Raw genomic sequence first — 115,343 nt, forward strand, 5'->3', positions numbered from 1 at the left:
GCGCAGGCGGCCTGAGCCGCGGTAGCAAACTCAATACATTCAGATTCCAGGGATTCAAGCAGATGAAGTACGTGAAGGCAGTGATTTTCGATTGGGCCGGCACGGTGGTCGACTACGGTTCACGCGCGCCGATGGGCGCCTTCGTCGAGACCTTCGAGCAGTTCGGCGTGCCGATCACGATCGACGAAGCGCGCGGCCCGATGGGCATGGCCAAGCGGCCGCATATCGCGGCGCTGATGGCGCTGCCGCGCGTCGCGCAGGCGTGGGCCGAGCGCTACGGCCACGCGCCCGCCGATGCCGACATCGACGCCGTGTACGACGTGTTCGTGCCGAAGAACATCGCTGTCGCGGCGAGCTATAGCGCGGTGATCCCGGGCGTCGCCGAAGTCACGAGCGCATTGCGTCAGGACGATATCCGCATCGGCACGACGACCGGCTACACCCGCGAGATCATCGACGAAATCGTGCCAGGCGCGGCCGCGCAGGGCTTTGCGCCGGACAGCATCGTGTGCACCGGCGATACGCCGGAAGGGCGGCCGTCGCCGTACATGATCTACCGGACGCTGCCGCAACTCGGCGTGTGGCGCGCGAAAGAGGCGATTAAGGTCGACGACACGGAGGTCGGCATCGAAGAGGGTATCAACGGCGGCACGTGGGCGGTCGGTGTCGCGGTCAGCGGCAACGCGTTCGGCATGAGCGAAGCCGAAGTGAAGGCATTGCCGGCCGACGAATTCGCCGCGCGCCGCAACGCCGCGATCGATAAGCTGAAGGCGGCGGGTGCGCATTACGTGATCGATAGCGTCGCGGATCTGATGCCGGTCGTGTACGACATCGACGCGCGGCTCGCGCGCGGCGAGCGCCCTTGAAGCGTCACTTGAAGAAACCGACCGCGAGATCGATGAACTCGCGCACCTTGCGCGGCACGAACTCGCGGCTCGGATACACCAGCGACACGGCCACGTCGCCATTGAGCACCGCATAGCCGTCGAGCACGCGCACCAGCGTGCCGGCGCGCAACTCGTCCTCGACCATTTCGAGCGGCAGCAGCGCGATGCCCATCGCGCCGAGCGCGGCCTGCTTCTGCATGATCATGCTGTTGACCGTGAACGATGCATCGATCGCGATGCTCTCGCCGCTGTCGTCGCCGTCCTCGTTCGTGCTTTCAGCGTCGGCGTCGCCCTTGCGGAAGATCCACATCGGGCCGGTCGTGTCGAACGGCGCGGCAATCAGCCGATGCCCGTTCAGTTCGGCCGGCGTTTGCGGATGACCGGCCTGTGCGAGATACGCGGCCGCGGCCACCGGCACCGCGTGCGAGTTGATCAGACGCCGCACCACCAGCGACTCCGAACGGATCATATGTTCGGTCACGATGCCGACATCGAAGCCGCCTTCGAGCAGATCGACCCGTTTTTCCGTCAGCGTGACGCGCAGATTCACCTGCGGAAAGCGCGCCTGATATTCGGCGAACAGCGGCGTGAGCCGAAACAGCGAAAAACTGCCCAGCGCGACGATGCGCAGGTCGCCGGCCACTTCGCGCGACGCCGTGGTCGCGCGCGACTCCACCTCCTCCAGTTCGGCGAGCAGCACGCGGCAACCGTCCGCGTATTGCGCGCCGGCCTCGGTCAGCACGACCTTGCGCGTGGTGCGCTGAAACAGGCGAATGCCGAGATGCTGTTCGAGGCTCGACACATGACGGGTGACGACCGACGTCGATACGTTCAGTTGCGCGGCGGCCTGCGCGAAGCTGCCGACATCGGCGACCTTGACGAAGGCCTGCATGGCCAGAAAAAGATTGATCATCTGAGTGCAAAAAGCGTTCTTGTTGTGGCGGGCCGCGTGGCCACGTGCGGGCGGCGGGTCACGCCAGCCTCAGTCCGGCCGATGGCACCGGCACGGCTGAACGGGTCCCCGGTCCATGCCGATCTACTGGGCGACCAGCGCGCCGTTGCGCGCGACGACGCGCCCGTTCGCGATCACCAGCTTGCGCACCGGCCGCGCGACCAGCGCATGCGCGAGCGTGTCGGCGTCGACCAGCACGAGGTCGGCGCGTGCGCCCGGCTGCAGACCATAGCCTTCGAATCCGCACGCGCGCGCGGCCACGCCGCTGACGCAATCGAATGCGAGCGCGAGATCGTCGTCGCGGCGCAGGCCGTAGCGCATCGCGATCAGCATGGCCCGTTCCAGCATGTCGGGCGAGCCGTACGGCGTCCACGTGTCGCGAATCCCGTCGTTGCCGCCGAACAGCGTGACGCCGTGGGCAAGGCAAGCCGTGAGCGGCGGCACCGGCACCGACGGCGGCGCGGTGGTCAGCAGCGCGACGCGCAGATCGGCGATACGGGTGAGCAGCGCATCGCGTTCGCGCTCGGGCAGCGCGCCGAGACAGAACGCGTGACTGACCACCACTTGCCCCTGCATGCCGTGCGCGGCGACGCGATCGAGCAGCAGACCGAGCGTGAACGCGCCGATCTCGGCGGGCTCGTGCAGATGAATGTCGATCGGCTTGTGGTGACGCTCGGCGAGCGCGAAGCTCAGATCGAGCGACTTCACCGGATCGCCGTCGATCAGCGCGGGGTCGAGTGCGCCCAGCACGTCGGCGCCCGCGGCCAGCGCGCGATCGAGCAGTGCGTCGGTGCCGGGCCGGCCGAGCAGCCCCGATTGCGGAAACGCGACGATCTGCAGGTCGAGCACGTCACGCAGCGTATCGCGCGTGGCCAGCACGCCGTCGAGATGGCGCAGGCCGGCGTCGGTGTCGATATCGACGTGCGTGCGCACGCGCGTCGTGCCGGCCGCCAGAAACGCATGCGCGAGCGCGAGCGATTGCGCGCCCGCGTCGTGGCCGGTTTCGGCGCGCCAGCGGCGCTCGTTTTCGATGCGGTCGGTCAGCTTCGGCCCGACTTCGTTGCGATACCAGCGCAAGCCCCAGTTGGTCTTGTCCAGATGCGTATGCCCTTCGACGAAACCGGGCAGCAGCAGCGCGTCGCCGCCGTCCTCGACCGGCACCTCGGGCTCGCGCGGCAGAGCGGCGCCGAGCGCGGCGATCCGGCCATCGGCGAGCGATACCTCGACGCGCGTGCCGTCGGCGAGACGCACGTTGGTGATGAGCGAGGCATTCGTCGTGGGGCGCGGGGTGGTCGTGGTCATGGGTGGCAGGCGAGAGGAGTGAACGGGATGAACCGGGTGAGCGGGGTGAGCGGGGTGCTCGGCGGGTGCGTTGGGGCAACCCGGAATGGTACCCATCGACGATAATAAATCCGTCCCCGTTGCGGCAAATACGGCATGAATTAATCCGGGAATTCGACGCGGCGAGATTGCGGCGCGAGGCCGCGCCAACCGCCAAAATCCAAGGCCGCAAGGCGGTTCACGGTATACTCCCGCGTAACTTGCCTAATCGCCAGGCTTGCCCGATACTCAGCTGTTACCCCCAAATCTCCCCGTACGTCGAGTTTAACGCTACTGCTTATGAGCACAATCCTTGAAAGTCTTCCGATCGGCCAAAAGGTCGGTATCGCGTTTTCCGGCGGCCTCGACACCAGCGCCGCGCTGCACTGGATGCGCAAGAAGGGCGCCGTGCCGTACGCCTACACGGCCAACCTCGGTCAACCCGACGAAGACGATTACGATTCGATCCCGCGTCGCGCCACGCAATATGGCGCCGAAGGCGCGCGCCTGATCGACTGCCGCACGCAACTGGTCGCGGAAGGCATTGCGGCGCTGCAGTGCGGTGCGTTCCATATCTCGACCGCGGGCGTCACCTACTTCAACACGACGCCGATCGGCCGCGCCGTGACCGGCACGATGCTCGTCGCCGCGATGAAGGAAGATGGCGTCAACATCTGGGGCGACGGCAGCACGTACAAGGGTAACGACATCGAGCGCTTCTACCGCTACGGTCTGCTGGTGAATCCGGATCTGAAGATCTACAAGCCGTGGCTCGACCAGCTGTTCATCGACGAACTCGGCGGCCGCTCGGAAATGTCGGAGTTCATGCGCCAGTCGGGCTTCGACTACAAGATGTCGGCTGAAAAGGCGTATTCGACCGACTCGAACCTGCTCGGCGCGACGCATGAAGCGAAGGATCTCGAAAGCCTCGAGTCCGGCATCAAGATCGTCAACCCGATCATGGGCGTCGCGTTCTGGCGCGACGACGTGCAGATCGCGAAGGAAGAAGTGACGATCCGCTTCGAGGAAGGCCAGCCGGTCGCGCTGAACGGCCAGACGTTCCCGAACGCGGTCGAGCTGCTGCTCGAAGCGAACCGGATCGGCGGCCGTCACGGTCTGGGCATGAGCGACCAGATCGAAAACCGCATCATCGAGGCGAAGAGCCGCGGCATCTACGAAGCTCCGGGCCTCGCGCTGCTCAATATCGCTTACGAGCGTCTCGTCACCGGCATCCACAACGAAGACACGATCGAGCAGTTCCGCGAGAATGGCCGCCGCCTCGGCCGTCTGCTGTACCAGGGCCGCTGGTTCGATCCGCAGGCGATCATGCTGCGTGAAACCGCGCAGCGCTGGGTCGCGCGCGCAATCACCGGCGAAGTGACCGTCGAGCTGCGTCGCGGCAACGACTACTCGATCCTCAGCACGAAGTCGCCGAACCTCACCTATCAGCCGGAGCGTCTGTCGATGGAGAAGGTCGTGTCGACGTTCTCGCCGCGCGACCGCATCGGTCAGCTGACCATGCGCAACCTCGACATCACCGACACGCGCGACAAGCTGCGCATCTACTCGCAGGTGGGTCTGCTGTCGTCGAACGAGACGTCGGCGCTGCCGCAGGTAAAGGGCGACAAGGAGTAAGGCGGCGGGTCTGTCGACCTGAACGTCGCATCGATCGATGGGCCGGCTCGCGAGAGCCGGCCCATTTTCTTTGGGGCTGCCGGATGTGCTCCGTCGCCCTCGCTCGGTCCCACAATTTGCGCTCAAGTTTCGCGCGCCTATGCCGTTGACATGAGCTAAGCCCATTCTGGAACCCCGCCGTGCAACTCGCTTACAGTAACGATCGCCTCGCCAGCCGGATGCCGGTGGACTCGCCCGCCAGCGGCGAACCCGAGGTCGTGTCTTCGGTCATCGAGTGGCTGTTGCACGACGACCAGGTGATGCGCGAGTGCTTCACGCACGCGGCCGAGATTCTGAAGAGCGTGACCGGCGCGGCGATTACCGCAATCGTGCTGCTCGACGAGGAGTATCAGCACTATCGCGCCGAAGTCGGCATGGCGATGCCGCTCGTCACGCGCGCGCGCTCGCTCGCCGACTACGCGGTACGCGATGCCGATCTGTTCGTGATCGAGGATGCCCACAACGACAGCCGCTTCGGCGAATGCATGCTCGTCAAGCGTCATCCGTTCGTGCGCTTTTACGCGGCGATCGCGTTACGCGCGCCGAATGGCGAGATCGTCGGCGCGCTGTGCGCGATGGACCCGGCGCCGGGCCGGCTCGACGCGGGCCAGCGCGGCGTGTTCTACCACCTGCGCGCGATGATCGAAAACGATCTGAAGATGCGCACCGCCACCGCGATCGATCCGCTCACGCAGTTGTACAACCGGCGCTTTCTGCTCGAAAGCATCGCGCGCCGCTGGAAGGAGGCGCGCGACGGCGACGTGATGGGCTCGGTGGTCGTCGACGTCGACTGGTTCAAGCAGTACAACGACACCTACGGTCATCAGGCCGGCGATCATTGTCTGCGACTGGTCGCCTCGGTGATGCAGGCCGCCGGCGACAGCGAGCGCATCGTAGTCGGGCGCATGGGCGGCGAGGAGTTCGGGCTGCTGGTGCTCGAAGCGCAGACGTCGATGCTCGAAGACACGCTCGAAACGCTGCGCCAGGGCGTGGCTGACCTCGCGATCGAGCATCGCGCGTCGCCGCTTGGCGTGGTAACGGTCAGCGTCGGTGCATCGCTCACACGTATCAGCGATCTGTCGCGGCCCGCGCATCGCGACGGCTTCGCGAGTGCGGACCGGGCGTTGTATCGCTCGAAGCATAATGGGCGAAATCGCGTGACGATGGCGTAGCTGGCGTTGGCGATCGCGTCGGTTCGGCTTTATCTTCAGTGACGGCGGCAATATCGAACCCAGCGATCCGGCAGCGATCCGGCAGCGATCGGCTCTGACGGACAGGACCGGGCTTTTCCTATAGGACTATCGTCTCATTTCCAACCGTTGCCATCGTGGCAATATCAAAGTGCGTAGCGAACGTCGACGCTGTCGCCGGCGCGCGGTAGTGGGCCATTTTTACGATGCGCATCATTCAAACGTTGCTGTTGATCGCGGCGTTCTGCTCAGGCATGACCGTCGGCGCTGCGACGTGCGTCGCCGCCCAACCTGCCGCCGCCCAACCTGCCGCCTCGTCGGCCCAGCCGGCAGCTTCGTCGACCCTCCCGGCAGCCTCGACTGCTCCCGCTTCGGCTCCCGCGGCGCGCCGTATCGATCTCGGCAATCAACCGTTCACGGGCGATTTCGACGCCATGCTCGACCGGCGTCTGATCCGCGTACTGGTTCCCTACAGTCGAACGCTTTATCTGAATGATCAAGGTCACGAGCGTGGACTGACCGCTGGCCTGATGCGGGACTTCGAGCGTTATTTGAACAAGAAGTACCAGCCGACGCTCGGCAAGCGTCCGCTCACGCTGATCATCATTCCGACGACGCGCGAGCAGTTGCTCCCGGGGCTGGTTGCGGGCCGGGGCGACATCGCCGCGGGCAATCTGACGGTCACGGAGTCCCGCCTGAAGCAGGTCGACTTCGTCGCGCCGCGCGACCGGACAGCAGTACGCGAAGTGGTCGTCACCGGGCCGAAGTCGCCAGCTCTCGCGAAGCTCGACGATCTCAGCGGCAAGACGGTCCATGTGCGACCGAGCAGCAGCTATTACGAGAGTCTGAACGCGCTGAACGCGCGTTTTCGCAAGGAAGGCAAAGCCCCGGTGAAACTCGTGCCACTGCCCAATGCGCTCGAAGACGAGGACGCGATGGAGATGCTCAATGCCGGGCTGGTCCAGATCCTCGTCGTAGACGACTGGAAGGCAAAGATATGGGCGCCGATACTGGCTGGAATCGTCGTGCACAACGACATTGCGGTGCGCGAGGCAGGCTACATCGGTTGGGCGGTCCGCATGAGGAGCCCCAAACTGCAGGACGCGATCAATGACTTCTATCTGAATTACGTGAAGAAGCAGAGTGTCGCGGAAGTTCGTCTGCAGCAGGAGATGAAGCGCATCAAGCAGATCTCCAACAATACGGAGTCAGCGGAGCTGAAGCGGTTCAGGCAGACGGTCGGCCTGTTCCAGAAATATGGCGCGCAATATGGCTTCGATCCGCTTTTGCTTGCGGCCCAGGGCTATCAGGAATCGCAGCTCAACCAGGATGCCCGCAGTCACGTCGGGGCAATCGGCATCATGCAGTTGATGCCAGCCACGGGGAAGGAGCTTGCGGTTGGCGATATCAGGGTGGCGGAGTCCAACATCCATGCAGGAGCGAAATATCTCGATGTGCTGATGGCCCGTTACTTTCCCGATGCTCACTTTTCGGAACGGGACCGCTCGCTGTTCGCGTTCGCAAGCTACAACGCGGGACCCTCGAACATTGCCAGAATGCGCAAGGAAGCGGCGGCGCGCGGTCTCGATCCTGACAAGTGGTTCAACAATGTCGAAATCGTAGTCGCGGAGAAGATCGGCATCGAACCCACGACGTACGTGCGCAATGTCTTTAAATATTACGTGGCGTACCGGCTCGTCCAGGAGGCCGAGGCCGCACGGGCGCGCGCTATCGGGCAGATGCGCAAGCAGGGCGGAGGGTGAGGGACGCGGTTAGTCGGGAGCGCCGTCGCCGCAGCGACGTGCCGCAGCCAGGACTGCCGCGTGATCATCTAGCCGCGCGTCCGAATCAACACCGTTGGGCCTTCACGTGGAGTCCGAACATGTCGACCATTGAAGATCGCTTGCATGCGCTGGGCTACGTCATGCCGGAACCGTTGCAGCTTCCTCCAGGGCTTACGCTTCCATTCCCATGGGTGCGGGTAGCCGGCAACAGGGCTTACATCTCGGGCCATCCGCCGACCAACGCGGACGGCTCGCTGGCCGAGCCGCGTGGCAAGGTGGGTAGTCAGGTCTCGCAGGAGCAGGCAGTGGTGGCGGCTCGCCTCGTCGCGCTCGCAATTTTGGGCAGCCTCAAGCGCGAACTCGGAAGTCTGGAGCGCATCGCGTGTTGGACGAGGGTGTTCGGCATGGTCAACTCCGCACCCGGATTCAACCGGCAGCCCGTGGTGATCAACGGCTTCACGGAACTGATACTCGCTGTCTTCGGCGACGAGCGCGGAGCTCATGCTCGCAGCGCGGTGGGAATGGCCGAGCTTCCGTTCGACATTCCCGTAGAGATCGAGGGTGAAGTCGAACTCTTTCCACGAGACGCCCAGGCGCTTGCATCGAGCGAGGCGTGAGTTCTTCGAGCAATCGAAACGATCGCGTCTCAGCGTGAAGGAGCGCCCTGGTGAAGCGCCGTGATCTGATCAGATGGGCCGCGGCTGCTCCGCCGTTTGCCGCTATCTGGCCGTTGCTTCGGCTCGACGCCGCCCGCGCTGCGCAGCCCCCGCGACGAGTGCGACCAGGCGAACCGGGATGGCCCACGTCCGCTGACTGGGCGCGATTGAAACAACAGGTGGATGGCTATCTGATCAGACCGGAGTCACCACTCGACGTCTGCCGTGAATCTCCCGACAACCCCGCTTGCGTTGCGCTCTTCCGTGAACTCAAAAATCCGTACTTCATCGGCGACAGTCCCGTTCTGACACAGACCTGCGAGTGGGTGGGCGCGTGGAAAGCCGCGCCTGGTGCCTACGTCGTCGCCGCGAGACGGGTCGAACATGTGGCGGCGGCCGTCAACTTCGCGCGTGAACGCAATCTTCGCGTCGTGGTACGCGGCGGGGGCCATTCCTATCTTGGCACCTCGAACGCACCGGATTCCTTGATGATATGGACGCGCGCGATGAACGACATCAGCAATCACGATGCTTTCGTTCCGAGCGGCTGTGCCGGAGTCATTCCACCCGGACCCGCGGTCAGCGTCGGGGCAGGCGCGATCTGGATGCATACCTATGAGGCCGTTACCGGAGGCGCCGGTCGATATGTGCAGGGCGGCGGTTGCGCAACAGTGGGAGTCGCGGGACTGATTCAAGGCGGCGGATTTGGAACGCACTCCAAACAATTCGGCATCGCCTCTGCTTCACTGCTCGAAGCGGAGGTCGTCACGGCCGATGGTGTGGTCAGGGTTGTCAACGCCCGAACAGAACCGGATCTTTTCTGGGCCTTGAAAGGCGGGGGCGGCGGCACCTTCGGCGTCGTCAGCCGTTTGACTTTGCGCACTCACGAATTGCCGGCCGTGTTCGGCCTCGTATCCTGCGCAGTCGTGGCCCGCTCGGATGCCGGCTACAAACGGCTGCTGGACCGTTTCGTCGCCTTTTACGCCGACAACCTATGCAATCGCCACTGGGGTGAACTCGTCAAACTGCTACCCGGCAATCGCCTGCGAATCGATATGAGCTTTCAGGGACTCGGCAAAGAAGAAGTCGCAACGCTCTGGAAGCCGTTCTGGGAATGGATCGGATCGCAGGACGACCTGACCATGATGGCCGCGCCATCGATCATCGCCGGTCCGGGCAGGCTGCGCTGGGACGGCGCGGCGCTCGCGCGGTTCGTGCCCGGCTCGGTCCTGTTCGACGATCGACCCGGCGCGCCGGATGCCAATTTCTTCTGGGCGGCCAATCTCGCGGAGGCCGGTCATGTGATCCACGGCTTCGACTCGCTGTGGTTACCTGCGGCAATGCTGGCGCGCGAGCGCCAGGCCGAACTTGTCGATGCGCTGATGGGCGCCACACGCTATTGGCTCGTCGAACTTCATTTTCAGAAAGGGCTGGCCGGCGCGCCTGCCGAGGTCATTGCCGCCGGCCTGCAAACGCCCGTCAATCCAGTCGTGGCGGAGTCGTTCGCATTGGCCATCGTCGCGAGCGAGGGGCCACCGGCATTCGACGGACTGACAGGTCGCGAGCCCGACGTTTCGAAGGCACAGCGAGATGCGAGGCTGATCGGATTGGCCATCGACGAACTCAGGAAGATTGCACCGGCGCACGGCGCATACGTCGCCGAGAGCAGCTATTTCCAGAAGGACTGGCAAACGGCGTATTGGGGAGCCAACTATGCGCGCTTGCTGTCGATCAAGCGGCGTTACGACCCGCAAGGAGTTTTTTTCGTTCGCCACGGTGTCGGCTCGGAAGGCTGGAGCGACGACGGTTTCACTCGCGTAGCCGATTCCGGGTAGCCGTGCGCGCACCAGCGCTTACGTCAGGAATCGGCCCCACTCGAAGTCGAAGCGGTCTGGCCGCATGGGAACCACGCCCGCGCCGGGCGTGAAAGTCAGTTCGCCGAAGTAGACGTCGTCATTCGGCGCGTACAGATCGACGCGCACATAGTCGAAGTCTTCCGACAGGAGCGCCGCTGTCCCGAGGATCGATTCGAGGTTATGCGGCCGAGGTTGGGGCGCCGCACTTCGCGGATAGTCGCCGATCGTCACGTCGAGGTTATTCCATTGCGCGTCGTACACATCGCCGCGTGTGTCGCTGCCGAAGCGGTCCGAGATCACGACGATAAACATCCGTGGCGGCCCGGAGCGCTCGCCGAAGCAGTGCACCTTGTAATCGGCGGGAATCCGGCCACGTTCGTCGAGCAGCAGAGTTTCGAAAAAGATGCGCGGCGGGATCTCGCGGTAATGACGTTCACGAGCGATCTTGTAGAAGTCCGTCGAGATCCACTGGGCGGCCATCTGTTGCAGATGCCCGAATGTGTATTGCGACTTGTCGCGAACGATTTTCACAAAACTGCTGCCATGGCTCGCCTTCATCACGAAGGCGTTCGGCAGCTGGTCGAAAACCGCCTCGGTAAAGAGCGGGGGCGCCGAAATGAGCGGGATCAGATGCTTTTCGCCAATCTTCGCCTTCACGTAGTCACGCACTGCAAGCTTGTCGGTCAAGGCGCCGTAGCGCGGGTCGGGGCGCAGGCTACGTCGAAGGATCTTTTCATTGAAGGTGATCGGGTGCAGGAGTCGCGGGAAGCGGCCAATCTGCTTCCGATGCAGCAAGCTAAGGAAAATCGCATCCGGAAGAAGTTCTTTGGCGCTGTCTTTCATCCGTCGAACGATTGCGCCGCGTGGGCACAGGGTAGAGTCCACAACGAGACCTCCACGTCGGCGGCGCACTTGCACGGCGCTCCCTGGATCAGCGCAATGCGAAGCGAATCGCATTTACATGTCGCGCTGTAGCATAGTCGAGCGAGATCCAAATAAAGGCGCTTGGCAAATAGGGGCGAAGTATCGGCTGAATATTTCTTCTGCGCAGCGCCGAACCGATCTGGACGCCACACGAGGCGCAACCCGCTTTAGCCGCCGATCAGCTTCAAGCCCACCGGCAGCGATTCGCCGAACACGCGGCCTTCGTCGGCGTTATCGAGCGCGACGACTTCGCTGACCATCGTGATCCAGGCGCGCGGCGCGCTCGCTGCTTCGAGGCGACGCACGACGCTCGCGCGTAGCTCGTCGGGCAGGTCGCGCGAGCGGTCGCCGCTCATGCGGGCGATCTGCACGGCCGCGAACGCGGCGGGGTCGACCTTCTTCCAGTCGAGCGCGAGGATCGCGTCGAGCCATCGCGCGGCGACCTCCGGCGGCACGACGCTGTGCGCGCTGCCGTAACACGGCTGCCGCGCGCCGATCCGTCCGACCGCCCACCAGCTTTGATGGTTTTCCGCGGGCTTTTGCAGGCGCGCAAGCACCGACTCGCCGAGCTCGATCTTGCGTTCGGCCGGAATTCGTTCGAGCGATGCGGACAGACGCACCATATCGGCGAAGCCGGTCTTCGCGACATCGAACGGCAGCTTGTGACGCGATTGCGCGGCGTTCTGCAGATAGTCCATCGCGTCGAGCACGCGCAATTGCGCGTCTTCACCGAGGCCACCTGCCGCGCGGCGCCACAGCGTCCACCATTCCGACCACACCTGGCTGTCGGTCACGTACTGGATGCCATCGTCGAACAGCGTCCACAGCTGCTCGACGCGCCATTCGTCGAGCGGATAGCCGAAGCCTGGCCGCACGCAATAGCCGGCCAGATTCAGCCACAGCCGTTCGTGATCGGCCGAGCGGCGCCGGCGGCGCGCGCGCTCCCACAGCGCGCCGAACAGTTCGCGCAGCAACGCGCTATTCCAGCTATCGCGCGGGCCGAGCAGATGTTCGAGCTGCGCGCGCAGCCGCTTGATTTCCTTCGGGTCGACGTTCTGCGCGCGGCCGCCGAAGCATCGGTCGATCAGTTCGATCGCGCGATCGAGCGCCGGGTGGCGTTGCGGTGCGCCATCGGCGGACAGATCCACTGGCGCGTCTTCGCGGCGCAGCTGGAATTCGAGCAGCCAGCGCTGCGATGGATCGTCGAACTCGATGCAATGGACGTCGAGCGTGCCGACCTCGGTCAGCGACGTCGCGATGCGCACCGCGGTTTCGCGTGCGCGGTCGCCGTCGCGCGGCTGGACGATCGTCGCGATCGGCGGCAGGCGCACGAAGTCGCCGCCCGCGAGGTCGACCAGTTCACCGGGCTGGTACGCGGTATCGGCGCTCGACGACACCAGGTGAAAGCGCACCGGATGCCCGAGCCGCAGCGCGAAGGTGCGCTCCGCGATCAGAATCTCGTGACCTTCCTCGGTGCCGCGCGGCAGCACGCAGATGCCGCGTTGCGCCGGCGCTGCGTCCGGCACGGCGCCATCTTTGCCGGCGGGCGTTTCGTCGAGCACCAGAAAATAGCTGCGCGGCGAACCGCCGCCGATTTTCGGCGCGAAGCCCGCGCGCGCGAGCGTATAGGCGACCGCGCCGCGCGCGACCGCGACGTCGGGGTTGTCGTTGTGCAGCACGTTGAGCGGCGCACCGCGCCAGCCGCCGAGCGTGTCGGCGAGACGCCGCGACAGTGCGTCGGCGCGGAACACGCCGCCGTTGAGCAACAGCGTGTCGGGAATGGGCAGGGCGGCTGAGGCGTCTGCCGTGTTTGCGTCCGGCGTGCCGGACTCCGCGCCGAGGGCCTTGCGCGACTGCGCGGCGAAGCGTTCCAGAAACGCCGCGATATGCCGCGTGACCGCCGCGTCGGTCGCATACGGCAGGCCGAATTCGACGATTGCGCCGCGCGGCCGACCCGGTCGCTCGTGAGCCGCCACCCTTGGGAAGAAACCATCGACGATGAGCTTCTCGACCTCGTCACGCGTGACCTGCGTCGTGCGCGCGCCGCCGATCAGCTTCGAGCCCGCGCCGAGCAGCGTGACCGGCGCCGAGTCGGGGGCCTGCGCGCCGAGCAGCTGCTCCTTCGCGACGCGACAGCGCTCGACCAGTTGCGACAGGCTCGCCGCCGACAGCCGCTGCGGCGCCTGCGCACCGCCGCCAGCAGCACCACCAGCACCACCAGCACCCAACAGCCGCCCCTCGGCCAGATGCGCGAGCGCGAGGTCCATATTGTCGCCGCCGAGCATCAGGTGATTGCCGACACCGACGCGCGTCAGGCGCGGCTCGCCGTCGTCAGTCAGGCCGACTTCGATCAACGTCAGGTCGGTGGTGCCGCCGCCGACGTCGCAGATCAGCACGAGCCGGGTGTTCGCCAACTCGTCGGCAAGCGTGTCGCGATGCCGGAACAGCCAGTCGTAGAACGCGGCCTGCGGCTCTTCGAGCAGCCGCAACGACGGCAACCCCGCGAGCCGCGCCGCTTCGACGGTCAACGCGCGCGCGCCTTCGTCGAACGACGCGGGCACCGTCAGCACGACGTCCTGCTGTTCGAGCGGCGCCTTCGGAAAGTGCTGGTTCCATGCGGCGCGCACGTGCGCGAGGTAGCTCGCGCTCGCGTCGAGCGGCGAAATCTTGCGGACGTCGTCGGGCGCGCCCCACGGCAGGATCGGCGCGACGCGATCGACCGACGCATGCGACAGCCAGCTTTTTGCGCTCGCGACGAGCCGCCCCGGCACCTGCGCGCCGAGCAGCCGCGCGAGCCGCCCGACCACGACCGGCTGCGCGGTGTCCTTGCCTCGACCCGACGCCGCACGCGCACCGGACCACGGCAACTGCAGATCGGCCGCGCTCAGTTCGCCGTCGGCCACCTGATAGCGCACCGACGGCAACAGCGGCCGCGCGGCGACCTCGCCGGGGCTCACCAGCTGCTCGATCTCGAACACCCGGATCTGCTGCGATCCGACTTCCGCGTACGCGAGCACCGTATTGCTGGTACCGAGATCGATGCCGACGCTGTACCGCTTCATGTCAATCACGCATTCGCGTTGCCGCGCACGTCGAATTCGACTTTCCAGCGTTCGTCGGAACCGCGCGGGATCGCCTCGAGTTCGAGCGTGCCCGCTTCGGTCACGCGCGCATGCAGCTTCACCGGCACGACCTCACCGGCGGTGCGGCCGGCCGCCGGCAGCGTCGCCTGGATTTCCTCGAGCTCCTGCAACTCCTCGGGGCCCCAGTATTCGAGCAGCGTGCCGACCTGGTCCTGGCGACGCACCGACGAGCCGAAGAAGCGGAAATGCACCGGCTCGCCGACCACCAGCCCGAACTCCTGCGCGGGCAGCTCGGCGTCGGTGCCTTCTTCCATGCCGAACGGCGCGACGCACAGCGCCTGCACCGGCGGTTCGAGGCCGGGCACGGCGGGCATCGCCGATTCGATCGCGATGTAGTACGCGCGCGCGGTGCCGCCGCGAATCCGCACGCCGCGGCCGCGTCGCACGTAGCCGTAGTAGGCCGCGCCGCGCGCGACCGCCAGATCGAGGTCCGCGCCTTCCAGCAGACGGGCTGGCGCGGCGCTTTCGGCCGCGAGCCAGCCGTTCAGCGTGCTCATGATGCGCTCGACCAGCAGCGTCGACTTGAACACGCCGCCGTTGAACAGCACGGCGGTCGGATGCAGGAAGCTCGCGTTTTGCGCGACGTGTTCGCGCAGTCCTTCGAGTTCGGCGAGCGCGCCGACCTGACGGCCGAGGAACGCCGCCAGATGCCGCGTGATGCCCGCGTCCTGCGCATACGGCAGGCCGAGCTGCGTCAGGCCGACGCGCGCGCGGCTGACCGGACGCGCGGCGCTGTCGACCTGCGGGAAGAAACCGTCGAGGATCGTCTGCGTGAGTTCGGCGCGTGTCAGCTCGGTGCGGATCGAGCCGCCGATCAGCTTCGAGCCGCGGCTCGGCACGACGAGCGGCACGGTCTCGGTGGCGGGGTCGGACAGCAGCGTTTCCTTCGCCGCGCGGCACGCGTAGGTCAGCGCGCGCAGTTGCCACGCGTCGGCCTGGGTGCCTTGCGCGGCGAGCTTGCGCGCGACCACGTGCGCGAGCGCGAGGTCCATGTTGTCGCCGCCGAGCAGGATGTGATCGCCGACCGCGACGCGATGCAGTTCGAGATTGCCGTCGCGCTCGATCACCGCGATCAGCGACAGGTCGGTCGTGCCGCCGCCGACGTCGACGACGAGGATGATGTCGCCGACCTTGACCTGCTTGCGCCACTGGCCGCCGCTCTTCTGGATCCAGCTATAGAGCGCCGCCTGCGGTTCTTCGAGCAGCGTCATGCGCGTGAAGCCGGCGGCCTCGGCGGCTTCGGCGGTCAGCTCGCGCGCGGCGGGATCGAACGATGCGGGGATCGTCACCGTGACGTCCTGCTCGCCGAACGGCGCGTCCGGATGCGCGTGCTCCCACGCCTCGCGCAGGTGCGTCAGATAGCGTACCGAGCTTTCGAGCGGCGACACGCGCGCGACTTCGGGCGGCGCGTCGTTGGGCAGAATGCCCGCGCGACGGTCGACACCCGGATGGCACAGCCAGCTTTTCGCGCTCGACACGAGCCGGATCGGCGTGCCGGCGCCGCGATTGCGCGCGAATTCGCCGACCGCGAATTCGCGCTGGCCGGTCCACGGCAGGTACAGGTCGCCGGAGGCCAGTTCGTCGGGATGCGGCAGGTACAGGAACGACGGCAAGAGCGGCAGAGTGTCGATTGCGCCGGGGCCCGTGAGCTGGGCGATCGACAGCACCTCCTGGGTGGTTTTCTCGCCGTCGCTCGCGTGCGTGTCCACGTAGGACAGCGCGCAGTGCGTGGTGCCGAGGTCGATGCCGATCGAGTAGCGTGCGTCGCTCATAGTTCCACCTCCGCCGGTGCGATGACCTTCGCGTTATGGCCGTCCGCGAGCTTCGGCAGACGCACCTCGTCGACGCGCCAGCCGCGATGGCTGATGCTGCCGCTAAACGGCGCGCTGCCGACGACGTTGCCGGTCAGCCGGACCGAACTCGCATCGAAGCCCGCGGGCAGCGTCACGCGGCTGCCTTCGGCTTCGTCGCGCACCGGGCGCATCGTGAAGTGCTCGCGCAGCGTCGCGCGGCAGCCTTCGTGCACGAGGCGCGCGGCCGCGCCGATATCGGCGTCGCTATAGGCCTTGATGTCTTCCTCGACGAAATCGATGAAGCGCGCGTCGCGTTGCAGCAGGCCGAGCAGTTGCAGCGCGGCGTCGGGGGTGGCCTCCTTCAGCACCGGCGCGGGTTGCGGCTTCGGTTGCGGAGCGGGGGCGGGTGCTGGGGCTGCAGTGGCGGCGGGGGCGGCCGCCGGGGCCGCGCCGAACTTTTCGCCGTTGCGCAGGCGCAGCACGTCGGCGGCGAAGTCGCCATTGCCGAGAATGCTGAAAAACGTGCCGACGGCCAGGGAAATCCGGCCGAGGAAGGATGGGTTCGAATCGCTCATAAAGGCTCCTGATCTGCTCTGTTGGGGACGAGCGGTCCTCGCCGCGCCGCGTGCGCCGGGCAGCGAAGCTGACGGGCCGGGCGGGGCTGTGATGTTGCGGGTCGGTGCGCGGTCGCGGACGTCTGCCCGGGCCGATGGTGCAAGCGCCGAGCCGACGCTCGACGGTCCGGGACGCTTCGCGAGCCAGTTCGGCCGCGCGTGCGGCGCGCGCAAAACCCGTATTTTGCCTTGCGGCGCGCCCGACGCGGGCAAAGCCGGCAATTCTAGCGGGCAATGGGGTGGGATTGGCGGGGAGTTGGGGGGGAGGAGGCGACGTGCGGAGGCGCTTTGGGCGTGCGGTTTTGGCTCGTGGCGGGCGGAACGCGGGACAGCCTGGCGTGAGCGCGGGGACAAGCCCACGGCGAGGGGCTGTTGGCCAGCGTGCCGGCCTCTCAGGCGTGAGCAAAGGGGACCCCGCCACGGCGAGAGGCGGTTGGCCGGCGCGCCGGCGCGCGCGTCGGTCTGTCCCCGCGCGATTCTTCCGCTTACGCGATCAACCGCGTGTCGGCGAGCTTATGACCTGTTCGGATCTTTCGGCACCCGCTTCGCCGAGGGCGCCTCCGCGGGCCTGACCGGCCCAGCGGTGTGCATGTCCGTGCGCGACGACTGTCCGTGCGCAGCCGTCGCGGGTGCGCGCCCGACCCGCCCAGTCGCGTGCATGGAGGCGCGGGACGGCTGTCCGTGTGCGGCCGTCCGCGCCATCGGCCTGGCCGGCCTCGCGGCGTGCATGTCCGCCCGCGGCGGTTGTCCGTGCGCGGCCATCGCCGGCGCGGGGCCGCCTGGGTGCCCGAGCGGCGGATGCGCGCCGCCGGGACGCTCCGGCAAATGACCGTCATGGCTCGCCATCACGCGATGCAGTTCCTCACGACGCCGGAAAACCTCCGCGCGATGATCGCCATGCGCATAGAACTGTCGATGCCGGACGCCGTCCTGGCCGACGACCCAGAGATACGTATCGCCGCCGACGATCACCACATCGCGATCGACCACATTGACGACGTACACATCGGTCGGCAACGGCTGATACGCGGTCACGCTCACTTCGGTCGGGCGATTCGGGGTGGTGACGAGCTGGCCTTGCCCACTGCTCACGCAGCCCGCGAGAAAGGTCGCGCACGCAGCCGACGCCAACAGCGCGTTTGTGATGTTTTTCAACTTCATTCCCCGGTTTGTACTGTTTTATTTGTCGAGCGACGCTTTTGATAACGGTCGGCATTTTGCATTCTTGAGATCTGAATCGTCGCCGGGGAAAATTGGTCGACTACGCCGTATCACGGACTCTGTGCGGATTTGAATCGGCCGGAAAGAACGATGTGCTTCGCGTATAGACGCGAACGCGCCAACCCATGCGTCATTGCCCGCGCGCAACCGCACATGCAATGCCCGGCGCGCATCACCTTGTGATTTGATTCAACTGGGAAATAAAGAAAACGCGCAAAAAAACGGCGTGATTCACACGCCCGGTCCGCGCTTATTTGCCGCCCGCATTGCCGTCTTTGGACTTCGCGTCGTCCCAGTTCATCCGGTGCCGATTGACGGTCTCGGTATGCCGCGCGTCGTCCTCGGTGTGCAGGTAAAGGCTGGTCGTGTTCAGCGAGACGTGGCCGAGATTGTCGCGGATCGTGCGCAGATCGACGCCGCCGTCCGCCTGATGCGAACCGGCCGTATGACGCAGCCAGTGCGCCGACGCGCGCTCGAGCTCGTCGGCGCGATCGGCGAATTCGGGACCGCGCGCGCGCAACCACGTGGCCGCGCCCGCGAAGATGCCCTTGATCGCGTCGTGAATCGCCGAGCGCGACAGGCAGCGGTTGCGGCCCTTGAACGGCAGCACCAAGGGAATTTCCTCAGCGCGAGTAGGCAGCGCGGCGAGTCCGTTGAGCGTCCGGTAGCTGCGCAGCTCCTGAACCAGTTCGGTCGAGACCGGCACGATTCGCTCCTTCTCGCCTTTGCCGAGCGTTTCGAGCCACCACTGGTCCCGACCGTCGGCGCCGAGCCTTCTGAAGAACTGGCCCATCTGCCCGCCGGCGACTTCGGAAATGCGCATGCCCTGCAGGTAGAACAGCGTGCTCAGCCAGCGGCAGCGCGCGTAGTACGCGCGTTGAGCATCGGTGTCTTGCGGCAGCTGCTCGACGAACAGCTTCACTTCGTCCCACAGCGACGTCGACAGATAGCGCGTCACGCGCGGCGCCGAGCGCTTCGCGCGCTGCCGCAGCAGCGCCATCGGATTGCCGCGCAGGTATCCGGCGTTGACGAGCCACGTGAACATCGCGTTCAGGATGATCAGCGCCTGGCGCTGGCTGGCCGGCGACAGCGGCCCGTTGAACGGCCGCCAGCGGGCATCGCCGCGTGCGTACTTGCCGCCGTTCGCCGACACCCAGCGCGCGGCCGGCTGCGGATCGGCGATGAACGCCTTGAACAGCAGCAGATCCTCGTGCGTCAGCGACGACAGCGGCTTGCCCAACTGCACGACGGCCCACAGCAGCAGCCGCTCGGCTTCCTTGCGGTAGTTGTCGAAAGTGGTCTTGGTGTCCGCGTAATTGGAGAGCCACGCGCGCACGGCGTCGAGGTCGTTGCGCGCCGATAGCTGCGAGGTTTGCGCCGCGCCGCGATTGGTGCCGTCGCGGCCATCGAGCAGTTCCGGCACGACGAGCGATTCGACGGGCTGGACGGTGGCGAGCTCAGCGTTCGGGGCAGCTTTCGGCACGGCTTGGGACACGGTTCGGGACACTCCTCGGGCGCACGCCGCCTGGCGTCATTCTGCTCCGCTCAGACGCGCCCGCAGACGCTTGCCTGAAAAGAAAGCAGTGCCCACTCAGTTGCGGACGAAACGCGAAACCCTATCACACAGTCGGCTGCGCCTGGCGCAAAACAGCCGGGCGCGCTCAAGCTTCCACGCAGTGGCGATCGATCGGCATACAGTAATGCAGCGCGCCGCGCGGTTCTCGCCCTCTATAGTCGCTGTCTATTGCCGGCATTGCCGGATTCGAATTCTATTGAAACTTGCCCTCGCCTATATTCGAATAGGAGTGGCGCGCCGACCGGAGTCACCCGTTACAGACGCCGGCTACGTTTGCCTCGACCCTGGATTTCATGAGTGCACTGCCGAGCCATTCGGCTGAATGTCGGGCTTTTGCGGATCGCCAAATTGCCACGGAAGCCTGACACGATGACAAACGCATAACAAGGACCTTGCATGGGATTGGAGAGAGTGCCCACGCACCGACTCCGATCGACAACGGAGACATCCTCCAAAGGAGAGAACGCATGTCAAACGAAGCAAAGTGCCCGTTCATCCACACCGCCGGCGGCGGGACTACCAATCGAGACTGGTGGCCGAAGCAATTGCGCCTCGACCTGCTGAACCAGCATTCGAACCGCTCCAATCCGCTAGACAAGGACTTCAACTATGCCGAGGCGTTCAAGAGCCTCGACTACGCCGGGATCAAGAAAGACCTCGCCGCGCTGATGACCGATTCGCAGCCCTGGTGGCCAGCGGACTTCGGCCACTACGGTCCGCTTTTTATCCGTATGGCATGGCACGCCGCCGGCACGTACCGCATCGGTGACGGCCGCGGCGGCGCGGGGCGCGGCCAGCAGCGGTTCGCGCCGCTCAATAGCTGGCCGGACAACGTGAGCCTCGACAAGGCGCGCCGGCTGCTATGGCCGATCAAGCAGAAATACGGCCAGAAAATTTCGTGGGCCGACCTGCTGGTTCTGACCGGCAACGTCGCGCTCGAAACGATGGGCTTCAAGACTTTTGGTTTCGGCGGCGGCCGCGAGGACACGTGGGAACCGGATCAGGACGTCTATTGGGGCAATGAAAAAACCTGGCTCGGCGGCGATGTGCGCTACGGCAAGGGCGCGGCCGGCAGGGAAAGCGACGAAGGCGTGATCGTCGCCGACGAGGAATTGCACGGCACGGAGAAGAGCCGCACCGATCCGCCCGGACGCAACCTCGAAAACCCGCTCGGCGCGGTGCAGATGGGCCTGATCTACGTGAACCCGGAAGGCCCCGACGGCAATCCCGATCCGCTCGCCGCGGCGGTCGACATCCGCGAAACGTTCGCCCGCATGGCGATGAACGACGAGGAAACCGTGGCGCTGATCGCTGGCGGCCACACGTTCGGCAAGACGCACGGCGCGGGCCCCGCCGAAAACGTCGGCCCGGTACCGGAAAGTGCCGGTCTCGAGGCTCAGGGGCTCGGCTGGCGCAGCAGCTTCGGCACCGGCCGCGGTGGCGATACGATCTCGAGCGGTCTCGAAGTTACGTGGTCCGCGACGCCGACGCAATGGGGCATGGGCTTCTTCCAGAACCTGTTCGGCCACGAGTGGGAGCTGACGAAGAGCCCGGCGGGCGCGAATCAGTGGGTCGCGAAGGGCGCGCAGCCCACGATCCCGCACGCGCACGATGCGTCGAAAAAGCTGCTGCCGACGATGCTGACGACCGACCTGTCGCTACGCCTCGACCCGATCTACGAAAAGATCTCGCGGCGCTTCATGGCCAATCCCGACGAGTTCGCCGACGCGTTCGCGCGCGCGTGGTTCAAGCTGACGCACCGCGACATGGGTCCGATCGCCCGCTATCTGGGCCCGGAAGTGCCGAGCGAGCAACTGTTGTGGCAGGACCCGATTCCGGCCGTCGACCATCCGCTCGTCGACGACAAGGACGTCGCGGCGCTGAAGCAGAAAGTCCTCGCGTCGGGGCTGTCGGTGTCGCAACTGGTCACGACCGCCTGGGCATCGGCCTCGACGTTCCGTGGCTCCGACAAGCGCGGCGGCGCCAACGGCGCGCGCATCCGGCTCGCACCGCAGAAGGACTGGGACGTCAACCAGCCCGCTGAGCTCGCGAAGGTGCTGAAGGTGCTCGAAGGCATCCAGAGCGAGTTCAACGGTGCGCAGTCAGGCGGCAAGAAGATCTCGCTCGCCGACCTGATCGTGCTGGCGGGCGGCGCCGGCATCGAGCAGGCCGCGAAGAATGCCGGGCAGCAGGTGAGTGTGCCGTTCACGCCGGGTCGCATGGACGCGTCGCAGGATCAGACCGACGTCGAATCGGTCAAGATGCTCGAGCCGGTTCACGACGGCTTCCGCAACTATCTGGGCGGCAAGTTCCCGGTGACGGCGGAGAAGCTGCTGATCGACAAGGCGCAACTGCTGACGTTGACGGCGCCCGAGATGACGGTCCTGATCGGCGGCCTGCGCGTGCTGAAGGTGGGCGGCGGCAAGGAAGGGGTGCTGACGAGCAAGCCGGAAACGCTGACCAACGACTTCTTCCGTAATCTGCTCGACATGGGTACGGAGTGGACGCCGGTGTCGCAGGCTGCGGAAACGTTCGAGGGGGCCGACACGAAGACCGGCGAGGTCAAGTGGACCGGTTCGCGCGTCGATCTGGTGTTCGGCTCGAACTCGGTGCTGCGCGCCTTGGGCGAGGTCTACGCGAGCGAGGACGGCAACGAGAAATTCGTGCGCGACTTCGTTGCCGCGTGGGTCAAGGTGATGAATCTGGATCGTTTCGATCTGGCTTGAGTGCTGTTGACGCGGCGAGCTTTTGCTCGCCGCACGACGCGTCGCTTCAAGGAGCGTTCTTCAACGCGCGGTGCGATCGCCGGGAAACCGGTGATCGCATTTTTTTTGCGCGCGGCTGTTCGGCGCGCGGATCTCATGCGTGTGCCAGTCGACTCAAGCCATCTTCAACACCACCCTGAAACGCGCGTGACCGCTCATCATCCGGTCGAAGGCCTGCGGCGCCTCGGCGAGTGGATATTCCTCGATCATCGGCTTGACGCCGCTCAATGCGCTGAACGCGAGCGTGTCCTGCGAATCGGCTGAGGTACCGGAGGGCCAGCCTTGCACCGAGTTGCGGCCCATGATGAACTGCACGATCGGCACTTCGATCGGCTCTTCGGAAACGCCGACCATCACCAGCTTGCCGTTCAGGCCGAGACCGCCGAGCGTGGCGGTCATCGCCTTGCCGCTCGTCACAGTGGCGAGGATCAGCTTCGCGCCGCCCAGTTCCTGCAGCTTCTCGGCGACGTTTTCCGTTTTGCTGTCGATGTAGTGATGCGCGCCCAGTTGCTGCGCGAGCGGCGCCTTGTCCTGACCGCGAGCGATCGCCACCGTGCGAAAGCCCATCTTGCGCGCGAACTGCACGCCGAGATGGCCGAGCCCGCCGATGCCGAGAATCGCGACCACGTCGCCGGCGCGCGCGCCGCTATTGCGTATCGCGTTGAAGGTCGTGATGCCCGCGCACAGCAGCGGCGCGGCATCGACATCGGACAGGTCGTCGGGAATGCGCGCCAACGCTTCGACCGGGGCCACCATGTATTCGGCGTAGCCGCCGTCGTAGCTGATGCCGGGGATGAGAGCGAACTTGCACAGCACGAAGTCGCCCCGGCGGCAGTGTTCGCATTTGCCGCAATGGCCGCCGTGCCAGCCGACCCCGACTCGCTGCCCGACCTGCCAGTCCTCGACCTCCGCGCCGAGCGAATCGATCACGCCCGCGATCTCGTGACCGGGCACACGCGGATAGGCCAGCCCCGGCCACAGGCCTTCCTTGGTCATCACATCGCTGTGACAGATGCCGCAAGCATGAATCTTGATGCGCACGTGACCGGCGCGCGCCTCGGGCACTTCACGTTCCACCAGTTCGAGCGGGCCGCCGGCCTGCTTCACTTCGACTGCTTTCATCGTGGGCATGATGTTCTTCCTTTCCAGTAACGAACGGGACAAGAGGGGAACAAACCCAAACATCATAGTCCGCGTCCAGGCGGCTCGCCAGAAAGAAGCCGCCGCCGCATTGCTGAGCGCGATGACATCCGATGTAATTGGCGCGCCGCGCGGCTGCTTCTACTCTTCGACTACCGCGTCGTCATCCGATGGCGCACACGTCGAGGAGATACCATCATGTCCAGCTATCCCGTTCACACGATCGAGTCCGCTCCCGAGCAATCGAAACTCCTGCTGCGGAAACTGCATCAGGCGTTCGGCGTGATTCCGAACATCGCGGCCAAGATGGCCGCTTCACCGGTGCTGATCAACGGCTTCATCGGCCTGTTCGAGCGCGTGCATGCGAGCAGTCTGACGGAACCGGAGATCCAGACGCTGCTGCTCACCAACGCGGTGACGAACGCGAGCGAATGGGCAGTTGCGTTTCATACCGCGCTCGGCCTGAACGCGGGCCTGCGTCGCGCCGATGTCGAGGCGATCCGCCACGCCGGCGTGCCCGACGACGCGAGGCTGTCGGCACTGTCGACGCTCGCGCGCACGCTGATCGAAAAGCGCGGCCGCCTCGCCGACGAGGACCGACAACGCTTTCTGGCGGCAGGCTTCAGCGCAGAGCAGATTCTCGAGGTGGTTGCGGTGGTCGCCGCGTCGACGATCACGAACTACACCGGCAGCGTGACCGAGCCGCCGCTCGAAACGCAGTTCGCGGAATTCGCGTGGCACGCGCGCGCGCGCTGAAGCAGTCCTGTTCATGCATCAGGAGGAGGGCAATACGATGAACGTCACCAGTCACGATCCGAAAGTGCAGCCCGGCGATCTAGGCAGTCTGTTGCGCTATTGGCGTGACGTGCGTAACGTGAGTCAGCTCGATCTTTCGCTCGAGGCCGGCTTCTCGCAGCGGCAGATCAGCTTCATCGAAAGCGGGCGCAGCGTGCCGGGCCGCGACACGCTGCTCACGCTTGCGCAGACTCTCGACGTGCCGCTGCGCGAGCGCAATGCGCTGTTGCTTGCCGCGGGTTATGCACCGATCTATTCGGAAGCGCCGTGGAATGCGCAGGAAATGCAGGGCGTGGTTCGAGCGCTCCAACGGGTCATGCGTCAGCATGAACCGTTTCCGGCGCTCGTGATGGACCGCGACTGGAACGTGCTGATGAGCAACGACGCGGCGCCGCGCTTCTTCAACTGTTTCATCGACATGGCCGCGCGCGAAGGCCCGCGCAACATGCTGCATCTGATCTTCGATCCGCGCGGCATGCGTCCGTTCGTCGCCGATTGGGAGGAGGTCGCGCGAAGCCTGTTGCAACGCGTGTATCGCGAGTCGGTCGGTCATGTGATCGGCGCCAACACGAAGCGTCTGCTCGATGAACTGCTTGCGTATCCGGACGTGCCGCGCGACTGGAAGACGCATCATGGCTCGTCCGCTACCACTGCAACGGCAGCAGCGACGCTGCCGATGGTGCCGCTCGGCTTCATCAGCGAAGGCAAGGTGCTGCGCTATTTCTCGATGGTCACGACCGTGGGCACACCGCAAAACGTCGCCGCGCAGGAGCTGCGCATCGAATGCATGTTCCCCGCCGACGATGCCACCGAAGCGCACCACCAGCAGCTGCTTGCGACGCACGCGTCCCCGCAACCTCCAATATCGGCAAACCGTACGCCGTGATATAGCAGTGCCTGCGGTTTTTGGGCGATCATCCGAGCCGATCAGCTTGAGCAATCCGACGCCACTCACTCCAAATGGATAACGGGCTTTTACTGTTTCCGGTCGCGGCGCTTCATGTCGAAGCAGCCGACGAGCCACTATGGTTCCGCCGCGCGCCCAATTCGCACGCGGCCATCATCTCCGACTTCGGCGACGTGACCGAGGTGCTCGCGCGCGTGCCGGAATCATGGTGCGTCGTACCGGGTGCGCAACTCGAAGGCTTGCACGACGACGAGGACATCACGAGCGCCGACCCGCGTTTCAACGGCGAGCTTCCGCGTCACCATTTCGCGGTAATTCGTCATACGGACCGCCGCATCAACGTCGCGCTGCTGTTGATCAACGCCGCCGAAGCCGTGTTGCTGCCGACGCGACTATTTGCCTCGCGCGCTCATTTCGAAGCCTGCGTGCCGGGTCTCGAACAGTTCGTCCGCGAAGAAACCGGGCCGGGCGCCTGAGCCGCGGACCGCTGAACCACTGCTCTCGCATGAGGGTGAACCCCGCTATCCATGGCCGCGGAAAAATGCGTCGAGCGTCTTTGTAAGCCTGTTATTGGATTCGTAAGTAAGGCGTAATAAATCTACTTATCGTTTGCCGATTTGGGAGCTGTTTCCACAATTATCTACAGTTAATTTTCCGCAATGCCACAACGAATGTACTTGCGGAGAAGAGATGCAAAGAAAACGGAGACTGGCGCTGCTGATGTTGAGCAGCGTCGCGATAGCGACCCAGGTTCTCGCAACTGAAAAAGCGGAAGACCTGACGATCGCGAAGATGCCGGCGTACAGCCCGCATCAGGTGTACGTCGTGGACGTGAACTTCAGCTCGATGACGGACGCGCGCACGTACGTGATCGACGCCGACAACAACCGCCTGCTCGGCCAGATCGACGCCGGCTTCGCGCCGGGTCTCGCGATCAGCCCCGATCACAAGACGAGCTACGTCGCGACGACTTACTTCGCGCGCGGCTCGCACGGCGCCCGCACCGACGTCGTCGAAACGACCGACAACACGACGCTGCAGATCACCGGCGAAGTCGCGATTCCGCCGAAGCACGCGCAAAGCGTGCCGTCGCCGTACAACACGTCGATGTCCAAAGACGGCAAGTGGCTGTACGTGTCGAACATCACGCCGGCGACCTCGGTCACCGTGGTCAACACGGCCACCCATCAGGTCACCGCCGAAATCGATACGGACGGCTGCGTGCTCGCCTACCCGACGGGTAACGACCGCTTCACGTCGCTGTGCGAAAGCGGCAAGGCGTTGACCGTCGTGCTCGGCGCGAACGGCAAGGAAAAGAGCCGTAAGTTGTCCGACGCATTCATCGACGTCGCCAGGGATCCGGCGTTCGTCAATGCGTCGCGCAGCGGCAATACGTACTGGTTCGCGACCTTCAACGGCAATCTGCGCACCGCTGACTTCAGCGGCGCCGCGCCGGTGTTCGGCACGCCGTGGGCGCTCGTCACACCGGACGAGGCGAAGGCCGGCTGGCGTCCGGGCGGCCTGCAGCAAACCGCGCTGCACGTGCCGACCCAGCGTCTGTTCGTGGCGATGCACCAGGGCAACGCGGATACCCACAAGGACCCCGCGAGCGAGGTCTGGGTGTTCGACCTGAAGACGCACAAGCGCATCGCGCGCTGGAAGCTCGCGGACCAGAAGATCGATCCGCTGCTGTCGATTCAGGTCAGCGAGGATGCGCATCCGCTCTTCTACGGCATCACGATCAACTCGGACGTGGTCGTCGCCGACGCGGCGACGGGCAAGCTCAAGCACGTTCAGAAGCAGGTCGGCGCGACCGCGTCGCTGCTGCTCAACCCGTAACCAGGTGCATGCGATGAATCCAGTCCTCGTCATCGATCCGGTCGTCTCGAGCGTCGCGCTCGCCGCGACCTCGATCATCACCTTGACGCTCGCGCTGCCGAAAGTGGCGCGCCAGTACGACCAACGGCAGATCGTCGCCGGTTTCGATCTTCTGCCGCACGCGCTGGTCGCGCCGTTCGCGCTCCTGTTGCCGCTCGCCGAAATCGCCGCGACGCTCGCGACGCTCGTACCGGCTACGCGCAGCATCGGCGCCGCCGCGCTCGCCGCGCTGTTCGTGCTGTTTGCGCTTGCGCTCGGCATCAACGTGGCGCGCGGGCGCACCAACATCGATTGCGGCTGCAGTGGGTTTCGCCAGCCGGGCGCTGCCGTGCCGCACTCGATAGGTTGGGCGCACGTCGCGCGCACCTTGCTGCTGGCCGCGCTCGCCGCGCTGATCTGCCTGCCGCAAAGCGCCCGCGCGGTCGTCTGGTTCGACTATCTCAGCGTGCTCGGCGCGACCCTCGTCGCCGTAGCCGCTTTCTTTACCCTGGACGTGCTGCTCGCCAACCGTCCGAAGCTGAATCACCTGAGGAACTCGTAATGGAAAACGCACTGTTGGTCTCCAATGTTTTGCTGTGGCTCGGCGTGCTTGCGCTCGGCGCCATCTCCCTCGCGCTCGTGCGCCAGATCGGCGTGCTGTACGAACGACTGATGCCGGTCGGCGCGCTGATGATCGACAAGGGGCCGGCGGTCGGCACCGTCGGTCCGTCGTTCGAGTTCAACGCGCTCGACGGCCGTCAGGTCAAGGTCGGCGGCATCTCCGCCAAGGGCCGCAGCACGCTGGTGTTCTTCCTGTCGCCGAGCTGCCCGGTGTGCAAGAAGCTGCTGCCGTTGCTGCCGTCGATCCAGTCGCGCGAAACGGCTACCGACATCGTGCTCGCGAGCGACGGCGACACTACCGAACACGCGGCGTTCTACAAGAAGCTCGGCCTGAGCCAGTTCCCGTACGTGTTGTCGCAGGAGTTGGGTCTCGCCTATCAGATCGGCAAGCTGCCGTACGCACTGCTGATCGATGAAGCGGGCAAGGTCCGCGCGAAGGGTCTGGTGAATTCGCGTGAACACCTCGAAAGCCTGTTCGAAGCGAAGGATCGCGGGGTGGCCTCGCTGCAGGAGTTCGTCCACGCGGGCCACGACCATGCGGACCACGGGGACCACGCGGAGCAGCACGCCTGAGCACGTCATCACACATCAGAACGACAGGACGACAAGCATGAAATGGTTCGACTCTTTCTTCGAGTTGAGGGCGCGCAACGTCGCGCAGCACAGCTCGCGACGCAGCGCGATGGCCAGGCTGGGCCGCGTGCTGGTCGGCTCGGCGCTCGTGCCGCTGCTGCCGGTGGACCGCACCTTCGCGGCTGACAACGCGTCGGCGCCGGGCGCCGCGAGCGCGCCGGCCGCGGGCAAAAGCGACGACCCGTATAGCTGCGACTACTGGCGCTACTGCGCGATCGACGGCTGGCTGTGCAGCTGCTGCGGCGGCACGTCGAGCAGCTGCCCGCCGGGCACGACGCCGTCGCCGATCACGTGGATCGGCACCTGCCGCAATCCGCACGACGGCACCGACTACATCGTGTCGTACAACGACTGCTGCGGCAAAACCTCGTGCGGACGCTGCTTCTGCAACCGCAACGAACGCGAGAAGCCGCTGTACAAGCTCTCGCTGAACAACGACATCAACTGGTGCATGGCGAGCGGCAACGCGAACTATCACTGCTCGGTATCCGCCTTGCTCGGAGTAGCACAGCAATGACCACGACGACTTTTAACCGGCGCCTCGTGAAGTGGGCCGTGACCTTGTGTGCGACGGGCGCCGCGCTGAGCGCGGGCGCGGCCCTCGCGCAGAGCGCGCAGTACGCGCCCGGCAAGGCGTTCTTCGACACCAAGTGCGCCGTGTGCCATCAGGCGGGCGGCAAGGGCCAGGACGGTCTCGCGCCGCCGCTCACCGAGCTGCCGGGCCACTACGCGACCAACGCGCAGGGTCGCACGCAACTCGGCCTGACCGTGCTCAACGGCATGTTCGGCACGATCGCGATCAAGGACAAGAGCTACAACTTCAAGATGCCGAGCTTTCGCGCCGAGTCCGACGAGGACCTCGCGAACGTGCTCAATTACCTCGTGTTCGACGTGAACGCGAAGCATGCGGGCGCGAAGCCGTTCACCGCGGCCGAAGTGAAGGCGCTGCGCGCGACGCAGATGGACGGCGCTCAGGTGCGCGCGCATCGCGACGTCGCGCTGAAGAGTCTCGGGCTATGAAGAAGACTCGCGCGTGTGCGCTGTTCTCAGCCGTGCTTGCCGTGTGCGCGGGGATGTCGGGGGTGGCCGCGCATGCACAGGAGCGCGGCTACAACGCGGCGAGCGCGCGCGAGGCCTGGGTCCTCAACTGCATGGGCTGTCACACCGGCGACGCGCACGGCATCGCGGGCAAGGTGCCGCCGCTCACGGGCGAGCTCGGACACTTCGTGCGGCTCGCCGAGGGACGCGAGTTCGTGATGCGCGTGCCGGGCGCGTCGAACTCGTCGCTGTCCGACGCGGAGCTGGCGAACGTTCTGAACTGGCTGATGGACACGAGGAACGCGGACACGAAGCCCGTGGATTTCAGGCCTTATACCGCGCAGGAAGTTGCCGCGAAGCGGCGGCCCGCGCTCACCGACGTCGCGAAGCATCGCGCGGCTCTGATCGAGAGTCTGCGCAAGAGCGGCGATACGGCGGTGAAAGATCAGTACTAGAGATGGCCGCTACGACGGCTGGGCGATTCAACAGGTATCGGGAGATCGAGACGATGAAAGGCAAGACGCAAGTAAAGGCAATGTGTTCGGCAGCGGTGCTGGCCGCCGTGCTGGGCACGCTGGCGGGTGGCGCGGTGGCGGACACGGCCGGTATGGAGAAGGGCGCGAGCGCCGACGGTCGGATTCCGGCGTACGCGGGTCCGCAGGCAGCGCCCGCGGACTGGTCGTACGGCAAGCTGCGCGGCGACTTCTGGAAGCACAAGGGCGAAAAGCCGTTGTACTCGATCGACGCGAGCAACGTCGACAAGTACGCGGACAATCTGACGCCCGGCCAGGTGCAGCTGATCAAGCAGAAGAAGGGCTACCGCATGGACATCTATCCGACGCACCGCGAATGCGGCGCGCCGGACTTCGTGCAGGCCAACACGAAGCTGAACGCGACTCAGGCGAAGATGGACGCGAGCGGCGAGAACCTGGAGAGCGCGAGCCTGCCGGGTATGCCGTTCCCCGCGCCGAAGACGGGTGCCGAAGCGATGTGGGACCACCTCGCGCGCTATCGCGGCATCGGCGCGGAATGGCAGAAGGCGGTGACGGCGGCATCGCCCCGGCCGGGCGGCAGCGAGTGGATCAAGGCCGAATCGAAGCAGACGCTGTACTTCCCGTGGGGCAAGAAGGGCGCGAGCTCGCCGCAGCAGGCCGGCGACATGCTCTATGCGATCTATTTCGCCTATGAGACGCCGGCCGCGCTGGCCGGCCAGGGTCTCGTGCAGCGCGACTACTTCGACAAGGGCAACGATACGTACTACTACTTCACGGGCCAGCGCCGCGTGCGCCGCATGCCGGCGTATTCGTACGACGCGCCGCAGATCGGCTTCGAGAACCAGTACACGGTCGACGAGCCGTGGCTCTTCAACGGCCAGCTCGACCGCTTCAACTGGAAGCTCGCCGGCAAGAAAGAGATCTACATCCCGTACGACGACTTCGGCATGTACAACTTCAAGGACAAGTTCGACGACGTCTTCAAGCCGGACGGCGTGAGCCCCGAAGCGCGCCGCTATGAGCTGCACCGCGTCTACGTGGTCGAGGCGACGCTGAAGTCGGGCGTGCGCCACGTGGCCTCGAAGAAGGTCTTCTACATCGACGAGGACAGCGGTCTCGCGGTGGCCGCCGAAGACTACGATGCCCAGGGCAAGCTCTGGAAGGTCAAGGAAGCGTATCCGATCCCGGTGTACGAGCTGCACGGCGCCTGTGACGTCGAGCCGTTCGTGCAATACGACCTCAACAACGGCCGCTACGTGACCGACCAGTCGACCATCGGCACCAACACCGACATTCGCTGGTACGAAGACTCGAACGACGCGCGCTTCAAGGACGACTTCTATTCGTCCGAGAACCTGCGCGCTGTCAGCGAGCGATAACGTAACGTCCAGCGGTCGCGGCGCGCCGACTGGCGCGCCGCCACTCCTCATATTCGACCTGCAAATAAATCAGGCATGGGAAGCGCCATGGTGAAGACAAAAATTAGCGCGGCAGTTTCGTTAGGTCTGCTGATGGCGGCACAGGGGGCCTCGGCATACGAGTTCACACTCAACGACGGTGCCGTCAACGGTTCGTGGGTCACGAACCTGACGGCGGGCGGGGGCATCCGCGTCAAGAACCCGAGCTGCTCGCTGACAGGCGACCCGAACGCCAACGGCTGCGGCGCGGGCGCGAACACCGCGCAGTGGTCCAACGGCGACGACGGCAACCTCAACTATCGCAAGGGGCAGCCGTTCAGCACGTACATCAGCGCGACGAGCGAGCTGCTGCTGACGATGCCGGGCGAAGGCGTCAAGTTCATGGTGCGCGGCACCGGCATGTACGACTTCCTCGCGAAGAACACCAACCGAACGGAGCTGTCGAGCACCGCGGCCTCGCAGATCGTGTATCCGGTCGATCTGCTCGATCTGTGGGTGCAGAAAGACTTCACGCTCAACGACCGCTCGGCGCACGTGCGGGTCGGTAACCAGGTGATCAACTGGGGCGAGAGCTTCTTCGCGACCAACGGCATCAACGCGACCAACGCGGTCGATATCCAGAAGCTGCTGATCCCGGGCACGCAGTTGAAGCAGGCGCTGCTACCCGAGCCGATGATCAGCTTCGCGAGCGGCATCACCTCGGGACTGAGCACCGAGGCTTATTACCAGTTCAGCTGGAAGAGCAACCGCTATCCGCCGGTCGGCTCGTACTGGTCGGTCGGCGACATCTTCGGGCGCGGCTCCGGTCCGGCCAGCATCAGCACGCTCAACGGCAACGTGGGCGGATTCGATCCGGGCACGATCGCAGGGCCGAACGCCGGCAACGCGAATTTTGTGGGAGGCATCACCAACGGCCTGGTCAACGGCCAGTTCGCAGGGCCGCCGTTCAACTCGATCGGCGTGCCGACCTCGACGGAGCTGCCGAACAAATACCGTCCGCAGTTCGGTATCAAGTTCAACTACAAGCCGAAGAGCGTCGACGTCAACTTCGGCTTCTACTACGAGAACTACACCGACAAGTCGCCGGTGGTCGGATCGCAGCCGGACGGCACGATGCAGTTCCAGTACCTGAACAACCGTCAACTGTTCGGCGCGAGCGCGAACTTCGGCGTCGGCGACTGGGCGATCGGCACCGAGCTTTCGTATCGTCCGAAAGATGCGGTCGCGCTGTCGGGCTGCTTCGGCGCGGGCGGTCCGTTGGACTTCAACACGAACGCCGTGTCGGGCATCACCTGCCAGCAGTGGCAAGACCGCAAGAAGCTGCAATACCTGATCAACGGCCAGTTGAATCTCACGCAAAGCGACTATCCGTTCCTGAAGCTGATTCACGCCGACATGGCCGTGCTGACGATGGAGCTCGCGTGGATCTACTACCCGGGCCTCAATTCGAACGGGCTCACGCGCACGGTCGATGGTCAACAGGTCACGCAGGCGCCGGCCGCCGGCTACTTCACGTGGCTGAACAACAACTCGGGCTTCGGCTATCCGATCACGGCCGCGAAGGGCACGGCGAGTTCGGTCGGAGCGACGGTCGACTTCAACTGGACCTATGACGGCTCGGTGATCCCGGGCTGGCAGCTCACGCCGGGTGTGACGTTCACCGACGCACTGTACGGCTACACGCCGACCTTCACCGCGAATTACATGCAAGGCGCGAAGTCGGTCAACGTGTATGTGCTGTTCAACCAGAACCCGACCGTGTGGCAGGCCGGCATCAACTTCACGGCGTTCTTCGGTGGTCACAACACCGTCGGTCAGCCGTACTCCGACCGCAATTTTGTCGGCATGTTCGCAACACGTAACTTCTAAACCGCAGTTTTAAGGCAGGCAGGTGCGCGCCCGTTGCGGGCGCGCACCGTGGATCAGCAGCAGACTTTGAGGGGCGCAATGTGTTGAATCGTCTGGTAAGCAAGCTCGAGGCGTTCCTGTTCGGGCATCGCGCGATCACGCTCGGCGTGATCGCGGTCTTCACGGTGGTGATGGCCGTGTTCGCGTTGCAGTTGCGCATGGATGCGGGATTCGACAAGCAGATTCCGACCCAGCACGAATACGTGAAAACGTTCCGGGAATACCGCAACGATCTGCTTGGCGCGAACCGGATCACGGTCGTGCTGAAGGCGCGCAACGGCACCATCTGGACGCGCGAAGGGCTCACGCGGCTCTATCAGATCACCCAGGCCGTCGGCTATCTGCCCGATGTCGATCGCGGCGGCGTGCAGTCGCTGTGGACGCCGAATTCCTTCGTCAACGAAATCACCGAAGACGGTTTTCGCGCGGACCCGCTGATCGATGGCACGATCACGCCGGAAAGCCTCACGGACGAGAAGATCGCCGCGATTCGCCAGTCGACCTCGGCGGGCGGCTACGTCGGTGTGCTGGTCTCGCGCGACCAGACGAGCGCGATGATCACGGCCGAGCTGAACGAGCGGGACGCGAACGGCAACGCGCTCGACTACGTGGCCTTCAATCACATCCTCGAAGAGAAGTTGCGCAAGCCGTATGAGAACGGCGCCTACCAGGTGCAGATCATCGGCTTCGCGAAGCAGATCGGCGACATCGCCGACGGCGCGTCGGGCGTGCTGGTGTTCTGCGCGTTGGCACTAGTGCTGACGGCGGGCGCCGTCTACTGGTACAGCCGTTCGCTGCGCTTCACGATCCTGCCGATCGCGTGCTCGCTGACCTCGCTCGTGTGGCAGTTCGGCACGCTGCGCATCCTCGGCTTCGGCCTCGATCCGCTCGCGGTGCTGGTGCCGTTTCTGGTGTTCGCGATCGGCGTGTCGCACGGTATCCAGCAGATCAACTTCATCGTGCGTGAACTGTCGCACGGCCGCACGCCGATGGAAGCCGCGCGCCACAGCTTCAGCGGCCTGCTGATTCCGGGCACGCTCGCGCTCGTCACCGCGCTGGTGTCGTTCGTCACGCTGCTGCTGATTCCGATTCCGATGGTGCGCGAGCTCGCGATCACCGCATCGCTCGGCGTCGGCTACAAGATCGTGACGAACCTCGTGATGCTGCCGGTCGTCGCGTCGTGCCTGCATTTCACCAAGGAATACGCGGACCGCGCGCTCGCCGCGCGCGAGCGTCGCGCGCACTGGCTGCGTGTGCTGGCCCGCGTGGCCGAACCGCGCAACGCAGCGATCACGCTGGCGGTGACGGCAGTGGTGTTCGGCGTGGCGGTGTGGCAAAGCCGCGATCGGGTGGTCGGCACGTTGCAGCCCGGTGCGCCCGAGTTGCGCGCCGATTCGCGCTTCAACGAAGACGCGGTGGCGATCTCCAGCAGCTACGACGTCGGCCTCGACTGGCTCACGGTCGTTTTCGAAGCGCCGAACTCAGGCGATTGCACCGATCCGCGCCTAGGCCTGTTCGAGGACGACTTCGTCGGCTCGATGAACCGCGTGCCGGGTGTCGTGTCGGTCAGCTCGTATCCGCAGATGCTGCGCACCTACAACGAGGGCTACAACGAAGGCAATCCGAAGATGTTCGTCGTGCCGATCGATCCGACCAACTATGCGGCGCTGAGCGCGGAGATCAACCGCGTGCGCGGCTACATGACGAAGGACTGCCGGATGACGGCGGTGCATCTGTTCCTGTCGGATCACAAGGCCACGACGATCAATCGCGTGATCGACGCGGTCAAGACCTATCGGGCGGACAACCATCTGGCGGGCGTGACGATTCGCCTCGCCGCCGGTAATGCGGGCGTGCTGGCCGCGACCAACGACGAAGTGGCGCGCAGCGAATTGCCGATGATGCTCTACGTGTACGCGGCGATCGTCGTGCTCGTGCTGCTCGCGTATCGCGACTTCCGCGCGGTGATCGCATGTTGCCTGCCGCTCACCGTGGCGACGTTCATCGGCTACTGGTTCATGAAGCAACTGCAGATCGGCCTGACGGTCGCGACGCTGCCGGTGATGGTGCTCGCGGTCGGCATCGGCGTCGACTACGCGTTCTACATCTACAACCGCCTGCAACAGCATCTGTCGCATGACGTGCCGATCGTGAAGGCGGTCGAGCAGGCGATTCTCGAAGTGGGCGTGGCGACGATCTTCACGGCGATCACGCTCGCGGTCGGCGTCGCGACATGGAGCTTCTCGGCGCTCAAGTTCCAGGCGGACATGGGCAAGCTGCTCGCGTTCATGTTCCTCGTCAATCTCGTGATGGCGATGACGGCGCTGCCCGCGCTCGCGGTCTGGCTCACCCGGCTCTTTCCGCGCCGCTCGGCGGTCAAGAGTTCGAGCTTCTTCTCCCACTAGCGCGCCACGAGGACAACCATCATGCAAAAGACCAAGAGCCTGAAGATGGCCTGCGCGGCAGCGCTCGCGTTGCTCGCAGCGCTCACCGGTGCGCACGACGCGCTCGCCGGCGCCGCGCCCGACAACAAACTCGCGCTGGCGGCCGCAAAGCATCGCGACGGCGCCGAGCGCTCGATGATGCTCGGCGCGACACTCGCGGGCAGCCGCATCGTCGCGGTCGGCGAACACGGCGTGATTCTGCTGTCGGACGACAACGGCGCGCACTTCCGCCAGGCGCACGAGGTGCCGGCCAATGCCACGCTGACCTCGGTCGCCTTCGCCGATGCGCGGCACGGCTGGGCGGCGGGGCACTGGGGCGTCGTGCTGCACACCGACGACGGCGGCGAGAACTGGCGCGTGCAGCGCTCGGATACCAGCGTCGACCAGCCGCTGTTCTCGATCGCGTTCCGCGACGACCGGCACGGCTGGGCCGTGGGCCTGTGGTCGCTGCTCGTCACCACCGACGACGGCGGCGCCACCTGGAAGACGCAACAGGTCGACCAGGGTGCGGGCGGCGGCGCCGGCAAGAGCGGACTGAATTTCTTCTCGGTGTTCGCGGGCCCGGACAAGGACGTGTATATCGCGGCCGAGCAGGGCACCGTGTTCAGGTCGAGCGACGACGGCGCGAGCTGGCAGGCGCTGCATACGGGCTACAAGGGCACGCTGTGGAGCGGCGTGGTGGCGCCCGATCGCACGGTCTACGTGGGCGGGCTGCGCGGCAATCTGTTCGCGAGCGGCGACGCCGGCGCGACCTGGCAGACGGTGGCATCCGGCGCCAACGATTCGATCACCGATCTCGTCGCGAACGCGCACGGCGTGGCAGCCGTGGCGCTCGACGGCTCCGTGACGCTGAAGCAGCCGGGTGCGCGTGAGTTCGTGGCGAAGCAGTTGCCGGGCCGCGACGCGCTGACCGCGCTGGTGTTGAACAACGACGGCTCGCCCGTGCTGTTTTCCAAACAAGGCGTAATCGCCCCATAACCAGGATCGACAAGATCAATCAGGAGCAGACATGAAAATCGAAGCATTGCTTGCGAACCTTCGCACCCAAATGATCGTCGGCGGCCGTGCCGTCGACGCGCGCAGCGGCAAAACCTTTGCCGTCTACGACCCGGCCAGCGGCCGTGAAATCGCCCAGGTGCCCGACGGCGACGCCGAGGACGTCGCGGCCGCCGTGGCCGTCGCGAAGAGCGCGTTCGAATCGAACGAATGGCGCCGTATGCCGCCGGCCGCGCGCGAACATCTGCTGCTCAAGCTCGCCGATCTGGTCGAGCGGCACGGCGACGAACTCGCAGCGCTCGAAACCCTGAACCAGGGCAAGCTGCTCGGTTTCTCGCGCATGCTCGAAGTGGGCGGCAGCGCGCAGTGGCTGCGCTATATGGCCGGCTGGGCGACGAAGATCGAGGGCAGCACGGTCGATCTGTCGCTGAGCTTTCCGCCGGGCGTGCAGTATCGCGCGTCGACGCAGCGCGTGCCGGCCGGCGTGGTCGCCGCGATCGTGCCGTGGAACTTCCCGCTGCTGATGGCGGTGTGGAAGATCGCGCCGGCGCTCGCCTGCGGCTGCACGGTGGTGCTCAAGCCCGCCGAGGAAACGCCGCTGACCGCGATCCGCCTCGCCGAACTCGCGCTCGAAGCCGGCTTCCCGGCGGGCGTGCTGAACGTCGTCACCGGCCGTGGCGAAACCGCGGGCGCGGCGCTGGTCCGTCACCCCGACGTCGACAAGGTGACGTTCACCGGCTCGACCGAAGTGGGACGTCTGATCGGCGCGCAATGCGGCCGCGACATCCGCCGCGTTTCGCTCGAACTGGGCGGCAAGAGCCCGGTGATCGTGCTCGACGACTGCGATCCGCGCAAGGCGATCGAAGGCGCGGCGAGCGCGATTTTCTTCAATCACGGCCAGGTGTGCACGGCGGGCTCGCGCCTCTATGTGCCGCGCTCGATGTACGCGCAGATCGTCGAAGGCGTCGCGCAGGTCGCCAACAGCCTCGTGCTCGGTTCCGGTTTCGACGAGACGACCCAGATGGGCCCGCTCGTGTCGGCGCGTCATCGCGACAAGGTCGTCGGCATGATCGCCGAGGGCCGCGCGCAGGGCGGCGAGATCGTCGCGGGCGGTTCGGCACGCGACGGCGACGGCTATTTCGTGCGCCCGACCGTGGTCGCCAACGAAGCGCGCCGGCCGCTTTCGCTCGTCAACGAGGAAGTGTTCGGCCCGGTGCTGGTGGCGATGCCCTACGACGATCTGGAAGAAGCGATCAGCGCCGCGAATTCGAGCGAGTACGGTCTCGGCGCGAGCGTGTGGACCAATCAGCTCGATAAGGCCCTGCGCGTCGTCGATCGCATGGAAGCAGGCACGGTGTGGGTCAATTCGCACAACATGGTCGATCCGGCGTTGCCGTTCGGCGGCTTCAAGTCGTCCGGCGTCGGACGCGAGCACGGCCGCGCGATCATCGACGCGTACACCGAGACGAAATCGGTCTGCTTCGCCTACTGAAGCCTACACTCGAGGGGTCAACGCACCATGAATACGTCATCAGTCGATCTGCGGGACAGCGACATGCGCGAACAGACGGATTCGAATTCCCGGGCACGCCTGTGGGTGGCAATCCTCGCGGGCGTAGTCGGGCCGGAAGTGTTCATCGTCCAGCCCGCGGTCGTCGAGGGCTTCGTCAAGTACCTCGGCTTCGACGCGGTGGCGGCGGGCTACGCGGCGTCGGTGGAGGTGTGGGGCATCGCGCTGAGCTCGATCCTGCTGCCGCTCGTCGCGAAGCGCGTGAACTGGCGCACGGTGATCGTGCTGTCGATCCTGCTGATGGCGGCCGGTAACGCGGCCTCCGCGTTCACGCCCGATCATGGCGTCTTTCTGGTGTGGCGATTCCTCGTCGGCGTCGGCGCGGGCGGCCTGATCTCGCTGAGTTTCGCGGCGGTCGGGCTCACCGCGAACCCTGAGCGCAACTTCGGCTACATGATCATGTGGGTGATGATCTATGGCGCGCTGGGATTGTGGCTCGTGCCGAGCGCGTTCGAGCTCGGCGGCATGCAGCTGCTGCTGTTCTTCTTCGCCGCGTTTCCGTTGCTGGTGCTGCCGTTCGTGCGTTTTCTGCCGCGTGGCGGCGAGAGCGCGCCGCATTCCGACGCGAACGCGATCGAGCTGCCCACGCTCGCGAAAGCATCCGCGTTGCTCGCGATGCTGCTGTACTTCGTCGCGCAGGGCATCGTGTGGGCGTACCTGTTCCTGATCGGCACCGACGACGGCCTCGGCGAGCAGCAGGTCGCCAACGCGCTGACGCTGTCGCAGTTCATGGGCGTGCTCGGCGCGTGGGCATTCGGTGCATTCGGCGCGCGCATCGGCCGCTCGCGCGCGCTCACGGCGAGCGTGCTCGGCGGTTCGTTGTGCCTGCTTCTGCTGACCACGCACACGAGCTTCGCGATCTTCGCGCTGGTCGTCTGCGTCTACAACTTCTTCTGGAACGTGGCCCAGCCGGCCTTGCTGTCGGCGATGGCCGTGTTCGACCGGCGCGGGCGCATGGTGCTCGCGGCGACCGCGATGCAGATGATCGGTCTCGCGACCGGTCCCGCGCTCGCCGCCTCGGTCATCGCGTCCGGCAGCTATTCGAAAGTCATCGGCTCCGGTGTCGCGCTGTTCGTCGCGAGCTGGTTCCTCATCTACCTCCCGGTGCGCCGTCACGCGCTGATGCTGCGCGAGGCCAGCACGAACGCCGACGCCGCCCCGGTCACGGAGACGCCTCATGCCTGATCAGGATCTGTTGCAACGCCGCTACCGCGTGCTCGGCAAACGCGCGCCGCTGTTCTACGACGAGCCGCTGCATCTGGTGCGCGGCGAGGGCGTCTGGCTCTACGACGCCAACGGCCGCCGCTATCTCGACGCGTACAACAACGTGCCGCATGTCGGGCACTGCCATCCGCGCGTGACCGACGCGATCGCGCGGCAGGCGTCGCAGCTGAACACGAGCACGCGCTATCTGCACGAGAACATCGTCGCGTATGGCGAGCGGCTCGTATCGACGTTCGACGCGTCGCTGCCGATGGTGATGTTCTGCTGCACCGGCAGCGAAGCGAACGAGCTCGCATTGCGCATCGCGCGCGAATGCACGGGCAACATGGGCATCATCTGCACCGCGCATTCGTATCACGGCAACACGGCGGCAGTGGTGCAGGTCAGCTCGTTTCTGTCGACCGAAGAGCAGCGCGGGCGCTACGTGCGCACGATTCCGGTCATCGACCCGTATCGCGAGCGCGGCGAGCTGAGCGAGGACGAACTCGCGGATCGTTACGCGAGCGAAGTGCAGGCGGCCATCGACGCTTTCGCGGCCGACGGCGTGCGCGTCGCCGGCCTGCTGATGTGCTCGGGACTGTCGTGCGAGGGTCTGCCGGACGTCCCGGCGGGTTATCTGGCGCGCGCCGTGGAGAAGGTGCGCCGCGCGGGCGGCGTCTACATTTCCGACGAAGTGCAGGGCGGTTTCGCGCGTTTCGGCTCGCATTTCTGGGGGCATCAGAAGCTCGGTGTGACGCCCGACATCGTCACGATGGGCAAGCCGATGGGCAACGGCCATCCGCTTGCCGGCGTGGTGGCGCGCCGCGAGCTGATGGAGGACTTCGCCGAGCGCAATCCGATGTACTTCAACACGTTCGCGGGCAACCCGGTCTCGTGCGCGGCCGGCATGGCGGTGCTCGACGTGATCGCCGACGAAGGTCTGCAGCGCAATGCGCAGAGCGTCGGCCAATACGTGCTCGACAAGCTGCGCGGGCTCGCGGCGAAACATCCGGCGATCGGCGACGTGCGCGGCAGCGGCTTGTTCTTCGCGCTCGAGATGGTCGAAGACCGGGCGGCGAAGACGCCGGCTGGCGGCGTGGCGCGCCGCGTCGTCAATGCGATGCGCGAGCGCGGCGTGCTGATCAGCCGGATCGGCGTGCACGACAACATCCTGAAGATCCGCCCGCCGATGCCGTTTGCGACGGCCCACGCCGATCAGCTGATCGACACGCTCGACGCCGTGCTCCGCTCCCTCTGACAGGACCCGCCATGACACGTACAGAAGACGCGCGCGCGTCGGAGGACGCGTTCGCGCTGCAACGTCTCGCCACCCAGGCGCTTGGGCTCTGGGATCTCGACGACCCGATCATCGCGCCGATCAAGATCCGCGAGAACGCAGTGTTTCGCGTCGATACCCGGGACGGCCGGCGCGCCGTGCTGCGCATTCACCGGCTCGGCTATCACGACGACGCGGCGCTCCACTCCGAGTTCGAATGGATGCGCGCGCTCGCCGGCGCCGGCATCGAGGTGCCGCGGGTGGTGAGCTCGCGCGAAGGGCGGCCGTTCGAGCGCGTGCACACCGACGAGCTGCCCGCGGGCCGCCAGATCGACGTGCTCGAATGGGTCGACGGGCGCCAGCTGGGCGCGCTCGAATCGGGCCTCGACGGCGGCGAGGGCGACGTGGCGCAGCGTTATCGCGTGCTCGGCGGCATCGCGGCGCGCATGCACAACCATACGAGCGCGTGGCGCGCGCCCGACGGCTTCAGACGGCATAGCTGGTGCGAACACGGGCTGGCGGGCGACGAGCCGTTGTGGGGACGCTACTGGGAACTGGAGCAACTGGGCGCGTCGCAGCGGCGTCTGTTCGAGCGCGCGCGCGAGGCGATCTGGACCGACCTGAGCACCAATGGCAAGGACGTCGGCCAGTTCGGCCTGATCCACGCCGATCTGGTGCCGGAGAACGTGCTGGTGGACGGCGAGCGCGTGCGCGTGATCGATTTCGACGATGCGGGCTTTGGCTGGCATCTGTTCGACGTGGCGACCTCGCTGTACTTCATCCGCGGCGAGCCGTTCTTCGATACGGCCATGCAGGCATTCGTGGCCGGCTATCGCTTGCATCGGCCGTTGCCCGACGAGCAGTTGCGGCAGTTGCCGCTGTTCATGGCCGCGCGCAGCACGACGTATCTGGGCTGGGTGCACAGAAGAAAGCATACGGATACCGCGAAGGCGCTGACGCCGGTGCTGATCGACTATGCGACCTCGGCTGTCGAAGAGTATCTGGGGAATAGGTAAAAGCGGGGGCGCAGACAGCGAAAAGCCGGGGACGTGCCCCGGCTTTTCGATCCACTTCACCTTTCGCCTTTCGATCCATCTCGCCTAGCGCTGGCCTCGCGCTGGCCTAACGCTGGCGATTGTCCGACGGCATCGCCTCGAACAGTTCGCGATAGTCCTGCGTGAAGTGTCCCGAGTGAAAAAAGCCCCACCGTTGCGCGGCATCGCGCACGGTCAGCTCGACCGGCGACGATTTGCGCAGCAACTGGCGCACGTGATTCAGCCGTATCGCGCGCATGTATTCGACCGGCGATTTGCCGGTCACCAGACGAAAGCTCGTCTGCACTGTGCGCCGGCTGATCCGCAGCGATTCGCACAGCTCCTGCACGGTCACGGGCTCCAGCGGGCGCGCGAGGATCATCTCGTGCGCGCGTGCGACCACGTCGCTCTGCGACATCCACGTGATGTCGGTCTTTTCGTCGCGCACGCCGTCGTCGACCAGTGTGTCGAGCATGTCGAGAATCTGTGCCGAGACGCGGCGCCGCGCGAGTTCGGACGGCGCGCACGCGTTCAGTGCGAACGCCTCGTCGGTCACGTAGCGCCACATCGCGATGAACTGCTCACGCGCGCCGGGCGCGAGCGGAAGCACGGAAGTCTTGCTGGACAGACGGGTTTCGAGCCGCGCGGCCAGCTCCGGATAGTCGGCCAGGAACGGCAACTTCACGCCGAGAGCGAGGAGCTCGGTTTCACCCGGAAAATGCAGGAAGAACTCGCGGCTGGCGCGTGCGCAGATCATCGAATCCGCGCTGACGGAGCGGTCCGCGAAGGTGACGGGCGAGTTCGTGTCGAGCACGATGCCGAACACGAGCATGTCGCTCGGCGTGCTGCCTTGCTGCACGACGCGGCGATTCACGGATTCGTAGAACACGTGGATGTCGTCGACGCCGACCTGCTGGAGTCGACCTTGAAACGGCCCGCTATCGAGCTGGAAATACTGCTGTTCCCAGCCGGAAAGCATCGCGGCGTGTTCGCCGGCGTCGGTAAAAGTGTGATTCTCGAGCTGCATGATGGTTTGCGGATAAATCGCGGGCCGATCGGTGAACGACGCACAGGTTGCTTATTAACCGACCGGTGCGTCGGTTAATTCAGTGCGAAGGATGCAGGGACGAAAGCCTGTTAGCAAGCCCGGGATGGCCCTGGCTTGCCGGGTTCAGATGTCTCCTTGCGCATTCGGGCTGTTTCGTGGGGCGCCGCCGTCGATTTCGGGTTCGAGGGTTCGCGCATTTGAGCCGAGCATACGGCGGCTCGGTCGATCGGACAAATCGATAGAAAATGCTGTTCTGAATAAATGGCAGTGATATTAGGGAATGGGGACGCCGACTCGCGACCCTTTCATGAAACGAGTCTGATCCGTCGATGCTTGACCCAGATCAAGCCGCCCGCCATGCCCACGCGCATGATGTAAGCGCGTGCCGCATTATTTTCCGCCACCGCCAGCCGACGCATGACTCGATCTGGTCGAGGCGCGAACACGTCTGCCGGCTCGCATCGTGTTTCATTCCGGTCACAGGAGAAGTCCGACATGAAAGCACTCGTTTATCACGGTCCCGGCATAAAGTCGCTCGACGAACGGCCGATACCCGAACTCACGGTGCCCACCGATGCAATCGTGAAAGTCACGCGCACGACGATCTGCGGCACCGATCTGCACATTCTCAAGGGCGACGTGCCGACCTGCGAGCCGGGCCGCATTCTCGGCCACGAAGGCGTCGGTGTCGTGCATCAGGTCGGCGAGGCGGTGAGCGGGCTCGCGCCCGGCGATCACGTGCTGATCTCGTGCATCACCTCGTGCGGCCGCTGCGACTACTGCCGGCGTGGCATGTATTCGCATTGCACGACGGGGGGCTGGATTCTCGGTAACCGGATCGACGGCACGCAGGCCGAATACGTGCGCATTCCGCATGCGCAGAGCAGTCTGTATCAAATTCCAGCGGGCCTCGACGAAGAGGCGCTCGTGATGCTGTCCGACATTCTGCCGACCGGCTTCGAATGCGGGGTGCTCAACGGCAAGGTTCAGCCGGGCTGCACGGTCGCGATCGTCGGCGCCGGGCCGATCGGGCTCGCGGCGCTGTTGACCGCGCAATTCTATTCGCCGGCGCAGATCATCATGATCGATCCGGACGCCAACCGGCTCGAGGTCGCGCAGCGTTTCGGCGCGACCGCGTGCATCGACAATGCGCACACCGACGCGGTCGCGCAAGTGCTGCAGCTGACGGAATCGGCAGGCGCCGACTGCGTGATCGAAGCGGTCGGCATTCCGGCGACGTTCGAACTCTGCCAGGAGCTGGTCGCGCCGGGCGGCACCATTGCGAACGTCGGCGTGCATGGCGTCAAGTGCGATCTGCATCTGGAAAAGCTGTGGGATCGCAACATCGCGATCACGACGCGTCTCGTCGATACCGTCAGTACGCCGATGCTGTTGAAGACGGTCAAGGCGGGGCGGATCGATCCCACGCGTCTGATCACGCATCGCTTCCGGCTCGACGATATTCTTTCGGCTTACGAAACGTTCTCCAGCGCCGCGAGCACGCGCGCGCTGAAGGTGTTGATCGAGGCCTCGTAGACGGGGCGCTGCGAGCCTGAACACTCGAGCGATCGCGCGGCCCGGGTGCGTTTGCGGCGCCGGGACGGTATCGCGCGAAACCCGACAGGCCGGAAGCGATACGCGCGATGACTGACCACATGATCGACCACGGCCTCGGCGGCTACGGATTGGGCGGCGCAAGCGCGCACGACGGCCCGCGCGCCGTGCGGGCATGGCGCCGGCTGCGCTGGGGGCTGTGCGCGCTGAGCTTCTGCGCGATCCCCGCGTTCTATGTCGAACTGACTGTGCCCAGCGCGTTTGCGCTGACCCTGTCGCGCACACTGTACCTAAGCATGTTCGCCGGCTTTGCGTTGTCGTTCACGTGGCTGGCCCATCTGAGCAGACGGCCGAAGACGCTGCTCGCGAACAACTGGCTGGACCTGCTGATCGCGCTCGGCGCGGCGCTGAGCATCGGCTTCGGCACGCCGCCGTGGCAGCCGGTCGAATGGCTGCTGCGGCTGTCGTTCATGGCGGTCGTCGCGTTGCGCATCGTGCTGTCGCTGCGTGAGTTCGTCACGCCGAACCGTCTGATGTGGCTGCTGCTCGCCGGCGCGCTCGTGCTCGCGATGGCCGGTGCCGGATTCTATTGGCTCGAACCGCGCGTGCATTCGTACTCCGAGGGGCTTTGGCTTGCGTTCGAGAGCAGCGCGACCGTGGGCTATGGCGACATCGCGCCGACCACGCCCGCCTCGCGTGTCTTCGCGGCATTCGTCGTGCTGCTCGGCTACGGCATGTTGTCGCTGGTCTTCGCGAGCATTGCCGCGGCATTCATTGGCAAAGAGGAGAGGGCGCTGCGGCGCGAGATGCATCGGGACATCAAGCATCTGAACGATGAAATCGTGCGCCTGCATGCTGAACTGAAGGCGTTGCGCCAGACCATCGACGCCGCCGCGCGTCGCAGCGACGCGCAGGCGGGTTGCGCGACGCGCACACGGGCGAATGACCCGTCGCGCTGACAGGACCGCGGCCTGCGGCGCCACCTTGGAGCGTGCGGGATACCGCCTTGACGTAAGTCAAATTCGCCGTGATTGGTGTGACTAAGCTGGAAACCACGCTGGAAACGTCGCGGCGCATGCGTTACCTCGCATCCGCCGATGCGCTACTTCATGCCCGTAAGGGGGCGTCACCATGCACATTTCCTTTCCATCCTGCATGCCCGAATACTGCGCCCGCGATCTGGTGCTGGCGTTTCCTGCGCTCGTCGACGATCGGGCCGTGCAGTGCGCGATCACGGCCGAGGCGCTCGAAGATCATTTCGGCGCGCGCTCGCTGCGCGAAGACGATCTGGTCGAAGCGTTCCTTGCGCACCGTTTCCAGATCGAACAGGCCGCCAAACGGCTGCTCGATGAGGTCGGCGCCAAGCCGGTGCTGCTGCACAGCGGATTTTTCAGGTTCTGCACCTGACTGCCCGGGCGGGCGCCTGCCGGGATTACATCTGCCCGAGCTCGACGCTTTGCCCGTAGACGGGTACCTCGCAGGGCCAGCCGAGCGTCTCCACGATGCGCCGCCGCATCGCATCGGCCGCGGCGGGTTCGCCATGCGTGACGAAGGTGCGGGTGGGCGCGTCGGTCAGACTCGACAGCCAGTGCAGCAATTCGCGGTAATCGGCATGCGCGGACAGCGACGTGATCGATTCGACGTTCGCGCGCACCCGCACGTATTCGCCGAACAGTTTGATCGACGGCTCGTGGGCCGCCAGCGCCGCGCCGCGCGTGCCGGCCGCCTGGTAGCCGACCAGTGCGATCGTATTGCGCGGATCGTCCGCATAGAGCCGCAGATGATGCAGCACGCGCCCGCCGGTCGCCATGCCGCTGCCGGCGATGATCACCATCGGACCGTGATGCGACGCGATCGCCTTCGACTGATCGACGCTTCTGACCATGATCGCGGCCTTGTCGATCGCAGTCGCGTCGGAGATCGTCAGGCGATGCTCGGCCAGATGCCTGCGATACACGTCCGTCACGCTGGTCGCCATCGGACTGTCCAGATATACGGGCACGTGCGGCATGCGCCCGGTCTCTTTCAGCTTCGCGATGTAGTAAAGGATTTCCTGCGTGCGGCCGACCGCGAAGCACGGCATCACCACCAAGCCGCCTTTGGCGAAGGTTCGGCTGAAGAGCCGCTCTAGTTCGTCGCGCGGATTCGAGTCCGGATGCAGGCGGTCGCCGTAGGTCGACTCGACGACGAGGTAATCGGCGTGCGCGAGCGGCGCGGGCGCGCGCATGATCGGGTCTTCGGGACGGCCCACGTCGCCGGAAAACGCCAGCACCTTGTGATTGCGGCACATGACGACGCTCGCCGCGCCGAGGATGTGCCCTGACGGCAGGAACCGGAAACACAGCCCATGCGGCATTTCGACGGGCGTATCGAAGCGGCGTGGCGCAAGCAGATGCAACGCGCGCTGCGCGTCGTCCTGCGTGTACAGCGGCAGCGCCGGCCGATGCTTCGAGAAGCCGTGGCGGTTCGCGAACTCCGCTCCTTCTTCCTGCAGCTTCGCGCTGTCGGGCAGCATGATCTCGCACAGCGCGGCGGTGCCGGGCGTGCAATAGACGGGACCGCGAAAGCCGTTTCGCGCGAGCAACGGCAGATAGCCGCTGTGGTCGAGATGGGCGTGGGTCAGGATCACCGCGTCGATCGAATCGGCCGGCACCGGCAGAGGCGCCCAGTTGCGCAGCCGCAGGTTCTTGGGGCCCTGAAACAGCCCGCAATCGACGAGGATGCGCAAGCCTGGTTCGTCCAGCAGATACTTCGACCCAGTGACGGTCTCGGTTGCACCGAGAAAGGTCAGATTCATGGTTCCTCCGTTGCCGTGGCGCCCGTACTAGGCGTCGCACACGACCATTTCAGCGGATGTGGGCGCCGGGCTCTTGATCTGGATCATCGGTCGCGCAGCGCCCGCGCGAAAGCGGTGGCCTGGGCGCTTGACCTCGATCAGGCCGTAAAAGAACAAACGGCCACGCTGACGCTTCGCGTATTCCGCTAAGATCGTGCCGGCATTCACCGACCCAAGAGATCGCGGGGCCTCCGACACCCCAATCTGAAAACCAGACACGCCATGGACCGTATCGACGCGATGAAGGTATTCGTCGCCACGCTCGACGAGGGAAGTCTGGCGGGCGCAGGCCGCCGCCTCGGCCGCTCGCCGGCGGCGGTGAGCCGGGCCATCGCGTTTCTGGAGACGCACGCGGGCACGCCGCTGCTACACCGCACCACGCGCACGATCCGGCTGAGCGAAGCGGGCGAGCGCTACGCGCTGGCGTGCCGGCGCATCCTCGCGGATCTGGAGGAGGCGGACCTGCTCGCCGCCGACGAGCGCTCCGCGCCGCGCGGCCTGCTTGCCGTGACGGCGGCGGTGGCCGTGGGCGAGGAGGTGCTGCGCCCGATCGTCGACGCGTTTCTCGATCGCCATCCGCAGGCGTCGATCCGCCTGCACCTGCTCGACCGGCCCGTGAGCCTGATCGACGAAGGCATCGACGTCGCATTGCGCATCGCCCATCTGCAGGACTCGACACTCGTCGCCATTCCGGTGGGCGAGGTGAGGCGGGTGGTGGTCGCTTCGCCCGACTATCTCGCCACGCATCCGGCCATCGTGGCGCCCGCCGATCTCGCCAGCCATCCGATCATTTCGATGACGCATTTCGGGCTCGACTCGTGGAGCTTTCCGGCCGCGCGTCAAACGGCGCTGCCGCAGGTCGTGCGCTTCACGCCGCGCTTCATCGTCAATACGATCCGCGCGGCGCTGGCTTCAGCCGTGGCCGGGCATGGCGTCACGCGGCTGTTCTCCTATCACGTGGCCGAGCAGGTCAAGGCCGGTGCGCTGAAAATCGTGCTGCGCGACAGCGAGCATGCGCCGCTGCCCGTCAATCTGGTGACGCCGCACGGGCGCCTGGCGGTGCCGAAGGTGCGCAGTTTCGTCGATTTCGCCGCGCCGTTGCTGCGCGAGTATTTCGAGCAGGCCCAGCAGATCACCGACATCGATCGACGCTGATTCGATCGCTGCGCGGAAGAATGACTTCCGCAGCGCGGCGATTCTCGCGCGAGGCGAACCGAAATACACTAGGCCCCATATTCATCAGGTGCTTAACAGCACGGGTCCATGGGTGTCGTCATGCAGCAAGCCGTCTCGAACCCGGCCGCTCCGGCCGGCTACAACGTCTGGCGAGGCACGCTCGCCGGGGCCAGCGCGAGCCTGATCGGCATCGGTCTCGCGCGTTTTGCGTATACGCCGCTGTTGCCGGCCATCATCGGCGCGCACTGGTTTCCTGCTTCGACCGCGGCCTATCTCGGCGCGGCGAACCTCGGCGGCTATCTGGCCGGTGCGCTGCTGGCGGGCGCGATGGTCCGCGTGGCGAAACCCGCCACCGTGCTGCGCGCGATGATGCTGCTCGCGACCATCGCCTTCGTGGCCTGCGCGGTGCCTGTCTCGTTCCTGTGGTTTTTCGTCTGGAGGCTGGCCTCGGGGATCTCGGGCGGCGCACTGATGGTGCTCGCCGCGCCCACCATCCTCGCGCACGTGCCGGCAGCGCGCCGGGGCTTCGCGAGCGGCGGCATCTTCACGGGCATCGGTCTGGGCATCGCCGCTTCGGGCACGATCGTGCCGATTCTGTTGCGACAGGGGCTCACCACTACGTGGCTTGGGCTCGCGGCCGTTTCGCTGCTGCTGAGCGCCGTGGCCTGGAACGGCTGGCCCGAGCACGCCGCGCCCACACACGCCGCCGCGCATGCGCGCTTCGAAAGGGCGCCTGCCTATCCGCGGGCCGGTCTGCGCGCGCTCTACGCCGAGTATGGCCTGAACGCCGTGGGACTCGTGCCGCACATGCTGTTCCTCGTCGACTTCGTGGCGCGCGGGCTCGGCCGCGGTGTCGACGCGGGCGCCGAATTCTGGGTGCTGTACGGCCTGGGCGCGATCGTCGGGCCGCTCGCGGCGGGGCATCTCGCCGATCGCGCGGGTTTCGGCCGCGCGCTGCGCGTCGCGTATCTGGTGCAGGCCGTGGCGGTCGCGATTCCGGCCGCAGGCTTGTTCGGGTCGGCGGGGTTGATGGTGTCTGCCTTTGTCGTGGGCGCGTTCACGCCGGGCATCGTGCCGCTCGCGCTCGGTCGTGTGAACGAGTTGCTCGTGCACCATCCGTCCGCCGTCAAGGGCGCATGGAGCCGCGCAACGACGAGCTTCGCGGTGATGCAGGCGCTGGCGGCTTACGGTCTTTCGTTCGTGTTCTCTTCGAGCGGCGGCAATTATCTGGTGCTTTACGCGATTGGCGCGGTGGCACTTCTGCTCGCACTCGCCATCGATCTGTTTGCCGCACGGAGCGCAAAATGAATTCCACGGTCTCTTCTTCACCGGCGGCGCTGGTGCCGCCGCATGCACAGCACGACGCGCGGCCGCGTGGCTACGCGGAGCGCAATGTGCAGTACTGGCGGCGCAATCTGATCGTCTGCGTATTCGGCTCGTTTACGACGCTCGTGAGCCTGAGCATGCTGCTGCCGTTCCTGCCGCTCTACGTGCGCCAACTCGGCGTCAGTTCGCAGTCCGCGGTGATCCAGTGGTCGGGCATCGCGTTCGGCGCGACCTTCCTCGGCACCGCGCTCACCGCGCCACTGTGGGGGCGTCTGGCCGACCGCTACGGCCGCAAGCCGATGCTCGTTCGCGCGGCGATCGGTATGGCCGTGGTGATGTCGTTGATCGGCGTGGCGCACAATGTCTACGAACTGGTCGGGCTGCGTCTGATCGCCGGTCTGGTCGGCGGCTATGCATCCGCATCCACGGTGATGGTGGGCACCCAGGCGCCGCGCGAACGCGCCGGTTGGGCGCTCGGCATCCTGTCGACGGGCGCGCTCGCCGGCAACCTGGTCGGGCCGCTCGTCGGCGGCGTGCTGCCGGACTGGATCGGCATTCGCGGCACGTTCTTCGCGGGCGGCGCGATGATCGCCGCGGCGGCGCTGCTGACCATCTTCCTGGTGAAAGAAGAGTTTCACCCGGCCAGCGACGCGAAAGCCCACGCGCGCGGCACCGCGGACGCACCCGTGCGCCGCGCCAATTATGCGGTGGTGGCCGCGCTGCTCGTGACGGCGATGATGGTGCTGCTCGCCAACATGTCGATCGAGCCGATCATCACCGTGTATATCGGTGGTCTCGGCGTGAGCGCGCCGCATCTTGCTCGCGTTGCTGGCGTGGTCATGGCATGCTCGGCGCTCGGGAGCATGCTGACAGCGGCGCGCCTCGGCGCGCTGGCCGACCGGTTTGGAAGCTGGCGCGTGATCGTTGTCTGCCTCGTGCTCACCGGGTTGGCGATGGTGCCGCAAGCGTTCGTCACGCAGTGGTGGCAGCTGGCGGGTTTGCGGGTGTTGATGGGCATGACCCTCGCGGGTCTGTTGCCGTCGATCGGCAAGCTGGCGCGGCAATCCGTGGACGAAAGCAAGACAGGGCGCCTGCTCGGCTATCTGCAATCGGCGCAATTCAGCGGCCAGGTGGTGGGGCCGGTGATCGGCGGCGTGATCGGCGTTCATCTCGGGCTGCACGCGGTGTTCTTCGCGACCGGTGCGCTGCTGATCGCCTGTGGCGGCCTCGCGCGATGGGCGCACCGTCGCGCCGAGGCCTGAGCGGCTGGCAAGCTGGCAGCCGCATCGAACCTTTAACGCATCCAGTGGGAAGGGAACATGAGCACTCAAGCGGACAATCGCGCATTGCTGCGCACGCTCGGCATCCACAAGCCGATCATTCAGGCGCCGATGGCCGGCGTCACCACGCCGGCGCTGGCCGCCGCGGTGTCGAACGCCGGCGGTCTCGGCTCGCTCGGCGTTGCCGCAATGAACGCGGAGAACGCGCGCCGCGCGATCCAGCAGACCCGCGAGCTAACCACGAAGCCGTTCAACATCAACGTGTTCTGCCATCGCCCGGCGACGCCCGATGCCGCCGTCGAGCGTGCATGGCTCGACTGGCTCGAACCGGTGTTCCGGCAATACGGCGCGACGCCGCCGCAAGCGCTCTCCGAGATCTACACGAGCTTCGTCGTCGACACCGCGATGCAGGCGATGCTGCTCGCGGAGAAGCCGGCCGTCGTGAGCTTCCATTTCGGCTTGCCGCCCGATGCGGTGATCGCGCAACTGAAGCACGCGGGGATCCGTTTGCTCGCGAGCGCGACCAGTCTGGACGAAGCGGCGGCGGCCGTCGAGGCGGGTGTCGATGCGATCGTCGCGCAGGGCGTCGAAGCGGGTGGTCATCGCGGCGTGTTCGACACGAGCGGGCGCGACGAGCGCCTCGGCACGTTCGCGCTGACGCGTCTCGTGGTGAGCGAGTTCGACCTGCCCGTGATCGCGGCGGGCGGCATCATGGACGGCGCCGGCATCGCGGCCGCGCTCGCGCTGGGCGCGCAGGCGGCGCAATTGGGCACGGCCTTCGTCGCGTGTCCGGAAACCTCGATCGACGACGGTTATCGCCGCGCATTGCTCAGCGATGCGGCACGCTCTACAACGTTCACGTCGGCCATTTCGGGGCGCCTCGCGCGCAGCATCGTCAATCGATTCACCGCGCTCGGCGAGGATCCGCAAGCGCCGCGCACGCCGTCCTATCCGATCACCTATGACGCGGGCAAGGCGCTCAATGCAGCCGCCAAGGCCAAGGGCGAGTTCGGCTACGGCGCACAATGGGCGGGCCAGGCCGCGCCGCTCGCGCGTTCGTTGCCCGCCGGCGAACTGATGGCGCAACTGGAGCGCGAAACGCGTGAAAGTATCGAGCGGCTGCAATCGGTGTGGAACTGAGCAGTCGGACTTTCAAGCTTCGCATCAATTGATGAAGACATCGGCACGCGTGGTGCGGGCGCGTGCGGATGTCCGGTTGGGTTGCAGCATCAGTTCCGTGCCTACGCGTTCGGTCCCGCGCGGCAGAGATCGATGAGTACTTGAGCAAAAAACAAAGGGAGACCGGCATGCAACGCAAATTCGACGATCTGCTGCTGGGCAGCATCGAGCTCTTCTGCCTCGCGGCGGAACTCGGAAGCTTTACGCTCGCGGCCAATGCCGCGAGCGTCACGCCGGCGGCCGTGAGCCGCTCGGTCGCAAGGCTCGAGGAACGGCTCGGTGTGCGCCTGTTCGTGCGCACGACGCGCCAGATCCGACTGACCGACGCGGGTCGGCGCTACTTCGAGCAGTGCCGCGAGGCGCTGTCGCAACTGATGGACGCCGAGCGCGAAGTGACGGGCGAGCAGACCACGCCGGCCGGCGTGCTGCGCATCAGCATGCCGACGCCCTATGGGCACTATCGCGTGTTGCCGCTGCTGCCAGCGTTTCGCGAGCGCTATCCGCAAGTCCAGGTCGAGACGCACCTGAGCAACCGCAACATCGACTTCGCGGACGAAGGTTTCGATCTCGCGATCCGCGGACGGGCGCCGGCCGATTCGAACCTCGTCGCGCGCAAGCTCGAAGACGCGGAAATGGTCGTGGTGGCGACGCCCGCCTATTTGAAGCGCGCGGGCGTGCCGAAAACCGTCGAGGACCTGCAGGCCCACGAGTGCATCCAGTTCGAGATGCCGAGCAGCGGACGCCATCTCGCGTGGACCTTCGAGGGTTCGACGGAAAATGGCGACGTGCTGACGACCGGAAGCTACGGAACGTCCGGCGACGCGCTCGCCGGCGTGACGCTCGCGCGCGCTGGCGCGGGCCTTTTTCAGACGTATCGATTCGTCGTGGCCGACGACCTGCGCGAAGGCCGGCTCGTGGAAGTGTTGCGCGAAGCGGGCGGGCGCACGCGGCCATTCATCCTGCTTTATCCGCACGCGCGCTATCTGACTTCGCGCGTGCGGGCTTTCGTCGAATTTCTGATCGAGCAGTTGGCCCGATCCGCGGCGCCCCAAACGCCGGCGCCGCGCGCGCGCGCGCACTGAGCGGCGCGCGCGTTTTCATCGCATGGCCCGCTCAGTGGCCCGCGCTCTGGCCGCCGTCCACATGCAGGATCTCGCCGGTCACGAACGGCGCTGCGTCGAGATAGAGGATCGCATTGACGATGTCGCTCATCTCGCCCATATGCCCCATCGGATGCAACCCGCCAAGCGCCGCGTGGGTTTCGGGCGCATGCATCGGTGACTTGATGATGCCGGGCGACACCGCGTTGGCGCGAATGCCGCGCTTCGCATATTCGATCGCGAGCGAGCGGGTCGCGGCGGCGAGGCCGCCCTTGGTCAGCGAGGCCAGCACGGACGGCACGCCGTCGATCGCGTGATCCACGAGAGTCGTCGTGAGGTTGACCACGTGTCCGCGCTCATGCTTCTCCATCTCGGCAATCGCGAGCTGCGTGATGTAGAAAAATCCCGCGAGATTGATGCCGGTGACCGTCGCGTAATCTTCCGCGGTGTATTGGGTGAACGGCTTCGCCACGAAAATGCCCGCATTGTTGACGAGCGTATCGACACGACCGAAATGCTCGACGGCTGCCTCGATCACGCGTCGAGCGGTGGCCGGATCGGCGAGGTCGCCGGCTACAGTGACGAGGTTGGGATCGTCAGACGGTTTGATGCTGCGCGATGTCGCGACCACGTTGTGGCCGAGTTTGCGAAATGCCTTGACCGTTTCGGCGCCGATGCCTTGCGATGCACCAGTGACGACGATGACTTTGGGAGAGTGACTCATAGTGAACCTTGAAGTAGGTTGGATCAGCAGTCTGTGATCGGATTGATGTCTCCGATGGCTGCTAATTTATGCAGTCGCGCTCCGCTTTTGAACACAAGGCGTGGACAAACAGTTGTGAGCCGCAGGAACAAAAGGTCAGCGATTCCGTGTCTCGACGTTGGTCCTGTCATTGCCGGGCTCACCCATGTTCAGGATGCCTGGGCCCGCGGGTCGTGGTCGAACTCGAGCCTGATACCGCCCGGCTCGTACACCATCGTGTGGCGTTTGGGCCCCGGGCCGAGGTTTTCCGGCGCAAATTCGATTTTCACGCCCGGCCAGGCGGACACGCGCGAGAAGATATCGTTGAGCGCCTCTTCACTGCCCACGCGCAACGCAAGATGATGCAGCCCCACATGGACCTTGCGATCGAACTCGACGAGGCGGGCTGCGTCGGTGACTTGCCAGAGCGTCACCATCACATGTCCGTCCGACACGAATGCAGCCGGATAGGCGGGTCTTTCGCCCACCTGCTGCCAGCCAAGACATTGCACGAAGAAGTCACGCGTGAGGTTCAGATCGCGGACGGTGAGTCCGATGTGATCGATACCCAGGGTAAGCGGCTTGTCAGTCATCGTTCTGTCCTCCTGAAGAGAGAGCGGGCAGCGCCCGAATCCGTGCCGGAAAGAATCTGGTCCCAAGGAATCGCGGCAATAGTTGCCGGCGGTGCAATTCTGTTTTTACACCATGTAGCGCATACGGCCAGGAAATCCGCTTGCTTAAATCTGCATAGTCAAATATATTGAAGTCAGATATCGAGGAGGCAAGCGATGGACGATTCGATCAACGACGACTTCGAGCGGACGCAGCAACTGGTGTCCGTGCTGGGTCAGGCGCGTCAGCTGATTGCAAGCGAACTCAGGGCGGGACTGGTGGATGCAAGGCTGAATCTGCAGGAGCGCGGCGTTCTGCTCGCGCTGGCACGCGGGAGCGTGAAAACGCCGGCCGCACTGTCGAAACTGGCGGGCGTCCACCCGGCCCGGATGACCCGGGTGCTGGACAAGCTCGAAAACAGCGGACTGATCGAGCGGGTGCGCAACGGCAGGGATCGCCGTCTCGTCGATGTGTCATTGACGCACAGCGGGCAGGCCGTCGCCGTGCGCAACACGCGGGTTGTCGAGGGAGCATGGAGCGAGCGGCTTGCGCATTTCTCGAAGTCGGACTTCGACGCGCTGAGCCTGCTCCTTTCAAGACTGCTGGACCGCTGAGGCGGCATTTTTTTAACCATTTATCTGACATTGCAGATAATCGCCCGGCAACGCCGGGCACTGCGAACCGAGACGAGGACGTCACATGAATCCATCGACCAACCCAGCCGCGCCGGCCCCGCTGACGGGCGCCAGGTTTGCCATCGGCACCTTTGCCGTGGCGCTCGCCACCTTCATGAACGTGCTGGATTCGTCGATCGCCAACGTCGCGATTCCGACCCTGTCCGGCAACCTCGGCGTGTCGATCGACGAGGGCACATGGGTTATCACGCTGTTCGCCGCGGCCAACGCGGTGTCGATTCCGCTGACCGGATGGCTCACGCAGCGCGTCGGCCAGGTCAAGCTGTTCGTCTGGGCGATCCTGCTGTTCGTGCTGTCGTCGGCGGCGTGCGGCCTCGCGCCGAACCTGCCGACGCTGCTCGTCGCCCGTATCGTGCAGGGTGCCGTGGCGGGGCCGCTGGTGCCGTTGTCGCAGGCCTTGCTGCTCACGTCGTTTCCGAAGGAAAAAGGTTCGAGCGCGCTGGCGCTGTGGGCCATGACCGCGACGGTCGGGCCCATCGCGGGGCCGGCACTCGGCGGCTGGATCACCGACAGCTATAGCTGGTCATGGATCTTTTACATCAACGTGCCGGTCGGCCTGTTTGCCGCGGGCGCGATCTGGGCGATCTACCGCGACCGCGAGACGCCGGCGCGCAAACTCCCGATCGACAAGGTTGGCTTGATCTCGCTGATCGCCTGGGTCGCGCCGCTGCAGATCATGCTCGACAAGGGCCGTGACCTCGACTGGTTCAGCTCGCCTGTGATCTGGGTGCTCACCATTGTCGCCGCGGTCAGCTTCGTGTTCTTCCTGATCTGGGAATTGACTGAGGAAAAACCGATCGTCAACCTGCGGCTGTTCGCCAAACGCAACTTCCTCGGCGGCACGATCGCGATTTCGGTCGCCTACGCGATCTTCTTCGCCAACCTCGTGATCCTGCCGCAGTGGATTCAGGGCTTCCTCGGCTACCGCGCGGTCGACGCGGGGCTCGTCACCGCGCCGCTCGGCATTTTTGCGGTGATCCTCGCCCCGGTGATGGGCAAGATCATGCCGCGTTCGGACATGCGGGTGCTTGCCACGCTTGCGTTCGCCGGATTCGCCGCGGTGTTCTTCATGCGCTCGAACTACACGACCGGCGTCGACGCCTGGACGCTCGTGCTGCCCACCTTGCTGCAGGGCATTCCAACCGCGCTGTTCTTCACGCCGCTCACCGCGATCATCCTGTCGGGTCTGAAGCCGGAGGAGATTCCGGCGGCCGCGGGTCTGTCCAACTTCGCGCGGATCTTTGCCGGCGCGGTGGGCACGTCGCTGATGAGCAACGCGTGGAACGACCGTACGATTCTTCACCATGCACGGCTTGCCGAGCAATCGAGCGTGGACGATCCTGGCTTTACCGGCGCGATCGCGCACCTGCAGGCGGCGCTGGACGCGGGCGTTCCCAAGGCCACCGCTTTTTACGAAGCCTCGCTGAACGCGCAGGCCACGATGCTGGGTCTGAACGACATCTTCTGGATCTCGGCTGTGATCTTTGTCGTCATCATCCCGCTGATCTGGATCACGAAACCGACCAAGGGTGGTGCCGCGGGCGCGGCCGCCGCCGGCGGACATTGAAGCCGATTGGCCAACCCGGTTGGGGCGGAAAATGAAACACACAGTATTCTCCTTGACATTATCTGATAATGCAGATATTGTTCAAATCAACAAGGAGGACACCGCCATGGACCACTACTCGACGAAGAACTTCATGCTTACAGATAGTATCGGCTTCAGGCTGGTCAGGGCCCGTAACATCGTCGTCGCGGAAATGGACGCGGCGCTCAAGGACCTCGACATCAACGGCCAGCAGATGGGCATCCTGCTTTCGCTGAAGCAGGGTGTGGCAACCACGCCTTTCGAGCTGTCGAAGCTGCTCGGCATCGACACCGGCCTGATGACGCGGATGCTGGACAAGCTGGAATCGAAGGGGCTGCTGGAACGTTCGCGCGACCCGGAAGATCGCCGCGTGGTGAATCTGACGTTGACCTCGGAGGGGCAGAAAACCGCCGCGCGGATTCCGGAAATCGCCCCCCATGTATTGAATGCCCGCCTGCGCAAATTCACGAAAGCCGAGTTCGCGGAATTGAACCGCCTGCTTCGCAAGCTGACAGGCGACTGAACGGTGCGGCCATCGTGCCGCGCTTTTTTTTACCCATTAATCTGATTTGTCAGAAAATGAAAACGCAGACTTCCAAAGCAAACACCGTCGCCCGTTCGCTGAAGCTCGGTGTTTCGGTGATCTCCTTCGCAGTGCTGGCTGCATGTGCAAACTATGCGGGCATCCACAGCGACAAGCAGATCGATCAGCCACAACAGCTGGCCACCACCCAGAGCCTGCCGCAGGAGCATGGGAACTGGCCAGCTCCGGACTGGGTCGACCAGTTCGGCGACGCGCAACTGAAGGCGTTGATCGCCGAGGCGCTGCAAGGCAGCCCGACGCTCGCCCAGGCGCGCGCACGGGTCGAACAGGCGCAAGCCTATAGCGAAACGGCGAAGGCCAACACGCTGCCGCGCGTCGACGCTTCGTACTCGCTGACGCGCCAGCAGTTCAGCAGCAACGCGCTGATTCCGCCGCCCTATGCGGGCTCGTGGCAGACGGAGAACAAGGGGCTGCTCAGCGCTTCCTACGATCTCGATCTGTGGGGCAAGAACCGCGAGGCGCTGCGGGCGGCAGTCTCGGAGACGTCCGCGAGCGAAGCCGACGAGCAGGTCGTCAAGCTCACGCTCGACACCTCGATCGCCCGCACTTACAACGAGCTGGCGCGGCTCTACGCGTTGCGCGACATCGCGCAGCAGGAAGTTGCGCGGCGCGAGCAGATCGACCGCATCACCGCGGGGCGCATCGCCAACGGGCTCGACACCGAAGTGGAGCGCAAAACGGCCGAGGCGAATCTGTCCACCAGCCGTGCCCGTGTCAGCGCGCTCGACGGCAGCATCCTGACCACCCGGTATCAACTGGCGGCGTTGCTGGGCAAGGGTCCCGACCGCGGACTCGCGATCTCGCGGCCGACCCTCGGCGTCGGCGACGAAGTGCGTCTGCCGGACAACCTGCCGGCCGATCTGCTGGGCCGGCGGCCCGACATCGTCGCGGCGCGCTGGCGCGTCGACGCGATCACGCATGAGGTGAAGGAAGCGAAGGCCGAGTTCTATCCCGACATCAACCTGAGCGCCGCGATCGGCCTGGACGCGTTCGGTTTCGGCCGCTTCCTGAACGCCGCGAGCCGCACGGCGTCGGTCGGCTCGGCGATCCATCTGCCGATCTTCGACGGCGGCGAGCTGCGCGCGCAGTTGAAGGGCCGCTACGCCGAGTTCGACTATGCGGTCGCGACCTACAACCAGACGCTGATCGGCGCGCTGAGCAGCGTGGCCACGCAGGTCGCGCAGATCCACTCGAGCGACGCGCAGCTCGGCGATGCGCAGGCCGCGCAACAGGCCGCGAGCGATGCCGATCGGCTGGCGACCACGCAATACAAGGCCGGCCTGACCAACCAGCTGACCGTGCTCAATGCCGACGTCACCGCGCTGAACGCCGACGAGGCGATCGCCAATCTGAAGATGGACCGCCGCGACCAGCAGATCGAGCTCGCGTCGGCGTTAGGCGGCGGCTATGTCGATACGTCGGCCACGACCGACCATCACGCGGACACCGCCGCCGCACCCACCAGTCAAGTCAATCCCACGGTTGCCGCACGTTGAACGGCACGCCAGGAAACCTATCAGGAGAACTGCAATGAGCGATTCGATCACGACCGACCGCGAACTGGCGGATCAGGAAGCCGTACAGAAGCCTGGCGCGCAAGCGCCCGCCACGCCGCAGGGCGACAGCAAGGCCACGCCCCCGGCGAGCCGCAAGCGCCTGATCGCGCTGCTCGGCGCCGCGGTGGTGTTGGCGGGCGCGGCCTACGGCGGGTACTACTACACCGAGGGCCGCTATCACCAGGAGACCGACGACGCGTACGTCAGCGGCAATCTCGTGCAACTGACGCCGCAGGTCACCGGTACGGTGATCGCGGTCAACACCGACGACACGCAGATCGTGAAGCAAGGCGACCCCGTCGTCACGCTCGATCCGGCCGATGCAAAACTGGCGCTCGCCGATGCCGAAGCGCAACTCGGCCAGACCGTGCGACGCGTGAGCGGCCTGTATGTCAACAACGACTTCTACGCGGCGAACGTCGCGCAGCGCGAAGCCGATCTGGGCCGCGCGCGCGACGACCTGCACCGCCGCGAGGCGGTTGCCGACACGGGCGCCGTGTCCGCCGAAGACATCGCGCACGCTCGCGACGCGGTCAGCGTCGCACAGGCCGCGCTCGACGCCGCGCGTCAGCAGGGCGAAGCCAACCACGCGCTGACCGACCGCACCACGGTCGAACAGCATCCGGACGTGCAGGCCGCCGCCGCGAAAGTGCGGACCGCGTGGCTCGCCTATGCGCGCGATACCTTGCCGGCGCCGGTGACCGGCTACGTCGCGCAGCGCCGGGTCCAGGTCGGCCAGCGCGTCGCGCCCGGCACGCCGCTCATGGCGATCGTGCCGCTCGACGGCGTATGGGTCGACGCGAACTTCAAGGAAGTACAGCTCAAGCAGATGCGGGTCGGCCAGCAAGTCACGCTGACATCGGACGTGTACGGTAGCCATACGCGCTATCACGGGCGTATCGAGGGTTTTTCGGCCGGTACCGGCAGCGCGTTCGCGACGCTGCCGGCGCAGAACGCCACCGGCAACTGGATCAAGATCGTGCAGCGGCTGCCGGTGCGCATTGCACTCGACCCGGCCGAACTGGCCGCGCATCCGCTGCGTATCGGCCTGTCGATGACGGTCGATGCCGACACCCGCGACCAATCCGGTTCGCAGTTGGGCTCGGCGCAGAACACGCGTTATAGCACCGATGTTTTCGCGAAATACGATGCGCAGGCCGACGCCGAGATCGACAAGATCATCAAGCAAAACGAAATGGTCTCCCGCGCGATGGCCGCGCAACCGCAACCGCAAGCGCAATCGCAATCGCAAGCGCAACGCGTGGCGTCGCACCAGCGCAAGGCAACGGCGGGTTGAAGCGCTTCACCCGCAGCCTGCCGCGACACGACGTGAAGCGGCAGGTCACCAGCGCGGAACTCAACGACCGAGCGCCGCCTCGTCCTCGGCCAATGCCGACGGCACGGCCTCACGCAGGAAATCCACGAAAGTTCTGATTTTGGCGTCCAGATACTGGCGCGACGCGTGGACCGTGTAGGCCGTGAGTTTCTGCAGCCGATACTGCGGCAGCACCCGAACCAGTGCGCCGCTTTCGAGCAGGGGCAGGGCGCTCGGCATCGGTAGCGCGCCGATGCCCACTCCCTCGCGCAGCGCGACGCCGAGCGCGTCAGGCAGGTTTATTTCGACCGCGGTTCTGGCCAGTTCGACCGTTTCACGGCCGTTGGGGCCGTCCAGATGCCAGCGATCGCGCGGGAAAATCGACATGACGAGCTGCAGGCACGTGTGAGACTGAATGTCCTGCACAGTGAGCGGCGTACCGCGCGCGCGCAGATAGGCGGGCGCCGCACAGAGCACGCTGTGGACGTCGCCGAGCCGATGCGAAACGAGCCCCGAGTCGGGAAGCTCCGTCGAACTCAATCGAAGCATCAGGTCATAGCCATCGTCGAGAAGATCCGGCGTGCCGGACGATAACGTCAGCTCGACCGACACGGCAGGATAGCGCTCGTGGTAGCGGACCGCCGCCGGCACCAGATAGGTCGTGCCAAAGCCCGGCGACGCATGCACGCGCAGCCGCCCCGAGGGTCTGACTTGCGCATTGGCTGCCTCGGCATCGGCCTCGTCGACAGCGGCGAGTATCTGTTGGCACCGCTCCAGATATCGCTCACCCGCCTCGGTCAGCGCGAGGCGCCGTGTACTCCGGTGCAGCAGACGGGTGCGCAAATGCGTCTCGAGTCGCGCGACCGCCCGCGACGCGTTGCCTGTCGGAATGTTCAGGCGCGAGGCCGCCGCAGTGAAGCTTCCTTCTTCGGCAATGCGCACGAAGATCCGCATCATGTTGAGCTTGTCCATTACAAATGCGTTCGAATCTGTTCCGTAAATGTCCGTATCACTTCCTCGTCACGCGACAGGAAGATCCATTGGCCGACTCGCTTCGGAACCAGCAGTCCCGCTTCGACGAGCACGGCGATATGGGCGGATACCGTCGATTGGGCGAGCCCGCTGCGCGCCTGGATTGCGTGCACGGGTACGCCGCAGCCAAGGTTGACATAGTCGTTCGGAAACGCTTCGAAGGGAGCTCTCAACCACGCGAGAATGTCACGCCGCAGCGGATTCGCGAGGGCCTTGTGAATCAGATTCGTGTCTATCATCAATTCATCCGTGCGCTTGTCGCGCCACCTGCCGGCGGCCTCAATAACGCCGTGGCGATCGTTCCCGCGGCCTGTTCGCCGAGGTCTTCCCGCACGAGCGACAGGGCGAGGTGGATGCCCGCACTCGCACCGCCCGACGAGTACAGGTTGCCGTCCTTCAGGCAGCCTGGATTCGACATCACATGGACCAGCGGATATTCGTCTGCGAGGCGTCGAGCGTCGCGCCAATGGGTGGTCAGCCAGCGGCGATCGGCGAGGCCGGCTCTTGCCAGCAGAAACGCGCCGTTCGAAATGCAGGCGAGCCGGTGGGTGCTGGGCCCCGCATCGCTCAACCAGTCGACGAGTTCACGATGCTCACGCGCGGAACTGACCACCGGGGACCCGGGCACGACGACGATATCGAATGGCGGGTGCGTATCGAACAGGCATTCGGTCGTACCCACGGCCGTCCCGTTCGAAGAAAACACCGGCCCGGGCGACGGCCCGATCAGATGCGATTCATAGAGGACACCGCCATACAGGCGGTTTGCCTGATGAAACACATCCATCGGGCCGCTGACCTCGAGTAGCTGAAACCCCGCATAGAGCATCATCGCGACACGCATACGCGCTCAGCCGGTGAACGCCCGCGACACGAGCGCGGATTGTCTCGCCACGTGCGCCGCATGCGATCCCGGCGCGGTGGATGCGGATGCATCAGGTCCCGCGTACAGCAACGTCGTGCCGGGACGCAGAAGCTCGCGTAGCCGCGGCTCGGCGAAACTCCATGCGCCCTGGTTGCGCGCTTCCTCCTGGCACCAGACCACGGTCTTCAGCTTCGGAAAACGCGCAAGCTCGGCGGCCAGTTGTTGCGCCGGAAACGGATAGAGTTGCTCAACGCGGATGATCGGGGTGTCGGTCATCCCAGCGCCGCGGCGATGCTCGAGCAATTCGAAGTAGACCTTGCCGCTCGTCACGATCACACGCTCGACTTTGGACGCGCGCGCTGCGTCGATCTGAGCGTCCGGCAGAACCGCGCGAAATTCACCGTGACTCAACTCGTCGAAGGTGCTGGTCGCTTCCGGGTGGCGCAGCAGCGACTTCGGCGTCATCACGACGAGCGGGCGCGGTTCGGCGGCATGCGCCTGCATCAGCAGCAAATGGAACAGCTGCGCGGGCGTGGTCGGTTGCGCCACCCGCATATTGTCCTGCGCACCCAATTGCAGGTAGCGCTCGAGCCTCGCCGACGCATGCTCGGGGCCCTGGCCTTCCTGCCCGTGAGGCAGGAACAGCGTCAGGCCGCTACGTTGTCCCCACTTGGCCGCGCCCGCCGCGATGAACTGGTCGATCACCACCTGCGCGCCATTGGCGAAGTCACCGAATTGCGCTTCCCAGATCACCAACGCATTGCGATTCACCGTCGAATAGCCATACTCGAATGCCAGCACGGCGGCCTCGGAGAGAATCGAGTTCGTCACGCTGAACCGGCCTTGCGCTGTGCCGATATGATCGAGCGGAACATAGACCCCATCGGGACGATGCATCCGGGTCTGATCGTGCAGCACAGCATGCCGATGGTTGAAGGTCCCGCGTGCGCTGTCCTGCCCGCTCAGCCGGACACTGACCCCGGCCGCGAGCAACGACGCGAATGCCAGATGTTCGCCCATGCCCCAGTCGAGCAGGCGTTTTCCGGAGGCCATCTCCTGACGCCCGTTCATCATCTTCCTGACGAGCGGATGCAGCGTCAGGTCCGCGGGGACGGTCGAGATCCGCTGCGCGAGGCCGCGCAGCTCGTCGGCCGACGGCACGAGGTCGCGGGAGGGGCCTGACTGCGCGGCTGAGCGCAAGCGCTTGCCGGCTTCCTCGTGTAGCGGCGAAGCATAGGAACCGACGGTTTCGTGCGCGCGTTCGAGAAGTTCGCGACGTGCGCTGACGTAGTGCTGCGCCTCCTCGGCCGTGAGCACGCCTTGCTGGATCAGCCGGTTCGCGTAGCGTGCCCTCACGCCCGGATGATTCGCGATCGCGCGATACATCAGCGGCTGTGTGATGCCGGGCGTGTCCTGTTCCTGATGCCCGTACTTGCGAAAGCAGACGAGATCGATGACGACGCTGCGTTTGAAGGTGGTGCGATAGTCGAGGGCGAGCTGCGCCGCCATCGCAACCGCTTCGGGGTCGTCGCCATTGACGTGCAGGATCGGCGCCTCGATCATCTTCGCGACGTCCGTCGTGTAGAACGACGAACGCGTGTCGCGCGGATCGGAAGTCGTGAAACCGATCTGGTTGTTGACGACGACGTGGACGGTACCGCCGGTGCCGTGTCCGCGCGTATAGGAAAGGCTCAGCGTTTCCATCACCACGCCCTGTCCGCTCATCGCCGCGTCGCCGTGGATTTCCACCGGCAGCACGTCGCCGCCATCGTCGCTGTCGGCCAGATCGTCCTTCGCGCGCGCCATGCCTTGCACAACCGGATTCACGATTTCCAGATGCGACGGGTTGAACGCGAGCATCACTTCGACCGGTCCGTCATCGGTCTCGACCGAACTCGTAAAGCCCTTGTGATACTTGACATCGCCTGCCGTCAGTTTTTCGGCATCCTTGCCGTCGAATTCGTCGAACAGTGCGCGCAGCGGCTTGCCGACGACATTGACGAGGACGTTCAGACGGCCGCGGTGCGCCATGCCCATCACGAGCGCGCGCAGTTTCTTCGACGCGCCGTACCGGACCAGTTCGTCGAGCAGCACGATCAACGACTCGCCGCCTTCGAGCGAGAAGCGCGTCTGTCCGACATAGCGCGAGTGCAGATGTTTTTCGAGCCCTTCGGCTGCGCTCAAACGTTCGAGCAGGCGCAGTTTCTCCGCAGCCTGCAGCGCTGGCGTGGCGCGCGTGGATTCGAGCCGCATCTGCCACCAGCGCCGCTGCTGTGCGTCGGTGAGGTGCATGAACTCGGCGCCGAGTGTGCCGGTGTACGTTTGCTCGAGCGCGGCGAGGATCTCTTTCAGCGTCGCGTCGTCCTCGAAGAGATACGTGTCGGCGGTGCTGAAGGTGGTCGACATGTCGGCGGCCGACAGGCCATAGTAGGCCGGCGTCAACTCGGCGTAGGAGCGCGGCGGCGTCCACGCCAGCGGGTCGAGATCGGCCACGCGCGTGCCGATCATCCGGAATGCGGCGATCAGCGTTTGCACCGCCACCTGCTTTCTCGCGAGGCCCAGAGCGTCGGCGGCCTGCCTGTTTCCCCCGTCACCGGCCTCATTGCCCGTCGCGACGACAGCACGCGGCGTACGCTTGGCCAGCTCGAGGAAGCTCGAAATCACCGGTGCGTGCGGCTGGTCGTCGCGATCGCTGCCATCGATGGCGGGGGTGTCGCGCAACGCGTCGAACCACACCCGCCACTCGGCCGTGACCGCATTCGGGTCAGCCAGGTAAAGCTCATATTGCTCTTCGACGTAGGGGGCGTTGCCCCCGAACAGGAAAGAGCTCTGACGTTCCTTGAACATGATGAATCTGCCCTTGCTCGCTGTGCGGTCGTGAGCCGACCGCAACACATGGAGTGACTGCTATCGCTGCTTGTCGTCGCCCGCGCTACAGCCAGGCATCGACGCGCGTCACAAGCGCCGTCCTGAGCGGAAGACTTCCCGGCACGCCCGGGTGAAATCCCGGGCCGCGGTCGTGTACACAGTCTAGTTAATCGATGCGGTGGAGCAAACGCACGGATGGTTCGCTCGCCTGCCAACTAGTTATAGTTTTGGGCCAGGCACCTGGGCGTGGCGCATCATGGCGAAGAGACATTTGTTACCCCCAGACACAATAGTTTTTCCAGACGCTGACGGCATGAACGGCCGCCGATGCGCTAAGCTGCGCCACGGCATCGCAAACATAGTTCCCACCATGAAGGTCACGGCATGAAAGTCGCCATTGTTGTATTCGATGGTGTGCAGGCACTGGATGTGGCAGGCCCACTCGATGTGTTCGCCGAGGCGAATACGTTTCTTCCCGAGCATCAGCGCTACGAAGTCAGGCTGGTCGGAAGCGAGGCGGGCACCGTGACCTGTTCGAATGGGATGCAGCTGGCGGTTTCGTTCGGCTATGCCGACCGCGACATTCAATGGGATCTGCTGCTGGTTGCGGGCGGACCGCAGTTGCCCGATGCCCAGCCGTCTAATGAATTCCTGACGTGGTTGCAGAATCAGGCGCGCAGCGCGAGCCGCTTCGGCTCCGTGTGTAATGGTGCATTCGTGCTCGCGCATGCGGGGCTGCTCGATGGCAAGGAGGTCACCACGCACTGGTCGGACGCGAATCGGCTGTCCAGTGAATTTCCGCAGGCCAACGTGCAGCCGGACAGGATCTTCGTTCGCGACGGACGCCTTTTCACGTCAGCCGGCGTGACCGCGGGCATCGATCTGTGTCTGGCGCTCGTCGCCGAGGACTGGGGGCATGAACTCGCGGTGCGGGTCGCGAAGCGTCTGGTCGTGTATATCCAGCGCGAAGGCGGTCAGTCGCAGTACAGCCCCTATATCGGCGCGGGCAAGGAAGAAGATCCGATCCTCCACAAGGTCTATCGATATGTGAGCGAGCATATAACCGGGACGCTGTCGATCGAGGAACTCGCGAGCGCGGCCTCGGTGAGCCGCCGCACGTTGTCGCGGGTATTCGCGAAGCACGCGAAAGTGACGCCATCGGTATTTGTCGAGCAGGTGCGCGTCGATACGGCGAGAAAACTGCTCGAGGATACCGATGCTCCGCTGAAGACGGTCGCGTTCAAATGCGGCTTTCACAACGCCACGCATATGCGCACGACTTTCTCGCGGCGGCTCAGCGTCACGCCGAAGCAATATCGGATGCGATTCAGAGGGGAGGAGAGTGCGCAACAGTGAGTCCATCGCGGAGCTGGCCGACGTGTCGTCCGTCGTCAACGACTATGCCGGGCAATCCCTTCCCGACATTATCCAGCCCGGCTTGTCGATCCTCTTCTGCGGCATCAACCCGGGATTGCTCGCAGCGTCGACGGGGCACCACTTTGCAGGCAGGGGCAACCGGTTCTGGAGAGTGCTTCATCGCGCAGGCTTCACGGACGACGAGTTTCGCCCCGAGAACGACCGTCGATTACTGAACCATGGATATGGTCTGACTGCCGCGGTTGCACGTCCCACGGCTCGCGCGGACCAATTGTCGAAGACGGAGATTCAAGCCGCCGCGGCGCAGTTCGAACTGAAGATCCGACACTACGCGCCGCGATTCGTCGCGTTTCTCGGCAAGATGGCACTCGCCGAGATGTCCGGCCAGCGTGATATCGAATGGGGCTCGCAGGCCCGCGATTTCGGCGGTGCTCGCGCGTGGGTGCTGCCAAACCCAAGCGGCCTGAATCGGTCGTTCAGCCTCGATGCGCTCGTGAGCGCCTATCGCGAGCTCCGCATTGCGGCGGAGTCGTCGCTTCCCGACTAGGTGCGGTTGCCGCCGTACGCGCGCTCTTTGCCTTCGCGGCTCCGTAAGCCGCATCTCCCGCTTTGGCCCGACCGCATACGGGTCAGTTCCCAGTACAGCTAACTAAACGAGGGCGGGTGAAATCTATGACGAGTGTGGCAACGTCTCTTTTACGACGGACGCTTGTGCGTGAGCGACAAGTCGCTTCATCGGAAGGACTTCGTGATGGCGGCGCAGGCCGATGGGTTCGAGTTCGCGCAGCGCGTCGAATCGCTCGCGGAACTGGAAGAGAAACTCGGGGCCTTTGTCGAATTCGCCGGACCGGCGTTCCTCGAGGTCATGATCGACCAGACTATGCGCAGATGATCACCGGGCCTTTCATCCCGTCTTGCGATCAGCGGGAAGCCGGCGACACGCACGCGGTACGTCAGGCGGCGTCGGATATGTTCTAAATGAAGTGAGCCGGCCCGGGGCCGGCTCATGAAGCAGTTCGAGACGCGCGGCGCGAAGCGGGACGGGCATGCGCCGCGCGTGGCGCGCGTCGATCAGGCGGGCACGATCTCGGCGATAACGACGATCACGACGGCGGCGTTGGCCGGACCCTGGCTATGCGAGAACGCCGAGCGCGCATGTCCCGCCTTGTCGCCGAGCACGGCGGCGAACAGGTCCGAAGCGCCGTCGACCACGGCGGGCTGATCGAAGAACCCATCGGCGGAACTGACGTGTCCCTCAACGCGAACGATGTGATGCAGACGCTCGAAACCGCCGAGATGACGCGAGATCTGCGCGAGTGCGTTGAGCGCGGCGAGTTGGGCAGCCTTGCGGCCCTGTTCGAGTGTCAAGGTGTCGCCGACACGCCCGGTATAAACCATCTTGCCGTTGGACAGCGGCACCTGCCCCGAGATGAAGAGCAGGTTTCCGGCTTCGCTGACAGCCGTATAGCTGCCGAGCGGTTGCGGCGGAGTGGGCAGTTCGAGACCGAGTTCGGCGAGTTTCTGTTGAACGGACATGGTGAGTTCCTTGAGCGTGGTGTCGAGCGCGTGAATTGGATCACGCGCGCAATGTGCGGATACCCGCACCGACGGTGAATCGCGTCGTGGGTGCGGGTGTGGTTCGCTTGCTGTGCGAGCGCGGGTGACGCCAGACCGTTTACTGACCGGCGCTCTGGCCGCCGTCCACGTGCAGGATCTCGCCGGTCACGAACGGTGCCGAGTCGAGATAGAGGATCGCATTGACGATGTCGCTCATGTCGCCCATGTGGCCGACCGGATGCATCGCGGCAAGCGTCGCGTGCGATTCGGCCGGATGCATCGGCGACTTGATGATGCCGGGCGACACCGCGTTGGCGCGGATACCGGCGCGCGCATATTCGATCGCGAGCGAACGCGTCGCGGCATTCAGACCGCCCTTCGTCAGCGACGCGAGCACCGACGGAACCTTGCTGTTCGCCTTGTCGGCGAGCGTCGTCGTGATGCTGAGCACGTGACCGCTGCCGTGCTTCTGCATCGCGTCGATCGCGTACTGGGTGATGTAAAAGAAGCCGTTCAGGTTGACGTTCAGGATCGCCGCGTAGTCTTCGGCGGTGTACTGCGTGAAAGGCTTCGCGATGAAGATGCCCGCGTTGTTGACGAGCGTATCGACGCGTCCGAAGTGCTCGATGGCAGCGTCGACGACGCGGCGGGCGGTGTTGGCGTCGCCGATGTCGCCCGCCACAGCGACGTAGTCTGACTCGACGGCCGGTGCGATCGAGCGAGCCGTGGCGACGACGCGATGACCCTGCGCGCGGAAGGCTTTGACGGTTTCAGCGCCGATGCCTTGCGATGCGCCGGTGACGATGACGACTTTGGAAGTGCTCATGGTTTGTCTCACAGTGTGATTGTTCCGGCCTGCCGGCCGTTCGAATCGATGGACCCGATGGAGCGCACTGTAGGCGCATTCGCCGCGAATTCGAACACACACCGTGGACAAAGAGTCTTGCGCCACGAGAACAAATCTCGTGGCATCGGCCGGCTAGAGCCAGCGCCAGATGCCGGCCGGTACGCCGGCGAGCGGGATATGAGCCCAGCTCGCCACCAGCCAGAAAACCACGCCGCCTGCCAGCGCGTGCATGCCGAACCCGCCCAGCCGCGCGCGGCCGGCCGCGATCGCCGCGAACGGCAGATAGCTCGTCTTCGACTCCCATGCGGGCCACAGATCGGGTTGCAGTTGCCGCTTCTTGCGGTCCTGCAACGCGGCACCGACCAGCGCGAGGACGATGATCGCACCGGCAAGCACGATGTTCCGGGTGACCGGGAACAACGCGATATGACAAAGACCCCATAGCGCGAACGACCACATCATCGGGTGACGTGTGACCGCGTACACGCCGTGCGCCGCGTCGGGAAACGCGGCGGACCGGCCGACGCTGGGCAACGCGGGGTTGCGGATCAGCGAGCCCATCAGAAGGATCGATGCGATCAGCATGACCACGGTCACGACCGCCCAAAGCGCGACGCCTGCCGGCCATAGCGGCGCGGAAACGGGCGTCCTGTCGTAGGCCATCACCATCCAGCCGAAGGTCAGTATCGCAATCAGCGAATAGATGCCCATGGCGGCCCGTTCGCCGACCGCACGGACCATCCCCGCGCGCAACGGATGGGACAGAAGAAAGTGGCTGCCGACAAAAGCGAATGCCGCTACGACAAGCGTGTCGATGCTATCCATTGGCCCGGCTCCTCAAGTCAGATGATCGGTCGAACAGGTGCACTGCAGAATACTACTTCGCGTGCCGCATCCAGCGCGGCGAGCGTTGCGCTGTTTCGATTGCCGCGCGCCGGCGCACGGCGCGGGTTACAAACCTTTACACGGCCCGTCGACGGAACATCAGTCGTCCCTCGTTAAAGAGAGTAGGTGATCGAACGATCGCCGAAACCAACTTTACAAGGGAGAGAGAACATGTTGAGCCGGAAGACTTTTATTGGCAGTCTCATCGTCGCAACCGTCGGAACACTCGCCATCGGATCGACCGCGCAAGCGGGGCAATGGGAGGCGAGCCATCCCCGGCGCGTCGAAGTCAACAACCGCCTTGCCAACCAGAACAACCGCATCCATCGAGCGGTTCAGGATGGGCAGATGTCCAGAGGCGAAGCCCGCAATCTGCATCGCGACGATCGGCAAATCCGGCAGGAGGAGCGCGATATGGCGTCGCAGGACTACAGCCATCTGACGCGTGCCGATCAACGCGCGTTGAATCAGCAGGAAAATCAGGTTAGCCGGCGGATCGCCCAGTAGCTTTCGTTAGCATCCCGATCGAGGCACGCGCGCTCGGGGCCGGGCTTGCCAACCGATGCCGAAGGGTGACCGACGCGCGCTCGGTCGCCTTCGACGCAATAAATTAAACGCCTCAGGTATTGGGGTGAAAAAACGGGATCGCAGAATGTGAAGGTAAACCCGTTGAACAAACATCCCCCCGGTAGCTATCATACAAATATCCAATTTCGATGATATTGACAGCATGGATGCCTTCGTTATTCGAGTGATACTTGCCGATGATCATCCCGTCATGCTCAGCGGTATCGCACATGAGTTTTCAAGTGTAAACACGATCCAGCTGGTCGGTACAGCGAGGAATTCGACTGAACTGATCGCGCTTCTCGCCAGCACGCAATGCGACGTTGTCGTATCCGATTACGCAATGCCTGCGGGCGAATACGGTGATGGAATCGCGCTGTTCTCGCTGATCAAGCGTCGCTATCCCGAGATCCGGATCGTAGTTCTAACCATGCTGGACAACCCCGCCGTGGTACGCGCGCTCGTAACCCAAGGTGTAACGTGCATCGTGAGCAAATCCGATGCCGCTGGCCACCTGATCCCCGCCGTTCATGCCGTTCATAGTGGCGGCAAATACTATTCGCCAACGATCAACCAGATCGTCCAATCGATTGACTGGAATCGTCGGGGCAGGGGCACATCGGACGTGCTGAGTCAGCGCGAATCCGAAGTCGTGCGTCTTTTTGCATCCGGGCTGACTGTGAACGAAATTGCCGAAAGGTTGAGTCGCAGCAAGAAAACCATCAGCACCCAGAAATCGAAAGCGATGGAAAAACTCGGCATTGAACGGGAAGTCGATCTGTTTCGATATGCATTGGAAAACGGAATGGTGACTTCATCGCAGAAGATATCGGACAGTTCTTCCTCGACAGAATAAACACGGGAACCGAGCCTGCGCTTTCAAAAGACATTCAATAAGCAAAGCTCTTATTGGATGGCTGAAGTCTTGTGGATCTGCATTCCGGTCGCTGACCGGACAGTCGCAATGACGAACGTATGCGTTGACAGATTCTCAACTTATTCCATGTCGAAGACAAAGGGATAGGACACAAGACGCACGAAGTCGAACTTCATCTTGAATTCCGCGATGACCTGTTGGGCTCTACGGTCAGCCGCGTTTTGTACGCGGGCACTTTGGCAGTTTCGCTCACAAGGGAGCAGGGCAGCGGAAACGAATGGTAGGAATCGATCGCACGGATGTTTGAGCGGACCGTGCAGGGTAATCGACAGGTGCAGCATCACCGCGTACGAGCCTATGACCCGGGGCTTCGCGGCTCATGTTGGTCATCTGGTTGCGGCAGACGAAACATGTGTTGCTCGAGCCTTGAGATAGGGCGATTCGGGCTTGGTCGCTGGAGCTAGCGAGCGCAGCAACGTCCCCACCGGACCGCACTGGTTATTCGCGCCGAAGAGTTTTGCCTTCATGCCCGTCGCGCTTCTCGAAATCTGTTCTGAACTTCCCGTTATGAAAATCCGGCCGTTCTGCGCCTGCTCATGCAGGGAGGGCGTTGCTGTATTTTCAGCAAGGCTGATCCGATTGGTAATCTGAAGGTGGCGGTACATGCCGCGTACGCGAATGGCCGCTATCTGTCGCCCCGCGTCGCGGCGATCTCGGATGCGATCAAACCGGGTGCGCGCGGCAGTTCGGTCGGGGCTCCGTTGACCCGACGTGAACTGGAGGTCGTACGCCTGTTTGTTTCGGGGATGACCGTGACGGAAATTGGCGAGCTTTTGCGTCGCAGTAAAAAGACGATTAGTACGTAAAAGAGCGCGGCAATGCTCAAACTGAGTATCGAGCGAGACGCGGAGCTGGTGCGTTATGGAATCGAAAACGGGTTGGTGTCGTCCGCGGAGCCGGCCACTTCGGAGTACGGCCCGACGCGTGAGCTTTTGGCTTCAGCCCTGAATCAGCGTCAACATGATCAGAGGGCCGACTTTCCTGACAACGCTGCCGGCCTTAGGCTGCGCCGCTGATGCCGATTCGGGCGCTCGATTGGCAAATCATCTGTCGCGATCCCGCAGGATCGCGGCCACATTACATCGATCACTGCGTCCGCGGCCCGCTGGCGTTTGCCTGTCGCAGGTGCGAGTAGCCGGGTTTTGGGATTTGAGCGCCGCGATGTCGCGGGCGGCCGCCGCTGGAAAAGACCAAGTTCCCGAGTAGAAGCCGAAAAATCATCAACACGACATTATAGTACTAATGTCGTGTTGAAGAATGAATGGTGTAGCATATCGAGCGTTTTACGTTGTATTATCAACGCACCCCAGTTCCCCAAGGCCGCTTCCACCATGACCCTCGAAGCCGACATCGAAGTCGCCCGCGAAAACGCGTCCGACACGCAAACGCTATATCGCGAGGTCTGTGCGCTGCTGTTTTTCCGTTACGGCGAAACACCGACGGCGAACCGCCTGTACCAGCTGGTCCGCAAAGGCAGCATGAGCGCGCCGGCCAAAGCGTTGCGCGATTTCTGGACCGACGTGCGTGACAAGACCCGCGTCGACGTCGGCCGTCCGGATTTGCCGCCCGAAGTCGCGGCGGCCGCCGGCGAGTTCGCCGCGCAGCTGTGGCGTCTGTCGAGCGATGCCGCGAACGCTGCGCTCGACGTATTCAGGCAGGACGCGGACGCGCAAATCGCCGCGGCGCGAGCGCTGGCCGAGCAACAGGACACGCAGCGTCAGGCAGCAGTCGAGAAAGCCGAACGGGCGGCGAGCGAAGCCGCGACCCTGCACGCGCGGATTGCCGGGCTGGAGGCCCGCACCGTCGAGTTGCAGACGGCGAACGACATGCTGACGGCGCAACTGACGACATCGAAGGAAGAAATCGCGTCGGGAGCCGCCGCGCTCGCCGATGCCCGCCGCGATTTCGCCGACGAACTCGCGAAGCTGCGCCGCTCACACGAGCAGAACGAGCAGCGGCTTGCCGCAGCGGAAAAGCGCGCATTGCTCGAAATTGACAGTGAACGGGCCGCGGCGCAACGTCTGCGCAAGGAGCTTCAGGCGAGTCAAGAGCGGGCGGCGACGCTCGAAACGGAATCGCGAACCGAGCGCGACGCGCTGCGCGACGAGTTGGCCGCATCGAAAGCGGAACTGGCTGCCTCCGCTGCGCGGCACGCCGCGACCCAGGGGCAGCTCGCGGAAAAGGACGCGTTGCTGGCTGAACGCGTGGTGGCGTCCGAACAGTTGCGCCAACGTATCGACACGCTGTCGCGACAGATCGAGACGGTCCGAACAGAAAAAACGTCCGCGCGCCCTGCCCGCCGTGCCCGCGAAAAATCACCCGTGCCGGGCCGTGCGACGGCGGGCTTCTCCGGCGCACCGTTCGTCAAACGTTCGAGCATTGCCAAGCCACGTGAAGACTAAGGGTCGCCTGCGTCCCGGCATGCCACCGTCAGAACCACAAAAAGTGGTTACCCTGAATTCTCCAAAATCGGTTATTCCACCAAACCAGTCGACCGTCTAACCTGATCTCACGTTAAACCCACCGCAAGGACGGACTACATGAAGATCATGCACGTCGACGCCAGCGCGAAGCGCGAGCGATCCAACTCCCGCGCGCTCGCCCGCTATTTTCTCGAGCGTCTGCGCGAAGAACGCGCCGAGTTCGAGCTCGACTATCTGGACGTAACGCTCGACACACCCCCGCACGTCACCGAAGCGTTCGCGATCGCCACCTACACGGCCGCGCACGAGCGCACGGCGGCGATGCAGGCAACGCTGGCGTCATCGGATGCGCTGTGCGCGCGCCTGCTGGCCGCCGACGCGCTGGTGTTCGCGATGCCGATGTACAACTGGTCGATGCCATCGGCGTTCAAGGCGTTCATCGATAGCGTCACGCGAACCGGCGTGACCTACCTGAACGCGGAGGACGGCAGCATCGCCGGGCAGCTCGGCCGGCACAAGGTGTTGTTCATCACGAGCCGCGGCGCGGATTTGCGCGCGGGCTCGCCGTACGAATCGATGGATGCGCTGACGCCGGCATTGAAGGCCGCATTCGGTTTTCTGGGCGTCGCCGCGCCGACGTTCGTCGATGCGCAGCCGCTGCAGTTCGCCAATCCCGAAGCGCGGGCGGCGGCGCTCGAAAGGGCGCGTGGAGAGTTGGACGCGGTCGCGGCGCGGTGGGCTCAGGGCGCCCCCGCAGCAAACCACGAAGCCGAGGCCCTGTGCCCGGCTGACGCGGAGTGACGCCATGAGCACGATCCGCACACTGTTCGCGTCGGCGTTGCTCGCCGGCGTCGCGCTCACTGGCGCGTCACCGTCAGCCCATGCCGCCGATACCGGCGAGGCGAGCGCAGCCCCACACGAAACCATCACCCCCGCCTTCGCCGTGCCGATCGCGAACGTGCCGGGCAAGACGATGACCGCGCTCGTCGTCGACTATGCGCCGGGCGGCAAATCGGCGCCGCATCGGCATGGTCAGGCGTTCGTGGTGGGCTATGTGCTGTCGGGCGCAATCCGCAGCCGTGTCGATAACGGCGCCGAGCACGTCTACCATGCCGGCGAATCGTGGACCGAGAAGCCCGGCGCGCATCACATGGTCAGCGAGAACGCCAGCACGACCGAGCCGGCAAAACTGCTCGCGATTTTCGTCGCGGATACGAACGACCAGCACCTGGTGACGTTCGATAAAAAGTGATCGCCATCGGGCGGCGGCACTCGCCCGCCGCCCGCATCGATGCAAGTGCAACAAGCCGCGGGCAACGCTGCATCAGAACCGCGGATGACACTCGAAATTGACCGACGACCCGTGCTCGGTCATCGCGCTGACGCCGCTGACCGTCTCCGTATTCACGCTGCTTTGCATGCCGCGACGGTCGCAGTAGTCGCGCGCTTCGTTCATCGCGAGTTCGTGCGCGCGCGCCCAGGCCATGCGTCCTCCGGTCGCGCTGGCGGCGACCGTGTAGCTGCCGGGCTTGCCGCTCTCAACCACATCCGTGCTCGACGCGCACCCGACGAGACTCGCGCACGCGAGCGCCACCGCTGCCGCCCCGCGCATGCGCGTGAACAGCGGCGCCCTCTTTCTTTCTGTGCTTCCCATCCGCGCGACGGACGCGACTTCGCGTACCGGTACCGATTTGCGCGCTTTGGCAAGACTGTGCGAACCCTGATTCGACATCGTGGAACACCTGCATTTTTAACTGATTAGTCAGGCAGTCATTATCCGGAATCGTTCGCGCAAGATCAGCCGATACAACCGAAAACACTGTTGCACGAGCCTTAACAATGAACGCGTGCGCCCCGCCGCGACGACCTCGGCAATGAGCGGACCACATGGTTCACAAAAGAACTTCCGGAATCGCTTCAGAGCGTCTAGTCTGTAGCGATGCCCGTTCGACGGACAGGCATATCGAACCGCAGACGAACCCCACAACATAGCGGCATACACCGGTCGCCGAACCGGAGGAGACATCAATGGATCTCGAAGCACGTACCCTGCATCGCGTCACGATGCGGCTGATACCGTTCCTGATGCTGTGCTATTTCATCGCCTATCTCGATCGCGTGAACGTCGGCTTTGCGGCCTTGCAGATGAACAAGGCGCTCGATCTGTCCGCGAGCGCGTTCGGCTTCGGCGCGGGCGTGTTCTTTATCGCTTACTTCTTTTTCGAAGTGCCGTCGAATCTGCTGCTCGAACGCTTCGGCGCGCGCCGCTGGATCGCGCGGATCATGTTCACGTGGGGCATTCTCGCGGGTGCGATGGCGTTCATCCCGGACATCTCGCGCTTCACCGGGCTTTCGCCCGCGCACGTGTTTTTCGGCCTGCGCATTCTGCTCGGCGTCGCCGAGGCCGGCTTTTTCCCGGGCATCATCTTTCTGCTGACCCTGTGGTTTCCGGCCGCGTACCGTGGACGCGTGGTCGGCTATTTTATGGCGGCGATTCCGCTGTCGACGGTGATCGGCGGACCGATCTCCGGCGCGCTCCTGTCGCTCGACGGCCGCGGCGGACTCGGCGGCTGGCAGTGGCTGTATCTGATCGAGGCAGCGCCGGCGATCCTGCTGTCGTTCGCGGTGCTGTTTTATCTGACCGACAAGCCCGCCGACGCCACCTGGCTCAGCACCGAGGAGCGCGACTGGCTGATCGCGCGGCAGAAGCAGGAGCGCGAGCATCGCGAGGCGGTGCGCCACTTCAGCGTGAAGGAAGCGCTGATCAATCCGCGCGTGCTCGCGATCGCGTTGATTTATTTCGGGGCGAACGCGACCAACTACGGCCTGAGCTTCTTCCTGCCGCAGATCGTGAAGTCGTTCGGCCTCACCAACCTGCAGACGGGTTTCGTGACGTCGCTGCCGTACGTGGTCGGCCTCTTCAGCATGATTCTGTGGGGACGGCATTCGGATCGCCACCTCGAACGCCGCTGGCACGTCGCGATCGCGCTGTTCGTCGCGGCGGGCGGCATCGCGGCCGCGGCCGGGCTCGACAATCCGGTGCAGAAGATGATCGCGCTGTCGATTGCCGGCTTCGGCATCTTCGGTTGCCTGCCGGTGATCTGGACCTTGCCGGCCGCGTTCCTGTCGGGGGCGGCGGCCGCGGGCGGCATCGCCGCGATCAATTCGCTCGGCAATCTGGCGGGCTTCTTCGGGCCGTTCGCGATGGGCTGGATCAAGGACAGCACCGGCGGCTTCGGCGCCGGGCTGCTATGCCTCGCGGGCGCGGGGCTCATCGGTATGGCGGCGGTGTTGCTGCTGCATCACGACACGTCGCTCGAGACGACGCATGGGAATCCGCATGCGCGGCCGCCGGGTGACGCGGGCGTCGCGAGATACTAGCCCCCTTACTCACGCCCCCTTACTCACCCAGTTCGACCCGCACCCGGGCAGCGCGCCCGGGTCGCATTCAGTTCGCCCCGCTCCCGTTATTCGACCCTTCGCCCTGACCGCCCGCATCGGGCGGCATGACGTCGTCCGGCGTCGGTGTCGGCGCGAGCGCTGCCGCACCGCCGCCGTGCGTTTCACCGTCGACGGTATTACCGGGCGCCGGCGCCGGAGTCAATTCCAGGCCCGGCGCCGGCAGGATCGGCGGCAATGCACGCGCTTCACCCTGGAGCGCGGACGCTCCCGCTGCCTGTGACGCGGCCGCCGCCGCTGCGGACGGTGCAGACGTCGCCAGCTGCGCCGGCGCCGCCGGCACGCGCCGCACCGGAGCATGCGCGACGACCCGCTTGTCCGGCTGCGCCGGCGTGAACAGCTGCCCAAACCAGTCGCGCAAGCGTTCTGCGTGCTCCGCGAACCAGCCCGGTTGCTGCACGGTATCGAACTTCACGTGGGTGTCGACGAGCCGTGAGCGCTGCGCGCGCTGGAAGAAATCGCCGACGATCGGCAGCGCGCTATGCGCACCCTGCCCCCAGTAATCGCTGCGCAGCGTCACGCGGCTGTCGTTGAAGCCGACCCACGCGCCCGCCACCAGTTGCGGCTGGATCAGGATGAACCAGCCATCGGCATTGCCCTGGGTCGTGCCGGTCTTGCCCGCGACGTCGCCGCGCACGCCGAAGCGCGTGCGAATGCTCGCGCCGGTGCCGCGGCTGACCACGTCGCGCATCACGTCGACGAGCGTGCGCGCCGTGTCGGCGGGCAACTCGCGCCTCGGCGTGGCCGGCTTGAATTCGGCGAGCACATTGCCGTTGCGGTCCTCGATGCGCGTGACCATCAGCGGCTCGACATAGTCGCCGAGGTTCGCAATCGTGCCGTACGCCGACACCATTTCCTTCAGCGTTACCGGGCTCGTGCCGAGCGCGAGCGACGGCACCGGGTCGAGCTGGCTGTCGCGCACGCCCATCGCGCGCGCCAGCTTCACGACCTTGTTCGGGCCGACCGACTCCATCACCTGCGCGGTGATGCGGTTGCGCGAATACGCGAGCGCGTCGCGCAGGCTGATCATGCGCCCGCTCGGCTCGTCCTCGTCGTTCGGCTTCCAGACTTCGCCGCCGGCGAGTTCGATCTGGACCGGATTGTCGGGCAGCTTGTCGTCCGGCTTCGCGCCGGCCTCGAAGGCCGCCGCGTAGACGAACGGCTTGAACGTCGAGCCCGGCTGACGGCGCGCCTGCTGCACGTGATCGAACGGATCTTCGGTGAAGTCGCGGCTGCCGACCCACGCCTTGATCTCGCCGGTGCGCGGGTCCATCGCGAGGAAGTCGGCCTGCACCCGGGTCTTCGTGTCGCACACGCTCTGCACGAGCTTGCGATCGGCGAGGAGGCGTTTGACCGCGTCGTCGTCGGACAGGCCCGAGTCTTTCGCCGCGCGGAAGTCAGGCGTTTCGCGCAGGAACGCGCGCAGCAGGTCCTTGTCCGCCGAGCAGCCCGCGCGGGTGCCCCACGCCGAGTTGGCGATGCCCTGCAACTGGTTGCCCTGCAGCGTGACGGCCTGGGTCGCCATCGTTTGCAGGCGCGAGTCGATCGTCGTGCGCACGACGAGCCCATCGGAATAGATGTTGTAGTCGTTGCGATCGGCCCACGCGACGAGCCATTTGCGCAACTGCTGCGTGAAGTGCGGCGCGGGTCCCGGCGGCTCGACCTGGCGCTCGAAGAAGAGACGCAACGGCTTGCGGCTCAGGATGTCGTACTGGGCAGGCGTCAGCTTGCCGTACTTGACCATCTGCCCGAGCACCGTATTGCGCCGCTGCAACGCGCGCTCCGGGTTCAGCACCGGGTTGTAGTACGCGTTGCCCTTCAGCATGCCGGTCAGCGTGGCCGCTTCGAGCACGTTCAGTTCGGCCGCTGATTTGTCGAAATAGGTGCGCGCGGCCATCTCGATACCGTACGCGTTGTACAGGAACGGCACCGTGTTCAGGTAGGTTTCGAGGATCTCGTCCTTGGTGTAGAACGCCTCGATCTTCAGCGCGGTGATCGCTTCCTTCAGCTTGCGCGTCAACGTCGGCGCACGGCCGATTTCGTCGGGATACAGATTGCGCGCGAGCTGTTGCGTGATCGTCGAGCCGCCCTGGCGCTCGCCGGAAAACGTGTGCAACGCCGCCGACGCGGTGCGCCGCCAGTCGAGCCCGAAATGCTGATAGAAGCGGTGATCCTCGGTCGCGATCAGCGCGTTGACGACGGTCGGCGAGATGTCCTTCAGCTTGACCCATTCGCGGTTCGACGGTTTGAACTCGGCGAGCAGCTTGCCGTCCGCCGACAGAATCTGCGCGGGTTGCTCGATCTTGGCCTTGCGGATGTCGCCGATGCTCGGCGTGAACGGAATCAGCAGCAGCACGTACAGCACGAACAGCACCGGCAGCGCGGCGAGCCCCCACGCGAACGTGCGGCGGGTCGGGTGGCGCAGATGCCACGCGGCCTTCGCGAACAGCGGGTTCGCGAGGGTCAGCCCTTTGTCGAGGGCCGCCAGAAAGGAGGAAAAGAGGCGCTTCACTTGCTGTCGTCGGCTGGGAAAGGCGCAATCGTACCAAGATGTGGGGGGTGCGCCGATTTTTGCCTGATTCGCCGGATGGCGTTCGGCTCCGGCGGGGCAACTATAATGTCGCCAATTCCGACAAGAGGTGCTTCATGATCATCAAACCGCGTGTGCGTGGCTTCATCTGCGTTTCGACCCATCCGACCGGCTGCGAAGCCAACGTCAAGGAACAGATCGAGTATGTGAAGGCACGCGGCCCCATCGCCAACGGCCCGAAGAAGGTGCTCGTGATCGGTGCGTCGACCGGCTACGGGCTCGCCGCGCGCATCAGCGCCGCGTTCGGCTCGGGCGCGTCGACCCTTGGCGTGTTCTTCGAGCGCGCCGGCAGCGAAACCAAGGCCGGCACGGCCGGCTGGTACAACACCGCGGCGTTCGAGAAATTCGCCACCGCCGAAGGCCTGTACGCGACCAGCATCAACGGCGACGCGTTCTCCGACGAAGTGAAGGCGCGCACGATCGAAGTCATCAAGCGCGATCTCGGCCAGGTCGATCTGGTCGTCTATAGCCTCGCGGCGCCGAAGCGCCAGCACCCGAAAACAGGTGAAGTGTTCAGCTCGGTACTGAAGCCGATCGGCAAGGCGGTCAACCTGCGCGGCATCGACACCGACAAGGAAGTGATCAAGGAAACCGTGCTCGAACCGGCGACGCCGGAAGAAATCGCGCAGACGGTCGCGGTGATGGGCGGCGAGGACTGGCAGATGTGGATGGACGCGTTGGGCGATGCCGGCGTGCTCGCCGACGGCGCGAAGACCACCGCGTTCACCTACCTCGGCGAGAAGATCACCCACGACATCTACTGGAATGGTTCGATCGGCGCGGCCAAGAAGGATCTCGACCAGAAGGTGCTCGGCATCCGTGAAAAGCTCGCGGCCAAGGGCGGCGATGCGCGCGTCGCGGTGCTGAAGGCGGTCGTCACGCAGGCGAGCTCGGCGATTCCGATGATGCCGCTCTATCTGTCGCTGCTCTTCAAGGTGATGAAGGAGAAAGGCACGCACGAGGGCTGCATCGAGCAGGTCTACGGCCTGTACAAGGACAGCCTCTATGGCAGCCAGCCGTATCTGGACGACGAAGGCCGTCTGCGCGCGGACTACAAGGAGCTCGACCCGCAGGTGCAAGGCCGTGTGCAGGAACTGTGGACTCAGGTGACCAACGACAACATCTACGAGCTCACCGATTTCACCGGCTACAAGACCGATTTCCTGCGTCTGTTCGGCTTCGAAATGAAGGGCGTCGATTACGACGCTGACGTCAATCCGGACGTGCAGATTCCGAATCTCGTGCAGGTTTGATCTGCCGGGGGGCGGGCCCGCTTCGCGAGTTCGCCCCTGATGTTGCCCCCCGCCTGACTCCCTCCCCTCGCTCCTTCAACACCTCAGCACGGATACGTGCCCTGCAACGCGCGCAGAATCGCGAGCCCGATCGGGAAATCGTCGGAAATGCCCGGATGGTTCGCAAAGAACGCATCGAGCAACGGATAAACCGTCTGATTGCCGATCGCGAGTGTTTCCGGCGGACAGAACAGCGGCTTCTGTTTCCTCGAGACCAGATCGCCGTTCGCCCAGCCGAACGCGTTGATCGTGCCGGTGATGTACGCCGCGTAGATCGAGTTGTTGTCGACATGCGCCCATTTTTTGTATTGGGCGGCCGTCATCTCGGCGCTCGCGTTCAGAGTGAAGCATGCCGTCAGCAAAACCAGTGCGAATTTCGTTACTCGCATTTTCGGACCTTCAATGTCGCTAAATGGCCGCCATTGTAGGCGACGCGGGGTGCAATGCGCAGAAGCGCCTGCGCGCTCCGAATCGTAAGCATCGGCGACGGGTTTTTGTAAGCATCGCCGCATTGCCAAAGCGCAATGCGGCGTACCGATTCGAGCGCTCTGCGCGTATCGACGATCAGGGCGTGCCGTTGCGGCAATACTTGCGATACCCGTCGCGCTTGGCGAGGCGCGCCATATACGCGGCCAGCGCCGGAAAATCATCGTGCTGCTGCGGGGTGTCGAGCCAGCGGTTCGTCGACAGCGCGATCGGAATGTCGGCAAGCGAAAACTCGTCGCCCGCGATATACGCGCCGGTGCGCGCGAGTTGCTGCTCGACGATCGCCATATGCTTCGACCAGTTCGCGCATGACGCGGCGATCTGCCGCGGGTCTTGATGCTCGGGCGAGTGCCGCACGAGCGCGAGAAACGCGTAGCTCCACGAGCGGTTCAATTCGCTCGCCTGCCAGTCGATCCATTGATCGCAACGCGCGCGTTCGAGCGGATCGGCCGGATACAACCCGTCGCCGCGATAGCGATTCGCGAGGTAACGGATGATCGAGTTCGATTCCCACAGCACGAAGTCGCCGTCGCGAATCACAGGGACCATCGCGTTCGGGTTCAGCGCGCGGAATTCGGCGACATCGGTCGAGCGAAAGCCCGAGCCCCAGTCTTCCTGTTCGAACGCAAGCTCAAGTTCCGCGCAGGTCCACAGCACCTTGCGCACGTTGATCGAGGTGGTCTTGCCGAGTATCTGCAGCATGGGTCGTCGTGGGTCGGGTGGGTCGCGTGGGTTGAGCGGGTTGAAGGAATGAAATTCGGAAAGCCAGCCAGTTTGCCTTGCGTGCGGCGCGCCGTCATCCGGATTTCAAGGTCGCCTGCTCGCGGATCATGTCGTACAGCGCCTGCGCGGCCGGCGACAACTGGGCGGTCTTGCGCGCGACGAGCACCAGCGTGCGCGACACGGTGGGCTGCGTGAGCTCGACGGTGCGCACGCTCGGATACGCGCCCTTCTGCAGCGCGAGCGCGGGCACCACCGCCGCGCCGACGCGTTGCGCAACGAGCCCGAGCGCGGTCGAGCTGCGCTGCACCTCGTAGAACGAGCGCAGCGCGAGCTCGCTCGATTCCAACGCGACATCGAGCAGCGCGCGGTTGCCGCTGACCTCGCCGGCGAAAATCAGCGGGAAGGCCTGCAACTGCCGCCATGCGATGCGCCGCCGCTTCGCGAGCGGATGGTTTTCGTGACAGATCAGCACGTAGCGGTCTTCGGTGAGCGGCACGCTGGCGAGCTCGGGATGATGTTCGCGGGCGATGTTGATGCCGAACTCGACCTCACGGCGCAACACGGCCTCCTCCACCGCCGACGACGCGTGGTCGAGAATCTTGATGCGATTGTGCGGATAGCGCGCCGAATAGGCCTGCAGGATGCGCGGCAGATACTGCACGCCGACGGTCGGCACGCACGCGATCGACACGTCGCCGCGTCGCGCGATACCCGTTTCGCGAATCTCGACGAGCGCGTCGGCCAGCTCACCGAGCAGCCGGCGCGCCTGCGGCAGAAAATTGCGGCCGATTTCGGTCAGCGCCATCGAACGCGTAGTGCGTTCGATCAGCGTGACGCCGAGATAGGTTTCGAGCTTGCGCAGCCGCTGCGTGATCGCCGTTTGCGTCACGTGCAGCGAATCCGCCGCGCTCTGGAAGCTGCCGCGATCGGCAATCGCGACGAAAGCCTGTACGCCGAGCGTGTCGATTTTCATTAGAAAAATGAAGCAATCGGAATCATAAATTCATTTTACTCTGGACTATCAGCGACCGAGAATGTCCGCAACGAACCCCGCGAAGGAGCAGAAGATGACCGACAAATCCACCAACGAGCACAGCGATTGGTACGCGAAGCAGTACATGCTGTTCGAGAACGAGCGCACACGGCCGGTTCGCGATCTGCTAGGGGCGGTGCCGCTGGAAGGCGCGCGGCTCGCGATCGATATCGGCTGCGGGCCGGGCAACTCGACCGAGGTGCTGGCCGAGCGTGTGCCGGGCGCGTCGGTCAGCGGCATCGACAGTTCCGCCGACATGATCGCGGCGGCCCGTCGGCGGCTGCCGCAATTCCGCTTCGACATCAGCGACGTCTCGACGTGGGACGCGCGCAGCCCCTTCGACGTGATCCTCGCGAACGCGGTACTGCAATGGGTGCCGGACCACGAGCGGCTGTTCCCCGCGCTGGTGGCGAAACTTGCCACCGGCGGCAGCCTTGCCGTGCAGATGCCCGTCAATCTGGACGAACCGGCGCACCGGCTGCTGCGCGAAATCGCCGTCGACGGGCCTTGGGCGCCGAAGCTGAAGGGCGTCGAGCGCACCATGCGCCACGACGCGAGCTGGTACTACGCGCTGCTCAAGCCGCTGTGCGCGCGCGTCGACGTGTGGCGCACGGTCTATCACCACCCGCTCGCGGGCGCCGACGCGGTGGTCGAATGGTTCAAGGGCAGCGCGCTGCGGCCGTTTCTCGCCGCGCTCGACGACGCCGAACGCGGCGCGTTCTTGCAACGCTATCGCGACGAAATCGCCAAAGCCTACCCGGCGCTCGCCGACGGCACGGTGCTGCTGCCGTTTCCGCGGCTTTTCATCGTCGCGACGCGCGGCGAGCGCTGAGGCCGCACCGGGAACCGCAGCAGGCCGGCAAATGCCGGCAGGGCGGCGCCGGCGGTCATGCGCGGGTGGTCGCGGGGGCGATCAGGTCGCCCGCGCACCGCGCGGATACGTCGCCCGAAAACCCGTTTGTGGCGGCACCGCACGCTAGGGTTGGTCAGGAATTGCCGCCCGGGAATCCCGCATGCTAATGTTTGTAATAAGCGGAGGACGGCGCCTGCCGACCTCACCGGGAAGCCATTTACCGCAGCGAGCGTCGCCATGAGTGATGTACGCCAACATCTAAGTCCCCGTGACCGCCTGGAGCTGTTGTGCTGGCTCACATGCGGAAGCCTGGGCGCTTATTATCTGAACGAAGACTGGCCCGACGCGGCGTTTCACGTGCAGGCCGCGCACAAGTGGCTCGACCGCCGCGCGCGCGAGGCCGACTGGCTGTGCATCGCGAAGCTGTCGGCCACCGCGGTCGAAATCGCGCGGCGCCACGCGCAGTTCGTCGATACCGACTGGGCGCGCGACGCGGTCGAAGAAATTCTCGATACCGACGAACTCGACCCGCAAGCCCGGCTCGTCCGGCAGGTTCTGGCCGACTGCCAGAACGCGCTGGCCGACAAGCGGATCGCCGATTAGCCGCGGCTGGTTTTTCTTCCCTCGTTTTGTCGCGATTCCGGGGCCAATTTTTGGCCCCTTTTACGTTGTTTCGCGCTGTTCGGCTTCTTGCCCGAATTAATCCGCCGCTGTTGCCAGGCATCAAGCTTCGGGTCGGTAAAATATGCGGCTTCGCCGTTGCTTGCACCTTTCGTCCGAATACCTTGAAACGCAAAATGCCGGCGCTCAACGCGCTGAAAGCCTTCGAAGTCGCGGGCCGCACGGGCAGCTTCACGCGAGCCGCGGAGCTGCTGAACGTCACGCAAAGCGCGGTCAGCCGCCAGGTTCGTCAGCTGGAGGCGCAGCTCGGCGAGACGCTGCCGGCCCTTCGACGCAGTCGATTCTCGACAACGCGTTCATTCCGGGCACGCAGGCCCCGTCGTCGACGGGTACGCAGGTCGCCGTGCGCGTCGCGTTGCGGCATAAGTTCTGATCAGGCATGCTTTCATGAGCGGCGTGGCGTCGCCTGAACGCCGCGCCGATCATTCTTCGACCATCGCCTTCAGCCTCAGCAACGCCTGATCCCACTGCTGTGAGATCGCCTCGAGAGCGCGGCGCGCCGCGTCGAGATGCGTGGGCTCGAACGCCCACAGGCGTTCGCGGCCCACTTTCACGTCGTGTACGAGGCCCGCCTCCGCAAGCACCTGCAGATGCTGCGTGACCGACTGGCGTGTGATGTCGGTGCCGGCCGTCAGCTGCGCGATCGACATCGCGCTGCCCGCGCACAACGCCGCGACGAGGCGCAGGCGCGTTTCGTCGCCGAGCGCCGCGAACACCGCCGCCGAACTGCGCAGCGCCGCCGTCTTGAGGCGCACCTGCGCGGAGCCGCTCTTAACTCGCGCCGACATATCGTTCGATGTTGACCATCTGCTGCTCCCAGCCGCCGTCGTTGAGCCGGAACGCCTGCTCCCGACGCTCGGCCGGCAACCGGTCGAAGCCCGATTCGACGACGCGCAGCAGCGTGCCGGACTCGGCCTCGGCCAGGTCGAATTCCACCAGCGTGGTCGGCTCGGGCGTGTAGTCGATCGTGATGTCGATCGCGGCCGGATGCCAGCGCCACGACAGATGATGCTCGGGCTCGACACGCTCGACGAACACGTTCATCAGCAGATGCTCATAGCCCGGATACGTGATGTGCCCCTGCGTGGATTGCCCCGCGACGAACTGCTTGCCGGCGAGGTTCACGCCGAACCATTTGCCGAATTCCTCGGCGTTGGACAGCGCGCGCCAGACGCGCGAGCGCGGCGCCTTCAACAGAATCTGCTTTTCGATGCGATCGGTCGATGAGTTCATATGCAGCCTCCTGACTGCATATTAGAAACATCGCCCCCGATATGCAAGCATTCGACTGCGCTTTTCCCGGAGCATGATTCGGGCGGCGCCGCAACGCTCGGGCGCCGCCCGCCCTGCCTTACTCCGTCGCATGCGCGTGCATGACGCCGGTTTGCATCGACCACGCCATCCACGGCCGGCGCAGCGCGACGATCGCGAGGAACGCGCAGGCGGCGAGAGTGCCGAACGTCGCGAAGCCCATCTGATAGCTGCCGGTGCTTTCCTTCGCGATACCCATCACGACCGGCAGATAGAAGCCGCCGATCCCGCCCGCCGCGCCCACGATCCCCGACATCAGACCGGTGCGGCCTGCCCAGCGATGCGGCACCAGCTGGAAAGTCGCGCCATTGCCTAGACCGAACGCGACGTACATGCACAGCAGCAGCGCGATGCCGCCGGCGAACGATGGCATCGCCGAGGCGAACAGGAAGTCGCAGACCGCGATGATCGCGAGCAACACGGTCAGCGCGCGTACACCCGACACGCGGTCGGCGATCAGGCCGCCGAGCGGGCGCACCATCGCGCCGGTGGCGGCGAGCAGCGCCATGAACAGACCCGCGTCGATCTTCGACAGCTGATACAGATTGGTGAGCAGCAGCGACACATACGAGGACATGCCGACGAAACCGCCGAACGTGATGCTATAGACGAGCATGATGACCCACGTATCGCGCTCCGCGAGCACCGAGCGATAGCGCTTGGGCAGCACCGCGATCGCGAGCAGCGCGCCGATCACCGGCAGCAGCAGCACGCCGGTCTTGCCCGCGCCGAACAGCCCCGCTTCGACGAGCAGCACGAGCACGATCAGACCGACCAGCGTCGTCGCGAAACTGCCGAAGGCGCGCAACACGCTGCCGGTTTTGACGCCCGCGTCGTTGGCCCAGAAGTACAGCGTGATCGCGGCGATCGCGAGCAGCGGCAACGCGCCGCCCGCTGCGAATTGCCAGCCGTAGCGCGTCGCCAGTTGCGGGAACAGGAAGCCGTCGAGCACCGCGCCGATGTTGCCGGCCGCGGCCAGTCCCAACACGAGGCCCTGCACCTTCGGCGGATAGTTGCTGCCGGCCATCGGCAGCGCGACCGCGAAGCTGGCGCCGCCGACGCCGAGGAACACGCCGAGCACCAGCAGCGTTTCGTACGACGGCACCGACTGCAGCAACGGCAACACGATCGTCGGCACCGCCGATAGCAGCACGCCCATCAACGCAATGCGTTTGCCATGCGCGGACTGATACAGATTGCCGAGCGTCACGCGCAGAATCGCCGCGGACAACACCGGCACCGCGACTAGCAGACCCTGCTGCGCGGGCGTCATCGCGATGCTCTTGCTGATGAACGGCGCGAGCGGCCCATACAGCACCCACACGGTGAAGCCCGTGTCGAAATATAGAAAGCAGGCGACCAGTGCGCGCCAATCGCCGCTTCGCAGGGAGTGCATCACGTTCTTCATCAGATATCCTCAGTAAATAAATTGCCTGGTGATCCGGTTGCTGCGTTACTTGTCTTTTGCACCGGCATGTCGCCCAGAGTTTTTCATCGGGGTTTTACATGCAAGCGTCGTGCCATGCTGGCGTCTGTTTCGAGGCTTTTTTTAAGGCCTTTTTCGAATTGCGAGGGCACCCTCGCCGCTCGCAATCCGCATGAGTCGAGCTGCTCAATACACGTCGCGTGCATAGCGCTTTTCGCGCGTCAGACGGCTCACGTATTCGAGTGCTTTGTCTTCGCTCATGCCGCCGTGCGTCGCGATCACGTCCTTCAGCGCCGCATCGACATCGCGCGCCATCCGGTTCGCGTCGCCGCATACATAGAAATGCGCACCGTCTTCGAGCCATGCCCACAGTTGCGCACCGTGTTCGCGCATGCGGTCCTGCACATAGATCTTGTCGGCCTGGTCGCGCGAGAACGCGACATCGAGTCGGGTCAGCAGACCGTTTACGCGCATCGCTTCCAGTTCGTCGCGATAGTAGAAGTCGGTCGCCGCATGTTGTTCGCCGAAGAACAGCCAGTTGCGTCCGCGCTCGCCACGTGCTTGCCGTTCGTGCAGAAAGCCGCGAAATGGTGCGATTCCCGTGCCGGGTCCGACCATGACCATTGGCGTGTCCGAATGATGAGGAGGACGAAAGTGCGCGGACTTCTGCACGAACACGGGCACGTCCATGTCGCCTGCGCGATCCGCGAGAAACGTCGACGACACGCCCTTGCGGTGCCGCCGCCCATTGGTGTAACGCACCGCCGATACCGTCAGGTGCACCTCGCCCGGATGCGCCTTCGGGCTCGATGCGATCGAATACAGACGCGGCTGCAGGCGCTTGAGCATGCCGGTCAGCTCGGCGGCATTGAGGCTCACCGGGAACTCGTGCAATACGTCGGCGAGCTGCTGTCCCCACAGCCATTGCTTCAGATCCGCCTTGCGTTCAGGCGCGAGCAGATCGCCCAGCGCGCCGTTGCCGCTGCGCGCGGCGACGAACGCCAGCGCTTCGGCGCTCGGCCGGGCGATCTCGTAGTGCTTGCCGAGCGCATCGGCGAGCCGCATGTCGCCAATACCCGCGACGTGCACCGAGGCCTCCGCATGCAAACCGCTCAGCGTGATCAGTTCGTCGACGAGTTCGGGGCAGTTGCTCGGGCACACGCCGAGCGCGTCGCCCGCTTCGTATTCGAGGTTCGTTTCGCCCGTTTGCAGCGACACGTAGCGCGTATCCTTCGCGGCGCCCTGCCGGTTCAGGCGCAGATTGCCGACGACGCGCGACGCGGCCGGCCGCGCCTTCGTCGGCACCGCACCCACCACCGCGTTGATCATGCCGCCCGGCGGCACCGCATGCAGCGCGGCATCCGCCTGCTTGATGCAGACGATCACGCGTTCGAGCCATGCATCGGCGCTTTGCTGATATTCGCTGTCGCAGTCGACCCGTTCGGTCAGACGCAGCGCGCCTTGCGCGGCGAGCCGCTCGTCGAGACGGCGGCCGTGACCGCAGAACTGATCGTAGTTGCGATCGCCGAGCGAGAGCACCGCGAAACGCACGCCATCGAGGCGCGGCGCGGTGGCGGCGTTCAGATGTGTCCAGAAGTCCTGCGCGTTGTCGGGCGCATCGCCGTCGCCGAACGTGCTGGTCATCAGCAGCACGTATTGCGCTTTCGCGAGCGCCGCGAACGAATAGTCGGCCATGCACGCGGTACGGATTTCGAAGCCCGATTCCATCAGACGCGTCGCGTAACGCTCGGTCAGCGATTCGGTGTTGCCGGTTTGCGAGGCCCACAACAGCGTGACCTTCGGACGCGCACGCACGATGCGCACGCCCGATTCGCGTGCCTCCGGTTGCGCGGAATCGGGCGGCAACGCGGCGGCTGACGTCTGCGCCGTCGTCGCGCTGCGGCTATACAGCCCCGCGAGCAGACCATCGACATAGAGCCGCCTCGCCGCATCGAACGGCGCGCTGTGCGGCAGCACCGGCACGTTGTCGAGGCCTTGCGCTTCGGCCGAGCGCAGGCCGCTGACGAAGCCCGTCAGATACGCGCGCTCCGCATCGCTGAGCGACGGCATGGGCACGGGCTCGGGCGGCAATTGCAGCAAAGTCGTGAGGGCTTCGATACGAGGCATGGGTCGATCCTTGGCGCTGGGCGTTAAAACCGCTGCGTCGGCGGGAGTAGAGAGCGCGTCGTCGCCGTTGCCCGTGTCCGCGGCGCGATCGGCTGGCACTGGACTCAGCGCGACCGCGCAGACTTTCAGTTCGGGCTGCAGTGAAACCGGATCGACCGCGTCGTTGGTCACCGCGTTGATGCAGAGATCGTCGCCGAACACGTCGTTCCAGTGCATCGGCGCAAAGCATTGGCCGGCGCTCACACGATCGGTGATGACGGCGGGCAGCACCGCGCGGCCGCGCCGCGAACGGATCTCGACCGTGTCTTTCGCGCGAATGCCGAGCTCGGCCGCGTCGTCCGGATGAATCTCGACGAAGGGTCCCGGGTTCAGCTTGTTCAGCATCGCGACCTTGCCGGTCTTGGTCATCGTGTGCCATTGATGCTGCACGCGGCCCGTGTTCAACACGATCGGAAACTCGCGATCGGGCAACTCGGCCGCGGGCTGATACGCGCGCGCGAAAAACTTCGCCTTGCCGCTCGCGGTCGGGAACGCGATACGCGGGCGGCTGCCGTCTTCGGACTCCCTGAGCGTCTGGCTCACGCCGTCATTCAGATAGCGAAGCGGATTGCGATCAGCCGCATCGGCTGACGCGATCGGCCACTGCAGCGGCGAGTCCTTCAAGCGGCGATGGCTCGCGCCGCGCAGGTCGTAGCCGGTCGCCGGATTCGCCGCGCGCGTGAGTTCGGCGAACACTTCGTCGGCGCTCGCATAGCTGAATGCGTCGGCAAAGCCCATTTCACACGCGATGCGCGCGATGATCTGCCAGTCGGGCAACGCCGCGCCGGGCGGCTCGATGGCCTGCTGCGCGAGCGTCAGATTGCGCTCCGAGTTGACCATCACGCCTTCGGCTTCGGCCCACAGCGCGCCGGGCAGCAGCACGTCGGCGTAGCGGTTGGTTTCGGTATCGAGGAACGCGTCCTGCGCGATCACGAGTTCGGCCGCGCGCAAACCGGCGATCGCGGCCTGCCGGTTCGGCACGGTCGCGACCGGATTCGTGCAGATGATCCAGCACGCCTTGATGTCGCCCGCGGCCATGCGCGCGAACAGGTCGATCGTGCCGTTGCCCGCGTCCGCTTTGAGCGTGCCCCGCGCTATGCCCCACAGTGCTTCGACGAACGCGCGATCTTCCTCAACCAGCGCCGAGCGCTGACCCGGCAGACCCGGGCCCATGTAGCCCATTTCGCGGCCGCCCATCGCGTTCGGCTGGCCCGTCAGCGAGAACGGTCCACTGCCGCGCCGGCAGATGCGGCCCGTTGCAAGATGCAGATTGCACAGCGCATTGGTGTGCCACGTGCCGTGCGTGCTCTGGTTCAGGCCCATCGTCCAGCAGCTCATCCAGTCGTTGGCCGACGCGATCATCTGCGCGGCGCGGCGGATGTCGTCGGCGGCGAGGCCGGTGATGCGGGCGACGTTCTCCGGCGTGTACCCGGCGAGAAACGCGGGCATCGCGTCCCAGCCTTCGGTGTGTTCGGCGATGAACGCTGCATCCGTTGCGCCGTTTGCGTGCAGCAGATGCAGCAGACCGTTCAGCAGCGCGAGGTCGGTGCCGGGTTTGATCTGCAGGAACAGATCGGCTTTCTCGGCGGTCGTGTTGCGACGCGGATCGACGACGATCAGCTTTGCGCCCGCTTTCACGCGATCCATCATGCGCAGGAACAGGATCGGATGACAGTCGGCCATATTCGCGCCGCTGACGAAAAACAGGTCGGCGTGATCGAAGTCTTCGTACGAGCCGGGCGGCCCGTCCGCGCCGAGCGACAACTTATAGCCGCTCGCCGCGCTTGCCATGCACAGGCGCGAGTTGGCTTCGATATTGTTCGTGCCGATAAAGCCCTTCGCGAGCTTGTTGACCAGATACTGCGCTTCGAGCGACATCTGCCCCGACACGTAAAACGACAGCGCATCGGGACCATGCTCGTCGAGCACACGCCGCAGACGCGTCGCGGTGTCGCTCAACGCCTGCGCCATCGGCAGCGGCACCGGGTCTTCGTCGCGCGCATGACGCACGAACGCGCCTTCAAGACGCCCCGACTTGCGCAGCGCGACGTGGGCCGACTGTCCTTTGGTGCAGAGCCGGCCGAAGTTGGCCGGATGCTCCTTGTCGCCGGCGATCTTCACGACCTGGCCGTCCTCGACGTGCAGCACCATGCCGCAGCCGACGCCGCAATACGGACACACGCTCTTTACGCTGGTAGCAGTCATGCGCGAATGATCTGGTTGGAAATCGGAACGATGGAGAAAGACCGCTACGTCAAACCGCGACCCACACCTGGCCGTTTTCGACGCGCGTGGCAAACGCGCTGACCGAAAACGACGGCGTTTCGAGGCATTCGCCGGTGCGCAGATCGAAGTGATGCTTGTAGATCGGCGAGGCGACCACGATGCGCTCGCCGAGACTGCCGACGAGTCCGCGCGAGAGCACCGCCGCGTGCGAACCCGGATCGAAGTTTTCGATCGCATAGACCGTGGGCGCGGCCGGCGACTCCACTTCGCCGCCGTCCACGTGAAACACGGCCACCTGTTCGCCGTTGACGAGCGCGCAAACGCCGGTGTTCGGCACGATGTCGTCGATCGCGCAGATCGCGGTCCAGGCGCGGGGCAGGCGTTCGTTCTTCATGACTGGGCTCCTTTGAGTTAAGCGGAAATCGGATGAGGTCAAACCGTCTCGACGACGATGGGAATTTCGATGCGCGGCACCTGCCGCTCGGCGGGCGTGGCCGGGCGGATCTGCCCGCGCTCTTCGACGAACGCGACATTGCCATCGGACTCGCCGCTGTTGACGAAATGGCGGAAGCGCTTGCGCGTCTCGGGATCGGTGACGGCCTTCTTCCATTCGCACTCGTAGGTCTCGACCACGTGCCGCATCTCCACTTCGAGTTCGGCGGCAACGCCGAGGCGATCGTTGACCACCACGTCGATCAGATAGTCGAGGCCGCCTTCGAGGTTGTCGCGCCACACGCTGGTGCGTTGCAGCCGGTCGGCGGTGCGCACGTAGAACATCAGGAAGCGGTCGATGTAGCGCACCAGCGTTTCCTTATCGAGGTCCGCGGCGAGCAGCTCCGCGTGACGCGGCTTCATGCCGCCGTTGCCGCACACGTACAGATTCCAGCCCTTCTCGGTGGCGATCACGCCGACGTCCTTGCCCTGCGCTTCCGCGCATTCGCGGGTGCAGCCCGACACGCCGAACTTGATCTTGTGCGGCGTGCGCAGCCCCTTGTAGCGATTCTCGAGTTCGACCGCGAGACCGACCGAATCGCCGACGCCATAGCGGCACCACGTCGAGCCGACGCACGACTTCACGGTACGCAGCGATTTGCCGTACGCGTGGCCCGATTCGAAGCCGGCCGCGATCAGCTCTTCCCAGATCGACGGCAACTGTTCGACGCGCGCGCCGAACAGATCGACACGCTGACCCCCGGTGATCTTCGTATAGAGGCCGTATTTCTTCGCGACCTGCGCGACCGCGATCAGACCGTCGGGCGTCACTTCGCCGCCCGGCATGCGCGGCACGACCGAATAGGTGCCGTCGCGCTGGATGTTGGCGAGGTAGTAGTCGTTGGTGTCCTGCAGCGACGCGTGCTCCTTCTTCAGCACGAATTCGTTCCAGCACGACGCGAGAATGCTCGCGACCGCCGGCTTGCAGATATCGCAACCGAGCCCGCGGCCGTGCCTCGCGAGCAACGCGCCGAAACTGCGCAGCCCCTCGACGCGCACGAGGTGGTACAGCTCCTGGCGCGAATACGGGAAGTGCTCGCAGACGTGGTTGTTGACCGCGAGGCCCTGCTTCTTCATCTCGGCCTTCATCACCTGCGTGACGAGCGGCACGCAACCGCCGCACGAGGTGCCCGCGCCAGTCGCGCTCTTCAACGCGCCGATGTCGGTCGCGCCCGCGCACACGGCCGCGCATAGCTCGCCCTTCGACACGTTGTTGCACGAGCAGATCTGCGCGGCCGCGGGCAATGCCTCGACGCCGAGCGCCGGCTTCGCACTGCCGTCCGCTTGCGGCAGGATCAGGAATTCGGGCGACGCGGGCAGCTCGATGCGGTTCAGCATCATCTGCAGCAGCGTGCCGTATTCGCTCGCGTCGCCGACCATCACGCCACCGAGCAGATACTTGCCGCAATCGGACACGACGAGCTTCTTGTAGATCTGTTTGCGTTCGTCGCTGAACTGGTAGGTGCGGGCACCCGGCGTATTGCCGTGCGCGTCGCCGATGCTGGCGACGTCGACGCCCATCAGCTTCAGCTTGGTGCTCATATCGGCGCCCGCGAATTCGGCCGCATCGCCGAGCAACTGCTTCGCGACCACGCGCGCCATGTCGTAGCCGGGCGCAACGAGCCCGAACACCTGACCTTGCCACAGCGCGCATTCGCCGATCGCGTAGATGTGCGCATCGCTGGTGCGGCACGCGTCGTCGATGGCGATGCCGCCGCGCGCGCCGAGTTCGAGGCCGCATGCACGCGCCAGATCGTCGCGCGGACGGATGCCCGCGGAGAACACGATCATGTCGGTGTCGAGATGGCTGCCGTCGGCGAACTGCATGCGGTGCGTGCCCGCTTCGCCGTCGACGATCGCCGTGGTGTTCTTCTGCGTGTGCACCGTGACGCCGAGTTCTTCGATCCGGCCGCGCAACACGCGCCCGCCGCCGTCGTCGACCTGCACCGCCATCAGGCGCGGCGCGAATTCGACCACGTGGGTTTGCAGGCCCATATCGCGCAGCGCCTTCGCGCATTCGAGACCGAGCAGCCCGCCGCCGACGACCGTGCCCGTTTTCGAGCGAGCGCCGCATTCGCGCATCGCTTCGAGATCGTCGATGGTTCGATATACGAAGCAGTCGCCGCGCTCGCGGCCCGGCACCGGCGGCACGAACGGATAGGAGCCGGTCGCGAACACGAGGCGGTCGTACGGCAGCGTTTCGCCGCTCGCGAGCGTCACCGTGCGCGCGTCGCGATCGACCGCGACGGCCCGCGCGTTCAGCTTCAGTTGCACGCCGTGGCGCTCGAAGAAGCCCGGCTCGACGAGCGACAGGTCATCGGCGGTCTTGCCCGCGAAGAACTCGGACAGATGCACGCGATCGTAGGCCGGTCGCGATTCTTCGCCCAGCACCGTGACGTCGAGATCGTGCGCGGCCTGCTGTGCGAGGCATTCGACCAGTTTGTGGCCGACCATCCCGTGACCGATAACGATGGTTTTCATGAGCGCGCTGTCCTCTGGTGTCTGGCGAAAGCGGTTGCGGAAATAAAAACGGCGTCCCGCGAATCCAGCCGAGGGCTGAATCCGGGGGACGCCGTTGTCCTGTTCGGTGCTGCGGGGCGCGTGCAGTCGTGCTGCATGCGCGACGAACCTCCGTTGGTCCGATGGCTACCCTTATCGCAAAGGCCGTGCCAATTGAGATAAATGCGTCGGAAAGCGCGGCGTGGCGGGGATTTTCGGCGCATCGCACCGCTTCGGCGCGCCGCCCGCACGCGACGCGTTTTGAGGCGGCAAAGCACAGGGATGGTGCGACGCAGCACTGCGGACGTGCGAAACGAAGGCGCACGCCCGTGCGCTGGTCGGCATGTTTTCCGCGTCAATCGCAGCGTCTGACAACGACTTGCGCGCCTTGATCCGATCGATGGCGTGGTCCTTGCATTGATCGTTCGCAACGTCATCGCGGCAACGTCGTCGCGATGCACAGAATCCATCAGACAACAGGCAATGCAATGGACAACGGCGTCCCCTCGTGGGCTTCACGAGCGGACGCCGTTTTCGTTGCGAGCCACGAGAAGCCAACAGCGGAAACCCACCGCACACAAGGACATGAACATGAACACCACCACCGGCAAGGTCACGCTGCTGAGCGCGGGCCCAGGCGAGCTCGACCTGCTGACCCTGAAGGCCGTCAAGGCGCTCGCGGCCGCCGACGTCGTGTTGCTCGACGACCTCGCGAACCCCGACATCGTGACGCTCGCGCCGCAGGCGCGCGTGATTCGCGTCGGCAAACGCGGCGGCTGCCGCTCGACGCCGCAGGCGTTCATCGAGCGCCTGATGCGGCGTTATGCGCTGAAGGGGCTGCACGTAGTGCGCGTCAAAGGCGGCGAGGCGCTGTTGTTCGGCCGCGCGGGCGAGGAACTCGCGGTGCTGCGCGACGCGGGCCTCGCGGTCGACATCGTCAACGGCATCTCGTCGGGCTTCGCGGCCGCGGCGGGCCTCGGCATGTCGCTCACGCACCGGCGCCATTGCCACGGCGTGAGCTTCGTCACCGCGCATACCGAAGATCACGGCGAACCGGACTGGGCCGCGCTCGCCGCGACGCGCACGACGCTCGCGATCTATATGGGCATGCGGCGCATCGACGGCATCGCCACGGCGTTGCTCGCCCATCTGCCGGCCGAAACGCCAGCCGCGGTCGTGCAATGGGCCGGCGGCAGCAACGAGCGGCGCCTGTTGACACGCCTCGACCGGCTCGCCGCCGATGCGCTCGGCGCGGGCTTCGGCAGTCCGGCTGTGATTCTGGTGGGCGATGCGGTCGGCGAGAGCGCCGAAGCGCCCTGCTGGGAACGCGAAGGTCGCGGCGATCGAGGTGGGGATACGTTGCCCGCGTCGGCGATTGCGCGGGCGGCCTGACGGCGGATCGAAGCGGGCGTGCGGAACTCGAACGTGCCGGCCCGCTTGACGAAAGCATCATCGAGGCAGGCCTTGCCCGCCTTCCATCCAGTTCAATCGCCGAACCCGAGCTCCGCGTCGACCTGCTGCCCGACCCGCAGCCACGCCCCCGCCCCGCTCGCGACCAGCGCGTTGTTGCCGAACGTGACTGCGCCGTTGAAGCGTTCGCTGACGCGATAACCGAGCATCGTGTCGGTCGGCTCGTTCGGCCAGGCGGGATCGGGCGCGCCGCGCGCCTGATCGATGGTCGGCATCGGGCAGCGCGAGCACAGCTTGACGAGACGCAACTCGACGCGCGCGCTCGCGTGCGCATCCGTGTCGACGGCGAGCGTCTCGACATAATCCTCTTCATAGGCATCGAGGCCGCTGAGCACGATGTTGGGCCGAAAACGATCGATTCCGATCGACGGTGCGCCTTTGCCGTTCAGGCGCGCGTTCAGATCGTCGAGCGAGGCCTGGCCGATCACCAGCAGCGGAAAGCCATCGGCAAAAAACGTCGTGGCGCCCCCCGTGCTGTCCGTATAGTCGGGGTCGACGATGCGTTCGCGCTCGGGATCGAAGCGCAGCAGGCGCGCGGGCAAACCGAGGAACTCCGTGAACCAGGCCGCCGTTTGTGCGCCGGTGTCGAGCCCGTAAGCCGCGTCGTGCCACACCGCGGTATCGACCCTGGGCGCCGCGGCGAGCCGCGCGGCATCGAGCGGCGTGCGCAACTCACGCATACCCGGCGCGCTGACGATCAGATCCTCGTCGCCAAGCTCGACCTTGATCAGCGCCATGCGCGGATACGCGCGCTGCGTGAACATCGTGCCCTGAGCATCGATGACCATCCAGTTGCGGTCGTATTCGAGGCCCGTCGCCAGCAGGCGCGCCTCATAAAGCGGGATGCCCGCGCAGGACTTGATCGGATAGACGAAAAGCTCGCTGATGGTTGGCATGATTGCACGCGCCTCGTGCGCGAAGTTTCGGTGAAGACGGGGACTGAAAATCAAGCCGTATGGTACCGAATTTGGTGTTGGTGCGGACGCGCGAGCCGCACTCTCCCATAACGTCTCGTTTAAGCCTGCTTTAAAAATCGCGACCTAGATTCAAATCACAGCAGCACGGAGAACGCATCGCCCCGATGCGTTACTCCGGCTCAGCCGACGCAGCTACTCTTGTCGGGGGCATGTGATGCGACGCGACAACCTCAAGTACCTCCTGATCTCGCAATGTCTGAGCGTGGCGGTGTCCACGGGCTGCATGGCGCAATCCCCCCCGAACACCGCAAGCTCTGAAACGCGCATGCCGGCTGTCAGACTGCCTAACGATGGCGACGCACCCGCGGTAGTGACGGACTTCTCGCGGCTCGTCAACGAAGAAGGTAACGCAGTCGTCCATATCGATGCGACGGCCGCCCGACCCGCCGCCGCCCTCACCCCGCTCTGGCCCCCGGCCGGGAGCGAAGACGCCCCCCTTCCCCGGCTATTCGGGCCTTTCTCCGCCGGCGCCCCTGGCATCACGGACATGCCTTCGCAGCGCGGCGGCTCCGGCTTCATCGTCGGCGCGGATGGCGACATTCTCACCGACTCCAGCGTGATAGCCGGAGCAACTCGAGTCACGGTGACGCTGACCGACGCTCGCCAGTTCAAAGCCACCGTGGTTGGCAACGATCCAGCGAGCGGTGTCGCGTTGCTAAAGATTCCTGCCGCGAACCTGCCGACCGTCAGCATTGGCTCGCTATCCGGGACGAAGGCCGGTCAGTGGGTGGCCTCCATCGGGTCCCCGCATGGACTGAACGACACGGTGACGGCGGGCATCATCAGCAACATGTCGCGGCCCCTGCCGGGCGAGTCGTATGTGCCGCTTATCCAGACCGACATGACCGAAAACGCGGGCGATGCAGGCAGCCCGGTTTTTAGTCTGAATGGCAACGTGATCGGTATGGAGATGCCTGTCAGCAAAGAAATTGGTGATGTCGGAGGACTCGCTTTCGCGCTGCCGATCGATGAAGCGATGAAAGTTGCACAACAACTGCGGCTGCACCACGAGGCCGAACATGGACGCCTCGGCATCACGATTGAGGACGTCAGCTGGCCACTTGCGCAATCTTTCGGCCTGAAGAAGCCCGAGGGCGCGCTCGTCAGTTCGGTCGACCCGCGAGGACCTGCGGCCACCTCCGGGCTCAGACCAGGCGACGTCATCGTGAAGATCAATGGGGCTGCCGTTCCAGATTCGACACAGTTGCCCCTCACGGTGGCCGATCTCACACCGGGCACATCCGTACGTCTCGCGTATTGGCGCGACAACGCCATGCACGCTGCGACAGTCACGCTCGGCCGCCTGAATGCCGCTGCTGACGAGCCCGCGGCCATCGCGCAGGCCACTGCCCCCGATGGATTGACCGTGCGTGGTTTGACGGCGCAGGAGCGGCGCGACGCAGGTGTCGAAAGTGGCGTCCGGGTAGAAAAGAGCACCGGCGCCGCCGCGCTCGCCGGGGTCGAGCCGGGAGACATCATCCTGATGGTCGACAGCACTCATGTATCGAGTCCCGCCCAGTTCCGGCAGAAGGCCGGGAACAGCGGCAATGCGGTCGCGCTATTGGTCCAACGAAATGGTCAACGCATGTTCGTCAGCATTGATATTGGCTAGCAGCGCAGTGGCGGGCGCGTACCCCACCGCCACGACATGTTATGAGGAGTTCGAGATGAAACAGCTGGCAATCGTGCAAGTTGGCTTGACGGCGCTGCTGCTGGGCGCAGGCGTGCAGTTCGCATTCGCGGCGCCTCAGTCTTTACCGGCTCTACAGCATGAAGGCGATATTGCGTTCCTGAGCGGCGGCATCGGCCTTGGCCAATCCACCGCTATCAAGGAGGTCATGCCACGGTATCCGCTCACGCTCGAGTTCGCGGGCAACGCGGCTAGCGGCAACGAGTACCTCGCGGATATACCGGTGACGCTATCCGACATGCACGGCAAGACGGTCCTGCGGACCACCGCAAAGGGGCCCTTCCTGCTGGCGTCGCTGCCTCACGGCCGATATAGCGTGAGCGCTACATACAACGGCAAGACTGAGCGTCGGGACGTGAATATAGCGCCGTCATCGCATGTGCATGAGCTGTTTCTGTGGCCCCTGTAGACCGGCGCGGCAGGGGGGCCTGCGGCACCGAAGTCCGACGCCTGCCGTGGCATGCGAGCGCCACTATCGCTGGCCGTGACGTTCGGATCCGATCGAATGTCCCGCGTCCGAATGCGAAGCGCCAATGCCATTCGCGCTGACGCGGGTACCGGTTGCGATATGCGCCGCCACGCCTGTGGTTGCGCTGCTCGCGCGAGGTTCGTTCGGTAGCCGGTACCCCTAAAAAGTCGCCGTGGGCAATCGAACCGACCCGGAGCTTGTCATGAAAAACGGTTCCAGCGAGCCTCTCGACGAACGCCGCCGTAGATGGCTCATCGCAACATCGGCCGTCGGCGCCATCGGAAGCGTGGCAGCCGTCGTTCCTTTCGTCGACTCGTTCGCGCCGCCAGCGAGTGCGAAGGCCGCCGGGGCGCCAGTGCGCGCCGACCTCGGCAAACTCGCGCCCGGCAGCATGATGACGATAGCGTGGCGCGGCAAGCCGGTATTCATCGTCAACCGAACCGATGAGATGCTCGCGGCTGTGCTCAAGGCCAATCCGATGGTCGCCGACCCGCATACCGAGCATCCGTTTTCGATACCGCTGCCGGCCTACTGCAGCAACGAATATCGGTCACGCCCGGAGCATCGCAACCTACTCGTGGTGATCGGCGTATGCACCCATCTTGGCTGCACGCCGCTTCCTCGCTTCCAGTCCGGAGCGCAACCGAGTCTGCCCGACGATTGGCCCGGGGGCTTTCTGTGTCCTTGTCACGGCTCGACTTACGACCTGGCCGGTCGCGTGTTCAAAGACAAACCCGCGCCCCAGAACCTGGATGTACCTCGGTACATGTTTGCGTCGTCCACGAGCATCGTGGTCGGGCAGGATGAAAAAGGCGAGGCATAGCCGCGCGCGAGCGGATGCGAAGTCCGTAGCGCCAGCGTTGGCATTTCTTCGGCTCCCGCTCAACCGGCGGCAACTCGAAGCCATGTCCGCATTCCGTTGGCAGGATGGCTGGCACCGCGCACGGCGCGTCACCGCACTGCGAAGAAAAACGGCGAACATCGTCGCCGCGGTGCGGAGAAAACTTTTAAGCCTGCTTTAATCGGCGCTGCATAGATTGAAAGCGTACCAGGGCCGCCCCTGCCTTCAACGAGCCGACGATCGATCCGCTGTCGCAAACGCGGCACGAAGCTGATCGCGGCAGAGTCCAGATCTCCGATACTGACAGACAGTTGACGGGCGCCCTCCTGGTTCTCTCGCGCAAGGAGGACAAATCATGCGTACGCTGCCTGCATTATGTGCCGGGATCTGTTTAGGCTTCGCCCACCTCGCTGTCGCGCACCCGACCTCGCACGTCGTCCTGAACACTGGGTGCAAGGATTTCTCCGCGATCGCCGTTCATCAACGCGCACCAATAGCTGACTGGGTAGCGCCGCCGGCTGGTCATCGTGCTCGCCCGACCGACAGCGCGATCATCGTCAATGCTGCCGCGCCGGCTGGCCTCATTGTCGACGAATGCAAGAAGCCGACCTGATTCAGGTCGAACCCGGATCGAACGCCTGTTCGAGCCCATCAGCCAGATCTGGCCGCCCTCCACTGGTTTGGACCAGCCCGTGGGCGGCTGGCTGGTGTTCGCGCCACCCGTGCACTGATCTGGATCACGCGTGAAAACGTGCAGCGGGCCTCGACCGCTGGCCCCCGTCGTCCGATGATGAGCCGAACACGTCGCCCTGCGCTACGACTCGCGGCGCGGCCATTGTCTGGCCGCGATGAACTCGTCGAACATCAGATCATCCACTGGTCGAATTCCTTGTCTTTCGAAGCGCTGCGCGCTCGTGTGCCGCCGCGCGCATGGCGCGTCGCAGCGGCAGCGTCGAGCACATAGGCAGAGCTGCCCAGGGAAGCCGCCGTTTCGCGCTGCGTCGCGCGGAAGTAAAATCGTCGGATCAGGCGCTCGCCGGAATGGCGCAGGAAGTCGCCAATGGAGCTGAGGGAGCTCCCCAGACGACCGGCTCGCCGGTCACCGAGAGCGCCTGTAGAAGCTTCCCTCCCATCTTCGAGACAGGAAATTCACTATGCTGAGCAAACCCGTGTTGACCGTAACCGAGACGACCCGGATTCTCGACGCCGCCCGCGCGGAAGCCGAGAAGAACAAGTGGGCCGTCGCAATCGTCGTCTCGGACGACGGCGGTCATCCGCTCGCGGTGCTGCGTCTGGACGGCGCGGCGCCGTCCACCTCGTATATCGCGACCGAGAAAGCGCGCACCGCGGCGCTCGGCCGGCGCGAGACCAAGGTCTATGAAGACATGATCAACAACGGCCGCACCGCGTTCCTCAGCGCGCCGCTGCAGGGCACGCTCGAAGGCGGCGTGCCGGTGATCGTCGACGGCCACGTGGTCGGCGCGGTCGGCGTGTCGGGCGTCAAGTCCGAGCAGGATGCGCAGATCGCGAAGGCCGGCATTCACGCGCTCGGCGTTTGAAGCGCCGAGCGCCAAGGCAATCCCGTGGCTCAACGCGGACCGATGCCCCCCTCGTCGGTCCCATAACAGATGGAGCAGTCGATGACTCAGATGAACCCGCGCGGCGGACTGCAGGTCGCCGCCAACCTCGACCAGTTCGTTGAAACCGAGGCCCTGCCCGGCACCGGAATCGACAGCGCCGCCTTCTGGTCGGGTTTCGACGCCCTCGTGCACGAGCTGGCGCCCAAAAATCGTGCGTTGCTCGCCGAGCGCGACCGGCTGCAAAGCGAACTCGACAACTGGCATCGGGCCAATCCCGGCCCGGTTCGGGATGTACGCGCGTACCGCGCGTTTCTCGAAGGCATCGGCTACATCGTGCCCGTGCCCGCCAGCGTAGAGGCCACGACCGACCAGGTGGACAGCGAAATCTCCGGGCAGGCCGGCCCGCAGCTCGTCGTGCCGCTGTCGAACGAGCGCTACGCGCTGAACGCCGCGAACGCGCGCTGGGGCAGCCTGTACGACGCGCTGTACGGCACCGACGCGATCCCGGAAACGGACGGCGCCGAAAAACAGAAGGGCTTCAACCCGGTGCGCGGCGCCGCGGTGATCGCCTATGCGCGCAAGTTCCTCGATCAGGCCGCGCCGCTCGCGAACGGCTCGCATGCCGACGCAACGCGCTATAGCGTCGAGAACGGGCAGCTCGTCGTCGCGCTGAAGAGCGGCACTGCTGCGCTGAAAACGCCCGCGCAGTTCGTCGGCTATCAGGGCGAAGCGAGCGCGCCGTCGGCGGTGCTCATCAAGCACAACGGCCTGCACGTCGAGATCCAGATCGATGCGAACGATTCGATCGGCAAGACCGATGCCGCCCATGTGAAGGATGTGGTGGTCGAAGCGGCGGTCAGCACGATCATCGATTGCGAGGACTCGGTCGCGGCCGTCGACGCCGACGACAAGGTGCAGCTCTATCGCAACTGGCTCGGCCTGATGAACGGCGACCTGACCGAACAGGTCACGAAGAACGGCAAGACCTTCACGCGCCGGCTCAACGCGGATCGCGAGTACACCGGCGCCGACGGCAAGTCGCAGGTCAAGCTGCATGGCCGCTCGCTGCTGTTCATCCGCAACGTCGGCCATCTGATGACCAACCCGGCCGTGCTGACGAAAGACGGCCACGAGATTCCCGAGGGCATTCTCGACGCGGTGATCACGACGCTGTGCGCGCTGCGCGACCGTCAGAACAAGCTCAATTCGCGCACCGGTTCGATCTACATCGTGAAGCCGAAGATGCATGGGCCGGCCGAAGTCGCGTTCGCGAGCGAGCTGTTCGCGCGCGTCGAAGACCTGCTGAAGCTGCCGCGCAACACGATCAAGATGGGCATCATGGACGAGGAGCGCCGCACCAGCGTGAACCTGCTCGCCTGTATCGCCGAAGCATCGGCGCGCGTCGCGTTCATCAACACGGGCTTCCTTGACCGCACCGGCGACGAGATGCACTCGGCGATGCAGGCGGGCCCGATGATGCGCAAGGGCGACATGAAGTCGAGCAAGTGGATCACGTCGTACGAGCGCAGCAACGTGCTGGTCGGCTTGAGCGCGGGCCTGCGCGGCCGCTCGCAGATCGGCAAGGGCATGTGGGCGATGCCCGACCTGATGCACGCGATGCTCGAGCAGAAGATCGGCCATCCGAAGGCCGGCGCGAACACCGCGTGGGTGCCCTCGCCGACCGCGGCGACGCTGCACGCGCTGCACTATCACCAGGTCGACGTGCAGGCGGTCCAGCAGGAACTCGAACGCACCGACTACGCGAAGGTATATGACGAACTGCTCGATGGCCTGCTGACGATTCCGGTCGTCGAGAAGGCGCAATGGAGCGACGAGGAAATCCGCGCCGAGGTCGACAACAACGCGCAGGGCATTCTCGGCTACGTGGTGCGCTGGATCGACCAGGGCGTCGGCTGCTCGAAGGTGCCGGACATTCACAACGTCGGCCTGATGGAAGACCGCGCGACGCTGCGGATTTCGAGCCAGCACATCGCCAACTGGCTGTATCACGGCGTGATCAAACGCGAGCTCGTCGAGGAGACGTTCAAGCGCATGGCCAAGGTCGTGGACGGGCAGAACGCGGGGGACCCGCTCTACCAGCCAATGGCGCCGGGCTTCGACTCGATCGCGTTCAAGGCGGCGCAGGCACTTGTGTTCGAGGGCCGTGAGCAGCCGAGCGGCTATACCGAACCGCTGCTGCACAAGTTCCGGCTCGAGGTGAAGAAGCAGGGTTGAAGCCGTCCTGCTGAAACGACAGCGGGCGCCGCGCAATGCGGCGCCCGTTTTTCGTTGCGGGCCTGATAAGCTTAAGCGGCTTCGGCCGTCAATTGCCCCGCTTCGCCGGCCGTCGCTTCGTTCTGCATATACGCCTGCAGATACGCCTCGAATTCAGCCTTGACCTCCGGATGGCGCAGCGCGAATTCGACGGTCGCCTTCAGATAGCCGAGCTTGCTGCCGCAATCGAAGCGCGTGCCGAAGTAGCGATACGCGAGCACCTGCTCTTCGGTCAGCAGCGACTGCACCGCGTCGGTCAGTTGCAGCTCGCCGCCCGCGCCCGGCTTCAGCGCGCGGATATGCTTGAAGATCGTCGGCATCAGCACGTAGCGGCCCACCACGCCGAGGTTCGACGGCGCCTCTTCCGGCGCCGGCTTCTCGACGATGCCCGACAGCTTGATCACATTGTCTTCCCACTCGCGGCCGTCGACGACGCCGTACGAGCGGCTGTCCTCGCGCGCGATCGTTTCGACGCCGATCACCGAGCTGTGATAGTGATTGAACGTATCGACGAGCTGGCTCATCACGGGCTTCGTGCTGTGCAGCAGGTCGTCGGCGAGAATCACCGCGAACGGGCTGCCGCCGACCAGTTTTTCGGCGCACAGCACCGCATGGCCGAGACCGAGCGCTTCGGCCTGGCGCACGTAAAAGCAGTCGACGTTGGCCGGCTTGATGCTGCGCACGAGATCGAGCAGTTTCTGCTTGTTGCGCGCTTCGAGCTCGGATTCGATCTCATAGGATTTATCGAAGTGATCTTCGATCGCGCGCTTGCTGCGGCCCGTCACGAAGATCATCTCGGTGATGCCGGCGGCGATCGCTTCTTCGACCGCGTACTGGATCAGCGGTTTGTCGACGATCGGCAGCATTTCCTTCGGACTTGCTTTGGTAGCCGGCAGGAATCGTGTCCCGAGGCCCGCTACGGGAAACACGGCTTTGGTGACTTTCAGCATGGTAGGCATTCCCACATCGGTTAGAAGTTGGTGTGTTCGCGGACCTGGCGGCCAATCGATGTCGGCGCAAGACTAGCAGAAAAAACTGCAAGGTTCACGGAAGCTATTTATCTTCGATTTAATTCGGATAATTCGTCCATTAATCGCAATTCGTTATTGCGAAGATTCGACGAAATTATTACGTGCATATTGCCGGACGGTGATCGTTCGGATCCGAAAGTCTTACCTTTCGGACGGCCGCCGGCATGCGCCATCTGGCGATCCGGCGACCGGTTCGGGCAGCGCGTCATTCCTGTTCGTCGACCGGCGGCAGCTTGCCCGGGTTCATGCGATAACGCCGGATCGGCTCGTTGCGCAGAGCATCGCGGTAGGCGGAGGCGGCCACCAGGATCAGCAGGACGGCCACGCCGGCCAGTAAATGCAGGTTCATGACTTCACCTCGGGTCAGATAATCCTTGCTTTAAATTAGCACGACAAAAGCGATAAATAATTCGACGCTGCAGACGTCGACGCGCAATTACAATTCGTCACAAAATCGATGCCGAATTCAATCTGAAATGCAATTTTTTATTCATTTTTCGGGTTTTCGGTGCTCTAGCATGGAGGCGTCGCGGGTGCGCCAGACGCCCGCTCGAAGGGCTGTTCCGCGTCAATTCTTCCTCTTTTTCCGCTTCAGATAAGGACCGCGTATGAGCGACCCAGCACTGGATGCCGCCGGCTCATCCCTGCCCCTCTCCCCGCTGCCGCGCCCGGAGAAAAACCCTGCCGCGGCGCTCGCGCGCAGCGATAGCGCGGGCAAGGAACATGTGATCGACGCGATGCGAGGCTTCGCCGCCCTGCTCGTCGCGTATTTCCATTGCCGCCAGATCGTGTGGGTCGGCATGCAGGCGTTTCATCAGAACGTCGGACATGCGCTGAACCTGAATACACTCGCCGCGTATCTGACGTTTCCGATCGCGTGGGGCTCGGCCGGTGTGCCGCTGTTCTTCGTGATCAGCGGCTACTGCATCCATCGCGGCGGCGCGCTGCGGCTCGCGGGCAACCCCGCTTACCGGCTCGATGCGGGCAACTTCTGGCTGCGCCGCTTCGCGCGCATCTATCCGGTGCTGCTCGCGGCGCTCGTGCTGACCTTCGCGCTCGATTCGTTGAGCCTGCAATTGCCGCCCGTCAGCCACAAGATTCGCGACATCGGTCTGCACGCGTTTCTGGTCAACCTGTTTTCGCTGCAGGGTGTGGCCGGCAAAACGTATGGCTCGAACGGCGCGTTGTGGACGCTGTCGCTCGAAGTGCAGTTCTATGCGATCTATCCGCTGCTGTTCGCGCTGCGGCGGCGCATCGGCATGAACGCGGTGCTTGCGCTCGTCGCGGTGATCAACCTTGCGTCGGCGTACGGGCTAGAGCGCCACGATCTGCAGTTCTTCACGTCGTACTGGTTCTCGTGGACGCTCGGCGCGTGGATCGCCGATGCCAGGGCGCGCAGCGCGCGCGAAACGCACGCGCCCGCCTCGCTGTACCTGCTCGCGGCGGCCTTGATCGCGGCAGGCTGCGTCGCGTTTCATTTCGGCCAGTACGGCGCATTCCAGCTCTGGGCGCTCGGCTTCGCGTGCTACCTGTACAAGGCGCTCGATGCGCGCCATGCCCCGCCGCGCGAAGCGGCCGGCGTGCTCGCGCCGCTTCGCGCGGCGTCACAGGCACTGTCGCGGCTGTTGTCCCGCTTCGGTGACTTCAGCTTCTCGCTGTATCTGATCCATCTGCCGATCTTCGTGCTGCTGTCGTCGTGGCTGTTCCGCTCGTCGCTGCAGATGTCGATCTGGCCGTCGTTCGGCTACATGCTGATCGCCGTGCCGGCCGCCTACGTGTTCTATCGGCTGGTCGAGCTGCCGGCGATGAACTGGTCGGCGAGCCTCAAACCCAAATCCACTCGCGCGGCGCGATAAAAAAACGGAGCGAAGGTCGTTCGACTTTCGCTCCGCTTTCGCTCCGTTTTCGCTCCGTTACGCAAAACTAGGACTGGCCACGCCCCTGTCTACCCTCCTCGCGCAAAAACCAACGCTTTACCGCGCGGCCACTCCCTTCAGAATCGCCGCGACGCCATCCACATAGCTGCGCGTGCCGAAGCGCTCCTGCGCGGTCCGATAGCCGTTCCTGACCAGCTTGTCGCGCAAGTCGCCGTTCGAGCGCAATTCGGCCAGCGTATCGGCTAGCGCATGCGCGTCGCCCGGCGTACACAGCACGCCGTTCTCGTAGTCGTCGATGATTTCGAGCACACCGCCCGCGCGCGACGCCACCACCGGCCGCTGCGCGAGCATCCCCTCGACGATCACGCGGCCGAACGGCTCGGGCGTGATCGACGTATGCACGACCGCGTCGACCGCGCACATGCAGGCCGGAATGTCGTGCTGGAAGCCGAGAAAGTGCACCCGCCCGCCCAGCTCGTGCTCCGTGACGAAAGCACGCAGCTCGAGCTCGTACTGGTCCTCGCCGAACAGCGCCGCGCCGACCAGCACCGCATGCATCTGCGGGTTGAGCACCATCGCTTCGAGCAGCACGTGCTGCCCCTTCCAGCGCGCGAGCCGGCTGAACGAGCCGACGAGGAACGCGTCGCGCGGCAGATTCAGGCGCTCGCGCAGCAGCGCTTGCGGCACCGTGCGCAACGCGTCGAACGGCTGCGCGGCAATCCCGTTGAACACGACGTCGATGCGCTTGCTGTCGAAGCGCGTGAGCTTCGCGAACGCCTGCGCCGACGCGGCCGAATTGGCGATCACATGCGTGAGGCCGAGCCGCGCGCACCACTTGATGATCGCGAGCTGCTTGCCGCCGAAATGCTCGGCGCTGACGATGTCGCGCAGATGCCAGACCACCGGCCGTCTCGCAAGCTTGCCGGCCACTGCGCCGATCACCATCGCTCGCTGCGTGTTGGCGTAGATCACATCGACCTTGCGTGCGCGCTTCGCGGTGGCACGCACGAGTGAAATCAGCCCCTTCAATGCCTGGCCTTTCGGCAGCGAACCGCCTTGCTTGCGGACATTTTTCAGCACGCCCGCATCGAGTACGGTGACCGCGACGCCCGCTTTGGCGAGTGCGGTGTGGAACGGCCCGTCGTCGAACAGCACGACCTCGATGCGCGAGCGCAGCGCCTTGACGATTTCGAGCAGCGACAGCTCGGCGCCGCCGAGCACGCCGCTCTGATCGACCGCGAGAACCCGCGGCACGTTCGCGGCGCCCTGCCCGGCCGGCAGATACGGCGTATAGGCCGGCAGCGTCGACCCGCGCAACGCGGGCACCGACTCGCGCACCAGCGCGAAAAAGCGCTCGCGGAAATGCGCGGCCGAAAACTGCTCGGCGTTGGCGCGGCAATGGTCGGGCTGGAACCGGTGCCCAAGCTCGTCGAAACGATTGACCGCCGCGATGATCGAGTCGGTATCCTGCTCATCGAAGAACATGCCGGTCGGCTTCGGCTCCGACAGATCGCGCACGGTTTCGAGCGCCCCGCCCTTGCCGTATGCGATCACCGGCGTGCCGCAAGCCTGCGCCTCGACCACCGAAATGCCGAAGTCTTCTTCGGCCGCGAACACGAATGCCTTCGCCCGGCTCATGCGGTCCTTCAGCACCTTGAACGGCTGATAGCCCATGATCTCGACGTTCGGCCCCGCCTTTGCGCGGATCTTCGCCATGTCGGGTCCGTCGCCGATCACGACGAGCTTGCGCTCGGGCATCTGCGCGAACGCCTCGACGATCAGATCGATCTTCTTGTACGGCACCATCCGCGACGCGGTCAGATAAAAGTCTTCCTTCTGCGCGCACAGCGTGAACGCCTCGACGTCGACCGGCGGGAAGATCACTTGCGCGTCGCGCTGATACACCTTCTTGATGCGCCGCGCGATGAACGCCGAGTTCGCGACGAAGCCGTCGACCGAGTTCGACGTGCGGATATCCCAGTTGCGCATGTAATGCAGAATCAGCCGCGCGAGCGCCGACTTCGGGCCATTGGTCAGCTTCGACTGCTGCAGATACTGATGCTGCAGATCCCACGCATAGCGAATCGGCGAATGCACGTAGCTGATATGCACCTGGTCCGGACCGGTCAGAATGCCCTTGGCGACCGCGTGGCTGCTCGAAATCACGACGTCGTAAGCCGACACGTCGAGTTGCTCGATCGCGAGCGGCATCAGCGGCAGATACGAGCGGTATTTGCTGCGCGCGAGCGGCAGCTTCTGGATGAACGAGGTCGTCACCGGCTTGCCGCGCAGGAAGCTGCGGTCGTCGAGAAAGTCCACGAGGCTGAACAGGTCCGCATCGGGAAAGCACGCGATGATCTGCTCGAGCACTTTCTCCGCGCCCGCGTAAGTGACGAGCCAGTCGTGCACGATCGCGATGCGCACGTTTTTGCCCGGACGCGGTGCGATACGGCGCGTCGCCGGCTGCATGGCGGGCACGCTCGTCAGTTCGTCGAGCGCGCTGCGCGTAGCGGGCCTCAGCAGGTTCTCTTCAAGGACGTCTTGGTTCATGCGCTTTTCCTCGGATTCAGTCGCAATAGCAGTGAACGCGCAAGATTGCGCAAGGCGGGCGTCATCGTGATCGACCACGCGACGTTCGCGCCGACCATCAGCACGCCGGCGGCGATCGCGAGCGCGAGGCCCGGCAGGAAGCTCGCGAGCCACAAGCTGGCAAGCAGGAAGGCGAGATGCGCGAGCATGTCGAGCACGATCTGGCGCGAGCGGATCGCGGCGAAATGCAGCAGCACCGCGTAGTCGAACAGCGCGCGGGCGGAAACCGCCACCGCCGCGCCGGTCAGCCCGAAATGCGTGATGCCGAGCCACAAACCGCCGGCGAACAGCGGCAACTCGACGAGGCCGATGCGCGCGGCGGTGGCCGGATTGACCTGCGACTGGATCAGGATGCGCGTCACGTTCGCCTGACCGACGAGCCACACGGCGACGATCATGATGCGGCCCACCGGCGCCGCGACCGTTGCGATCTCGTTGCCGACCCACAGATGCAGGAACGGTTCGAGCACCAGCATCGCGACGAGCGCGACCGGCGTGAACACGCCGTTCAGAAATTCGAGCGACTGCTGCGTGATCGTGTCGGCATCGGCGCGGCCGACTGCGGACAGACGCGGAAACAGCGTGCGCACCAGCGCGGTCGGCACGATGTTCAGACGCGTGACGAGATTCTGCGGCACCGTGTAATACGTGACGAAGCGCGCGCCGAGCCGCGAACCCAGCATGACGCGATCAAGCGAATCGGCGACCATCGTCGTCACGCTTGCGATCAGCATCCAGCCGCCGAAGTTGAACAGCCCCTTCGCGACGCCGAGCCGCGGTGGCTGAATGCTGCGTATTTCAAGCACTTTCAGCGCATAGCGGCCGAGCAGCAGCGCGGCGAGAATCCGCGCGACCACCGCCGCGGCGAGCACGTTCTGCAAGGTCGCGCCGAGCCACCACGCGGCGCCGAGCGGCAGCAACTGGAACAGGAACGTGCCGATCGTCTGGTTCGTGTTGTAGACGCCGAAGCGTTCCGCGCCGTTGATCGCGCCCGCGAACACCCACGACACGTTCGCGATCGGAATCGCGACCGCGAGCCACGGCAGCGCCATGTAGACTTCGTGCTGCAGTTCGGGCGATACCTTCGTGAAATATGCGGTGTACAGAAACGCGCCGAAGTAGATGATCAGACCGCCGATCACGCCGGTCGTCAGATTGAGCCACGTCGCGCTCCAGAACACGCGCGCGCTTTCCTGCTGATCGCCCGACGCGCGCGCCTTCGAAATATGATTCTGCGCGGCCATGCTCATGCCGAGATCGAGAATCCCGAAGTAGCCGATCAGCGTCCACACGAGACTGATCACGCCGTAGCGCTCGACGCCGAGCAGCCGGATATACGACGGCACGGTCACGAGCGACACGAAGGTCGGCAGCACGAGCCCGAAAAAGTTGATCGCTACGTTCCTGAGAATGCCTTTGTCCATCGAATCCCTTGGGTTTTGCGGTTAGATTGCGTGCGCGGATGCGTCAGCGAGGCCAACGCACCTCAAGGCTTCCAGCGATACATCAGCACCTTGCCGCGCGCGTCTTCCTCGACGAACACGAGATACTCGCCATCGCTTCGTTTTGCCGCGCTGATGCCGTTCGGCACGTCGACCCAGCCCGACGCGCGGCCCACTTCGGGGCCCGGCCGGATCACGCCGAGCTCCTTGCCGCTGTCCTTGTCCCACACGTGCACCGCGCCGACCGGCTCGACGCCGAACACGTATTGCCCCTCGAGCGTGAGGCCGATGATCGTCGCGATCGGCTTGCTCTGCGTCTGCCACGGCAGTGTGATCGCGTAGCGCTGCACCGGCTTGCCGCTCGACCACTTGTCGTAGCGCACCAGCACGCGCCCCACTTCCTTCCAGAAGCCCTGGGCGGTCGGCATATCGGCCGTATAGCCGCTCACGTACATCGTGTCGGTGTCGGGCTCATAGATCGCGCGATGCAGTTCGCTGAACGGCGCCGGCACCGGATACTGCGTCAGGTTCGAATACGAGTAGAGCGGGTTGCCCTTCGCATCGAGTCCGCCGAAACGGAAGCGATAGATGCCCTTCGTATCGCGGGTGCGCCAGATGTCGCCGGCCGTATCGACCCACCAGCCCCAGCCGCCCGCGAGCTTCGTGCCGCTCGTGTTCAGCGTGTATTCGTCGCGCTCGAAGCGTCCGTCGCCATTGGTATCGCGCCAGATCCAGTCACCGCCCGGCGGCGCATTGGGCACCTTCGAAACCGCGCGTTCGCGGCCCGCGATCAGGCCGGAAGGAATCGCTGTCTCGCCGTCGTGCTGCGGATCGAAGCGGTAGATCTTCAGATGGTCCGCGTACATGTCGGTCAGATAGAGGAACGTGTGCCCCTTCAAGCGCCGCGCGATCGGCAGGCCCGGATACTGGTCGGTATGAAACACCGGGTCGTCCGGATACTTGAACCGGTTCGACAGGAAGCCCGCGTATTTCCAGTCCTGCCCGGACGGCTTCGACAGATCGAGTTCGAAGCGCTTGTTGCCGGTATAGACGCTGTCGGGCCGGGCCGGATCGATCCACGCGCCGTCGACGAACAGCAGCCCCTCGACCTGCCAGTTGCGTTTGCCGTCGGGCGCGTAGCTTTCGAGCGTCGCGCCGAGGCCCGCGCCGATCGGCTCATAACGCGGACCGATGCCATTGGTCGACACGTACACGTTGCCGCGCGCATCGACGCCAACGCCAGTCAGCCCGTTGAACCGCAACGGTCCCGGCTTGCCCGCGACGCCGCTGAAAATGCCGCCGCGCTCGCCGAGCGTGCCCGATTCAACATAGCGGCCGTCGCGCTTCGAGAAGAACAGCACCTGCTGGCGCGGGCCGTTGTCGGCGATCAGGATGCGGCCCTGCGCATCGACGGCGAGGTCGACCGCGACCGTATCGGCCGGCAGCGTAATGGTCTCGTCGATGCGCTGACCGGTCGCCGTGTAATGCTCGATACCCGGCGCGCGATCGCCGCGCGTGCCGCTCAGCACCCATAGCGTGCCGTCGGGCGCAAGCGCGAGACGTCCGGGCTCATGCACGTTCCACGTCGCCTTCTGCTGCATCGACTCGGCATCGTAGACTTCGATGCGATTGCGCGCGGTATTCGCCGCGTAGAGCGTCGTGTCGTTCGCGGCGAGCCCGCCGATCTCCACGTTGGTACCGGTCGGCACGTCGTTCATCATCAGAAAGCCGGCCGCGAGCTGCGCATGCGGGTCCGCGTTTTTCGCGGCGGGCTGAAACGGCGCGACGCGCTTCGGGTCGTCGAGCAGGCGCCGCGAAATGCCGAACCATTGCTTGCCCTTGTCCGGCCACACGCCCGGCTCGACCAGGTGCCCCTTCTCGTTGCCGACCGCGATCGCGACGAACGCGTACTTGCGGTTCACCGCGACCGCATTGCCGCCGGCGTTACCCCAGCCATGCGTGCCGCCCGCGAAGCCGAGCATCTTGCCGTTCTGGTAGACGCTCGCTTCGGCGCCGCTTTCGTCCCACGGCGCGTTCGTATAGACCTTGCCGTCGGGCGTCACCGCGATCGCGGTGATATTGATCTGCGTCCATGTGCCATCGCCAAAGCCGAAGCTGTTGCCGATCCACGAGGTCTTCGCGTTCAGCGCGGTTTCGGCGCGAGCCGGCAGACTGGCCGATGCGGCGACGACGCCGGCAGCGCAGACTGTCAGGGCGAACCAGCTTTTGAACGAGAAACGAGGCAAGGCGGAACCTCCAGTCGATGTCCGGTCAACGCGATGCACGCGGACCTGCGCCCGCTCGGGGCGAAATTCAGTGATGGGGTAAAGCGAAACGAAGCGCAACCGATTGAAGCGCGGCGCCTGAAGGCAGCCGTCCGCACGGCTAAGTTACGCGGAAAAAATGCGCCGACGAAAATCGAAAATAATTCAAAAATATTCCCTTGACTTTAAGCCGCAAAAGAAACGATTTTAAAAATCGATAAAAACACAGATCACACCGTCACAGACCTCTGACGCGACAATGATCCGTTCCTACCGACACGATATCAGGCAATCCGCATTTGTTACGGATTGCCCGATGCTGACGACAAGAACCTATAAATCTTTCGTGAATGGCTAAAAAAATACCCTGTTTCAATCTGATTCAATTAGCCAATTCCAATGGGTTTTTTATCGATTTTCTTTTCCCTAGAATCGATTGCACTTCCGTTGCGACGCGAAGCGCGCGCCGGTTCGCCGGTCATTCGTTGCGACCCGCGCGTGCCTCGCCCGGCCCATCCGCTTCACACCATGGACGGTTCATGACTGCCAGCGCATTGCCCCTCGCGCCCTCCCATTCCCGCATCGTGCAGCTCGACGGCCTGCGCGCGATCGCCGTGCTCGCGGTGTTCGCGCAGCACGCGTTGAAAGCGCCGCTATGGATGGGCGTGGATCTGTTTTTCGTTTTGAGCGGCTTTCTGATCAGCGGCATCCTGCTCGATCGCAAGTCGCGTCAGCAGTCGTATTTCAGCTATTTCTATGCGCGGCGCGCGCGCCGCATCCTGCCGCCGTACCTGTTGCTGATGGTGGTGTCGTCGGTGCTGTTCGGCCTCGCGTGGGCGCAGCACTGGTACTGGTACGCGCTTTTCGCGACCAATATCGGCGATGCGCTGAATCAAAGCGGTCACGACAGCCTCAACGTGCTGTGGTCGCTGGCGGTCGAAGAGCAGTTCTATATCTTCTGGCCGTTCGTGATCCTGCTCGTACCCGAGCGCCTACTCGGCTACGTGGCGGCCGCCCTGATCGTGCTGGTGCCACTTCTGCGCGCGCTCGCGACGCCGTGGTTCGATTCGTTCTGGCCGATCTATTACCTGACGCCGTTCCGCATGGATCTGCTCGCCGCCGGCGCACTGCTGGCGGTTGCCGTGCGGCGCGATCGCAATGCGCTGGAGCCGTTCAAGGGACTCGCCGTGCTCGGCGCGCTGGCCGCGCTCGCGGTACTGGCATGGCTGCATCTGCACTTCCCGCGTTTTCGCGCGGCGAATACGCCGTTGTCGAATGCGGGCCTGTATAGCGTGTCGCTGGTGCTGTGCACGTCGATCGTCGTGATCGCGCTGCAAAGCAAGGGCATCGTCAAGCGGCTGTTGTGCAATCGCGTGCTCGTTTATATCGGCACCATCAGCTACACGATCTATCTGATCCACCTGAGCGTGCTCTACATGGTGTGGCCGCTGCATCTGAACCGCTATCTGAGCGCCGCGCTCGCGCTCGCGATCACGCTGGTGTACGCGAGCATCACGTGGTTCGCATTCGAGAAGCGCCTGATTTTCGGCGCGCGCGGCACGACAACGACGATCAGCGCCGGTGCCGGCGTTGCGCGGCAAGCACCGCAACGCCGCGCATGAGCCGCCTGACTGTCGTTGCTGCCCGTGTGCTGGGCGTCGTGTCGGCGCTGACGTTGCTCGCGCCGACCACGAGCGCGGCTACGGCCGAGCCGCCAACGTCATCGCCAACGCAAGTGCTGATCGAAGCCTACGGCGATTCGACCACTCTCGGCATCACCTGTAGCGAGGGTCACTGCGCTCCGCAAGCCGGCAACGCCGTCACGTATCTGCAGCAAGCGTTGCAGGCGCGTGATGGCGAGCGCGTGCGCGTCGCGAACTACGGCGTCGGCGGCACGATGGCCTGGCAGTTGCGCGACGGCACCGGCAATCGTCGCGCGGGCCC

At 64.9% G+C, this 115,343-nt stretch carries 97 protein-coding genes and 2 pseudogenes (2 of these 99 running past the window's edge); 62 read left to right on the forward strand and 37 right to left on the reverse strand.

Translation table 11 applies throughout. The features are described from left to right. Both L0U84_RS08330 and phnX read left to right on the forward strand, forming a co-directional pair. Window positions 1–15: the end of a 2-aminoethylphosphonate--pyruvate transaminase gene (locus tag L0U84_RS08330; protein WP_233849186.1), read on the forward strand. Its footprint begins 1,239 nt before the window's first position; the window shows 15 of its 1,254 coding nt (coding positions 1,240–1,254); the start codon falls outside the window, past its left edge; the stop codon is at window positions 13–15. A gap of 47 nt (window positions 16–62) precedes the next feature. After that, window positions 63–866, forward strand: a complete 804-nt coding sequence (phnX, locus tag L0U84_RS08335) for a phosphonoacetaldehyde hydrolase (protein ID WP_233849187.1) — start codon at window positions 63–65, stop codon at window positions 864–866. Window positions 867–870: 4 nt separating this feature from the next. On the opposite strand, the gene L0U84_RS08340 is transcribed toward phnX, so the two are convergent. Together L0U84_RS08340 and L0U84_RS08345 are read right to left on the reverse strand one after the other, a co-directional pair. Further along, on the reverse strand, window positions 871–1,800 hold the full coding sequence (locus L0U84_RS08340; RefSeq protein ID WP_233849188.1) for a LysR family transcriptional regulator: 930 nt from the start codon (window positions 1,798–1,800) through the stop codon (window positions 871–873). Between the two features lie 123 nt (window positions 1,801–1,923). Next, window positions 1,924–3,141 (reverse strand): amidohydrolase family protein, encoded by a 1,218-nt coding sequence (locus L0U84_RS08345; RefSeq protein ID WP_233849189.1) that lies wholly within the window; start codon window positions 3,139–3,141, stop codon window positions 1,924–1,926. A 318-nt stretch (window positions 3,142–3,459) separates the two neighbouring features. On the opposite strand from L0U84_RS08345, the gene argG reads away from it, so the two are divergent. From argG to L0U84_RS08370, 5 genes are all read left to right on the forward strand, one after another. Next, on the forward strand, window positions 3,460–4,794 hold the full coding sequence (gene argG / locus L0U84_RS08350; protein ID WP_233849190.1) for an argininosuccinate synthase: 1,335 nt from the start codon (window positions 3,460–3,462) through the stop codon (window positions 4,792–4,794). A gap of 179 nt (window positions 4,795–4,973) precedes the next feature. Continuing rightward, window positions 4,974–6,005, forward strand: a complete 1,032-nt coding sequence (locus L0U84_RS08355) for a diguanylate cyclase (protein ID WP_233849191.1) — start codon at window positions 4,974–4,976, stop codon at window positions 6,003–6,005. Window positions 6,006–6,229: 224 nt separating this feature from the next. Next, window positions 6,230–7,786, forward strand: coding sequence for a transglycosylase SLT domain-containing protein (locus tag L0U84_RS08360; RefSeq protein WP_233849193.1), 1,557 nt, complete (start codon window positions 6,230–6,232; stop codon window positions 7,784–7,786). A 119-nt stretch (window positions 7,787–7,905) separates the two neighbouring features. Next, window positions 7,906–8,424: a RidA family protein gene (locus L0U84_RS08365; protein ID WP_233849194.1), complete on the forward strand. Its 519-nt coding sequence runs from the start codon at window positions 7,906–7,908 to the stop codon at window positions 8,422–8,424. 113 nt (window positions 8,425–8,537) lie between these two features. Next, window positions 8,538–10,298 carry an FAD-dependent oxidoreductase gene (locus tag L0U84_RS08370; RefSeq protein ID WP_233849195.1) on the forward strand — a complete coding sequence of 587 codons (1,761 nt, stop codon included), beginning with the start codon at window positions 8,538–8,540 and terminating at the stop codon, window positions 10,296–10,298. Between the two features lie 18 nt (window positions 10,299–10,316). Here the strand turns inward: L0U84_RS08370 and L0U84_RS08375 are convergent, their stop codons facing one another. The 6 genes from L0U84_RS08375 to L0U84_RS08400 form a co-directional block, all read right to left on the reverse strand. Then, complete coding sequence (locus L0U84_RS08375) at window positions 10,317–11,162, reverse strand: ATP-grasp fold amidoligase family protein (protein ID WP_233849196.1); 846 nt, start codon at window positions 11,160–11,162, stop codon at window positions 10,317–10,319. Window positions 11,163–11,410: 248 nt separating this feature from the next. After that, window positions 11,411–14,305 (reverse strand): Hsp70 family protein, encoded by a 2,895-nt coding sequence (locus L0U84_RS08380; protein WP_267939532.1) that lies wholly within the window; start codon window positions 14,303–14,305, stop codon window positions 11,411–11,413. A 5-nt stretch (window positions 14,306–14,310) separates the two neighbouring features. Continuing rightward, window positions 14,311–16,158: an Hsp70 family protein gene (locus tag L0U84_RS08385; RefSeq protein ID WP_233849198.1), complete on the reverse strand. Its 1,848-nt coding sequence runs from the start codon at window positions 16,156–16,158 to the stop codon at window positions 14,311–14,313. Further along, on the reverse strand, window positions 16,155–16,754 hold the full coding sequence (locus tag L0U84_RS08390) for a DUF2760 domain-containing protein (RefSeq protein WP_233849199.1): 600 nt from the start codon (window positions 16,752–16,754) through the stop codon (window positions 16,155–16,157). Before L0U84_RS08390 ends, L0U84_RS08385 begins: the two co-directional genes overlap by 4 nt. A gap of 552 nt (window positions 16,755–17,306) precedes the next feature. Beyond that, on the reverse strand, window positions 17,307–17,954 hold the full coding sequence (locus L0U84_RS08395; protein ID WP_233849200.1) for a hypothetical protein: 648 nt from the start codon (window positions 17,952–17,954) through the stop codon (window positions 17,307–17,309). 310 nt (window positions 17,955–18,264) lie between these two features. Continuing rightward, complete coding sequence (locus tag L0U84_RS08400; RefSeq protein ID WP_233849202.1) at window positions 18,265–19,509, reverse strand: tyrosine-type recombinase/integrase; 1,245 nt, start codon at window positions 19,507–19,509, stop codon at window positions 18,265–18,267. A gap of 548 nt (window positions 19,510–20,057) precedes the next feature. Here L0U84_RS08400 and katG point away from each other — a divergent pair. Further along, a complete protein-coding gene (katG, locus tag L0U84_RS08405; RefSeq protein WP_233849204.1) occupies window positions 20,058–22,316 on the forward strand; it encodes a catalase/peroxidase HPI in 2,259 nt (752 codons plus the stop codon). Between the two features lie 153 nt (window positions 22,317–22,469). Here the strand turns inward: katG and L0U84_RS08410 are convergent, their stop codons facing one another. Beyond that, complete coding sequence (locus L0U84_RS08410; protein WP_233849205.1) at window positions 22,470–23,486, reverse strand: alcohol dehydrogenase; 1,017 nt, start codon at window positions 23,484–23,486, stop codon at window positions 22,470–22,472. 207 nt (window positions 23,487–23,693) lie between these two features. On the opposite strand from L0U84_RS08410, the gene L0U84_RS08415 reads away from it, so the two are divergent. The 17 genes from L0U84_RS08415 (at window position 23,694) to L0U84_RS08495 (ending at window position 41,671) form a co-directional block, all read left to right on the forward strand. Beyond that, entirely contained in the window at window positions 23,694–24,251 is a 558-nt protein-coding gene (locus L0U84_RS08415) for a carboxymuconolactone decarboxylase family protein (RefSeq protein WP_233849206.1), read from the forward strand. Between the two features lie 37 nt (window positions 24,252–24,288). After that, window positions 24,289–25,176, forward strand: a complete 888-nt coding sequence (locus tag L0U84_RS08420) for a helix-turn-helix domain-containing protein (protein WP_233849207.1) — start codon at window positions 24,289–24,291, stop codon at window positions 25,174–25,176. Between the two features lie 74 nt (window positions 25,177–25,250). Beyond that, entirely contained in the window at window positions 25,251–25,673 is a 423-nt protein-coding gene (locus L0U84_RS08425; RefSeq protein WP_233849208.1) for a hypothetical protein, read from the forward strand. 214 nt (window positions 25,674–25,887) lie between these two features. Next, a complete protein-coding gene (locus L0U84_RS08430) occupies window positions 25,888–27,036 on the forward strand; it encodes an amine dehydrogenase large subunit (protein ID WP_233849209.1) in 1,149 nt (382 codons plus the stop codon). Between the two features lie 13 nt (window positions 27,037–27,049). Continuing rightward, entirely contained in the window at window positions 27,050–27,616 is a 567-nt protein-coding gene (locus tag L0U84_RS08435) for a MauE/DoxX family redox-associated membrane protein (protein WP_233849210.1), read from the forward strand. Beyond that, window positions 27,616–28,248, forward strand: coding sequence for a methylamine dehydrogenase accessory protein MauD (mauD, locus tag L0U84_RS08440; protein ID WP_233849211.1), 633 nt, complete (start codon window positions 27,616–27,618; stop codon window positions 28,246–28,248). The genes L0U84_RS08435 and mauD overlap by 1 nt, the downstream gene beginning before the upstream one ends. 37 nt (window positions 28,249–28,285) lie before the next feature. Continuing rightward, a complete protein-coding gene (locus L0U84_RS08445; protein ID WP_233849213.1) occupies window positions 28,286–28,825 on the forward strand; it encodes a methylamine dehydrogenase light chain in 540 nt (179 codons plus the stop codon). Then, complete coding sequence (locus L0U84_RS08450) at window positions 28,822–29,328, forward strand: c-type cytochrome (RefSeq protein WP_233849214.1); 507 nt, start codon at window positions 28,822–28,824, stop codon at window positions 29,326–29,328. Before L0U84_RS08445 ends, L0U84_RS08450 begins: the two co-directional genes overlap by 4 nt. After that, on the forward strand, window positions 29,325–29,801 hold the full coding sequence (locus L0U84_RS08455; protein ID WP_233849215.1) for a c-type cytochrome: 477 nt from the start codon (window positions 29,325–29,327) through the stop codon (window positions 29,799–29,801). The genes L0U84_RS08450 and L0U84_RS08455 overlap by 4 nt, the downstream gene beginning before the upstream one ends. Before the next feature lie 53 nt (window positions 29,802–29,854). Further along, window positions 29,855–31,219 carry a DUF1329 domain-containing protein gene (locus L0U84_RS08460; RefSeq protein WP_233849216.1) on the forward strand — a complete coding sequence of 455 codons (1,365 nt, stop codon included), beginning with the start codon at window positions 29,855–29,857 and terminating at the stop codon, window positions 31,217–31,219. Between the two features lie 87 nt (window positions 31,220–31,306). Continuing rightward, window positions 31,307–33,127, forward strand: coding sequence for a DUF1302 domain-containing protein (locus L0U84_RS08465; RefSeq protein WP_233849217.1), 1,821 nt, complete (start codon window positions 31,307–31,309; stop codon window positions 33,125–33,127). An 80-nt stretch (window positions 33,128–33,207) separates the two neighbouring features. Continuing rightward, window positions 33,208–35,571, forward strand: a complete 2,364-nt coding sequence (locus tag L0U84_RS08470) for an efflux RND transporter permease subunit (RefSeq protein ID WP_233849218.1) — start codon at window positions 33,208–33,210, stop codon at window positions 35,569–35,571. A 21-nt stretch (window positions 35,572–35,592) separates the two neighbouring features. Next, the gene (locus L0U84_RS08475) at window positions 35,593–36,588 is read left to right on the forward strand and encodes a YCF48-related protein (protein WP_233849219.1); all 996 of its coding nucleotides are present in this window, start codon (window positions 35,593–35,595) and stop codon (window positions 36,586–36,588) included. A gap of 31 nt (window positions 36,589–36,619) precedes the next feature. Beyond that, window positions 36,620–38,098, forward strand: coding sequence for a phenylacetaldehyde dehydrogenase StyD (styD, locus tag L0U84_RS08480; RefSeq protein WP_233849220.1), 1,479 nt, complete (start codon window positions 36,620–36,622; stop codon window positions 38,096–38,098). A gap of 27 nt (window positions 38,099–38,125) precedes the next feature. Then, on the forward strand, window positions 38,126–39,361 hold the full coding sequence (locus tag L0U84_RS08485) for an MFS transporter (RefSeq protein WP_233849221.1): 1,236 nt from the start codon (window positions 38,126–38,128) through the stop codon (window positions 39,359–39,361). Continuing rightward, window positions 39,354–40,637: an aspartate aminotransferase family protein gene (locus L0U84_RS08490; protein WP_233849223.1), complete on the forward strand. Its 1,284-nt coding sequence runs from the start codon at window positions 39,354–39,356 to the stop codon at window positions 40,635–40,637. The genes L0U84_RS08485 and L0U84_RS08490 overlap by 8 nt, the downstream gene beginning before the upstream one ends. An 11-nt stretch (window positions 40,638–40,648) precedes the next feature. Continuing rightward, on the forward strand, window positions 40,649–41,671 hold the full coding sequence (locus tag L0U84_RS08495) for a phosphotransferase enzyme family protein (protein WP_233849225.1): 1,023 nt from the start codon (window positions 40,649–40,651) through the stop codon (window positions 41,669–41,671). Between the two features lie 106 nt (window positions 41,672–41,777). Here the strand turns inward: L0U84_RS08495 and L0U84_RS08500 are convergent, their stop codons facing one another. Further along, window positions 41,778–42,716 (reverse strand): helix-turn-helix domain-containing protein, encoded by a 939-nt coding sequence (locus tag L0U84_RS08500; protein WP_233849227.1) that lies wholly within the window; start codon window positions 42,714–42,716, stop codon window positions 41,778–41,780. A 516-nt stretch (window positions 42,717–43,232) separates the two neighbouring features. On the opposite strand from L0U84_RS08500, the gene L0U84_RS08505 reads away from it, so the two are divergent. From L0U84_RS08505 to L0U84_RS08515, 3 genes are all read left to right on the forward strand, one after another. Then, window positions 43,233–44,273 carry a zinc-dependent alcohol dehydrogenase family protein gene (locus L0U84_RS08505; RefSeq protein ID WP_233849229.1) on the forward strand — a complete coding sequence of 347 codons (1,041 nt, stop codon included), beginning with the start codon at window positions 43,233–43,235 and terminating at the stop codon, window positions 44,271–44,273. Between the two features lie 107 nt (window positions 44,274–44,380). Further along, window positions 44,381–45,250 carry a potassium channel family protein gene (locus L0U84_RS08510; protein WP_233849230.1) on the forward strand — a complete coding sequence of 290 codons (870 nt, stop codon included), beginning with the start codon at window positions 44,381–44,383 and terminating at the stop codon, window positions 45,248–45,250. 172 nt (window positions 45,251–45,422) lie between these two features. Then, a complete protein-coding gene (locus tag L0U84_RS08515) occupies window positions 45,423–45,698 on the forward strand; it encodes a DUF1488 domain-containing protein (protein WP_233849231.1) in 276 nt (91 codons plus the stop codon). A 25-nt stretch (window positions 45,699–45,723) separates the two neighbouring features. Here L0U84_RS08515 and L0U84_RS08520 read toward each other — a convergent pair whose 3' ends face one another. Continuing rightward, complete coding sequence (locus L0U84_RS08520; RefSeq protein ID WP_233849232.1) at window positions 45,724–47,088, reverse strand: MBL fold metallo-hydrolase RNA specificity domain-containing protein; 1,365 nt, start codon at window positions 47,086–47,088, stop codon at window positions 45,724–45,726. A 261-nt stretch (window positions 47,089–47,349) separates the two neighbouring features. On the opposite strand from L0U84_RS08520, the gene L0U84_RS08525 reads away from it, so the two are divergent. The 5 genes from L0U84_RS08525 to L0U84_RS08545 all read left to right on the forward strand — a co-directional run bounded on the left by L0U84_RS08525 (window position 47,350) and on the right by L0U84_RS08545 (window position 53,170). Further along, entirely contained in the window at window positions 47,350–48,282 is a 933-nt protein-coding gene (locus L0U84_RS08525; RefSeq protein ID WP_233849233.1) for a LysR family transcriptional regulator, read from the forward strand. Between the two features lie 120 nt (window positions 48,283–48,402). Then, the gene (locus L0U84_RS08530; protein ID WP_233851979.1) at window positions 48,403–49,611 is read left to right on the forward strand and encodes a YbfB/YjiJ family MFS transporter; all 1,209 of its coding nucleotides are present in this window, start codon (window positions 48,403–48,405) and stop codon (window positions 49,609–49,611) included. Continuing rightward, window positions 49,608–50,891: an MFS transporter gene (locus L0U84_RS08535; protein WP_233849234.1), complete on the forward strand. Its 1,284-nt coding sequence runs from the start codon at window positions 49,608–49,610 to the stop codon at window positions 50,889–50,891. The genes L0U84_RS08530 and L0U84_RS08535 overlap by 4 nt, the downstream gene beginning before the upstream one ends. A 57-nt stretch (window positions 50,892–50,948) precedes the next feature. Then, window positions 50,949–52,049, forward strand: a complete 1,101-nt coding sequence (locus L0U84_RS08540) for an NAD(P)H-dependent flavin oxidoreductase (protein ID WP_233849235.1) — start codon at window positions 50,949–50,951, stop codon at window positions 52,047–52,049. 167 nt (window positions 52,050–52,216) lie between these two features. After that, on the forward strand, window positions 52,217–53,170 hold the full coding sequence (locus L0U84_RS08545) for a LysR family transcriptional regulator (RefSeq protein ID WP_233849237.1): 954 nt from the start codon (window positions 52,217–52,219) through the stop codon (window positions 53,168–53,170). 31 nt (window positions 53,171–53,201) lie between these two features. Here L0U84_RS08545 and L0U84_RS08550 read toward each other — a convergent pair whose 3' ends face one another. Then, complete coding sequence (locus L0U84_RS08550) at window positions 53,202–53,912, reverse strand: SDR family NAD(P)-dependent oxidoreductase (protein WP_233849238.1); 711 nt, start codon at window positions 53,910–53,912, stop codon at window positions 53,202–53,204. Window positions 53,913–54,100: 188 nt separating this feature from the next. Beyond that, window positions 54,101–54,523 carry a VOC family protein gene (locus L0U84_RS08555; protein ID WP_233849239.1) on the reverse strand — a complete coding sequence of 141 codons (423 nt, stop codon included), beginning with the start codon at window positions 54,521–54,523 and terminating at the stop codon, window positions 54,101–54,103. 195 nt (window positions 54,524–54,718) lie between these two features. Here L0U84_RS08555 and L0U84_RS08560 point away from each other — a divergent pair, with 195 nt between their 5' ends. From L0U84_RS08560 to L0U84_RS08580, 5 genes are all read left to right on the forward strand, one after another. Then, a complete protein-coding gene (locus L0U84_RS08560; protein ID WP_233849240.1) occupies window positions 54,719–55,156 on the forward strand; it encodes a MarR family winged helix-turn-helix transcriptional regulator in 438 nt (145 codons plus the stop codon). Window positions 55,157–55,241: 85 nt separating this feature from the next. Next, entirely contained in the window at window positions 55,242–56,804 is a 1,563-nt protein-coding gene (locus L0U84_RS08565) for a DHA2 family efflux MFS transporter permease subunit (RefSeq protein WP_233849241.1), read from the forward strand. Window positions 56,805–56,910: 106 nt separating this feature from the next. Beyond that, on the forward strand, window positions 56,911–57,348 hold the full coding sequence (locus L0U84_RS08570) for a MarR family winged helix-turn-helix transcriptional regulator (protein ID WP_233849242.1): 438 nt from the start codon (window positions 56,911–56,913) through the stop codon (window positions 57,346–57,348). A 56-nt stretch (window positions 57,349–57,404) separates the two neighbouring features. Next, complete coding sequence (locus L0U84_RS08575) at window positions 57,405–58,925, forward strand: efflux transporter outer membrane subunit (RefSeq protein ID WP_233849243.1); 1,521 nt, start codon at window positions 57,405–57,407, stop codon at window positions 58,923–58,925. 34 nt (window positions 58,926–58,959) lie between these two features. Continuing rightward, on the forward strand, window positions 58,960–60,282 hold the full coding sequence (locus L0U84_RS08580) for an HlyD family efflux transporter periplasmic adaptor subunit (RefSeq protein ID WP_233849244.1): 1,323 nt from the start codon (window positions 58,960–58,962) through the stop codon (window positions 60,280–60,282). 60 nt (window positions 60,283–60,342) lie between these two features. Here the strand turns inward: L0U84_RS08580 and L0U84_RS08585 are convergent, their stop codons facing one another. Genes L0U84_RS08585 through L0U84_RS08600 form a run of 4 tightly spaced genes read right to left on the reverse strand, consistent with a single transcriptional unit; the run spans window position 60,343 to window position 65,044 of the window. After that, complete coding sequence (locus tag L0U84_RS08585; RefSeq protein WP_233849245.1) at window positions 60,343–61,272, reverse strand: LysR family transcriptional regulator; 930 nt, start codon at window positions 61,270–61,272, stop codon at window positions 60,343–60,345. Next, window positions 61,272–61,571: an ArsR/SmtB family transcription factor gene (locus L0U84_RS08590; RefSeq protein WP_233849246.1), complete on the reverse strand. Its 300-nt coding sequence runs from the start codon at window positions 61,569–61,571 to the stop codon at window positions 61,272–61,274. The genes L0U84_RS08585 and L0U84_RS08590 overlap by 1 nt, the downstream gene beginning before the upstream one ends. Then, window positions 61,571–62,176: an AraC family transcriptional regulator gene (locus L0U84_RS08595; RefSeq protein WP_233849247.1), complete on the reverse strand. Its 606-nt coding sequence runs from the start codon at window positions 62,174–62,176 to the stop codon at window positions 61,571–61,573. The genes L0U84_RS08590 and L0U84_RS08595 overlap by 1 nt, the downstream gene beginning before the upstream one ends. A gap of 6 nt (window positions 62,177–62,182) precedes the next feature. Beyond that, on the reverse strand, window positions 62,183–65,044 hold the full coding sequence (locus tag L0U84_RS08600) for a 2-oxoglutarate dehydrogenase E1 component (RefSeq protein ID WP_233849248.1): 2,862 nt from the start codon (window positions 65,042–65,044) through the stop codon (window positions 62,183–62,185). Window positions 65,045–65,449: 405 nt separating this feature from the next. On the opposite strand from L0U84_RS08600, the gene L0U84_RS08605 reads away from it, so the two are divergent. The 3 genes and pseudogenes from L0U84_RS08605 to L0U84_RS44175 form a co-directional block, all read left to right on the forward strand. Continuing rightward, entirely contained in the window at window positions 65,450–66,421 is a 972-nt protein-coding gene (locus tag L0U84_RS08605) for a GlxA family transcriptional regulator (protein ID WP_233849249.1), read from the forward strand. 13 nt (window positions 66,422–66,434) lie between these two features. Next, window positions 66,435–66,989: a G/U mismatch-specific DNA glycosylase gene (gene mug / locus L0U84_RS08610; RefSeq protein WP_233851980.1), complete on the forward strand. Its 555-nt coding sequence runs from the start codon at window positions 66,435–66,437 to the stop codon at window positions 66,987–66,989. A 129-nt stretch (window positions 66,990–67,118) separates the two neighbouring features. Next, window positions 67,119–67,420: pseudogene (locus L0U84_RS44175) on the forward strand (thiamine pyrophosphate-dependent enzyme); the annotation flags it as partial. A gap of 93 nt (window positions 67,421–67,513) precedes the next feature. Here L0U84_RS44175 and L0U84_RS08620 read toward each other — a convergent pair. The 3 genes from L0U84_RS08620 to L0U84_RS08630 all read right to left on the reverse strand — a co-directional run bounded on the left by L0U84_RS08620 (window position 67,514) and on the right by L0U84_RS08630 (window position 69,671). After that, window positions 67,514–67,978, reverse strand: a complete 465-nt coding sequence (locus tag L0U84_RS08620) for a RidA family protein (RefSeq protein WP_233849250.1) — start codon at window positions 67,976–67,978, stop codon at window positions 67,514–67,516. A gap of 139 nt (window positions 67,979–68,117) precedes the next feature. After that, a complete protein-coding gene (locus tag L0U84_RS08625) occupies window positions 68,118–68,825 on the reverse strand; it encodes an SDR family NAD(P)-dependent oxidoreductase (RefSeq protein ID WP_233849251.1) in 708 nt (235 codons plus the stop codon). Between the two features lie 153 nt (window positions 68,826–68,978). Continuing rightward, window positions 68,979–69,671 carry an NnrU family protein gene (locus tag L0U84_RS08630; protein WP_233849252.1) on the reverse strand — a complete coding sequence of 231 codons (693 nt, stop codon included), beginning with the start codon at window positions 69,669–69,671 and terminating at the stop codon, window positions 68,979–68,981. A gap of 231 nt (window positions 69,672–69,902) precedes the next feature. Here L0U84_RS08630 and L0U84_RS08635 point away from each other — a divergent pair, with 231 nt between their 5' ends. From L0U84_RS08635 to L0U84_RS08660, 6 genes are all read left to right on the forward strand, one after another. After that, window positions 69,903–70,238: a hypothetical protein gene (locus tag L0U84_RS08635; protein WP_267939807.1), complete on the forward strand. Its 336-nt coding sequence runs from the start codon at window positions 69,903–69,905 to the stop codon at window positions 70,236–70,238. Between the two features lie 223 nt (window positions 70,239–70,461). Beyond that, window positions 70,462–71,154: a response regulator transcription factor gene (locus tag L0U84_RS08640; RefSeq protein WP_233849254.1), complete on the forward strand. Its 693-nt coding sequence runs from the start codon at window positions 70,462–70,464 to the stop codon at window positions 71,152–71,154. 617 nt (window positions 71,155–71,771) lie between these two features. Then, a complete protein-coding gene (locus L0U84_RS08645; protein ID WP_233849255.1) occupies window positions 71,772–72,041 on the forward strand; it encodes a LuxR C-terminal-related transcriptional regulator in 270 nt (89 codons plus the stop codon). 525 nt (window positions 72,042–72,566) lie between these two features. After that, window positions 72,567–73,637, forward strand: coding sequence for a DNA-binding protein (locus L0U84_RS08650; RefSeq protein ID WP_233849256.1), 1,071 nt, complete (start codon window positions 72,567–72,569; stop codon window positions 73,635–73,637). 138 nt (window positions 73,638–73,775) lie between these two features. Continuing rightward, on the forward strand, window positions 73,776–74,459 hold the full coding sequence (locus tag L0U84_RS08655; protein WP_233849257.1) for an FMN-dependent NADH-azoreductase: 684 nt from the start codon (window positions 73,776–73,778) through the stop codon (window positions 74,457–74,459). Window positions 74,460–74,463: 4 nt separating this feature from the next. Next, entirely contained in the window at window positions 74,464–74,910 is a 447-nt protein-coding gene (locus tag L0U84_RS08660) for a cupin domain-containing protein (RefSeq protein ID WP_233849258.1), read from the forward strand. 72 nt (window positions 74,911–74,982) lie between these two features. Here L0U84_RS08660 and L0U84_RS08665 read toward each other — a convergent pair whose 3' ends face one another. Then, a complete protein-coding gene (locus L0U84_RS08665; RefSeq protein WP_233849259.1) occupies window positions 74,983–75,390 on the reverse strand; it encodes a hypothetical protein in 408 nt (135 codons plus the stop codon). A gap of 296 nt (window positions 75,391–75,686) precedes the next feature. On the opposite strand from L0U84_RS08665, the gene L0U84_RS08670 reads away from it, so the two are divergent. Further along, window positions 75,687–77,039, forward strand: a complete 1,353-nt coding sequence (locus L0U84_RS08670; protein ID WP_129960421.1) for an MFS transporter — start codon at window positions 75,687–75,689, stop codon at window positions 77,037–77,039. Window positions 77,040–77,106: 67 nt separating this feature from the next. Here L0U84_RS08670 and L0U84_RS08675 read toward each other — a convergent pair whose 3' ends face one another. Then, a complete protein-coding gene (locus L0U84_RS08675) occupies window positions 77,107–79,629 on the reverse strand; it encodes a penicillin-binding protein 1A (protein WP_233849260.1) in 2,523 nt (840 codons plus the stop codon). Window positions 79,630–79,763: 134 nt separating this feature from the next. On the opposite strand from L0U84_RS08675, the gene fabV reads away from it, so the two are divergent. Then, window positions 79,764–80,960, forward strand: a complete 1,197-nt coding sequence (gene fabV / locus L0U84_RS08680; RefSeq protein ID WP_233849261.1) for an enoyl-ACP reductase FabV — start codon at window positions 79,764–79,766, stop codon at window positions 80,958–80,960. Window positions 80,961–81,043: 83 nt separating this feature from the next. Here the strand turns inward: fabV and L0U84_RS08685 are convergent, their stop codons facing one another. The 3 genes from L0U84_RS08685 to L0U84_RS08695 all read right to left on the reverse strand — a co-directional run bounded on the left by L0U84_RS08685 (window position 81,044) and on the right by L0U84_RS08695 (window position 83,181). Continuing rightward, complete coding sequence (locus tag L0U84_RS08685; protein WP_233849263.1) at window positions 81,044–81,388, reverse strand: hypothetical protein; 345 nt, start codon at window positions 81,386–81,388, stop codon at window positions 81,044–81,046. 175 nt (window positions 81,389–81,563) lie between these two features. Continuing rightward, complete coding sequence (locus tag L0U84_RS08690) at window positions 81,564–82,187, reverse strand: glutathione S-transferase family protein (protein ID WP_233849265.1); 624 nt, start codon at window positions 82,185–82,187, stop codon at window positions 81,564–81,566. A gap of 94 nt (window positions 82,188–82,281) precedes the next feature. Beyond that, window positions 82,282–83,181 (reverse strand): LysR family transcriptional regulator, encoded by a 900-nt coding sequence (locus tag L0U84_RS08695; protein WP_233849267.1) that lies wholly within the window; start codon window positions 83,179–83,181, stop codon window positions 82,282–82,284. Between the two features lie 94 nt (window positions 83,182–83,275). Between L0U84_RS08695 and tam the strand changes: the two genes are divergently transcribed. The 3 genes and pseudogenes from tam to L0U84_RS08710 form a co-directional block, all read left to right on the forward strand. Then, window positions 83,276–84,073 carry a trans-aconitate 2-methyltransferase gene (tam, locus tag L0U84_RS08700; RefSeq protein ID WP_233849269.1) on the forward strand — a complete coding sequence of 266 codons (798 nt, stop codon included), beginning with the start codon at window positions 83,276–83,278 and terminating at the stop codon, window positions 84,071–84,073. Window positions 84,074–84,331: 258 nt separating this feature from the next. Beyond that, window positions 84,332–84,697, forward strand: a complete 366-nt coding sequence (locus L0U84_RS08705; RefSeq protein WP_233849270.1) for a hypothetical protein — start codon at window positions 84,332–84,334, stop codon at window positions 84,695–84,697. A 194-nt stretch (window positions 84,698–84,891) separates the two neighbouring features. Further along, window positions 84,892–85,035: pseudogene (locus tag L0U84_RS08710) on the forward strand (LysR family transcriptional regulator); the annotation flags it as partial. A gap of 162 nt (window positions 85,036–85,197) precedes the next feature. Here the strand turns inward: L0U84_RS08710 and L0U84_RS08715 are convergent. From L0U84_RS08715 to nirB, 6 genes are all read right to left on the reverse strand, one after another. Beyond that, window positions 85,198–85,563, reverse strand: a complete 366-nt coding sequence (locus L0U84_RS08715) for an ArsR/SmtB family transcription factor (RefSeq protein ID WP_233849271.1) — start codon at window positions 85,561–85,563, stop codon at window positions 85,198–85,200. Continuing rightward, on the reverse strand, window positions 85,547–86,008 hold the full coding sequence (locus tag L0U84_RS08720) for an SRPBCC family protein (protein ID WP_233849272.1): 462 nt from the start codon (window positions 86,006–86,008) through the stop codon (window positions 85,547–85,549). Before L0U84_RS08720 ends, L0U84_RS08715 begins: the two co-directional genes overlap by 17 nt. Before the next feature lie 118 nt (window positions 86,009–86,126). Next, window positions 86,127–87,494 carry an MFS transporter gene (locus L0U84_RS08725; RefSeq protein WP_233849273.1) on the reverse strand — a complete coding sequence of 456 codons (1,368 nt, stop codon included), beginning with the start codon at window positions 87,492–87,494 and terminating at the stop codon, window positions 86,127–86,129. Between the two features lie 204 nt (window positions 87,495–87,698). Next, window positions 87,699–91,883, reverse strand: coding sequence for a bifunctional nitrate reductase/sulfite reductase flavoprotein subunit alpha (locus L0U84_RS08730; protein ID WP_233849274.1), 4,185 nt, complete (start codon window positions 91,881–91,883; stop codon window positions 87,699–87,701). A 49-nt stretch (window positions 91,884–91,932) separates the two neighbouring features. Then, complete coding sequence (gene nirD / locus L0U84_RS08735; RefSeq protein WP_233849275.1) at window positions 91,933–92,298, reverse strand: nitrite reductase small subunit NirD; 366 nt, start codon at window positions 92,296–92,298, stop codon at window positions 91,933–91,935. A 38-nt stretch (window positions 92,299–92,336) separates the two neighbouring features. Then, window positions 92,337–94,877 carry a nitrite reductase large subunit NirB gene (gene nirB / locus L0U84_RS08740; protein WP_233849277.1) on the reverse strand — a complete coding sequence of 847 codons (2,541 nt, stop codon included), beginning with the start codon at window positions 94,875–94,877 and terminating at the stop codon, window positions 92,337–92,339. A 609-nt stretch (window positions 94,878–95,486) separates the two neighbouring features. On the opposite strand from nirB, the gene cobA reads away from it, so the two are divergent. After that, the gene (gene cobA, locus L0U84_RS08745) at window positions 95,487–96,287 is read left to right on the forward strand and encodes a uroporphyrinogen-III C-methyltransferase (RefSeq protein WP_233849279.1); all 801 of its coding nucleotides are present in this window, start codon (window positions 95,487–95,489) and stop codon (window positions 96,285–96,287) included. A 92-nt stretch (window positions 96,288–96,379) separates the two neighbouring features. On the opposite strand, the gene L0U84_RS08750 is transcribed toward cobA, so the two are convergent. Further along, a complete protein-coding gene (locus L0U84_RS08750; protein WP_233849281.1) occupies window positions 96,380–97,261 on the reverse strand; it encodes an MOSC domain-containing protein in 882 nt (293 codons plus the stop codon). Window positions 97,262–97,496: 235 nt separating this feature from the next. On the opposite strand from L0U84_RS08750, the gene L0U84_RS08755 reads away from it, so the two are divergent. The 6 genes from L0U84_RS08755 (at window position 97,497) to L0U84_RS08780 (ending at window position 104,157) form a co-directional block, all read left to right on the forward strand. Continuing rightward, window positions 97,497–98,954 (forward strand): trypsin-like peptidase domain-containing protein, encoded by a 1,458-nt coding sequence (locus L0U84_RS08755; protein ID WP_233849283.1) that lies wholly within the window; start codon window positions 97,497–97,499, stop codon window positions 98,952–98,954. A gap of 55 nt (window positions 98,955–99,009) precedes the next feature. Continuing rightward, window positions 99,010–99,441, forward strand: a complete 432-nt coding sequence (locus tag L0U84_RS08760; RefSeq protein WP_233849284.1) for a carboxypeptidase regulatory-like domain-containing protein — start codon at window positions 99,010–99,012, stop codon at window positions 99,439–99,441. 262 nt (window positions 99,442–99,703) lie between these two features. Further along, complete coding sequence (petA, locus tag L0U84_RS08765; protein ID WP_233851981.1) at window positions 99,704–100,324, forward strand: ubiquinol-cytochrome c reductase iron-sulfur subunit; 621 nt, start codon at window positions 99,704–99,706, stop codon at window positions 100,322–100,324. Between the two features lie 373 nt (window positions 100,325–100,697). Next, on the forward strand, window positions 100,698–100,955 hold the full coding sequence (locus L0U84_RS08770) for a hypothetical protein (RefSeq protein ID WP_233849285.1): 258 nt from the start codon (window positions 100,698–100,700) through the stop codon (window positions 100,953–100,955). Window positions 100,956–101,496: 541 nt separating this feature from the next. After that, a complete protein-coding gene (locus L0U84_RS08775; RefSeq protein ID WP_233849286.1) occupies window positions 101,497–101,901 on the forward strand; it encodes a heme-binding protein in 405 nt (134 codons plus the stop codon). 81 nt (window positions 101,902–101,982) lie between these two features. After that, a complete protein-coding gene (locus L0U84_RS08780) occupies window positions 101,983–104,157 on the forward strand; it encodes a malate synthase G (protein WP_233849287.1) in 2,175 nt (724 codons plus the stop codon). Between the two features lie 71 nt (window positions 104,158–104,228). On the opposite strand, the gene galU is transcribed toward L0U84_RS08780, so the two are convergent. After that, a complete protein-coding gene (galU, locus tag L0U84_RS08785; RefSeq protein ID WP_233849288.1) occupies window positions 104,229–105,146 on the reverse strand; it encodes a UTP--glucose-1-phosphate uridylyltransferase GalU in 918 nt (305 codons plus the stop codon). Between the two features lie 286 nt (window positions 105,147–105,432). After that, window positions 105,433–105,576: a hypothetical protein gene (locus tag L0U84_RS08790; RefSeq protein ID WP_008921966.1), complete on the reverse strand. Its 144-nt coding sequence runs from the start codon at window positions 105,574–105,576 to the stop codon at window positions 105,433–105,435. A gap of 259 nt (window positions 105,577–105,835) precedes the next feature. On the opposite strand from L0U84_RS08790, the gene L0U84_RS08795 reads away from it, so the two are divergent. Then, a complete protein-coding gene (locus L0U84_RS08795) occupies window positions 105,836–107,083 on the forward strand; it encodes an acyltransferase family protein (RefSeq protein ID WP_233849289.1) in 1,248 nt (415 codons plus the stop codon). A 117-nt stretch (window positions 107,084–107,200) separates the two neighbouring features. Here L0U84_RS08795 and L0U84_RS08800 read toward each other — a convergent pair whose 3' ends face one another. From L0U84_RS08800 to L0U84_RS08810, 3 genes are all read right to left on the reverse strand, one after another. Further along, window positions 107,201–109,654, reverse strand: a complete 2,454-nt coding sequence (locus L0U84_RS08800) for a glycosyltransferase family 4 protein (RefSeq protein WP_233849291.1) — start codon at window positions 109,652–109,654, stop codon at window positions 107,201–107,203. Beyond that, the gene (locus L0U84_RS08805) at window positions 109,651–111,117 is read right to left on the reverse strand and encodes a flippase (RefSeq protein ID WP_233849293.1); all 1,467 of its coding nucleotides are present in this window, start codon (window positions 111,115–111,117) and stop codon (window positions 109,651–109,653) included. Before L0U84_RS08805 ends, L0U84_RS08800 begins: the two co-directional genes overlap by 4 nt. Before the next feature lie 62 nt (window positions 111,118–111,179). Continuing rightward, on the reverse strand, window positions 111,180–113,381 hold the full coding sequence (locus L0U84_RS08810; protein WP_233849294.1) for a hypothetical protein: 2,202 nt from the start codon (window positions 113,379–113,381) through the stop codon (window positions 111,180–111,182). A gap of 557 nt (window positions 113,382–113,938) precedes the next feature. Between L0U84_RS08810 and L0U84_RS08815 the strand changes: the two genes are divergently transcribed. Together L0U84_RS08815 and L0U84_RS08820 are read left to right on the forward strand one after the other, a co-directional pair. Further along, entirely contained in the window at window positions 113,939–115,021 is a 1,083-nt protein-coding gene (locus tag L0U84_RS08815) for an acyltransferase family protein (RefSeq protein ID WP_233849295.1), read from the forward strand. Next, window positions 115,018–115,343, forward strand: partial view of an SGNH/GDSL hydrolase family protein gene (locus L0U84_RS08820; protein WP_233849296.1) — the 5' portion only. It continues 424 nt past the right edge of the window; 326 of the gene's 750 nt are visible here — the first part of the coding sequence; its start codon is at window positions 115,018–115,020; its stop codon lies beyond the right edge, outside the window. Before L0U84_RS08815 ends, L0U84_RS08820 begins: the two co-directional genes overlap by 4 nt.

Source organism: Paraburkholderia sp. HD33-4, assembly GCF_021390635.1.
Taxonomy (GTDB): domain Bacteria; phylum Pseudomonadota; class Gammaproteobacteria; order Burkholderiales; family Burkholderiaceae; genus Paraburkholderia.

Coding starts and splice junctions, on each gene's coding strand:
- phnX (WP_233849187.1), top strand. CDS start 63: ATGAAGTACGTGAAGGCAGTGATTTTCGATTGGGCCGGCACGGTGGTC.
- L0U84_RS08340 (WP_233849188.1), bottom strand. CDS start 1,800: ATGATCAATCTTTTTCTGGCCATGCAGGCCTTCGTCAAGGTCGCCGAT.
- L0U84_RS08345 (WP_233849189.1), bottom strand. CDS start 3,141: ATGACCACGACCACCCCGCGCCCCACGACGAATGCCTCGCTCATCACC.
- argG (WP_233849190.1), top strand. CDS start 3,460: ATGAGCACAATCCTTGAAAGTCTTCCGATCGGCCAAAAGGTCGGTATC.
- L0U84_RS08360 (WP_233849193.1), top strand. CDS start 6,230: ATGCGCATCATTCAAACGTTGCTGTTGATCGCGGCGTTCTGCTCAGGC.
- L0U84_RS08365 (WP_233849194.1), top strand. CDS start 7,906: ATGTCGACCATTGAAGATCGCTTGCATGCGCTGGGCTACGTCATGCCG.
- L0U84_RS08375 (WP_233849196.1), bottom strand. CDS start 11,162: ATGAAAGACAGCGCCAAAGAACTTCTTCCGGATGCGATTTTCCTTAGC.
- L0U84_RS08380 (WP_267939532.1), bottom strand. CDS start 14,305: ATGAAGCGGTACAGCGTCGGCATCGATCTCGGTACCAGCAATACGGTG.
- L0U84_RS08385 (WP_233849198.1), bottom strand. CDS start 16,158: ATGAGCGACGCACGCTACTCGATCGGCATCGACCTCGGCACCACGCAC.
- L0U84_RS08390 (WP_233849199.1), bottom strand. CDS start 16,754: ATGAGCGATTCGAACCCATCCTTCCTCGGCCGGATTTCCCTGGCCGTC.
- L0U84_RS08395 (WP_233849200.1), bottom strand. CDS start 17,954: ATGAAGTTGAAAAACATCACAAACGCGCTGTTGGCGTCGGCTGCGTGC.
- katG (WP_233849204.1), top strand. CDS start 20,058: ATGTCAAACGAAGCAAAGTGCCCGTTCATCCACACCGCCGGCGGCGGG.
- L0U84_RS08410 (WP_233849205.1), bottom strand. CDS start 23,486: ATGCCCACGATGAAAGCAGTCGAAGTGAAGCAGGCCGGCGGCCCGCTC.
- L0U84_RS08415 (WP_233849206.1), top strand. CDS start 23,694: ATGTCCAGCTATCCCGTTCACACGATCGAGTCCGCTCCCGAGCAATCG.
- L0U84_RS08420 (WP_233849207.1), top strand. CDS start 24,289: ATGAACGTCACCAGTCACGATCCGAAAGTGCAGCCCGGCGATCTAGGC.
- L0U84_RS08425 (WP_233849208.1), top strand. CDS start 25,251: ATGGATAACGGGCTTTTACTGTTTCCGGTCGCGGCGCTTCATGTCGAA.
- L0U84_RS08430 (WP_233849209.1), top strand. CDS start 25,888: ATGCAAAGAAAACGGAGACTGGCGCTGCTGATGTTGAGCAGCGTCGCG.
- L0U84_RS08435 (WP_233849210.1), top strand. CDS start 27,050: ATGAATCCAGTCCTCGTCATCGATCCGGTCGTCTCGAGCGTCGCGCTC.
- mauD (WP_233849211.1), top strand. CDS start 27,616: ATGGAAAACGCACTGTTGGTCTCCAATGTTTTGCTGTGGCTCGGCGTG.
- L0U84_RS08445 (WP_233849213.1), top strand. CDS start 28,286: ATGAAATGGTTCGACTCTTTCTTCGAGTTGAGGGCGCGCAACGTCGCG.
- L0U84_RS08450 (WP_233849214.1), top strand. CDS start 28,822: ATGACCACGACGACTTTTAACCGGCGCCTCGTGAAGTGGGCCGTGACC.
- L0U84_RS08455 (WP_233849215.1), top strand. CDS start 29,325: ATGAAGAAGACTCGCGCGTGTGCGCTGTTCTCAGCCGTGCTTGCCGTG.
- L0U84_RS08460 (WP_233849216.1), top strand. CDS start 29,855: ATGAAAGGCAAGACGCAAGTAAAGGCAATGTGTTCGGCAGCGGTGCTG.
- L0U84_RS08465 (WP_233849217.1), top strand. CDS start 31,307: ATGGTGAAGACAAAAATTAGCGCGGCAGTTTCGTTAGGTCTGCTGATG.
- L0U84_RS08475 (WP_233849219.1), top strand. CDS start 35,593: ATGCAAAAGACCAAGAGCCTGAAGATGGCCTGCGCGGCAGCGCTCGCG.
- styD (WP_233849220.1), top strand. CDS start 36,620: ATGAAAATCGAAGCATTGCTTGCGAACCTTCGCACCCAAATGATCGTC.
- L0U84_RS08485 (WP_233849221.1), top strand. CDS start 38,126: ATGAATACGTCATCAGTCGATCTGCGGGACAGCGACATGCGCGAACAG.
- L0U84_RS08490 (WP_233849223.1), top strand. CDS start 39,354: ATGCCTGATCAGGATCTGTTGCAACGCCGCTACCGCGTGCTCGGCAAA.
- L0U84_RS08495 (WP_233849225.1), top strand. CDS start 40,649: ATGACACGTACAGAAGACGCGCGCGCGTCGGAGGACGCGTTCGCGCTG.
- L0U84_RS08500 (WP_233849227.1), bottom strand. CDS start 42,716: ATGCAGCTCGAGAATCACACTTTTACCGACGCCGGCGAACACGCCGCG.
- L0U84_RS08505 (WP_233849229.1), top strand. CDS start 43,233: ATGAAAGCACTCGTTTATCACGGTCCCGGCATAAAGTCGCTCGACGAA.
- L0U84_RS08510 (WP_233849230.1), top strand. CDS start 44,381: ATGACTGACCACATGATCGACCACGGCCTCGGCGGCTACGGATTGGGC.
- L0U84_RS08515 (WP_233849231.1), top strand. CDS start 45,423: ATGCACATTTCCTTTCCATCCTGCATGCCCGAATACTGCGCCCGCGAT.
- L0U84_RS08520 (WP_233849232.1), bottom strand. CDS start 47,088: ATGAATCTGACCTTTCTCGGTGCAACCGAGACCGTCACTGGGTCGAAG.
- L0U84_RS08525 (WP_233849233.1), top strand. CDS start 47,350: ATGGACCGTATCGACGCGATGAAGGTATTCGTCGCCACGCTCGACGAG.
- L0U84_RS08530 (WP_233851979.1), top strand. CDS start 48,403: ATGCAGCAAGCCGTCTCGAACCCGGCCGCTCCGGCCGGCTACAACGTC.
- L0U84_RS08535 (WP_233849234.1), top strand. CDS start 49,608: ATGAATTCCACGGTCTCTTCTTCACCGGCGGCGCTGGTGCCGCCGCAT.
- L0U84_RS08540 (WP_233849235.1), top strand. CDS start 50,949: ATGAGCACTCAAGCGGACAATCGCGCATTGCTGCGCACGCTCGGCATC.
- L0U84_RS08545 (WP_233849237.1), top strand. CDS start 52,217: ATGCAACGCAAATTCGACGATCTGCTGCTGGGCAGCATCGAGCTCTTC.
- L0U84_RS08550 (WP_233849238.1), bottom strand. CDS start 53,912: ATGAGTCACTCTCCCAAAGTCATCGTCGTCACTGGTGCATCGCAAGGC.
- L0U84_RS08555 (WP_233849239.1), bottom strand. CDS start 54,523: ATGACTGACAAGCCGCTTACCCTGGGTATCGATCACATCGGACTCACC.
- L0U84_RS08560 (WP_233849240.1), top strand. CDS start 54,719: ATGGACGATTCGATCAACGACGACTTCGAGCGGACGCAGCAACTGGTG.
- L0U84_RS08565 (WP_233849241.1), top strand. CDS start 55,242: ATGAATCCATCGACCAACCCAGCCGCGCCGGCCCCGCTGACGGGCGCC.
- L0U84_RS08570 (WP_233849242.1), top strand. CDS start 56,911: ATGGACCACTACTCGACGAAGAACTTCATGCTTACAGATAGTATCGGC.
- L0U84_RS08575 (WP_233849243.1), top strand. CDS start 57,405: ATGAAAACGCAGACTTCCAAAGCAAACACCGTCGCCCGTTCGCTGAAG.
- L0U84_RS08580 (WP_233849244.1), top strand. CDS start 58,960: ATGAGCGATTCGATCACGACCGACCGCGAACTGGCGGATCAGGAAGCC.
- L0U84_RS08585 (WP_233849245.1), bottom strand. CDS start 61,272: ATGGACAAGCTCAACATGATGCGGATCTTCGTGCGCATTGCCGAAGAA.
- L0U84_RS08590 (WP_233849246.1), bottom strand. CDS start 61,571: ATGATAGACACGAATCTGATTCACAAGGCCCTCGCGAATCCGCTGCGG.
- L0U84_RS08595 (WP_233849247.1), bottom strand. CDS start 62,176: ATGCGTGTCGCGATGATGCTCTATGCGGGGTTTCAGCTACTCGAGGTC.
- L0U84_RS08600 (WP_233849248.1), bottom strand. CDS start 65,044: ATGTTCAAGGAACGTCAGAGCTCTTTCCTGTTCGGGGGCAACGCCCCC.
- L0U84_RS08605 (WP_233849249.1), top strand. CDS start 65,450: ATGAAAGTCGCCATTGTTGTATTCGATGGTGTGCAGGCACTGGATGTG.
- L0U84_RS08620 (WP_233849250.1), bottom strand. CDS start 67,978: ATGTCCGTTCAACAGAAACTCGCCGAACTCGGTCTCGAACTGCCCACT.
- L0U84_RS08625 (WP_233849251.1), bottom strand. CDS start 68,825: ATGAGCACTTCCAAAGTCGTCATCGTCACCGGCGCATCGCAAGGCATC.
- L0U84_RS08630 (WP_233849252.1), bottom strand. CDS start 69,671: ATGGATAGCATCGACACGCTTGTCGTAGCGGCATTCGCTTTTGTCGGC.
- L0U84_RS08635 (WP_267939807.1), top strand. CDS start 69,903: ATGTTGAGCCGGAAGACTTTTATTGGCAGTCTCATCGTCGCAACCGTC.
- L0U84_RS08640 (WP_233849254.1), top strand. CDS start 70,462: ATGGATGCCTTCGTTATTCGAGTGATACTTGCCGATGATCATCCCGTC.
- L0U84_RS08645 (WP_233849255.1), top strand. CDS start 71,772: ATGCAGGGAGGGCGTTGCTGTATTTTCAGCAAGGCTGATCCGATTGGT.
- L0U84_RS08650 (WP_233849256.1), top strand. CDS start 72,567: ATGACCCTCGAAGCCGACATCGAAGTCGCCCGCGAAAACGCGTCCGAC.
- L0U84_RS08655 (WP_233849257.1), top strand. CDS start 73,776: ATGAAGATCATGCACGTCGACGCCAGCGCGAAGCGCGAGCGATCCAAC.
- L0U84_RS08660 (WP_233849258.1), top strand. CDS start 74,464: ATGAGCACGATCCGCACACTGTTCGCGTCGGCGTTGCTCGCCGGCGTC.
- L0U84_RS08665 (WP_233849259.1), bottom strand. CDS start 75,390: ATGTCGAATCAGGGTTCGCACAGTCTTGCCAAAGCGCGCAAATCGGTA.
- L0U84_RS08670 (WP_129960421.1), top strand. CDS start 75,687: ATGGATCTCGAAGCACGTACCCTGCATCGCGTCACGATGCGGCTGATA.
- fabV (WP_233849261.1), top strand. CDS start 79,764: ATGATCATCAAACCGCGTGTGCGTGGCTTCATCTGCGTTTCGACCCAT.
- L0U84_RS08685 (WP_233849263.1), bottom strand. CDS start 81,388: ATGCGAGTAACGAAATTCGCACTGGTTTTGCTGACGGCATGCTTCACT.
- L0U84_RS08690 (WP_233849265.1), bottom strand. CDS start 82,187: ATGCTGCAGATACTCGGCAAGACCACCTCGATCAACGTGCGCAAGGTG.
- L0U84_RS08695 (WP_233849267.1), bottom strand. CDS start 83,181: ATGAAAATCGACACGCTCGGCGTACAGGCTTTCGTCGCGATTGCCGAT.
- tam (WP_233849269.1), top strand. CDS start 83,276: ATGACCGACAAATCCACCAACGAGCACAGCGATTGGTACGCGAAGCAG.
- L0U84_RS08705 (WP_233849270.1), top strand. CDS start 84,332: ATGAGTGATGTACGCCAACATCTAAGTCCCCGTGACCGCCTGGAGCTG.
- L0U84_RS08715 (WP_233849271.1), bottom strand. CDS start 85,563: ATGTCGGCGCGAGTTAAGAGCGGCTCCGCGCAGGTGCGCCTCAAGACG.
- L0U84_RS08720 (WP_233849272.1), bottom strand. CDS start 86,008: ATGAACTCATCGACCGATCGCATCGAAAAGCAGATTCTGTTGAAGGCG.
- L0U84_RS08725 (WP_233849273.1), bottom strand. CDS start 87,494: ATGAAGAACGTGATGCACTCCCTGCGAAGCGGCGATTGGCGCGCACTG.
- L0U84_RS08730 (WP_233849274.1), bottom strand. CDS start 91,883: ATGACTGCTACCAGCGTAAAGAGCGTGTGTCCGTATTGCGGCGTCGGC.
- nirD (WP_233849275.1), bottom strand. CDS start 92,298: ATGAAGAACGAACGCCTGCCCCGCGCCTGGACCGCGATCTGCGCGATC.
- nirB (WP_233849277.1), bottom strand. CDS start 94,877: ATGAAAACCATCGTTATCGGTCACGGGATGGTCGGCCACAAACTGGTC.
- cobA (WP_233849279.1), top strand. CDS start 95,487: ATGAACACCACCACCGGCAAGGTCACGCTGCTGAGCGCGGGCCCAGGC.
- L0U84_RS08750 (WP_233849281.1), bottom strand. CDS start 97,261: ATGCCAACCATCAGCGAGCTTTTCGTCTATCCGATCAAGTCCTGCGCG.
- L0U84_RS08755 (WP_233849283.1), top strand. CDS start 97,497: ATGCGACGCGACAACCTCAAGTACCTCCTGATCTCGCAATGTCTGAGC.
- L0U84_RS08760 (WP_233849284.1), top strand. CDS start 99,010: ATGAAACAGCTGGCAATCGTGCAAGTTGGCTTGACGGCGCTGCTGCTG.
- petA (WP_233851981.1), top strand. CDS start 99,704: ATGAAAAACGGTTCCAGCGAGCCTCTCGACGAACGCCGCCGTAGATGG.
- L0U84_RS08770 (WP_233849285.1), top strand. CDS start 100,698: ATGCGTACGCTGCCTGCATTATGTGCCGGGATCTGTTTAGGCTTCGCC.
- L0U84_RS08775 (WP_233849286.1), top strand. CDS start 101,497: ATGCTGAGCAAACCCGTGTTGACCGTAACCGAGACGACCCGGATTCTC.
- L0U84_RS08780 (WP_233849287.1), top strand. CDS start 101,983: ATGACTCAGATGAACCCGCGCGGCGGACTGCAGGTCGCCGCCAACCTC.
- galU (WP_233849288.1), bottom strand. CDS start 105,146: ATGCTGAAAGTCACCAAAGCCGTGTTTCCCGTAGCGGGCCTCGGGACA.
- L0U84_RS08790 (WP_008921966.1), bottom strand. CDS start 105,576: ATGAACCTGCATTTACTGGCCGGCGTGGCCGTCCTGCTGATCCTGGTG.
- L0U84_RS08795 (WP_233849289.1), top strand. CDS start 105,836: ATGAGCGACCCAGCACTGGATGCCGCCGGCTCATCCCTGCCCCTCTCC.
- L0U84_RS08800 (WP_233849291.1), bottom strand. CDS start 109,654: ATGAACCAAGACGTCCTTGAAGAGAACCTGCTGAGGCCCGCTACGCGC.
- L0U84_RS08805 (WP_233849293.1), bottom strand. CDS start 111,117: ATGGACAAAGGCATTCTCAGGAACGTAGCGATCAACTTTTTCGGGCTC.
- L0U84_RS08815 (WP_233849295.1), top strand. CDS start 113,939: ATGACTGCCAGCGCATTGCCCCTCGCGCCCTCCCATTCCCGCATCGTG.